Source organism: uncultured Thalassolituus sp., from assembly GCF_950066645.1.
GTDB lineage: Bacteria > Pseudomonadota > Gammaproteobacteria > Pseudomonadales > Oceanobacteraceae > Thalassolituus.
Genome location: NZ_CATMFB010000009.1, coordinates 1 through 111,255, shown reverse-complemented (window position 1 = coordinate 111,255; position 111,255 = coordinate 1). Strand labels below are relative to the sequence as shown.

At 52.6% G+C, this 111,255-nt stretch carries 117 protein-coding genes, 6 tRNA genes and 1 pseudogene (1 of these 124 only partly in view); 82 read left to right on the top strand and 42 right to left on the bottom strand.

Annotated elements, in window-relative coordinates:
• Nucleotides 1-308: the 3' portion of a low molecular weight protein-tyrosine-phosphatase gene (locus tag Q1L85_RS09885; RefSeq protein WP_300426228.1), read on the top strand. It extends 178 nt beyond the left edge of the window; the window shows 308 of its 486 coding nt (coding positions 179-486); its start codon lies beyond the left edge, outside the window; it ends in the stop codon at nt 306-308.
• Nucleotides 309-311: 3 nt separating this feature from the next.
• The gene (gene murB, locus Q1L85_RS09880) at nt 312-1,310 is read left to right on the top strand and encodes a UDP-N-acetylmuramate dehydrogenase (protein WP_300426226.1); all 999 of its coding nucleotides are present in this window, start codon (nt 312-314) and stop codon (nt 1,308-1,310) included.
• Here murB and Q1L85_RS09875 read toward each other — a convergent pair.
• From Q1L85_RS09875 to Q1L85_RS09865, 3 genes are read right to left on the bottom strand one after another with little or no spacing between them, the layout of a single operon-like run.
• On the bottom strand, nt 1,295-2,170 hold the full coding sequence (locus tag Q1L85_RS09875; protein ID WP_300426225.1) for a DMT family transporter: 876 nt from the start codon (nt 2,168-2,170) through the stop codon (nt 1,295-1,297). The two genes, murB and Q1L85_RS09875, sit on opposite strands and share 16 nt — an antisense overlap.
• Before the next feature lie 12 nt (nt 2,171-2,182).
• Entirely contained in the window at nt 2,183-2,908 is a 726-nt protein-coding gene (locus Q1L85_RS09870) for a UDP-2,3-diacylglucosamine diphosphatase (RefSeq protein WP_300426224.1), read from the bottom strand.
• A 12-nt stretch (nt 2,909-2,920) separates the two neighbouring features.
• Nucleotides 2,921-3,415, bottom strand: coding sequence for a peptidylprolyl isomerase (locus Q1L85_RS09865; RefSeq protein WP_300426223.1), 495 nt, complete (start codon nt 3,413-3,415; stop codon nt 2,921-2,923).
• Nucleotides 3,416-3,560: 145 nt separating this feature from the next.
• Here Q1L85_RS09865 and Q1L85_RS09860 point away from each other — a divergent pair, with 145 nt between their 5' ends.
• The 24 genes and pseudogenes from Q1L85_RS09860 (at nt 3,561) to Q1L85_RS09760 (ending at nt 19,492) form a co-directional block, all read left to right on the top strand.
• Entirely contained in the window at nt 3,561-5,234 is a 1,674-nt protein-coding gene (locus Q1L85_RS09860) for a glutamine--tRNA ligase/YqeY domain fusion protein (protein WP_300426222.1), read from the top strand.
• Between the two features lie 3 nt (nt 5,235-5,237).
• Nucleotides 5,238-6,617 carry a cysteine--tRNA ligase gene (gene cysS / locus Q1L85_RS09855; protein WP_300426221.1) on the top strand — a complete coding sequence of 460 codons (1,380 nt, stop codon included), beginning with the start codon at nt 5,238-5,240 and terminating at the stop codon, nt 6,615-6,617.
• A 460-nt stretch (nt 6,618-7,077) separates the two neighbouring features.
• Nucleotides 7,078-7,398, top strand: a complete 321-nt coding sequence (locus Q1L85_RS09850; protein ID WP_300426220.1) for a hypothetical protein — start codon at nt 7,078-7,080, stop codon at nt 7,396-7,398.
• A gap of 99 nt (nt 7,399-7,497) precedes the next feature.
• Nucleotides 7,498-7,857 carry a hypothetical protein gene (locus tag Q1L85_RS09845; protein ID WP_300426219.1) on the top strand — a complete coding sequence of 120 codons (360 nt, stop codon included), beginning with the start codon at nt 7,498-7,500 and terminating at the stop codon, nt 7,855-7,857.
• A 136-nt stretch (nt 7,858-7,993) separates the two neighbouring features.
• Nucleotides 7,994-8,854, top strand: a complete 861-nt coding sequence (locus Q1L85_RS09840; RefSeq protein WP_300426217.1) for a DUF1444 family protein — start codon at nt 7,994-7,996, stop codon at nt 8,852-8,854.
• 445 nt (nt 8,855-9,299) lie between these two features.
• Nucleotides 9,300-9,578: a hypothetical protein gene (locus Q1L85_RS09835; protein ID WP_300426216.1), complete on the top strand. Its 279-nt coding sequence runs from the start codon at nt 9,300-9,302 to the stop codon at nt 9,576-9,578.
• Between the two features lie 450 nt (nt 9,579-10,028).
• Nucleotides 10,029-10,445: a hypothetical protein gene (locus tag Q1L85_RS09830; RefSeq protein WP_300433027.1), complete on the top strand. Its 417-nt coding sequence runs from the start codon at nt 10,029-10,031 to the stop codon at nt 10,443-10,445.
• 71 nt (nt 10,446-10,516) lie between these two features.
• Complete coding sequence (locus tag Q1L85_RS09825; RefSeq protein ID WP_300433025.1) at nt 10,517-10,924, top strand: hypothetical protein; 408 nt, start codon at nt 10,517-10,519, stop codon at nt 10,922-10,924.
• Between the two features lie 76 nt (nt 10,925-11,000).
• Nucleotides 11,001-11,285: a YrhB domain-containing protein gene (locus Q1L85_RS09820; RefSeq protein WP_300433023.1), complete on the top strand. Its 285-nt coding sequence runs from the start codon at nt 11,001-11,003 to the stop codon at nt 11,283-11,285.
• 112 nt (nt 11,286-11,397) lie between these two features.
• Nucleotides 11,398-11,844, top strand: a complete 447-nt coding sequence (locus tag Q1L85_RS09815) for a DUF4240 domain-containing protein (protein WP_300433021.1) — start codon at nt 11,398-11,400, stop codon at nt 11,842-11,844.
• A gap of 108 nt (nt 11,845-11,952) precedes the next feature.
• Entirely contained in the window at nt 11,953-12,228 is a 276-nt protein-coding gene (locus Q1L85_RS09810) for a hypothetical protein (protein ID WP_300433019.1), read from the top strand.
• On the top strand, nt 12,210-12,437 hold the full coding sequence (locus Q1L85_RS16745; RefSeq protein WP_373914849.1) for a GNAT family N-acetyltransferase: 228 nt from the start codon (nt 12,210-12,212) through the stop codon (nt 12,435-12,437). Before Q1L85_RS09810 ends, Q1L85_RS16745 begins: the two co-directional genes overlap by 19 nt.
• A gap of 151 nt (nt 12,438-12,588) precedes the next feature.
• A complete protein-coding gene (locus Q1L85_RS09805) occupies nt 12,589-13,365 on the top strand; it encodes a DUF1963 domain-containing protein (RefSeq protein WP_300433017.1) in 777 nt (258 codons plus the stop codon).
• Between the two features lie 68 nt (nt 13,366-13,433).
• A complete protein-coding gene (locus Q1L85_RS09800; protein ID WP_300433015.1) occupies nt 13,434-13,865 on the top strand; it encodes a hypothetical protein in 432 nt (143 codons plus the stop codon).
• Between the two features lie 100 nt (nt 13,866-13,965).
• The gene (locus Q1L85_RS09795; protein ID WP_300433013.1) at nt 13,966-14,415 is read left to right on the top strand and encodes a hypothetical protein; all 450 of its coding nucleotides are present in this window, start codon (nt 13,966-13,968) and stop codon (nt 14,413-14,415) included.
• Between the two features lie 76 nt (nt 14,416-14,491).
• Nucleotides 14,492-14,737: a hypothetical protein gene (locus Q1L85_RS09790; RefSeq protein WP_300433011.1), complete on the top strand. Its 246-nt coding sequence runs from the start codon at nt 14,492-14,494 to the stop codon at nt 14,735-14,737.
• 90 nt (nt 14,738-14,827) lie between these two features.
• Complete coding sequence (locus Q1L85_RS09785; protein ID WP_300433009.1) at nt 14,828-15,154, top strand: hypothetical protein; 327 nt, start codon at nt 14,828-14,830, stop codon at nt 15,152-15,154.
• Nucleotides 15,155-15,344: 190 nt separating this feature from the next.
• A complete protein-coding gene (locus Q1L85_RS16740) occupies nt 15,345-15,830 on the top strand; it encodes a GNAT family N-acetyltransferase (protein ID WP_373914846.1) in 486 nt (161 codons plus the stop codon).
• Between the two features lie 146 nt (nt 15,831-15,976).
• A pseudogene (locus Q1L85_RS16735) lies at nt 15,977-16,099 on the top strand (IS3 family transposase); the annotation flags it as partial.
• A 219-nt stretch (nt 16,100-16,318) separates the two neighbouring features.
• Nucleotides 16,319-16,978: a hypothetical protein gene (locus Q1L85_RS09780; protein WP_300433007.1), complete on the top strand. Its 660-nt coding sequence runs from the start codon at nt 16,319-16,321 to the stop codon at nt 16,976-16,978.
• A 128-nt stretch (nt 16,979-17,106) separates the two neighbouring features.
• Nucleotides 17,107-17,463 (top strand): hypothetical protein, encoded by a 357-nt coding sequence (locus tag Q1L85_RS09775; protein ID WP_300433005.1) that lies wholly within the window; start codon nt 17,107-17,109, stop codon nt 17,461-17,463.
• Between the two features lie 99 nt (nt 17,464-17,562).
• Entirely contained in the window at nt 17,563-17,898 is a 336-nt protein-coding gene (locus tag Q1L85_RS09770) for a hypothetical protein (protein WP_300433003.1), read from the top strand.
• A gap of 227 nt (nt 17,899-18,125) precedes the next feature.
• Nucleotides 18,126-18,578 (top strand): hypothetical protein, encoded by a 453-nt coding sequence (locus Q1L85_RS09765; protein WP_300433001.1) that lies wholly within the window; start codon nt 18,126-18,128, stop codon nt 18,576-18,578.
• 347 nt (nt 18,579-18,925) lie between these two features.
• A complete protein-coding gene (locus Q1L85_RS09760) occupies nt 18,926-19,492 on the top strand; it encodes a hypothetical protein (protein WP_300433000.1) in 567 nt (188 codons plus the stop codon).
• Nucleotides 19,493-19,542: 50 nt separating this feature from the next.
• Here the strand turns inward: Q1L85_RS09760 and Q1L85_RS09755 are convergent, their stop codons facing one another.
• Nucleotides 19,543-19,920, bottom strand: coding sequence for an SgcJ/EcaC family oxidoreductase (locus tag Q1L85_RS09755; protein WP_300432998.1), 378 nt, complete (start codon nt 19,918-19,920; stop codon nt 19,543-19,545).
• Between the two features lie 88 nt (nt 19,921-20,008).
• Here Q1L85_RS09755 and Q1L85_RS09750 point away from each other — a divergent pair, with 88 nt between their 5' ends.
• From Q1L85_RS09750 to Q1L85_RS09730, 5 genes are all read left to right on the top strand, one after another.
• On the top strand, nt 20,009-20,734 hold the full coding sequence (locus tag Q1L85_RS09750; protein ID WP_307726812.1) for a YafY family protein: 726 nt from the start codon (nt 20,009-20,011) through the stop codon (nt 20,732-20,734).
• A 280-nt stretch (nt 20,735-21,014) separates the two neighbouring features.
• Entirely contained in the window at nt 21,015-21,602 is a 588-nt protein-coding gene (locus tag Q1L85_RS09745) for a M35 family metallo-endopeptidase (RefSeq protein ID WP_300432994.1), read from the top strand.
• Nucleotides 21,603-21,716: 114 nt separating this feature from the next.
• Nucleotides 21,717-22,625, top strand: a complete 909-nt coding sequence (locus Q1L85_RS09740; protein ID WP_300432992.1) for a hypothetical protein — start codon at nt 21,717-21,719, stop codon at nt 22,623-22,625.
• Between the two features lie 91 nt (nt 22,626-22,716).
• Nucleotides 22,717-23,940, top strand: a complete 1,224-nt coding sequence (locus tag Q1L85_RS09735) for a transporter substrate-binding domain-containing protein (RefSeq protein WP_300432990.1) — start codon at nt 22,717-22,719, stop codon at nt 23,938-23,940.
• Nucleotides 23,941-24,013: 73 nt separating this feature from the next.
• Nucleotides 24,014-25,087: a PQQ-dependent sugar dehydrogenase gene (locus Q1L85_RS09730; RefSeq protein WP_300432988.1), complete on the top strand. Its 1,074-nt coding sequence runs from the start codon at nt 24,014-24,016 to the stop codon at nt 25,085-25,087.
• A gap of 80 nt (nt 25,088-25,167) precedes the next feature.
• Here Q1L85_RS09730 and folD read toward each other — a convergent pair whose 3' ends face one another.
• The gene (folD, locus tag Q1L85_RS09725; protein ID WP_300432986.1) at nt 25,168-26,025 is read right to left on the bottom strand and encodes a bifunctional methylenetetrahydrofolate dehydrogenase/methenyltetrahydrofolate cyclohydrolase FolD; all 858 of its coding nucleotides are present in this window, start codon (nt 26,023-26,025) and stop codon (nt 25,168-25,170) included.
• Nucleotides 26,026-26,249: 224 nt separating this feature from the next.
• Between folD and Q1L85_RS09720 the strand changes: the two genes are divergently transcribed.
• The 10 genes from Q1L85_RS09720 (at nt 26,250) to Q1L85_RS09675 (ending at nt 35,057) form a co-directional block, all read left to right on the top strand.
• Nucleotides 26,250-26,326: transfer RNA gene (locus Q1L85_RS09720), tRNA-Pro, on the top strand.
• 26 nt (nt 26,327-26,352) lie between these two features.
• Nucleotides 26,353-26,429 (top strand) — tRNA-Arg (locus tag Q1L85_RS09715).
• A gap of 32 nt (nt 26,430-26,461) precedes the next feature.
• Nucleotides 26,462-26,537 (top strand) — tRNA-His (locus Q1L85_RS09710).
• A gap of 160 nt (nt 26,538-26,697) precedes the next feature.
• Nucleotides 26,698-28,008 carry a trigger factor gene (tig, locus tag Q1L85_RS09705; RefSeq protein WP_300432983.1) on the top strand — a complete coding sequence of 437 codons (1,311 nt, stop codon included), beginning with the start codon at nt 26,698-26,700 and terminating at the stop codon, nt 28,006-28,008.
• Nucleotides 28,009-28,122: 114 nt separating this feature from the next.
• Nucleotides 28,123-28,746, top strand: coding sequence for an ATP-dependent Clp endopeptidase proteolytic subunit ClpP (gene clpP / locus Q1L85_RS09700; protein ID WP_300432981.1), 624 nt, complete (start codon nt 28,123-28,125; stop codon nt 28,744-28,746).
• A 96-nt stretch (nt 28,747-28,842) separates the two neighbouring features.
• Nucleotides 28,843-30,129 (top strand): ATP-dependent Clp protease ATP-binding subunit ClpX, encoded by a 1,287-nt coding sequence (clpX, locus tag Q1L85_RS09695; RefSeq protein WP_300432979.1) that lies wholly within the window; start codon nt 28,843-28,845, stop codon nt 30,127-30,129.
• A 128-nt stretch (nt 30,130-30,257) separates the two neighbouring features.
• The gene (lon, locus tag Q1L85_RS09690) at nt 30,258-32,648 is read left to right on the top strand and encodes an endopeptidase La (RefSeq protein WP_300432977.1); all 2,391 of its coding nucleotides are present in this window, start codon (nt 30,258-30,260) and stop codon (nt 32,646-32,648) included.
• 113 nt (nt 32,649-32,761) lie between these two features.
• Nucleotides 32,762-33,034: an HU family DNA-binding protein gene (locus Q1L85_RS09685; RefSeq protein ID WP_300432975.1), complete on the top strand. Its 273-nt coding sequence runs from the start codon at nt 32,762-32,764 to the stop codon at nt 33,032-33,034.
• Nucleotides 33,035-33,054: 20 nt separating this feature from the next.
• A tRNA-Asp gene (locus Q1L85_RS09680) sits at nt 33,055-33,131 on the top strand.
• A gap of 105 nt (nt 33,132-33,236) precedes the next feature.
• Nucleotides 33,237-35,057, top strand: coding sequence for a SurA N-terminal domain-containing protein (locus Q1L85_RS09675; RefSeq protein ID WP_300432973.1), 1,821 nt, complete (start codon nt 33,237-33,239; stop codon nt 35,055-35,057).
• Between the two features lie 60 nt (nt 35,058-35,117).
• Here Q1L85_RS09675 and Q1L85_RS09670 read toward each other — a convergent pair whose 3' ends face one another.
• The 3 genes from Q1L85_RS09670 to Q1L85_RS09660 are packed head-to-tail and all read right to left on the bottom strand — an operon-like array spanning nt 35,118 to nt 38,989.
• Nucleotides 35,118-35,912, bottom strand: a complete 795-nt coding sequence (locus Q1L85_RS09670) for an enoyl-ACP reductase (protein WP_300432971.1) — start codon at nt 35,910-35,912, stop codon at nt 35,118-35,120.
• Nucleotides 35,913-35,931: 19 nt separating this feature from the next.
• Nucleotides 35,932-37,410, bottom strand: coding sequence for an ABC transporter substrate-binding protein (locus tag Q1L85_RS09665; protein ID WP_300432969.1), 1,479 nt, complete (start codon nt 37,408-37,410; stop codon nt 35,932-35,934).
• Nucleotides 37,397-38,989, bottom strand: coding sequence for a LysM peptidoglycan-binding domain-containing protein (locus tag Q1L85_RS09660; protein WP_300427279.1), 1,593 nt, complete (start codon nt 38,987-38,989; stop codon nt 37,397-37,399). Before Q1L85_RS09660 ends, Q1L85_RS09665 begins: the two co-directional genes overlap by 14 nt.
• 74 nt (nt 38,990-39,063) lie before the next feature.
• On the opposite strand from Q1L85_RS09660, the gene Q1L85_RS09655 reads away from it, so the two are divergent.
• From Q1L85_RS09655 to Q1L85_RS09635, 5 genes are all read left to right on the top strand, one after another.
• Nucleotides 39,064-39,843 (top strand): class I SAM-dependent methyltransferase, encoded by a 780-nt coding sequence (locus Q1L85_RS09655; RefSeq protein WP_300427280.1) that lies wholly within the window; start codon nt 39,064-39,066, stop codon nt 39,841-39,843.
• A 9-nt stretch (nt 39,844-39,852) separates the two neighbouring features.
• On the top strand, nt 39,853-40,287 hold the full coding sequence (rnhA, locus tag Q1L85_RS09650) for a ribonuclease HI (RefSeq protein ID WP_300427281.1): 435 nt from the start codon (nt 39,853-39,855) through the stop codon (nt 40,285-40,287).
• Nucleotides 40,284-40,991 (top strand): DNA polymerase III subunit epsilon, encoded by a 708-nt coding sequence (gene dnaQ, locus Q1L85_RS09645; RefSeq protein ID WP_300427283.1) that lies wholly within the window; start codon nt 40,284-40,286, stop codon nt 40,989-40,991. The genes rnhA and dnaQ overlap by 4 nt, the downstream gene beginning before the upstream one ends.
• Before the next feature lie 123 nt (nt 40,992-41,114).
• Nucleotides 41,115-42,746 (top strand): hypothetical protein, encoded by a 1,632-nt coding sequence (locus Q1L85_RS09640; protein WP_300427284.1) that lies wholly within the window; start codon nt 41,115-41,117, stop codon nt 42,744-42,746.
• The gene (locus Q1L85_RS09635; protein WP_300427286.1) at nt 42,733-43,374 is read left to right on the top strand and encodes a multidrug transporter; all 642 of its coding nucleotides are present in this window, start codon (nt 42,733-42,735) and stop codon (nt 43,372-43,374) included. The genes Q1L85_RS09640 and Q1L85_RS09635 overlap by 14 nt, the downstream gene beginning before the upstream one ends.
• Before the next feature lie 54 nt (nt 43,375-43,428).
• Here the strand turns inward: Q1L85_RS09635 and Q1L85_RS09630 are convergent, their stop codons facing one another.
• Nucleotides 43,429-43,743: an SCP2 sterol-binding domain-containing protein gene (locus Q1L85_RS09630; protein WP_300427288.1), complete on the bottom strand. Its 315-nt coding sequence runs from the start codon at nt 43,741-43,743 to the stop codon at nt 43,429-43,431.
• Between the two features lie 248 nt (nt 43,744-43,991).
• On the opposite strand from Q1L85_RS09630, the gene sohB reads away from it, so the two are divergent.
• Nucleotides 43,992-45,050: a protease SohB gene (sohB, locus tag Q1L85_RS09625; RefSeq protein WP_300427290.1), complete on the top strand. Its 1,059-nt coding sequence runs from the start codon at nt 43,992-43,994 to the stop codon at nt 45,048-45,050.
• An 11-nt stretch (nt 45,051-45,061) separates the two neighbouring features.
• On the top strand, nt 45,062-46,054 hold the full coding sequence (locus Q1L85_RS09620) for a YhdH/YhfP family quinone oxidoreductase (RefSeq protein ID WP_300427292.1): 993 nt from the start codon (nt 45,062-45,064) through the stop codon (nt 46,052-46,054).
• Nucleotides 46,055-46,059: 5 nt separating this feature from the next.
• Here Q1L85_RS09620 and Q1L85_RS09615 read toward each other — a convergent pair whose 3' ends face one another.
• The 3 genes from Q1L85_RS09615 to Q1L85_RS09605 are packed head-to-tail and all read right to left on the bottom strand — an operon-like array spanning nt 46,060 to nt 49,384.
• Nucleotides 46,060-47,220 carry a cation:proton antiporter gene (locus Q1L85_RS09615; protein WP_300427293.1) on the bottom strand — a complete coding sequence of 387 codons (1,161 nt, stop codon included), beginning with the start codon at nt 47,218-47,220 and terminating at the stop codon, nt 46,060-46,062.
• 60 nt (nt 47,221-47,280) lie between these two features.
• Nucleotides 47,281-47,727 (bottom strand): DUF934 domain-containing protein, encoded by a 447-nt coding sequence (locus tag Q1L85_RS09610; protein ID WP_300427295.1) that lies wholly within the window; start codon nt 47,725-47,727, stop codon nt 47,281-47,283.
• A complete protein-coding gene (locus Q1L85_RS09605) occupies nt 47,711-49,384 on the bottom strand; it encodes a nitrite/sulfite reductase (protein ID WP_300427296.1) in 1,674 nt (557 codons plus the stop codon). Before Q1L85_RS09605 ends, Q1L85_RS09610 begins: the two co-directional genes overlap by 17 nt.
• A 242-nt stretch (nt 49,385-49,626) precedes the next feature.
• On the opposite strand from Q1L85_RS09605, the gene Q1L85_RS09600 reads away from it, so the two are divergent.
• Nucleotides 49,627-51,324, top strand: coding sequence for a GMC oxidoreductase (locus tag Q1L85_RS09600; protein ID WP_300427297.1), 1,698 nt, complete (start codon nt 49,627-49,629; stop codon nt 51,322-51,324).
• Between the two features lie 35 nt (nt 51,325-51,359).
• On the opposite strand, the gene Q1L85_RS09595 is transcribed toward Q1L85_RS09600, so the two are convergent.
• The 3 genes from Q1L85_RS09595 to metH all read right to left on the bottom strand — a co-directional run bounded on the left by Q1L85_RS09595 (nt 51,360) and on the right by metH (nt 57,314).
• Nucleotides 51,360-52,133 (bottom strand): glycerophosphodiester phosphodiesterase family protein, encoded by a 774-nt coding sequence (locus tag Q1L85_RS09595; protein ID WP_300427298.1) that lies wholly within the window; start codon nt 52,131-52,133, stop codon nt 51,360-51,362.
• 80 nt (nt 52,134-52,213) lie between these two features.
• Nucleotides 52,214-53,587, bottom strand: coding sequence for an MATE family efflux transporter (locus Q1L85_RS09590; protein ID WP_300427299.1), 1,374 nt, complete (start codon nt 53,585-53,587; stop codon nt 52,214-52,216).
• A gap of 16 nt (nt 53,588-53,603) precedes the next feature.
• A complete protein-coding gene (gene metH, locus Q1L85_RS09585) occupies nt 53,604-57,314 on the bottom strand; it encodes a methionine synthase (RefSeq protein WP_300432963.1) in 3,711 nt (1,236 codons plus the stop codon).
• 151 nt (nt 57,315-57,465) lie between these two features.
• On the opposite strand from metH, the gene nfuA reads away from it, so the two are divergent.
• Nucleotides 57,466-58,056, top strand: a complete 591-nt coding sequence (gene nfuA / locus Q1L85_RS09580) for a Fe-S biogenesis protein NfuA (protein WP_300427946.1) — start codon at nt 57,466-57,468, stop codon at nt 58,054-58,056.
• An 80-nt stretch (nt 58,057-58,136) separates the two neighbouring features.
• Here the strand turns inward: nfuA and Q1L85_RS09575 are convergent, their stop codons facing one another.
• Nucleotides 58,137-58,439 carry a PilZ domain-containing protein gene (locus Q1L85_RS09575; protein WP_300432961.1) on the bottom strand — a complete coding sequence of 101 codons (303 nt, stop codon included), beginning with the start codon at nt 58,437-58,439 and terminating at the stop codon, nt 58,137-58,139.
• Between the two features lie 199 nt (nt 58,440-58,638).
• On the opposite strand from Q1L85_RS09575, the gene Q1L85_RS09570 reads away from it, so the two are divergent.
• From Q1L85_RS09570 to Q1L85_RS09530, 9 genes are all read left to right on the top strand, one after another.
• A complete protein-coding gene (locus Q1L85_RS09570) occupies nt 58,639-59,811 on the top strand; it encodes a response regulator (RefSeq protein ID WP_300427950.1) in 1,173 nt (390 codons plus the stop codon).
• Nucleotides 59,808-60,296: an STAS domain-containing protein gene (locus Q1L85_RS09565; RefSeq protein WP_300427952.1), complete on the top strand. Its 489-nt coding sequence runs from the start codon at nt 59,808-59,810 to the stop codon at nt 60,294-60,296. Before Q1L85_RS09570 ends, Q1L85_RS09565 begins: the two co-directional genes overlap by 4 nt.
• A 36-nt stretch (nt 60,297-60,332) precedes the next feature.
• A complete protein-coding gene (locus Q1L85_RS09560) occupies nt 60,333-61,358 on the top strand; it encodes an NAD(P)H-dependent glycerol-3-phosphate dehydrogenase (RefSeq protein ID WP_300427953.1) in 1,026 nt (341 codons plus the stop codon).
• Between the two features lie 16 nt (nt 61,359-61,374).
• The gene (sixA, locus tag Q1L85_RS09555; RefSeq protein WP_300427954.1) at nt 61,375-61,839 is read left to right on the top strand and encodes a phosphohistidine phosphatase SixA; all 465 of its coding nucleotides are present in this window, start codon (nt 61,375-61,377) and stop codon (nt 61,837-61,839) included.
• 104 nt (nt 61,840-61,943) lie between these two features.
• Nucleotides 61,944-62,735, top strand: a complete 792-nt coding sequence (locus Q1L85_RS09550) for an alpha/beta hydrolase (protein ID WP_300427957.1) — start codon at nt 61,944-61,946, stop codon at nt 62,733-62,735.
• Nucleotides 62,725-63,570 carry an alpha/beta hydrolase gene (locus tag Q1L85_RS09545; protein WP_300427959.1) on the top strand — a complete coding sequence of 282 codons (846 nt, stop codon included), beginning with the start codon at nt 62,725-62,727 and terminating at the stop codon, nt 63,568-63,570. The genes Q1L85_RS09550 and Q1L85_RS09545 overlap by 11 nt, the downstream gene beginning before the upstream one ends.
• Entirely contained in the window at nt 63,567-64,280 is a 714-nt protein-coding gene (locus tag Q1L85_RS09540) for a DUF1461 domain-containing protein (RefSeq protein WP_300432958.1), read from the top strand. Before Q1L85_RS09545 ends, Q1L85_RS09540 begins: the two co-directional genes overlap by 4 nt.
• Nucleotides 64,281-64,282: 2 nt before the next feature.
• Entirely contained in the window at nt 64,283-64,744 is a 462-nt protein-coding gene (locus Q1L85_RS09535) for a hypothetical protein (protein ID WP_300427962.1), read from the top strand.
• Between the two features lie 137 nt (nt 64,745-64,881).
• Nucleotides 64,882-67,545 (top strand): DEAD/DEAH box helicase family protein, encoded by a 2,664-nt coding sequence (locus Q1L85_RS09530; protein ID WP_300427963.1) that lies wholly within the window; start codon nt 64,882-64,884, stop codon nt 67,543-67,545.
• Between the two features lie 13 nt (nt 67,546-67,558).
• Here Q1L85_RS09530 and Q1L85_RS09525 read toward each other — a convergent pair whose 3' ends face one another.
• The 3 genes from Q1L85_RS09525 to Q1L85_RS09515 form a co-directional block, all read right to left on the bottom strand.
• Nucleotides 67,559-68,227, bottom strand: a complete 669-nt coding sequence (locus Q1L85_RS09525; protein ID WP_300427964.1) for an RluA family pseudouridine synthase — start codon at nt 68,225-68,227, stop codon at nt 67,559-67,561.
• Nucleotides 68,224-69,615: a tRNA 5-hydroxyuridine modification protein YegQ gene (gene yegQ, locus Q1L85_RS09520; protein ID WP_300432955.1), complete on the bottom strand. Its 1,392-nt coding sequence runs from the start codon at nt 69,613-69,615 to the stop codon at nt 68,224-68,226. Before yegQ ends, Q1L85_RS09525 begins: the two co-directional genes overlap by 4 nt.
• An 89-nt stretch (nt 69,616-69,704) precedes the next feature.
• Nucleotides 69,705-70,229 (bottom strand): hypothetical protein, encoded by a 525-nt coding sequence (locus Q1L85_RS09515; protein WP_300428278.1) that lies wholly within the window; start codon nt 70,227-70,229, stop codon nt 69,705-69,707.
• A gap of 142 nt (nt 70,230-70,371) precedes the next feature.
• On the opposite strand from Q1L85_RS09515, the gene Q1L85_RS09510 reads away from it, so the two are divergent.
• Nucleotides 70,372-70,809, top strand: a complete 438-nt coding sequence (locus Q1L85_RS09510) for a hypothetical protein (protein ID WP_300428277.1) — start codon at nt 70,372-70,374, stop codon at nt 70,807-70,809.
• Here Q1L85_RS09510 and Q1L85_RS09505 read toward each other — a convergent pair.
• The 3 genes from Q1L85_RS09505 to Q1L85_RS09495 all read right to left on the bottom strand — a co-directional run bounded on the left by Q1L85_RS09505 (nt 70,800) and on the right by Q1L85_RS09495 (nt 72,833).
• On the bottom strand, nt 70,800-71,405 hold the full coding sequence (locus Q1L85_RS09505; RefSeq protein ID WP_300428276.1) for a YigZ family protein: 606 nt from the start codon (nt 71,403-71,405) through the stop codon (nt 70,800-70,802). The genes Q1L85_RS09510 and Q1L85_RS09505 overlap by 10 nt on opposite strands.
• Before the next feature lie 4 nt (nt 71,406-71,409).
• Nucleotides 71,410-72,417 carry a class I SAM-dependent methyltransferase gene (locus tag Q1L85_RS09500; protein ID WP_300432952.1) on the bottom strand — a complete coding sequence of 336 codons (1,008 nt, stop codon included), beginning with the start codon at nt 72,415-72,417 and terminating at the stop codon, nt 71,410-71,412.
• Between the two features lie 65 nt (nt 72,418-72,482).
• On the bottom strand, nt 72,483-72,833 hold the full coding sequence (locus tag Q1L85_RS09495) for a hypothetical protein (protein WP_300428274.1): 351 nt from the start codon (nt 72,831-72,833) through the stop codon (nt 72,483-72,485).
• A 103-nt stretch (nt 72,834-72,936) separates the two neighbouring features.
• Between Q1L85_RS09495 and Q1L85_RS09490 the strand changes: the two genes are divergently transcribed.
• Both Q1L85_RS09490 and Q1L85_RS09485 read left to right on the top strand, forming a co-directional pair.
• Nucleotides 72,937-73,878, top strand: coding sequence for an AEC family transporter (locus Q1L85_RS09490; RefSeq protein WP_300428273.1), 942 nt, complete (start codon nt 72,937-72,939; stop codon nt 73,876-73,878).
• 51 nt (nt 73,879-73,929) lie between these two features.
• Nucleotides 73,930-74,856: a DUF4062 domain-containing protein gene (locus Q1L85_RS09485; RefSeq protein ID WP_300428272.1), complete on the top strand. Its 927-nt coding sequence runs from the start codon at nt 73,930-73,932 to the stop codon at nt 74,854-74,856.
• 6 nt (nt 74,857-74,862) lie between these two features.
• On the opposite strand, the gene Q1L85_RS09480 is transcribed toward Q1L85_RS09485, so the two are convergent.
• Complete coding sequence (locus Q1L85_RS09480; RefSeq protein WP_300428271.1) at nt 74,863-75,198, bottom strand: metalloregulator ArsR/SmtB family transcription factor; 336 nt, start codon at nt 75,196-75,198, stop codon at nt 74,863-74,865.
• Nucleotides 75,199-75,480: 282 nt separating this feature from the next.
• On the opposite strand from Q1L85_RS09480, the gene Q1L85_RS09475 reads away from it, so the two are divergent.
• The 3 genes from Q1L85_RS09475 to sthA all read left to right on the top strand — a co-directional run bounded on the left by Q1L85_RS09475 (nt 75,481) and on the right by sthA (nt 78,149).
• Nucleotides 75,481-76,434 (top strand): FAD:protein FMN transferase, encoded by a 954-nt coding sequence (locus tag Q1L85_RS09475; protein ID WP_300428270.1) that lies wholly within the window; start codon nt 75,481-75,483, stop codon nt 76,432-76,434.
• A 24-nt stretch (nt 76,435-76,458) separates the two neighbouring features.
• The gene (gene nqrM / locus Q1L85_RS09470) at nt 76,459-76,692 is read left to right on the top strand and encodes a (Na+)-NQR maturation NqrM (protein WP_300428269.1); all 234 of its coding nucleotides are present in this window, start codon (nt 76,459-76,461) and stop codon (nt 76,690-76,692) included.
• Nucleotides 76,693-76,757: 65 nt separating this feature from the next.
• Nucleotides 76,758-78,149, top strand: a complete 1,392-nt coding sequence (sthA, locus tag Q1L85_RS09465) for a Si-specific NAD(P)(+) transhydrogenase (protein WP_300432949.1) — start codon at nt 76,758-76,760, stop codon at nt 78,147-78,149.
• Between the two features lie 23 nt (nt 78,150-78,172).
• Here sthA and Q1L85_RS09460 read toward each other — a convergent pair whose 3' ends face one another.
• From Q1L85_RS09460 to tal, 3 genes are read right to left on the bottom strand one after another with little or no spacing between them, the layout of a single operon-like run.
• A complete protein-coding gene (locus tag Q1L85_RS09460) occupies nt 78,173-79,021 on the bottom strand; it encodes a DNA replication terminus site-binding protein (protein ID WP_300428077.1) in 849 nt (282 codons plus the stop codon).
• Nucleotides 79,011-79,448, bottom strand: coding sequence for a TerB family tellurite resistance protein (locus Q1L85_RS09455; RefSeq protein ID WP_300428076.1), 438 nt, complete (start codon nt 79,446-79,448; stop codon nt 79,011-79,013). Before Q1L85_RS09455 ends, Q1L85_RS09460 begins: the two co-directional genes overlap by 11 nt.
• Nucleotides 79,445-80,395 carry a transaldolase gene (tal, locus tag Q1L85_RS09450; protein ID WP_300428075.1) on the bottom strand — a complete coding sequence of 317 codons (951 nt, stop codon included), beginning with the start codon at nt 80,393-80,395 and terminating at the stop codon, nt 79,445-79,447. The genes Q1L85_RS09455 and tal overlap by 4 nt, the downstream gene beginning before the upstream one ends.
• Before the next feature lie 133 nt (nt 80,396-80,528).
• Here tal and Q1L85_RS09445 point away from each other — a divergent pair, with 133 nt between their 5' ends.
• Nucleotides 80,529-80,852, top strand: coding sequence for a rhodanese-like domain-containing protein (locus Q1L85_RS09445; protein WP_300428074.1), 324 nt, complete (start codon nt 80,529-80,531; stop codon nt 80,850-80,852).
• Nucleotides 80,853-80,866: 14 nt separating this feature from the next.
• Here Q1L85_RS09445 and dusA read toward each other — a convergent pair whose 3' ends face one another.
• From dusA to Q1L85_RS09420, 5 genes are read right to left on the bottom strand one after another with little or no spacing between them, the layout of a single operon-like run.
• A complete protein-coding gene (dusA, locus tag Q1L85_RS09440) occupies nt 80,867-81,838 on the bottom strand; it encodes a tRNA dihydrouridine(20/20a) synthase DusA (RefSeq protein WP_300428073.1) in 972 nt (323 codons plus the stop codon).
• A gap of 3 nt (nt 81,839-81,841) precedes the next feature.
• The gene (gene hflD, locus Q1L85_RS09435) at nt 81,842-82,468 is read right to left on the bottom strand and encodes a high frequency lysogenization protein HflD (RefSeq protein ID WP_300428072.1); all 627 of its coding nucleotides are present in this window, start codon (nt 82,466-82,468) and stop codon (nt 81,842-81,844) included.
• Nucleotides 82,465-83,562 carry a tRNA 2-thiouridine(34) synthase MnmA gene (gene mnmA / locus Q1L85_RS09430; RefSeq protein WP_300428070.1) on the bottom strand — a complete coding sequence of 366 codons (1,098 nt, stop codon included), beginning with the start codon at nt 83,560-83,562 and terminating at the stop codon, nt 82,465-82,467. Before mnmA ends, hflD begins: the two co-directional genes overlap by 4 nt.
• Complete coding sequence (locus tag Q1L85_RS09425) at nt 83,563-84,012, bottom strand: NUDIX hydrolase (protein WP_300428069.1); 450 nt, start codon at nt 84,010-84,012, stop codon at nt 83,563-83,565. It abuts the gene before it with no gap.
• Between the two features lie 58 nt (nt 84,013-84,070).
• Nucleotides 84,071-84,706, bottom strand: coding sequence for a pseudouridine synthase (locus Q1L85_RS09420; RefSeq protein WP_300428068.1), 636 nt, complete (start codon nt 84,704-84,706; stop codon nt 84,071-84,073).
• Between the two features lie 222 nt (nt 84,707-84,928).
• Between Q1L85_RS09420 and Q1L85_RS09415 the strand changes: the two genes are divergently transcribed.
• Nucleotides 84,929-87,151 carry an NADP-dependent isocitrate dehydrogenase gene (locus tag Q1L85_RS09415; RefSeq protein ID WP_300428067.1) on the top strand — a complete coding sequence of 741 codons (2,223 nt, stop codon included), beginning with the start codon at nt 84,929-84,931 and terminating at the stop codon, nt 87,149-87,151.
• A 62-nt stretch (nt 87,152-87,213) separates the two neighbouring features.
• Here the strand turns inward: Q1L85_RS09415 and cspD are convergent, their stop codons facing one another.
• Entirely contained in the window at nt 87,214-87,465 is a 252-nt protein-coding gene (cspD, locus tag Q1L85_RS09410) for a cold shock domain-containing protein CspD (protein WP_300428066.1), read from the bottom strand.
• A 188-nt stretch (nt 87,466-87,653) separates the two neighbouring features.
• On the opposite strand from cspD, the gene clpS reads away from it, so the two are divergent.
• Nucleotides 87,654-88,004 (top strand): ATP-dependent Clp protease adapter ClpS, encoded by a 351-nt coding sequence (gene clpS, locus Q1L85_RS09405; protein ID WP_300428078.1) that lies wholly within the window; start codon nt 87,654-87,656, stop codon nt 88,002-88,004.
• A 15-nt stretch (nt 88,005-88,019) separates the two neighbouring features.
• Nucleotides 88,020-90,278, top strand: a complete 2,259-nt coding sequence (clpA, locus tag Q1L85_RS09400) for an ATP-dependent Clp protease ATP-binding subunit ClpA (RefSeq protein WP_300432943.1) — start codon at nt 88,020-88,022, stop codon at nt 90,276-90,278.
• Between the two features lie 28 nt (nt 90,279-90,306).
• Here clpA and infA read toward each other — a convergent pair whose 3' ends face one another.
• From infA to aat, 3 genes are all read right to left on the bottom strand, one after another.
• On the bottom strand, nt 90,307-90,525 hold the full coding sequence (infA, locus tag Q1L85_RS09395; protein ID WP_028292799.1) for a translation initiation factor IF-1: 219 nt from the start codon (nt 90,523-90,525) through the stop codon (nt 90,307-90,309).
• A 67-nt stretch (nt 90,526-90,592) separates the two neighbouring features.
• On the bottom strand, nt 90,593-91,300 hold the full coding sequence (locus Q1L85_RS09390) for an arginyltransferase (protein ID WP_300426424.1): 708 nt from the start codon (nt 91,298-91,300) through the stop codon (nt 90,593-90,595).
• Complete coding sequence (gene aat / locus Q1L85_RS09385; RefSeq protein ID WP_300426423.1) at nt 91,297-91,992, bottom strand: leucyl/phenylalanyl-tRNA--protein transferase; 696 nt, start codon at nt 91,990-91,992, stop codon at nt 91,297-91,299. Before aat ends, Q1L85_RS09390 begins: the two co-directional genes overlap by 4 nt.
• A gap of 156 nt (nt 91,993-92,148) precedes the next feature.
• Between aat and Q1L85_RS16705 the strand changes: the two genes are divergently transcribed.
• Genes Q1L85_RS16705 through Q1L85_RS09345 form a run of 7 tightly spaced genes read left to right on the top strand, consistent with a single transcriptional unit; the run spans nt 92,149 to nt 101,481 of the window.
• Nucleotides 92,149-94,779 (top strand): DNA translocase FtsK, encoded by a 2,631-nt coding sequence (locus tag Q1L85_RS16705; protein WP_307726811.1) that lies wholly within the window; start codon nt 92,149-92,151, stop codon nt 94,777-94,779.
• A gap of 23 nt (nt 94,780-94,802) precedes the next feature.
• Nucleotides 94,803-95,429: an outer membrane lipoprotein chaperone LolA gene (gene lolA, locus Q1L85_RS09370; protein WP_300426422.1), complete on the top strand. Its 627-nt coding sequence runs from the start codon at nt 94,803-94,805 to the stop codon at nt 95,427-95,429.
• The gene (locus Q1L85_RS09365) at nt 95,419-96,750 is read left to right on the top strand and encodes a replication-associated recombination protein A (RefSeq protein ID WP_300426427.1); all 1,332 of its coding nucleotides are present in this window, start codon (nt 95,419-95,421) and stop codon (nt 96,748-96,750) included. The genes lolA and Q1L85_RS09365 overlap by 11 nt, the downstream gene beginning before the upstream one ends.
• Entirely contained in the window at nt 96,747-97,121 is a 375-nt protein-coding gene (gene crcB / locus Q1L85_RS09360; RefSeq protein WP_300426421.1) for a fluoride efflux transporter CrcB, read from the top strand. Before Q1L85_RS09365 ends, crcB begins: the two co-directional genes overlap by 4 nt.
• Nucleotides 97,122-97,130: 9 nt before the next feature.
• Nucleotides 97,131-98,414: a serine--tRNA ligase gene (serS, locus tag Q1L85_RS09355; protein ID WP_300426420.1), complete on the top strand. Its 1,284-nt coding sequence runs from the start codon at nt 97,131-97,133 to the stop codon at nt 98,412-98,414.
• Nucleotides 98,411-99,781: a siroheme synthase CysG gene (gene cysG / locus Q1L85_RS09350; RefSeq protein WP_300426419.1), complete on the top strand. Its 1,371-nt coding sequence runs from the start codon at nt 98,411-98,413 to the stop codon at nt 99,779-99,781. The genes serS and cysG overlap by 4 nt, the downstream gene beginning before the upstream one ends.
• Before the next feature lie 41 nt (nt 99,782-99,822).
• Entirely contained in the window at nt 99,823-101,481 is a 1,659-nt protein-coding gene (locus Q1L85_RS09345) for a methyl-accepting chemotaxis protein (protein ID WP_300426418.1), read from the top strand.
• Here Q1L85_RS09345 and Q1L85_RS09340 read toward each other — a convergent pair whose 3' ends face one another.
• From Q1L85_RS09340 to tusD, 5 genes are read right to left on the bottom strand one after another with little or no spacing between them, the layout of a single operon-like run.
• On the bottom strand, nt 101,482-102,447 hold the full coding sequence (locus tag Q1L85_RS09340; protein WP_300426417.1) for a glycosyl transferase family protein: 966 nt from the start codon (nt 102,445-102,447) through the stop codon (nt 101,482-101,484).
• On the bottom strand, nt 102,444-102,758 hold the full coding sequence (locus Q1L85_RS09335) for a TusE/DsrC/DsvC family sulfur relay protein (RefSeq protein WP_300426415.1): 315 nt from the start codon (nt 102,756-102,758) through the stop codon (nt 102,444-102,446). Before Q1L85_RS09335 ends, Q1L85_RS09340 begins: the two co-directional genes overlap by 4 nt.
• A complete protein-coding gene (locus Q1L85_RS09330; protein WP_300426414.1) occupies nt 102,758-103,024 on the bottom strand; it encodes a hypothetical protein in 267 nt (88 codons plus the stop codon). The genes Q1L85_RS09335 and Q1L85_RS09330 overlap by 1 nt, the downstream gene beginning before the upstream one ends.
• 1 nt (nt 103,025) lies before the next feature.
• Nucleotides 103,026-103,352 (bottom strand): DsrE family protein, encoded by a 327-nt coding sequence (locus Q1L85_RS09325; RefSeq protein WP_300426413.1) that lies wholly within the window; start codon nt 103,350-103,352, stop codon nt 103,026-103,028.
• Nucleotides 103,352-103,738, bottom strand: coding sequence for a sulfurtransferase complex subunit TusD (tusD, locus tag Q1L85_RS09320; RefSeq protein ID WP_300426412.1), 387 nt, complete (start codon nt 103,736-103,738; stop codon nt 103,352-103,354). Before tusD ends, Q1L85_RS09325 begins: the two co-directional genes overlap by 1 nt.
• Before the next feature lie 136 nt (nt 103,739-103,874).
• Between tusD and Q1L85_RS09315 the strand changes: the two genes are divergently transcribed.
• Nucleotides 103,875-103,965: transfer RNA gene (locus Q1L85_RS09315), tRNA-Ser, on the top strand.
• Between the two features lie 77 nt (nt 103,966-104,042).
• Here Q1L85_RS09315 and Q1L85_RS09310 read toward each other — a convergent pair.
• Together Q1L85_RS09310 and Q1L85_RS09305 are read right to left on the bottom strand one after the other, a co-directional pair.
• The gene (locus Q1L85_RS09310; protein ID WP_300426410.1) at nt 104,043-104,198 is read right to left on the bottom strand and encodes a hypothetical protein; all 156 of its coding nucleotides are present in this window, start codon (nt 104,196-104,198) and stop codon (nt 104,043-104,045) included.
• A 102-nt stretch (nt 104,199-104,300) separates the two neighbouring features.
• Nucleotides 104,301-105,230: a histone deacetylase family protein gene (locus Q1L85_RS09305; protein WP_300426408.1), complete on the bottom strand. Its 930-nt coding sequence runs from the start codon at nt 105,228-105,230 to the stop codon at nt 104,301-104,303.
• Between the two features lie 77 nt (nt 105,231-105,307).
• Between Q1L85_RS09305 and Q1L85_RS09300 the strand changes: the two genes are divergently transcribed.
• The 5 genes from Q1L85_RS09300 (at nt 105,308) to Q1L85_RS09280 (ending at nt 111,251) form a co-directional block, all read left to right on the top strand.
• Nucleotides 105,308-108,022, top strand: coding sequence for a GNAT family N-acetyltransferase (locus Q1L85_RS09300; RefSeq protein WP_300426407.1), 2,715 nt, complete (start codon nt 105,308-105,310; stop codon nt 108,020-108,022).
• A 46-nt stretch (nt 108,023-108,068) separates the two neighbouring features.
• Nucleotides 108,069-108,716, top strand: a complete 648-nt coding sequence (uvrY, locus tag Q1L85_RS09295; protein ID WP_300426406.1) for a UvrY/SirA/GacA family response regulator transcription factor — start codon at nt 108,069-108,071, stop codon at nt 108,714-108,716.
• On the top strand, nt 108,716-110,542 hold the full coding sequence (gene uvrC / locus Q1L85_RS09290; protein WP_300426405.1) for an excinuclease ABC subunit UvrC: 1,827 nt from the start codon (nt 108,716-108,718) through the stop codon (nt 110,540-110,542). Before uvrY ends, uvrC begins: the two co-directional genes overlap by 1 nt.
• Nucleotides 110,543-110,550: 8 nt before the next feature.
• Nucleotides 110,551-111,096 carry a CDP-diacylglycerol--glycerol-3-phosphate 3-phosphatidyltransferase gene (pgsA, locus tag Q1L85_RS09285; RefSeq protein ID WP_300426404.1) on the top strand — a complete coding sequence of 182 codons (546 nt, stop codon included), beginning with the start codon at nt 110,551-110,553 and terminating at the stop codon, nt 111,094-111,096.
• 79 nt (nt 111,097-111,175) lie between these two features.
• Nucleotides 111,176-111,251: transfer RNA gene (locus Q1L85_RS09280), tRNA-Gly, on the top strand.
• Nucleotides 111,252-111,255: the final 4 nt, after the last annotated feature.

Sequence of the window (111,255 nt, the reverse complement as noted above, 5' to 3'; positions counted from 1 at the left end):
ACGATCGGGGTGTCGATATCTCAGGGCTGCGTGCGCGCCAGGTCAATGAAGATGACTTCCACATCTTCGATTATATTCTCGCGATGGATCGCTCGAATTTCAGCGATCTGATGGAAATATACGAGCGCACAGGTGGCACCCGGCCCAAGTTGTTTCTGCGGGCGTTTGGTCGCAGCTTTGATGAACACGAAGTGCCAGACCCTTATTACGGGGGCGAAGCTGGCTTCCGTCATGTTCTTGATCTGATCGAAGATGCCTGTGACGGCCTGATTGCCGACATTCATCAGACTCTCGCCGGAAAGCCCTGACACATGCTGCAGCAGCACTTTCCACTTACCGACCGCAATACCCTCAGGCTCGTATCAGAAGCCTCTGCCTATGCTGGGTTTCGCAGCCTTGCGGAGCTGATTCAGTTGCAGGGCTACGCGACCCGGGCGCAACTTCCTCTGAGAGTGCTGGGCGGTGGCAGTAACGTACTGCTCAGTGAGAAAGTTAATGCGCTGGTAGTGCAGTCAGAATCCTGCCGGATTCAGCTTGTGATGCAGAACGACGAGGTCAGCCTCGTTGATGTTGATGCAGGAATGAACTGGCACCAGTGGGTAGAGCAGAGCATAGCCTTTGGTCACGGCATCGAAAATCTGGCGCTGATTCCAGGTACGGTAGGTGCCGCACCGGTGCAGAACATCGGAGCTTACGGGGTAGAAGTCGGCGAATTTATTGATTCTGTGACTGGCTATCAGCTCAGTACGCGTCAGTTGCGTACGTTCAGCGCAGCTGAGTGTCGTTTTGGGTATCGTGATTCGGTATTCAAACGTGAGTTACGCAATGATTTTGTGATTCTGAGAGTCAGGTTCCGCCTGCCGCGCAGATTCTCTCCTGTGGTCAGCTATGCACCACTGAACTTGCTGAACGCGGCAGAAATCACACCAGCCTCCCTGATTCAGGCCGTCACTGACATCAGAATGAGTAAGCTGCCCGACCCCGCGATCGTGCCCAATGCGGGGTCGTTTTTTCAGAACCCTGTCGTCAGTGACGAGTGTGCACGGCAGTTGGCCGCCCGGTATCCCGATCTGCCTGTCTATGCACAGCCGCATGGTGCTAAGTTAGCCGCAGGCTGGCTGATCGACCAGTGTGGTTTTCGTGGCAAGCCTTTTGGTCCCGTGGCTATGTACGAAAAGCAGGCACTGGTACTCACCACGTCAGCGGGTGCGACTCTGGCAGACGTCCGCGCACTACAGAAACGCGTTCAGGATTCAGTGTACGAAAAATTTGGTGTCTGGCTGGAGCCAGAACCTCAGTTGTTTGCCTGACGCGAACAGATCACCAGAAGAATGCCTCCCAACACCAGTACCGATGACGCTACGAAGGTCAGGGTAACTGGCTCTGCAGAAAAGATCAGCCCTCCGGCCGCGGCAAGCAGAGGCACAGAAAGCTGCAGAACCGCGGCCTGACTGATGTGCAGGTGTGGCAGGACGCTATACCAGATGGCATAACCTGCGCCCGACGCCAGGGCTCCGGAAGCCAGAGCCAGCCAGACCCCCGTACTGGAAATATCTACCCATCCGCCAGCCAGAGATACCATTGCAATCAACAGTGCAGGGACGGTCGCACGGGAGAAATTGCCCGCTGTTTCGGCAACGGGCTCCAATGCGTTGCGCCCGCGCAGTGTATAGCTTGCCCAGGCAATGCCTGACAGGGCCATCAGAGCGAATCCGTAAAGCGAAGGCGCTGAAGCACCGGGTACCAGAAGCAGGCTCATACCACAGAACGCCAGCAGCAGGCCGAGCCATTCTCCGATGCTGAGCTGTTCGCCCTTAATCAGGCTGGTCAGCACCATGGTTATCTGTACTGAGCCAAAAAGAATCAGGGCCCCCGCGCCGGTATCCAGCGAAATATAGGCGTACGAAAAAGCAACGGCATAGCCCAGCAGAGCCAGTGAGGATAACCAGCTACCTGCGCTTTGGGGCGGGCCAGAGCGCTTTGTTCGCCATTGGAACAGCTGCAGAATAATCACCAGAAATACAGCACCGGCCGCAATTCTGATGAAGGTGAAACTGGCGGGGTCAATCGTCTGGTCTTTGAGGGCGATCCGGCAGAGAACCGAATTGCCTGCAAATGCGACCAGTGCCACTAAGGTCAGTACACTGGTCTGAAGTCGCTTTGAAAGCATGAGGTGTCCGGGTCAGAACCCGAACTTCTCCAGTACAGGTTTGCTTCCCGCCTGCCAGCGGATCAGCCAGCCGTGGTCATCGCCCCAGTCTCCGAGAACAATGCGTTCGCGCGCTTCGCCATGGTGCTCCCAGCGGTGCGTATCCGGCCGGTGAGTGTGACCATGAATCATGCGGCTGACGCCAGCCTCCGTCAGAGCTTTATCCACTTCTTCCGGTGTAACATCCATGATGTCATCGGCTTTCATCTGTTGTCCGGCTTTGCTCTCTGAGCGCACCTGGCGGCCGAGTGCAACACGCTCCGGGATCGACTTCGATAATACCTCGGCAATCCACGCAGGGTTGCGGAACACCTGACGCATTTTCATGTACTCGACGTCGCGGGTACACAGGCTGTCGCCATGCAGCAGCAGGGCACTGTCATCGCCTACGTGTATCACAGAACCTTCTGCCATCATGCGGCCACCGCAGTCAGCGGCGAATGTGTCTCCCATCAGGAAATCACGGTTGCCGTGCATAAATACAACGTCTGTGCCTTTGTTGCTGAGGGCTTTCAGTGACGATTTGATCTGCTCGACTAAGGCATCGCTGTAGTCATCACCGATCCAGACTTCGAAAAAATCACCGAGAATGTACAGGGCTTCAGCATCGGTAAGCCGGTCCAGCAGACCGAGGAAACCCTCGGTCATTGCTGGGCGGTCTGCCTGCAGGTGCAGGTCAGAGATAAAATAGTGAGTCATCAGTCAGCTATATCACTCAACGATTTCAGCTTTCTCAATGATCACGTCTTCAGCAGGCACGTCCTGGTGACCCATGACGGTGGTGGTGCGGACGCCCTTGATGCGGTTAACCACGTCCATGCCTTCAACCACTTTACCGAACACGGCGTAGCCCCAGCCCTGCATATCTTTACCGGTGTGGTTCAGGAATGCATTGTCAGAAACGTTGATGAAGAACTGCGCGCTCGCTGAGTGCGGGTCCATGGTGCGTGCCATTGCCAGAGTGCCGGCGTCATTGGCCAGACCGTTATCCGCTTCGTTCTCAATCGGCTCGCGGGTTTCTTTCTGTTTCATGCCAGGCTCCATACCGCCGCCCTGGATCATAAAACCGTCGATCACGCGGTGAAAAATAACACCGTCGTAGAAGCCATCTTTTACGTACTGTTCGAAGTTTGCAGCGGTTTTAGGCGCCTTCTCGTGGTTCAGTTCAACTTTGATGTCACCAAAATTGGTTTTCAGCAGAATCATAATCAATCTCTGTTGGTCGTCGGCTATCCCTTACGGGGTTCGTGCGCGTATAATACCGGCTTTTTTATGGGCTGACATGGCCGCCGCGCAACTCTGTGGCAGGTCAGACCGTTTTTGCCCGATTTCTGTACAGATACGGAACGCTATGACTGAATCAACCGCACCTGCCAGCAATAACTTTATCGCTAAGATCATTCAGGAAGACCTCGACGCCGGTCGTGTCAGCTCGGTCGTGACCCGCTTTCCGCCTGAGCCCAATGGCTACCTGCATGTCGGACACGCAAAATCTGTGTGCCTCAACTTTGGCGTAGCAGAGCAGTTCGGCGGTGCCTGCAACCTGCGTTTCGATGACACCAACCCTGAGAAAGAAAGTCAGGAGTTTATCAACGCGATCAAAGACGACATCACCTGGCTGGGCTTCAACTGGGCCGGCGAGATTCACTACGCGTCTGATTACTTCGACCAGCTGCACGACTGGGCTGTTGAACTGATCAAGACTGGTAAAGCCTACGTCTGCGATCTGAATGCCGAGCAGGCTCGTGAATACCGTGGGACTCTGACCGAAGCGGGCAAAAACAGCCCGTTCCGTGATCGTAGCGTTGAAGAGAACCTCGACCTGTTCGCGCGTATGCGTGCTGGTGAGTTCGACGAAGGCGCAAAAGTACTGCGCGCTAAGATCGACATGGCATCGCCCAATATGAACCTGCGCGATCCGATCATGTACCGTATCCGCAAGGTGCATCACCACCAGACGGGCGACAAATGGTGCATCTATCCAACGTACGATTTTACCCACGGTCAGTCTGATGCCATCGAAGGCATTACCCATTCCGTATGTACGCTGGAATTCGAAGACCACAAGCCACTGTACAACTGGTTTATCGAGAATCTGCCAGTACCAGCACAGCCAAAGCAGTACGAATTTGGCCGTCTGAACCTCGATTACACAGTGACGTCCAAGCGTAAGCTGAAAGCTCTTGTAGACGAGCAGGTTGTTTCCGGCTGGGATGACCCACGTATGCCAACTATCTCAGGCATGCGCCGTCGCGGTTTTACCCCAAGCTCAATCCGCACCTTCTGCGACATGATCGGTGTGACCCGCAGTGACGGTATGGTCGATGTTGCCATGCTCGAACACGCCGTGCGCAGCGACCTGAACCAGAATGCACCGCGTGCGATGGCTGTACTCAAGCCATTGAAAGTCGTGATTGAAAACCTGGCAGAAGATCACAAAGAACTGCTGTCTGCGCCGTTCCATCCTGAACTTGATCTCGGTTCGCGTAACATTCCGTTCACCAGTGAACTGCTGATTGACCAGGACGACTTCAAAGAAGAGTACAGCAAGAAGTTTAAGAAGAAGTTCACCCCGGGTAACCGAATCCGCCTGCGTTTTTCTTACGTGCTTGAATGTACAGGCTACGAGAAAGACGACGCAGGTAACGTTACCCTGGTGCGCGCCAACCTGATCGAGAACACCCTGGGCCTGGACCCTGAAGACGGCAACAAGCCAAAAGGGGTTGTGCACTGGGTATCTGCGACCGAATGCAAAGAAGCCGAGCTGCGCCAGTACTCGCGCCTGTTCACCAGCGCCACCCCTGACAAAGAAGAAGGGGATTTTATGGAGCACGTGAATAAAGACTCATTGGAAGTCATCACCGCCTACATCGAACCTGCGTTGGCCGCAGTCAATGCAGAAGCTAATTTCCAGTTTGAGCGTGAAGGCTACTACGTGGCGGATCGTTTTGATCACACTGCTGATAAGCCCACATTCAATCTCACTATCGGACTTCGCGAAGATAAGTCCCTGACACAAGGTTAAGTCATGACGTTAAAAATATTTAACACCCTGACCCGACAGAAAGAAGAATTCAAACCACTCGTACCCGGCAAGGTCGGCATGTATGTGTGTGGAATGACCGTCTACGACTTCTGTCACCTGGGGCATGCCCGAGCATTTTTGGCGTTTGATCTTATTGTGCGTTATCTGCGTCATAAGGGTTTTGACGTAAATTACATCCGAAATATCACCGACATTGACGATAAAATCATTAACCGTGCAAATGAAAATGGTGAGCCATTCCTCGAATTAGTTGAACGTTTTGCTACTGCGATGAATGAAGACTTCGACCAGCTAGGAATGGGGCGCCCGTCTTCAGAGCCTCGGGCGACTGGTCATATTGGCGACATTCTTCGTTTAATCGAAACACTGATTGAAAAAGGCTATGCCTACGCCGCCGACAATGGCGATGTATATTATCGTGTGCGTAAGTTTGATGGTTACGGAAAACTCTCTGGCAAAGTGCTTGATGAGCTGGAATCCGGAGCTCGTGTCGAAGTCGGCGATGTTAAAGAAGATCCGCTGGATTTCGCGCTTTGGAAGGGTGCGAAAGCAGATGAGCCACACTGGGAGTCGCCATGGGGCATCGGTCGGCCGGGCTGGCATATAGAATGTTCAGCCATGTCGACGTGCTGCTTAGGTGACACCTTCGACATTCACGGCGGTGGTCCGGACCTCAAATTCCCTCATCACGAGAACGAAATTGCCCAGTCTGAAGCCGCGACCGGTAAGACCTATGCGAACACCTGGATTCACGCCGGTGCGCTGCGCTTAGGTGCGGAAAAAATGTCCAAGTCACTGGGCAACTTCTTTACCATCCGCGACATTCTGGAGAAGTACAACGGCGAGACCGTGCGTCTGTTTCTCATATCTAGCCACTACCGCTCGCACGTCATGTACGTTGAAGAGCACCTACAGGAAGCTCAGGTAAAGCTGGAACGTTTCTACAATGCGTTGCAGAATGCTGGTGTTTCCTCAGACTCGGACACTAAGGACATCGACAACGAGTTCTCTGTACGCTTCCATGCCGCCATGGACGACGATTTCAATACGCCAGAAGCCCTTGCGGCCCTGTTTGATCTGGTACGCGAAGTGAACAAAGCAAGTGAGTCTGAAAAGGCCGCACTGGCCAGCCAGCTGAAATACCTCGGTAGCGTACTGGGTATTTTGCAGGCTGAGCCTCAGGACTTCCTGCAATCAGGTGCCGGTGACGAAGCAGAATGGATTGAAGAAATGATCCAGAAACGTCTCGAAGCCAAAAAAGCTAAAGACTTCGCAACCGCTGATGCGGTACGTGACGAGCTGGCAGCGAAGGGCATTGTGTTGAAAGACGGACCAGAGGGAACAACCTGGTCGAAGTCATAAGATTCAGAGCGACAAGCAACATCAAAACGCCGGGCAACGCCCGGCGTTTTTGTGTGAAAATCTGGCCGCAGTAGGATCAACTTCTCTCATGAAAAACACATGGATGAATAAACAGTATATTTCGGTATCTGTTCAATACAATGCGCGTTTTCAGGATCAAAGCAAAATGAGCAAGCACGCCATGAAGCTTATCAACAAAAAATAGCCTATATAAATAATATAGTTATAATCAAGCCCGGCGCGATAATGTGCCAAATGTAAAGATGCCTCCGGTGTGTAAATGAACACGCACGCTTTCACGCTGGCAAAAGGCGTCGCCTCAGGCACTTTTCATAGTGGTGCTAGGGGGTTATGCTCGAAATATTGAAAGGGACAGGGGTGTGTAAATGAGCACGCTCACGAATAAACTGTTAAGCATCTTCGTGATTGTGCCATCATAACCATGAATATGGGATCGTAAATGGATAGAACACCTTACAATATGGCTTTTGCGTGCTTCGATTGCCGCAAATCATTTAAACGGGAATTTGTTCTAACCGATGGAGTTCCGCTTGAAATGAAGTGTCCTCATTGCGGAGGGGTAGCTCATAATCTGGGGCGTCACTTTAAAGCGCCGAAGAAGGGCGATCTAAAACAGTGGCAAAAGGTGAGGTTTTTGTTTGATCACGGGTTTAGATTTCAAAAGATACGTGTAGGCCCGAAAGATAAGGATACTGTTCCATATCCAGATACACTTGAACAGGCCAAAGAATTTGTCGTCAAGTACAAGAATATGCGATAAAAGTAGGTCCAAATGCATAACAATCGCATGCAGTGGAGCAGCCTACGTTCCGCCCACTGATGCGGGCGTTATGCGCCATAGCTGGTGTAGTTCAATTAAATGGAAAAAATGCTAGAAGAACCTGAATATACTTTTGCTGTTTTACCTGCAGGGGCGAGCAGCTCTCAATATCCTGAGTCTGAGGATGATGGCGTGTATGTGCCAGAAAGTATTGCGGAGTGTATATTTGGAGTTGCTAAAGCATATAGGCTACAGTTTTCTGCCCACATGCCGGAAAATGTAAGTCTAAGATGGGAATACAATCAATCTGAGATTCAATGGGTAATTGAAGAGTTTAATTTTCTAAATGAACTATTAAATGATGAAGTTCTAAATAGCTACATCATTCAGCTAATTTATCTTTGTAAAAAAGTTCTGCGCAGTCAGAACAGATTAGCTCTAATAGTTGAAGGCCCATAATGCGCATAACAAGGCGCAGCAACGGACTGTCAAACCTTTCACTTTTTGTGCAGCTGCGCAGCACAAAAACCGCCAGTTTCGCCAGCCGCTGTGCGCGGCGTTACATGTATTTAGATAACCAGGAATTGGATGAATAATGAAAAGAATAGTTATACTTTCTTTCATATGTTTTTTTGTCGGTAATAGTTTTGCTGATGAAATTATAAGTGAAAAAGAGTTTGCTCAAAGGTATGTGAACGCGATTTCTTCGAAAATAGAGGGAGTTAAAGCTGAAATTAAAGGACATCTAGAAGTCGAGGTGACATACAGTGATGGAGAAGAATCTACAACATACCTTGATAACGCCTACAAAAATTATCGTTCAAGCCCATATGAGCTAGACGTTGTAATCGAAAGCTATAGCAAAGCACTAATGCAAAGTAACTCCGACGTTAAAGTTAAGATGGAAAAGAGTCATATCTTTCCCGTTATTAAAGATATCGAGTACATTGCGCAGATAACTGCACTGATGAAAAGAAATGAGAGTGATGGAGAATTTCCCTTCTATTACGAAAAACTAAATGAGGTGCTATATATTCTTTACGCTATTGATACACCGTCTTCTATCAAGTATATGCCGAAGGAAGACATAGCCAAGCTAGGTGTAAAGGAAGAAGAATTAAAAAGTCTCTCTATGGCCAACTTGAAGAAGGCTATACCATCAGTACAGATCGAAGGTGACCCGTCAACTATCTCGATGATTGTGGCTGATGGTACTTATGAAGCATCTTTTTTACTTTATGACGACCTTTGGACAAAGGATAATTTCCCTGTTAATGGAGATATAGTTGTTTATGTACCATCCAGAGATGTGGTGCTTGTTACAGGCTCTAACGATGTCGAAGGCCTAAAAAAAGTTAGAAGTATTGTGTATAACCCTGAAAATCAGTGGTCTCATATAGTCTCTGAAGTAGGCTTTGTTCGAAAAGGTGATAAATGGATAGAGTTCAACATGTAACAAGCAAAGGCAGCGGATAAACCGCTGCTTTGGGCGTTACTACTGCTTATGAATACAGGTCAAACTCTGAAATCGTTGTTGCCAGCTTTACTCATGCCGATCGTGATCTCGGTTGTAGCCGTTTATTCTTCGTATTGGTTTAAGTTTGCGAATGCTATTTTTTCATCTCAGTTTCTATGGGTAATTATTTCGGCAATTGTAGGGGCGTACTTTTTTAGCAATGTTGTTATTCAGTCACCTACAAAGAAGTTGCTGGCGTGGTTGGCTTTCGCAGCTTACTTAATATTTGCCATCTTTTGGACAAGCTTGATTTCTGCGTGTAGTTTGGGAGACTGTCTATGATTGGCATCAGTAACAAGCGGCCGTTGAGGCCACTGAAAAGCGTGGCGGGACGCGTAAAAAGCGCGCGCCCAAAGGCCGGGCGTTATGTTTTTAGGGATAAACCGTGGAAGATTTTATAAAAGTGCTATTTCAAATGGATATTAATAGAGGTATAGCGATCCTGGCTGTTCTTGGTTTTGGGGTATTCGCAATCGTAAAGGTGTTCTCTCACATGAAAGAAGGCTTTGGCACTTTTAATGTGCGAATAACCGGTATCGTTATAGTTGCTACATTTGCAAGTATATTGGCGGTTCTGAACCCAAGCTCTGAGTCTGCTGCGATAGGTATCCTTGGTGCGATTGCAGGTTATCTATTTGGGTTTGGTACAGAGAATAAGCAATAAAAACATAATAAGGCGCTCAAGCAAGGACGCAGCAAAGCTGCGCCGCTTAGCTTGGCGTTAAATGTATCTATGAATATACGTAAGATTATCAGTGGATTGCTTTTTGCATTCACCGTGACGTTATTTGGGCTCTCATTCAGTTCTTACTGGGATGCCTTGTTAGTCGGGCAAAAAATTCCAGTGACGATAGATTACTTAATCGATGTAGGGTTCATATCAGCTACAGTGCTTTGGTTCTGGATGCTGGGGAATTTTTTCCAGTCAGGTCCTAAAAAAGCTCGTGTTGCTATCGGATTTGCTATGTTATTTTTTAACATCGTGGCCGCTCCAATATACTGGTTAACTTACTATGTACGTCAGTCAAACACTTAACAAGCGCAGGCAAAATCGCACACTTCGTGTGCTGGACTCGCAACAAGTTGCTCGCCTTTGCTGCGGGCGTTACACGTCATGAAAAGAACGATTGCAATATTGCTAATACTATTTCCATTTTTCTGTTCAGCAGAAGATAACTTCTTGCACATGATGGTACAGGGCAAGTATATACTTGTTGGTAAAGTACTAGATTCAAACGCAACCTACCACGGCAAAGTTGAGATCGCAGATAATAAAGGCAAGCTAGTGGTGGTTCGTGAAATAAATGGCAGATGCACCAAAGGTATTGCGGCAATTGAATCCGCACTGAATGGTGACGCAAAGGTGCTTCGTATTAGATTCAAAGAAAGTGAAATCAACTTTGAGCAAACTTGTATGGTAGGCAGCGACCTAGACAATTATGCTAGAATCAGCTGCTATTTATATCAACCTAAAATACGTACTATGCAGCCAGGTTTAGAGGTCCTATTTTATGACCATACTGCAAAATAATCGTGTAACAAATCAAGCAAGAGGGACGCCGAAAATCGGCGCCTCTTCTTGAACCGTTAGCACTACATAACATGGACATCGAATATCTTAAGAAGAAGCGCCAGCTGAATGTTCAAGAGCAGAATGCCTTGGAAAAGCATCGGATTTATCAAGAGGCGTCTTACTGGCGAAAGAATGGCATTCCGAAAGGGCTTACCATTGCCTTGGAGGAGAAAGGTGTAGATACAGCGAAAAGCATATTATTACAGTACGAACAGGATTTCCCTGGCGTGAGTACAGACGAAGGAATTATTCTTACTCCAGATGCGAGATTCTACGAATTTGAAATGGATTTAGATGAAAATCGCAGTAAGGTAATCGAGCTCTATCTTTGGGACGATGTTACTTCTAAAGTAGAAATTAATGAACATAAGCCCGGTACGGGCTCGACCTGGGGATTCTTGGCATTAGAAGTTCTTCACGAGTTAAATCGGTGCTAACAAGCCAAGGAAAAATCGCCCTTTGGGCTGGACGCGCTTACGCGCGCCTTTGCTTGGGTAGGATCAGGGTCCCAGTATGAATAGAGAAGACGCACAGAAACTCGTAGAGTCCGAAATTTCTCGTATTCAAGATCCGCATGACCCGATAGAATGCGTTGTGCTTGAAGATGAGACCATTGAAAAGTCTTGGGGCTGGGTGTTTTTCTACCAGAGTAAGGCCTATTTAGAATCTAGTGATTTTCGACACATGGTTTGCGGAAACGCTCCATACATAGTAAATCGAGAAACTGGTGCAATTACCGTAACTGGCACAGCACATGATATAGAGCACTATATAAATGAATACGAAGCAGCGTTGTAGTCCAACACATAACAAACCGCTGAAATTCGTTACGGCCACAAGAAAAAGCGTGGCCTTCACTAGGACTCACTTCGCTCGCCTTCTGGTGGGGCGTTGTGCATAGGGAGAATTCATGACTGAAGCAGCATTTTGGATGATTATTGCACTTTTTGATTGGAGTCATGAGGGAAATGATGAAGCCGTTATTGAGCCGGCGGTAATTGAACTTTCAAAAAAGTCGATAGATGAAATTTTTCAGTTCGAAGAGATACTAGCTCAAAAGCTTCATGCGTTGGATAATCGCGCTCATGCGAAGGAGATTGGTGAAGAATCGTATATCAATGAAAACGAGTATTTTTCACCTGACTCATTTCTTTACTCGAGGTGTGTTGTAGTTGCTAACGGCCAGGATTTATATAGTGAAGTATTAAGTAACCCAGAGTCGTTCCCGAAGGATATGGAATTTGAATCTTTATTGTATGTCGGTTCTTCCGCATACGAGCGAAAGACCGGGAAGGAATATAATCACGTAACGACGCTAAGCTATGAAACTTACTCAAACATAGCTGGTTGGAAGTAATGCATAACAAGCGGCCGTTGAAGCCACTGAAAAGCGTGGCAGGACGCGCAAAAAGCGCGCGCCACAAGGCCGGGCGTTAGGCTCTTATCACTCCGCATGGAAGCCGATGTGAATTTTGAATTTGATACCTCAGAAAACCTTAAGATTGTAGATTCTGAACTTACCGAGATTCTGAAAGAAGTCTATGTAGATGGAGGATTCACAGATTCGGAACTTGCAGAAGAAATATTTGAAGCAACTGCGGTACGAGATAGGGGGGCCATCTTTGGTATTCGCAATCGAGAGAGCTTTGAGCTTGCGAGCATAGCGATTTGGGCCCGCCTGGTTCAAAGGCAAGTCGACTCGCAAAAGACGGAGAGGTCGAGATGCAGTTGCTTGGTGTAAGGTCTAAGTTTCGTGGCCAAGGATTAGGTAAGCGCCTAGTGGCTCAAGCGATTGCAGAGGCAAGAGCAGACTGTTGCTCTAAAATGGTGTTATGGACTCAGCGATCCATGGTTGCGGCGCATCACCTTTACGAGTCTAATGGGTTCTTGCAAGTTGGAAGTTTCGAGCGTAATGGACGAGAGTTCTTGGTCTACTCGATCAATCTATAGCCTAACAATGCCAAGCAGTTCGGTCGCTTCGCTCCCTTGGACAGCCTTGGTGTGCGCCCATTTGCACATGGCTACGCCATTCAAGCACAAATGGGCACACACCAAGGCTGCCGCTGTTGGCGACGTTAGCTGTCAAAAATGGATCAGGTGAATGATGAATATCTTCAATATATTCAAGAAAAAGGAATCTGAGTCTTCACCCAAAGAAAACTGGGAGAGTCTCAAGCCGATATTAGAGTCACATAGAAGGGTGGCTTGGTTCCCGAACACATTAGAAAAAGCCTCTAACCCTACGTCTTCAAAATTTTCTGGTGTTCCAGCGATTTCGAGAGATGAAAAGTGGCCTTGTTGTAGCAACTGCAATGAGCCTATGCAGCTATTCTTACAGTTAAACTCTCAAGAGCTCCCTGCGACGGAGAAAAATTTGTTCGGAGAGGGAATGCTGCAAGTTTTTTACTGCACAAACTGGGATAAAGAATGTGAGGTTAACTGTGAAGCATTCTTTCCTTTTTCAAAGAGTACTTTAGTAAGAGTTGTTGACTATAAAAGTGAAGTAATAGCGTCACCTGATTTAAGCCCCGTCAAAGATGCCTTTCCGGAAAGGCAAATAATAGGCTGGGAATCAAAGGAAGATTACCCCAATTGGGAAGAGCTTGAAAATTTAGGGGTAACGTTGACCGATGCGCAAAGTGATTTGCTTTGTGACATGGAGTACCCCCTACCGAAGGATAAGCTTCTTGGCTGGCCATATTGGGTGCAGGGGGTTGAATATCCCGATTGTCCTGAATGTGGAACACCCATGAAACTCATTTTCCAAATAGATTCAGAGGATAATCTCCCATATATGTTTGGAGATGTAGGCTGCTCACATATAACACAATGCGAGAGTCACAAAGATAAACTCGCAATTGCATGGGCATGCAGCTAACAAACGCGTCAATTAGGACGCTCGCAAGCTCGCGCCCATTACGCGGGCGTTAGCAGGATTTGGTGGTCATGCCTATGGATGAGTTCCGACTGAAGTTTGACAGTCCTGATGGAAGATATTCTGTTTTAGTTGAAAATGATGGAGCCTCATGTTGGGCTTACCTAATTGAGTCTGATCGTGGGAATATCCTGAAAGATGTATTTTTATATAGCCCGATTGAGTCCCGGGAAGATTTCAATAAGGTAGCAATGGCTGAAGGAGCTACGCCAGTATTGATAAATAGATACGCTTCTGAATCCGCAATCATTGATTCACTTGATACGTCCAGTCTAAAGATTGGGTGGTCGTCTACTTCCGGCAGCTTTTCAATCCTCTACAGAGACAGTCCAATCGCTGCTGTATACGCGGATCATCAGCGCGGATTTTCGAAGGCATTGATAGGAAGCTCCGGATTCGGAGAGGAGTGGGATGAAAATCGCTATAAACAGAACTTTCGTTGAAGCTGCTAACAAACCGCTGAATTTCGTTACGGCCACAAAAAGTGTGGCCTTCACTAGGACTCGCTTCGCTCGCCGTCTAGCGGGGCGTTAGCTACTTATCATGAATCAAGACAATAGAAAGCAATTTCAGGAGATGTGGGTAGAGGCAAAGGCTGAGATTCGAACTTGGTCGCCAAAGAAATCCTTTTTGAGGGAGTTCTTTATGTTTAGACCCAAGATTTACAAAAGGCTGAGGTGGTTTACTTCAGATGAATTGGAAATGGCGAGATCTGTTTCTCCCATGATGCTAGATTGCTTTGAAACATTTGGTGTCTGTGACATAAATGAAAGTTTTAAGATCCGCTCCCCAGAGCCTTCTACAAGCAATAGTAAGTTTATTAAAATAGGAAGCTTCTCTGGTTGCGGCAAATCCGGAGACATTGGTTTTCTTTCAGATGATCAAAAGCCTGGGCAAATCTATATTGAAAATAAAAAGAGTGCCGAGTTGGAGCTAATATCAGAGTCATTGGAGCTTCTTTTTATAATAGTAGCAAGTGAGGAAATAAGGTAGCAGATCACCCGCCGTCTAGCGGGGCGTTAATGGTCATATGAAGAACTTCGTTATATTCGTTCAGGGGGAGCCTTACATGTTTGAAGTTAATGGTAAGGTTCAGAAAGCTGGTTTTTTCGCAACGCGTCGGATTGAGGCTGATACAGAATACGAGGCAGCTCAAATTGTAATTCATCAGCTAAAAGTTGAACTTGAGTTGTGTGCAGATTCTACTCTAATTTTCGGTGTCGAACCTGAGCTAGAAGTAAAGATGACTCATGAAATGCCAAAGGAGCACAAGAACATATATTCGGGTTTCACTTACTATCCAATTGAGGAGTAAAGACCATTAACAAGGCAATAAAAAATCGCCCAGAAAAAGCGTGGGCAGGACTCGCTAGCGCTCATCGTTTAGCGGAGCGTTAATAGCCAGATGATGACCAAATACATTATTCCAGCATTGCTTTTGCTTTCTCTTACACTGAACTGCTACCTGTACCTTCAGTCAAGTAAATGGCAAACGGCTTGGGTGGAGCAATTTGTCACCACTAGCGAGATAGAGTCTATGCTGAGAGAGCTGGCGCCAGATGTTTCGTATGGTCGTATCGCCAAAGATGTAGCGGGAGCAGTCCCAATCGAAGCAACAGCGGAGGCGCAACGCGCTGGATTAGACCCAAATGCATTGCAGATCGGCAGCACTACATTACTGTTCAAAAAAGGATATTACGCAGGCAGTAAAGCGGCACTGCCAGACCATTAACAAGACTGAGTACGCGACAAGCACGTGTCATCGGCGATAGCCCTCCGAGTTACCCATAAAAATTAGACACCTCTCTACTTCTTAATGAGGATCTTTAAATGACAACGAATGCGAAGAAAAGTACATCAAATATACTGAAGGTTTTCGTCGTAAACTAGTACGCCGTTCCTATCTTCCAGTCAGGTAATCTATGGAAATATCACGCGCTGAATCCAGAGAGATCGACACTATAATGCACGTCTATGTGTCGGCAAGAGAAACAATGATACGATCCGGAAACCCACTGCAATGGCGGGAAGGTTATCCAACCCGGGAGCTTATATTAAAAGATATTGAGTCTGGTTGGCTGTACGTATGCAGGCAAAACGGTCGCTTGGTTGGGTGCTTCGCGCTGCTTGATGAAGAAGACGATACGTACAAAGATCTATACGATGGGGCGTGGCTCAATGACAGACCGTGCTCTGTTGTCCATCGTTTGGCGGTACTGGAAGCACGGCTTGGCGTGGGAGCTTCCTGTATTCATTGGTGTCTCAATGCGTGTTCGGATATTAAAGTTGACACTCACGCGGACAACCTGCCGATGCAGAGGTTGTTGGAGGCCAAGGGATTCCAGCGCTGTGGCAAGGTGAGGAACTCTTGGGGTGATGAGCGTATCGCATTTCAGATCTCGCGGTAGTTAATTTTGATTGATACGTCGTTGTGATGGATCTTTACTCGAGAGATATCATCGGATGGTTGCTGGACTTCAGCATGACGAATCAGCTGGTCATAGATACCTGCCAGATGGCGTATGACTTACGGTAGGTGAAGGCTGGTCTGATCCTTCATTCGGACCGCGGAGTGCGGTATCGTTCAGGGGAATATCTGCATCGGTTGCTCAGCAAAAGCATACGGCCTAGTATGAACAGAAAGGGAAACTGCTGGGACAACGCCGTCATGGAATCAATTCCCAAGGCTCAAAGTTGAATCCGTTTACGCTGACCAGCTGACGACAAAGCAGGAAGCGTACTAGCTCGTATTTGAATACATCGAACCGCTTTGTAACCGAGTGCGAAGGCACTCTGCGGTAGGCTATAACAGCCCAGCAGAGTATGAATAGGAATATCACGAGAAGTGTGCCTGGAATGGTGTTTACTTTTCGTGGGTAGGATCAAGGGTCAGAGAGTGAGAAAAGGCGCTTTTACATATAGTGGTTCCATGAGCCTGGGAAAGGGTTTCATTAAGCCGCTGAGAAGAGTGCAGGCATTCTTGGATCGTTGCACGCAATGCTCTGAACCGGACTATGTTTGTATATACCTATACGAAGGACATGACACTCCAGCAGATTTTTCAAGTTTCATTATCAGTGAAATGAAGGAGCGCTACGAGATATATGGTTGGACGGATCTTGGGCGATATATGCGGCATCAGTGGGTGGCAACTCAGGAAGAACTATATGATATCGCAGAAAGGTTGGAAGGATTGCGCCCGATAATGAAGACCGAAGTAGGGCCCTTAGAACTTTACGTGAAGTACTTCTTTCAACTTACGGATGATTCAGGCGTCGCGCTAGAATTTCAAAACCCAGTTGATTACGCGAATTTTGTAAGCCAAGGCAAAAGTCCACAGCATCTTGGGATATCACGATTTGATCTTCATCTCTCTGAAAACTCTACTGGTAGGCTTGACCTTACTGTTCCTATTGAGAGTAGTGGAGTACATTTACAGCAGTATCTCGAAACGTTGAAGTCTAACTCTGGTCTGAAGTTTAAATCTACAGGGTGGAAGCAATGGACCTTAACGAAAGGTGGAGGCGGGTATAGGGGGCGTAAAATTGAACTCTGAGAACGCTTATAACCAACCGATGAAACTTTTTGATACTACAAACCGCTCGTAAGGGCTATTGGGGTTATTGCTGGGGCGCGTAGGAGGTACACGTTCCACGGCGGAACTTTGTGTATCTTAGGGGGATTATGAATTTTAAGATGGCTGGTGTGCTTTGCGTTCCTGGTGTAATTAATTTTCTAGGTGTTTGGTTAATTCTGCTATTCGTTGCCCAGCCTGAAACGATGAGCACCTATGAGGCTGCTGGAGACATACTTGTCAGTGCCTTAACGGAAGACGGCGCTGGGTATTTCTATCTAACTATTTTATCAATGGTTACTTGTGCTACGTGTGGTGTATTGCTGTTTAGTAACAAGTATCCTTTGCAGGTAATGTATGTGATTGCTACCCATACATTACTTGGGTTATGGCTCTATGATTGGTCGCTAGCATTGGTTATAGGCTTACCTCTACTATACTTTAATAAGGCTCGTTTACATGCTTAATCATCGGTAAGATTCGTTCCGGACAGAGAATAATTCAACGCCTTTTCTAGGACTGGCGTCACTTTCCGGCTATCGCGGCAGTGAACCTTAAGGATAACTATGAGTTATTTGGGAATAACCTTATTTATCATTTTTGCTAGCCTGGTGCTCTACTTGGCGAGTTTTGTTTCATATCATGTATCTCGATCCGAATCACTCGAAGCTGGCCAGAAGCGTGCAATCTATCTATTGGCTTGGCTTCTTCCCTTAATTGGTCCGGCGATTACTGTTGCTGCGCTTGGGGATGACTTTGCCCAGACGAAGAAGAAAGATTCAATACCATTGCTGAGTTACATTTTTTTGGCTGGCGTATTCGCTCCAAGCCGGGATGGCAGTGAAGAGTCGGGTTATGGCAACAGTAACGATGCAGCTGGGGGAGGCGATGGGGACGTTTAGCAAGCGTATGTTGATCAGTTACTTCTCAGCTTGGGGGAGTTCATCCCATCGGATAGACTCGACGCTACTTCGTTATGAAAGGACCTGAGTGGTATATCCAACCTGGTCCGTTTTGATATTCGATAAAGAGTGTAAGGTGTTCGGAATTTTGTCGCTGCCTGATTGCAGGTACCGCGATTGATAATGGCCAAAATGAATGGCCTGACTACTGGACGCAGGAGCCCTATATGCACGGAAGCATCAAAATAAAGTTAGCGCTGTTCTGCTTTTCCTTTAATGCAGTCGGTCTTTTTCTGTTTGGTCTGATTTACACCTTCAGTTCTGAGCTTCTGCCTTTTCATTTGGCCGCAATATCGACGTCGTGGGATGAGCTTCCTCCAGCGTATCAGGTGCTGTATCTCGGCATGATGAAAACTGAAGGTGCAGGGTTTTTGTCTTCTGCCGTCGCCATCGTCTTTCTGTTGGCTATTCCATTCCGACGAGGGGAGCGCTGGAGCGCCTGGGCGATACTGGCCATTGGTGTTGTGGAGCACTTTCCCGGAATGATCGGGGCGATGACTACGTCTCAGCTGACGCCAGCGTCATCACCCTGGCAGCTGAGCCTGCTCGGTATGAGCCTGCTGGGATTGGGCCTCGTCTTATCCCTCAGTCATTGGCGTACAATCCGGCACACTGAATAGACTATTCCTGCCAGGCAATGATTATGGCGTATTCTTTTTGGAATATTTTGTCTGGCTGTTGAAGCCAGTGGCGCATTCTATCTCCTGTGGTCCCGCCAACCTGCTGAATTTTTTCAGTTTATGCATTTGCTCGGTTTCGTAGCCTTAAATATCTGACGATATCAGTCGTATCGAAGTTGATTCGACGTGGCGTACATTCTGATTCTTCACTTCCTGAATATTAGTCTGCACGGAGGCCGTATATGCCATTTTCTGACCCATGGAGAACGTACTGCGCTGGTGATTTCTTTTATGGCTTCTCAGGGAGTCGGGGTAGGTTGATTCAGCAGCTTACACAGCGGACCTGCATGGACTTTGCCAGCAAAAATACCGTAGCCTGGTTGGATCAGTTACTGACGGGAACAGCCGTTAACGATTGTCACTATCTGAACAAAGATTTCAGCGAGTTCTGCCGTACACGCGAGAAATACCACGGTGTTGTACGCAATGATGCAGATCTTGAGGTTCCTGCGTCAGATGATGACGTAGCGAACAACCGGCGATGGCGCAAAAAAAGTAAAGCAGGGATCGAGTTTCTGGTTAAGCATAACCATTTTATTCATTTCGCAATTGATCACGGCATGGACTGGAATGCAGTGATCTCAAAGCCCGGAGTCGCAGCTGAAGAAGCCGTATTCCCTTTCGAGAGGAGTACTGTTTATCAGTACAAAGTAGATGATGACATCAAATACCGTGTTATTACTTATGCTGAAATACGGTTTATCTTTCGCAACCGCAGTGATCAGGACTTTATGAAACGGATACAGTTCTGGTATCAGAATTCGAGTGCTGCTGACAGTGGCTTCTCCCCGGGGGTGCCGCCCTGGGAAAAAGAGCCTGAAATCTGGGCAAACTACACACCTTCCGGCGACTGAGTGCGAAGTTCATGGGCCTGGTTTCTCCAGGCCCGTATTCAGGATGAGCTTCAGTAATTCATGACGCCATCACCGAAGGGATGGTCAATTATCATCTTCCAGGTGCCATCGGCCTGCTTCTGCAAAACGGCAACGGACAGAGCACTGACGTCGTTACCGTCGATTTGCGGATGCGTCCACTTCATCAGGTGAAGTGCAGTATGTTCGTTGACAATCACCTCGTGTTTTCCGTATCTGAAATTTACTCCAGCTTCGATATACGAGCCAAACATGGCGCGTAACTGTGAGTCTCCTTGTTGTTTTTTCCCTGGCTCGCCAACGACTACGGCGTTCTGTGCATAGCAGTTCATAACAGTGTTGATATCACCTTGTGCAAAAGCGTCGGTCATTGTGTTGATTACGTCGAGTATTGCCGTCTCGTGATCCATGGTTATCTCCTTAGTTGCCGTGGAAGTCGTTCAGTTACTGCTTTTCTTGTCTGTGTGTCACATGACGGGTTCATGCTACAGTCGCTGAGTGTCAGAAAGTGGCAGTGGTATTGTGAGAACCTACCGATTATTTCAGTTGCTGGATGAGCTGAGGCTTCATCGCACTGCTGTTCCGGCCAGGGAGCTGGCGACAAGGATGAATGTCTCGTTAAGAACTCTATACAGGGATATGGCCGATCTGCAGGCAATGGGAGCGCCGATTCGGGGAGAGGGTGGTATTGGCTATATTCTGGAGCCCGGGTATTTCATGCCGTCGCTCAGGTTAAGTGAATCTGAGCTATCAGCAATTGCACTTGGGCTGAGGCTTGTTGCTTCCCGTAGTGATCAGGGTGTCGCCGGTTCCGCCCGGAATGCGGCCGCTAAGATTGCTTCTGTTGTTGGCGAAGCGGCGCGGTATGAGTTTTTAAACTCGTCCTTTATGGCAGGCCCCAGTAAGCTTGATAACACGCCGTATCTACGCGAGCTAAAGGATGCTATTCAGCTTAGAAAAGAACTTGAAATTGAATATCTCAGCCTTGCGGATAAGCATACCCGACGTTTGGCGCGGCCCCTGGGGCTGACTGTGTTTGACACCGCCTGGTTGCTGACGCTCTGGTGTGAACGGGCGCAGAGTTTCAGGCATTTCAGGGTAGACAGGATCCAGTCACTGCGAAGCACAGGTCGGCATTTCTCAGATGAGCATGGAAAGAGATTTTCTGATTTTCTGGAGAATGAGGGGCATCAGGACAACTTTCTTGACCCGGAGGGCGCATAGTTCCTGACGACCAGTCGCAGAACTCATCGTCGTTCACTTTCTCCGTAATAAACTTTTAACTGAACGATTTGGCGTATTTGATCCTAAGTTGGTGGGTGTTAATACCGAAGTGGCGGGATGTTGAGATCTACAGGCTCTGATATCTGGCTCTGATCTGTCCGTATTGGTCGTATCCTGAGGCGACATTCTTGTTTAGCCTTTAGGCATCAACTCAGGAGCGGTTTTGCGCAGTAACCAAGCTGCATTGGGGCACAATCGCGTAACTTAGCAGGAGCGAGCAATGGGACACCTCTTTTCTGGATTTACCACCAGCGAAAACATCAAGATTCAGAACGCTGCGATTCAGGCGCAGTCGATGGTCGAAAAAGCGTGGAAAGACATTCAGGCGGTGAAGAAGGGGGGCAATGCCTCTCCTCAGTTCACTAAATGGTTTGGCAAGTATGATTCGGCCCGCGTAACGACGGTGTTTGAGAAGATCAATGCGATCCACTACGCCATGACTGCAAGCAGCATCAAATGTACTAAGTCTGCGGCAGCAGGGCATTACGCAGCTGCGTACCGGCCGGATGAGGGCTGGAGCATGCACAAAGTAAAAGACATTGTGAAGAGCGGCGGTTATACCGTTGAGTATACCAATCTGTTTTTCGGCAATTTTTCAGAAGAAGATGGTGGCAAGCACCCGCAGGCACTCACTTTTATTCATGAGTTGTCACATGTGGTCGCCGCCACCGATGATGAGTCTTACCCACCTGATACCAGCCAGGACTGTTATGGGCAGAAAAAGTGTAAGCATATCGCTACCGACTACCCTGCGGTTGCCGTTACGAACGCAGACAACTATGGCTTTTATTGCACCGAATTCGCCTGATTCTGGTGCTTAGCTCCGAGTACAGGGCACGCAGACTCTGACGTGGTTATGCCTGCTCGTGAATGCGAAATATGTGGTGATACAGCAGCCCTTCCTGCCCGTGCAGGAGGGGCTGTGTTGTGTTCAGATATTCAATGTCAGAACCTGGTGGGCCAGGCCTCGACGATGGCGCCGGGGCTTTACGCGGCGCACCGGTCATTTCAGGCTAAGTTAATCCGCGAGCGGCGCGCCCGTGACGCAGAACATCTTAAAACCGTAGACGCCGTTAAATCCGCTGAGGCCAGGCAGGATCGGTTGATCGCCTCCAGCGCTGGCTTGAAGCACCTACCTGTAATACCCATTCCTTCTGCCCCAGAAATGATCGCGAAGTCCGAGTCCGCAAGAGCCGGGCGCTACCACGCACATCTTGAGGAAGCGCTGGCTGCTGCTCTGGCATGCGACGATATTTCAGAGCTGGTCCACGATCGGCATTATGCGCTTCACGAACGTCGGCTGGCACAGGACGCGTTTCTCTCAGATTCTCCCGGGTTAGCCACTGTGTCTGACCGGGTATGCGCACTGTGTCGGGGTGGCTGTTGCACCGAAGGTGGTGATCACGCGTATATCTCACCCGTGTTACTGCGACGTCAGCTGGATGCCTCTCCGGATCTGTCAGGGCAGCAACTGGTCTCTGTGTACATGTCAGTGTTACCTGACGAAAGCATCGCGGGCAGTTGTATCAACCACGGAATCAATGGCTGCGTCCTGCCAAGAGAAATGCGTTCGGATGTTTGCAATCATTTTCTTTGCGATCCTCTACGCTCGCTTCATTCCAGTCCTCGCGACGACTACGAACTCCTTGTTATTCAGCGTGACAACCATCAGTGGAATCGTTTTCAGGCTGGGGCTCCCAATCCTGTAGTCAGGTGTTATCGCGTTAACACCGGTCAGGCTCTCGCAGTCGATCTGGATATTCCGGAGGCCGAAGATGTCGCTGAGTCAGACGACGCAAGTGATAGCGAAGCACAAGAGCTGTCCTGGTAGTTCCGAAAATGCGCCAATATGTGGTGATTCGCTGCCGCATACTTTTCATGAACTATCCTTAGAAGAGTCTTCTTGTGCGGGAATCAGTCTGATGTTGAAAAAGTGGTGCCTGGCTATTGGTTTGCTGCTGACGTTTCATGCGAGTGCGGTCGAGCTGAGAACCACAATATGGCCACCTTACCAGGTGATGCTGCGTGGTGAGTTGTCTGGCGTTTCGATGTCGACGGTACAGTGTGTCTTCGGCGATATGGGAGAGCCCTACTCTGTCAGCGTTATGCCCTGGGGGCGCGCAATTGCTGACCTGAAAAATGGTGAGGCAGATGGTTTGTTTTCCTCCCTGCCAACGAAGGAGTTGGCCGACTCTGCGGTGATGTCAGCACCGTTTGCACTTGAAAAGTGGTACTGGTATTTCGCTCCGGGCATCGATAGCAGTATTGATGGTTTTCCGCGTGGGCTTCGTACCGGTGCTGTCAGAGCCAGTAATCAGGAACGCTGGTTGCAGAAGAATGGTATGCCGGTCACGGAGACCGTAAATGAAGGCAAGCAGCTGTTGCGCCTGGTCGCTGCGGGCCGGCTGGATGCCTTTGTCGCTGACGAGCGGTATTTCAAGGAGTTGCTCAACGAAGTAGATGCGTCGGAACGGGAGCGTCTCAGCCGTCTGCAACGCAGGTTCATCCGCTACATGCCACTTGGTGTCTACTTCGGTAAACACTTTCTTGCCGAACATCCCGACTTTATGAGCGAATTCAATGAGCTGATAGGTAAATGTGCTGACAGCAGTATCAACCTGAGCGGTGTAGAGCGCGATCAGGTTGAGGCCATCTTTGATGAGCGGATCAGGCCGCTTCTGAAGCATTCCAGAATTGTGACAGCACTGGATGCGCAGAGCCGCGTTAACGAAACCGTAACCGATGAAGATATCGCCAGACGGGACCGTCAGTGGCGGGCTGAAGTTGGCCAGGCGGTTCAGCCCATGATCTCTGGGGAGCTGGGTCGGGATATCAGTGCGTTTTTACAGGTGGTTCAGGAAGCCAGTAAAGGTCTCTTTACTGAAATATTCCTCGTCGATCGCTCGGGGCTTAATGCCGGGCAAAGCGCAGTGACGACCGATTACTATCAGGGCGATGAGGCGCCGTTTCAGCAGACGTTGGGTGCCGCTGTCAGTGATCTCTATATCGGTCCGATTGAATACGATGCCTCGTCCGGATTCTTTCAGGTGAAGGTTTCTTCCGTTGTTATGAACCCTGACGGCAAGCTCGTCGGGATGATTACGGTTGGTGTCGACGTGGAGAAAGCACTCCTGAAGAGCCAGTAGTTGCCGTGTAGTCCAGGAACTTTGCAGGTGGTAAGGTACCCACATAGAGTGTTTCTCTGGGTACCGGACCACTATGCGTTTTCTCTTTTTCGCGTTTTTCAGCGTATCTGTGTTTGCAGCTCCTCAAGTCAAGGTGGTTACCACCGGACTGAAACAGCCCTGGGCGCTGACTGAGGTTGCGCCGGGTAAGCTTCTGATTTCGCAGAAAGCGGGGAGCTTTGTCATTTTCGATGTGGCAAGCAGGCAGCTGACTCCGGTTGCCGGTGCACCGGTCGTTGTGTATGACGGGCAGGGTGGCCTGCTGGATGTAGCAGTCCCACCCGACTACAAGCCCGGAGGATGGGTGTATTACACCTTCAGTCAGCCAATGTCAGCTGGCGCGGTGACTGCACTTGCGCGCTCCCGCTACAACCCCAGATCAAACATGCTGACAGATCGCCAGGTGTTGCTCAGTACCCGGTCGTCGTCTGATACCTCCCGGCATTTCGGGAGTCGTATCGCCTTTGATGCTTCCCATGTCTTTTTTACTGTAGGCGATCGCGGTGTACGCGAGAACGGCCAGGACCTGAGCACGCACGCAGGCAGTGTTCTGCGTCTCAAACGTGATGGAAGTATTCCCGATGACAATCCTTTTGTTGGCCAGGCGGGGGCGCTCCCTGAAATCTGGTCGTACGGTCACCGCAACCCGCAGGGAATTACCTTCGATGATCGTGGGCAGCTCTGGGCGATTGAGCATGGCCCCCGGGGTGGCGATGAACTGAATCTGATTTCTGCTGGCAAGAACTATGGTTGGCCAGAAGTTTCACAAGGGAAGGAGTACTGGGGCCCATTCGATGTTGGCGTAAAAAGCAAAGCGGGCATGGAGGCGGCGGCAAAAGTGTATGTTCCTTCCATTGCACCGGGAAGTCTGCATTTCGTCCGGTCGGATAAGTATGGCCTGCAGGGGGATCTTCTCGCGGGGGCGCTTAAACTTACTCACCTGAACCGCATCCTGATGGCGGACGGTCGGGTTGTTGGCGAAGAGCGACTCTTCAGTGAACGTGGTCAGCGCCTTCGGGATGTTTATGAAGATGGAGAAGGGGTTCTCTGGATTGTTACCGACAGTGGTGAACTGTGGATGCTGGAGCCTGAGGTGGTGGGGCAGTAATACACTGGCATTAAAAAAGGGGGCTGCTGCCCCCTTTTTCGTCTTATTCAGCTTTCTTCTTATTCAGAAGTATTACTTGCTTACTTGTCGTGCAGCTCTTCACAGGCGAACAGGGTGTTCTCCAGCAGTTTGGCACGGGTCATTGGGCCAACGCCGCCCGGTACCGGGGTGATAAATGAGGCACGCTCTGCGGCGGCATCGAAATCTACATCCCCAACCAGCTTGCCGCTGTCCAGGCGATTGATGCCTACATCGATCACCATGGCACCTTCTTTTACCCACTCACCTTTAACGATGCCAGGTTTGCCTACGGCCACGACAACGATGTCTGCCTGGCGAACATGGCCTTCGAGATCTTTCGTGAATCTGTGGCAGGTGGTCACAGTACATCCTTTCAGTAGAAGCTCCAGGCCCATAGGGCGACCCACAATATTAGAAGCGCCAACGATCACCGCGTGCATGCCAGTGATGTCTGTGCCGGTGCCGTCGAGCAAGTCGATCACACCGGCAGGCGTGCATGGACGAAGCAGCGGCATACGCTGAGCGAGACGACCTACATTGAACGGGTGGAAGCCATCGACATCTTTTGTCGGGTCAATGCGCTCCAGAACTTCATCGGATCTGAGACCAGCAGGGAGGGGCAGTTGCACCAGGATGCCGTCGACGTCGTTGTCGTTATTCAGCTGGTCGATCAGGTCTAAGAGTTCCTGTTGGTCTGTGGTTGCCGGCAGATCGAAAGCTTTGCTCACGATCCCTACCTGCTCGCAGTCCTTACGTTTGTGAGAAACATATACCTGAGAGGCCGGATCGGTGCCGACCAGAATGACGGCCAGACCAGGAGCACGCTTCCCAGCGGCAAGGCGTGCATCAACGCGTACTTTAATGGATTCGCGCATGGCTTTGGCGGTAGCGTTGCCGTCAATCAGTTTTGCGGTCATAGGTAGGATCAACCTTAATGAAAGAGTATGTATCTGTAGAGCGCGCGATTTTCTCATGCTGAGCTTCTAAAACAAAGTTCTGATGTCACCATCCGGAGCTAAACACCGGAAAATCTGGGAAGCATTTGTTTTTAAAGATTTTTTTAAAAAAGGCGTTGACGACAAATCGGGTCATCTATAATATGCGCACCCACTTGAGAGACAGAAGTTTCGCAAGTATCGATCGGGGTATAGCGCAGTCTGGTAGCGCGCCTGGTTTGGGACCAGGATGTCGGGAGTTCGAATCTCTCTACCCCGACCATTTAATCTCTCGGATTAGATGGACATGCGCCCGTAGCTCAACTGGATAGAGCATCGGCCTTCTAAGCCGAGGGTTGCAGGTTCAAGCCCTGCCGGGTGCGCCAATTTTATATTGGTAATCTCAGCAGTTTCTGTGGTGGCCGTAGCTCAGTTGGTAGAGTCCAGGATTGTGATTCCTGTTGTCGCGGGTTCGATCCCCGTCGGCCACCCCACTTTTCCCCCTTCTCTTTACTCCTTTAACGAAAGTGTCAAACTCTGCCCGTAATGGCGGTTTAATCGGATCTTTGCTTGGGCTATAATCCGCGACCTTTGTGTATTCAGCGATTGGCCGGAGGCCGGTCGTTCCATTGATAATTGAAATGAGAGGCATCTATGCAAGTGTCCATTGAGACAACCTCTGGTCTTGAGCGTTGCATGACCATTGGTGTTCCGGCAGCGGAAGTTGATCAAAAAGTAACTGTTGAACTTAAGAAGCTGTCCAAGGGCCGCCGTATTGATGGTTTCCGTCCTGGTAAAATTCCGCCGAATGTTGCTAAGAAAATGTTTGGCAAGCAGGCTCGTTACGAAGCCATCTATCAGCAGATGCAGCAGTCGTTCTTCAAAGCCGTTGAGCAGGAGAAAGTGAAACTGGCTGGTATGCCTTCTTTTGAACCTACTGTGGATGAAGAAGGTAAAGATCTGGAATTTAAGGCTACTTTTGAAGTTTACCCAGAAATCGCTCTGGCAGACTTCTCTGGTATCAAAGTCGAGCAGCGCACTGCTCAGGTGACTGATGCTGACCTCGACACCATGCTGGCCAATCTGCAGAAGCAGCAGGCTAAGTGGAATGAGAGCGAAGAAGCCGCTGCGGATGGCGACCAGGTTGTCATTGATTTTGAAGGTTTCATTGATGGTGAAGCATTCGAAGGTGGTCAGGCAAACGACTACAGTCTGACTCTGGGGTCAGGTTCTATGATTCCGGGCTTTGAAGATGGTCTGGTTGGTAAGAAGGCTGGCGAAGAAGCGACTCTGGATGTCAGCTTCCCAGAGGACTACCACAAAGAAGAGCTGAAAGGTAAGCCTGCTCAGTTCAAAGTGACTGTTAAAACCGTTAAAAAGCCAGAGATGCCAGAGCTGAATGAAGAGTTCTTTAAGTCTTTCGGTATTGAGACGGCTGACCTGGAAGAGTTTAAAGTTGAGATCCGTAAGAATATGGATCGCGAACTGGCTCGCGCGCTGCGCAACCTGACCAAGCAGCAGGTGATTGCTGGTCTTCAGGAGACCAATCAGGTTGACGTGCCAAAAGCGCTGGTAGATCAGGAAATTGATCGTCTGCGTCAGCAGGCTGTTCAGCAGTTTGGTGGTGGTCAGCAGCTTGATGCAAGCATGCTGCCTGCGGAACTGTTCAAAGATCAGGCAGAAAAGCGTGTTGTTATCGGTCTGCTGATGAACGCTGCAATTGAAGCGAATGATCTGAAGCCTTCTGATGAAAAAGTAGAGCAGCTGATTGAAGAAGTTGCTTCTGCATACCAGGACCCTGAGCAGGTTCGCGAATACTACCAGACTAACCAGCAGCAGCGCGCACAGGTTGAAGCGCTGGCTCTGGAAGAGCAGGTAGTAGAGAAAGTTATGGCTGCAGCGCAGGTGTCTCAGTCTGAGTCTACCTACGAGGAAATTGTTCGCATGGCTAACCAGCCAGCGTAAGAACTTTCCGTTCAGACCTGACTTTCTGCCAATACATGGCTAAACTGAAAGACAGCCGCTATCCTCTAGGGTACGGCTGTTTTTCTTTTTATACGTCAGGGAGTGCAGGGTCGAATGTTTGACTCCATCAAGCAACAATCCGAAATTATCGAAAACGCGCTGGTTCCAATGGTTGTGGAGCAATCCGCACGGGGTGAGCGTTCCTATGATATTTATTCACGTCTGCTGAAAGAGCGTGTGATCTTCCTGGTAGGTCAGGTTGAAGATCATATGGCTAACCTGGTTGTCGCTCAGCTGCTGTTTCTGGAGTCTGAGAATCCTGATAAGGATATCCACCTGTATATCAACTCCCCGGGTGGCTCTGTGACTGCGGGTATGTCTATCTATGACACCATGCAGTTCATCAAACCAGATGTCAGCACTATGGTGATTGGTCAGGCGTGCTCTATGGGCGCTTTCCTGCTGGCGGCAGGTGCACCCGGCAAGCGTTACAGTGTGCCGAACTCACGCGTCATGATTCACCAGCCAAGTGGCGGCGCGCAGGGCCAGGCAACCGATATTCTGATCCACGCGCAGAATATTCAGGACACGAAAGATCGTCTGAACCGCATCCTTGCGGAACACACAGGTCAGCCGCTTGAAAAAGTCATCGCAGACACTGAGCGCGACAACTTTATGGACGCGGAAACTGCCAAGGCATACGGCCTGGTAGACGAGGTCCTGACAAAACGGGCATAACGGAATATCAGCCGTTATTTTCCCGGGGCGGCTTGAAAACGCCGCCGAAAAGTACCATCTTTGGGACATCAGAAAGTAAAATTACGAGGCAGTCGAATGACCGACGAAACAAAAGGCAAAGGCGAAGACGGCGGTAAGCTGCTCTACTGCTCATTCTGCGGTAAGAGTCAGCATGAAGTCCGCAAGCTTATTGCCGGCCCCTCGGTGTTTATCTGTGACGAGTGTGTCGATCTCTGTAACGACATTATCCGTGAGGAAGTACAGGAAGCCGAGAACAAGGGAAGCTCTGACAAGCTGCCAACTCCACAGGAGATCAAGGCGACGCTGGACGAGTATGTGATTGGCCAGGATAAGGCAAAAATCACGCTGGCGGTGGCGGTATACAACCACTACAAGCGCCTGCAGCACGACAGTGGCAAGTCAGGTGTTGAGCTTTCCAAGAGTAACATTCTGCTCATCGGTCCTACCGGTAGTGGTAAAACCCTGCTGGCCGAGACCCTCGCACGACTGCTGAACGTGCCGTTCACCATTGCAGACGCGACCACGCTGACAGAAGCGGGTTACGTTGGTGAGGACGTCGAAAACATCATCCAGAAACTTCTGCAGAAGTGTGATTATGATGTTGAGAAGGCCCAGCGCGGTATCGTTTATATCGATGAGATCGATAAGATTTCACGCAAGTCCGACAACCCATCTATCACTCGCGACGTGTCGGGTGAAGGTGTGCAGCAGGCGCTGCTCAAGCTGATCGAAGGTACTGTTGCGTCTGTTCCCCCTCAGGGTGGGCGTAAGCATCCACAGCAGGAGTTTCTGCAGGTAGACACCGGCAATATTCTGTTCATCTGTGGTGGTGCATTTGCCGGGTTGGATAACATCATCCGTGACCGTTCTGAGAAAAGCTCTATTGGCTTCTCTGCGACGGTGAAGGGCAAGCAGGAACAGAAATCAGTTGGCCAGGCGCTGCGTGAAGTAGAGTCCGGAGATCTGGTTAAGTATGGCCTGATCCCTGAATTCATCGGTCGTCTGCCGGTGGTTGCGACACTTGATGAGCTCGACCGTGATGCGCTGGTGCGTATTCTTACTGAGCCGAAGAACTCTCTGGTGCGTCAGTACCAGCGCCTGTTCGATATGGAAAATGTCGAGCTTGAGTTCCGCGATGCTGCGCTTGATGCGGTAGCGACTCTGGCAATGGAGCGGAAGACGGGTGCACGTGGTCTGCGTTCAATCCTGGAAGCGGCTCTGCTCGATACTATGTATCGCGTTCCTTCTGAAGAGCATGTGGCAAAGGTGGTTATCGAGGATACAGTTATCCGCGGTGAAGCAGAGCCAATCATGATTTACGAGAGTAATGATGTCGGGCGCGTGTCGCCGGATGATGACTGATCGTTTTGACTGAATCATGCTGACAAAAGGAGCCTATGGCTCCTTTTGTTATTTCCGTCCCTTGTAAAATCATTCTGCCGTCCCCAATATCAGTAATAAGCGTCATCAAATTTTCATCAGGTACCTATATGTCACGTGAAACTCTTCCCCTGTTGCCGCTGCGCGACGTTGTTGTCTTTCCTGCGATGGTCATCCCACTTTTCGTAGGTCGTGAGAAATCTATTCAGGCCCTCGAAGAAGCGATGTCTGGCGACAAGCGCATTATGCTGGTTGCTCAGCGCGATGCGGCGGATGATGCGCCAACCCTTGAGGGGATGCACGAAACGGGTACGGTTGCCACCATACTCCAATTGTTGCGCCTGCCAGACGGTACGGTGAAAGTGCTGGTTGAAGGTGAGGTTCGTGCGCACCTTAACGAGCTGATCGACGAAGAAACCATGTTTCGTGGCGATGTGACTCTGCACGCCGAAAACGATATGAGTGAGCGCGAGAATGAGGTTCTGCTGCGTTCACTGACCGGGCATTTCGAACAGTACGTTCAGTTGTCGAAAAAAGTACCCAGTGAAGTTCTCTCTACCATCTCCTCGATTGAAGATGCCAGCCGTCTTGCCGACACTATTGCTGCACACATCTCTCTGAAGCTGGATGAAAAACAGCACGTTCTGGAAATGCTTGAAGCGAAAGATCGCGTCGAGCATCTGATGGAGGTGATGGAATCTGAGATTGATCTGCTGAAGGTCGAGAAGCGCATTCGTGGCCGTGTTAAGAAGCAGATGGAGAAAAGCCAGCGCGAGTACTATCTGAATGAGCAGATGAAGGCGATTCAGAAAGAGCTGGGTGATCTTGAGGATGGTACCAACGAATTTGAAGAGCTGAACAACCGCATCGAAGCTTCCGGAATGTCAAAAGAAGCGCGCGAAAAGGCGGAATCAGAACTCAAGAAGCTCAAGATGATGTCTCCGATGTCTGCAGAGGCCTCGGTTGTCCGCGGTTATCTGGACTGGTTGATCAACCTGCCGTGGAAAAAGCGCACGCGGGTTAATAATGACATCAGTAATGCACGTGACATCCTTGATGCCGATCACTTTGGCCTTGAGGAAGTGAAAGAGCGGATTCTCGAATACCTGGCTGTTCAGAGCCGGGTGAAGAAGGTTCGCGGAGCAGTTCTGTGCCTTGTCGGGCCGCCAGGGGTAGGTAAGACGTCTCTGGGTAAATCCATTGCTCGTGCGACCAATCGTAAGTTTGTTCGTATGGCGCTGGGTGGTGTCCGTGATGAGGCGGAAATCCGGGGGCATCGTCGCACCTACATCGGCTCGATGCCGGGCAAACTGGTGCAGAAAATGTCTAAAGTAGGCGTGAAAAACCCAATGTTCCTGCTCGATGAAATTGACAAAATGGGCATGGATCATCGCGGTGATCCGGCGTCAGCACTGCTTGAAGTGCTGGACCCTGAACAGAACACCGCTTTTGCGGATCACTATCTGGAAGTCGACTACGATCTGTCGGATGTGATGTTTGTCTGTACGTCTAACAGTATGGATATTCCAGGGCCTCTGCTTGATCGTATGGAAGTGATCCGTATTCCGGGATACACCGAAGACGAGAAAGTGAATATTGCCCGTCGCTACCTGTTGCCTAAGCAGGTAAAGCTGAACGGTCTGAAAGATGGCGAAATGGAGGTCTCTGATGACCGCCTGCGCGAGATTATCCGCTACTACACGCGGGAAGCTGGTGTGCGTGGCCTTGAGCGTGAGGTGGCGAAGCTGTGTCGCCGCGTCGTAAAAGCAAATATGCTTGAAAAGACACATGCGCGCCGTGAGATCACAGAAGAACTCCTTCAGGATTACCTGGGTGTTCGTAAGTTCTCCTATGGTCTTGCGGCCAGTGATAATCAGATCGGTCAGGTAACCGGTCTTGCGTGGACCTCAGTCGGTGGTGAGCTTCTTACGCTCGAAGGTGCGGCGACACCGGGCAAAGGGCGCATCATTAAGACCGGTAAGCTGGGTGAGGTGATGCAGGAGTCGATTCAGGCGGCATTCACCGTCGTGCGCTCGCGTGCTGCCGGTCTTGGTATCGCGACGGATTACTTTGATAAGCATGATCTTCACATCCACGTGCCAGAGGGTGCGACACCTAAAGATGGCCCAAGCGCGGGTATTGGCATGGTGACGGCACTTGTCTCTGTAATAACCGGTATTCCAGTGCGTGCTGACGTCGCGATGACAGGGGAGATTACTCTGCGTGGTAAGGTGCTCGCGATCGGCGGATTGAAAGAGAAATTACTGGCTGCGCATCGTGGTGGAATCAAGACGGTTGTCATTCCGAAGGAAAATGAAAAAGACCTTCGCGACATTCCTGATAATATCAAAGCCGACCTGCAGATCCTGCCGGTTGACTGGATTGATGAAGTGCTGGATGTTGCTCTGGAAAGTAAGCCAGAGGACGTAATTGGTGAAATTTTAGCCACTGATGAGACTAAGTCCCAAAAAGATGACACCGGGCGGCCAAGTACCCACTAAGGTCGCTTGACGGTCTGGGGGGTAGTTGGTATAAATCATCGCTCTCAAGTTTCTGTGGCGATCATCCAGTCGCACAACAAAACTAAGTATATGGATGCTATAAGGGGATAAGTGTGAACAAGTCTGAACTGATTGATGCTATCGCAGCTTCTGCTGACCTGCCTAAAGCTGCAGCTGGTCGTGCTCTGGATGCAATGATCGAGAGCATTGGCGGTGCTCTGAAAGAAGGTGACCAGGTTGCTCTGGTAGGTTTTGGTACCTTCATGGTTAAAGAGCGTGCCGCTCGTACCGGTCGTAACCCTCAGACAGGTGCGCCGATCGAAATCAAAGCGGCAAAAGTACCAGGCTTTAAGCCAGGTAAAGCGCTGAAAGACGCTGTCAACTAAGACAACGTTTTTAGGGTTTTGGACCGGTAGTTCAGTTGGTTAGAATACCGGCCTGTCACGCCGGGGGTCGCGGGTTCGAGTCCCGTCCGGTCCGCCAGAATAAAAGCGCATCCCTGATGCGCTTTTTTCGTATGAAAGCACGATAACAACATCCAGGCCGATCATTCGGCAGGCCGGCAGCGCCGGGCCTAAGGGAGGAAACATGTTACAGACCATGCGTGATAATGCGCAGGGCCTCGTCGCCAAGATCATTGTTGGCTTTATTATTTTCGTATTTGCAATCTGGGGCGTCGAAAGTATCGTCACTCTGGGTGGTGGCGAGAAGCCAGTCGCTACAGTCGGTGACTACGAAATTTTTAAAACTGATGTTCAGCGTAAGGTAGATGAGCAGAAGTCAGAGTTGCGTCGTCAGTTCGGTGATAACTATGACGAGAATCTGTTTAACGAGAAATTTCTCGAGCAGTCTGCTCTTGAACAGTTGATTAACGAAAAAGTGGCTCAGACCCAGGCTGAAGAGCTGGGCCTGTATGCCTCCAGCCAGGTAATCGACCAGATTATCCGCACGACTCCTTCTTTCCAGTCTGAAGGTAAGTTCGACCCAGAACAGTTCCGCCTTGTACTGCGTATGAACAACCTCTCTGTTGTTCAGTATCGCTCGCTTCTCGCAAACAGCATTAAGCAGAACCAGGTGCGTGCAGCGTTTATGCTGTCTACGATTGAAACACCGTTTGCGGTTCAGTTTGAGGAGGCTCTCAATAATGAGCAGCGTTCTTATTCTTACGCTGCTGTGAATTCTGCTGATCTCGAATCTTCTGTGAACCTTTCTGAAGAAGAAATTGAGTCAGCTTATCAGGCGAACATTGATCGCTACCGTACACCTGAAAAAGCGCGCATTAAGTATGTGCTCCTGGATCGCCAGGGTCTGATCGCGAAACAGGAAGTGACAGAAGAAGATCTGGAAATCGCGTACGCAGACTACCGTGATGCCCAGGCTGAACGTGAGCAGCGCGCAGCCAGTCACATCCTTTTTGAAATTGGTGAATCGCGCACAGAAGAGCAGGCGATGGCTCTGGCGGCTACAGCGAAAGCCCGTATTGATGCGGGCGAATCCTTCGCTGCCGTTGCTGCAGATGTTTCTGAAGATGTAGGTTCAGCAGCCGATGGTGGCTCATTGGGTATCAATGGTCGTGGTGCATTTGATCCGGCGTTTGATGATGCTCTGTTCGCTCTGCAGGAAAAAGAAGTCAGTGGCCCTGTTGTGACTGAATATGGTGTTCACCTGATCCGTGCCGACCAGATCATTCTGCCTGAGGTTCCAGCAATGGACGAAGTTCGTGATGAACTTACTGCTGCTGTTAAGCAGGAAAAAGCAGGATTTATTTACGCCGAACGCATTCAGGATCTTGAGAATCTGGCTTACTCATCCACTTCGATTGATGACGTGGCAGAGGCTTCCGGTCTTACTGTTCAGGAAAGCGATTTCTTCACTTTCGAAGAAGGTCAGGGCGTGACAGATGATGCCGAAGTTCGTTCAGAAGCCTTCCAGGACAATATGAAACTGGACCGCGAGGTAAGTAAGGTTATCGAAACGGAAATGGGCGCTGTGGTGTTTGCTGTGTCTGAATTTGAAGACGCACGCGCACGTCCACTTGAAGAAGTGCGTACGGTTGTCGTTGCACGCCTGACTAAAGATAAAGCGCTTGAAGCTGCCAACGATAAAGCGAAAGCGATTCTAGCCGGCGAAGCAGCGGACTGGAAAACCGCGAGCGGTACACTCCGTCAGGCAACTGATGCGCCTCGCGCTGTTCACCAGAAGGCCTTTGCGTTAACTGAAGGTGGCAGTGAAGTGGTTAAAACAACCACCGGCTATGCCGTTGTGAAAGTTGATGCTGTGGATCGTAAGAGCTGGGAAAATATGGCTGCTACCGATGCAGGGACCGATCAGGTCCGTAACCAGAATGCCCGCGATGACATGATCAGCTATCAGGCCTGGTCTAAGGCAAATACAGCGATCGAGCAGTGATGCTTTGTTGCAGATAAAAAAAGGCGGCTTTATTAAGCCGCCTTTTTTTATGCCTGATGTTCAGTCTTCCATTTCATCCAGGCTCATGGCACAGGTATTGAAACCACCGTCGACATAAACATTCTGCGCAGTGATGCCCGATGCCATGTCTGAGCAGAGAAAGACGGCAGAGTTCGCAACTTCAGCCGCAGTAATATTTCGCTTCAGCGGGGCCCGCTCTGCGTTTTTCTTAAGCATTTTCCGGAAGCTTTTAATACCGGAAGCAGCAAGCGTTTTAATTGGTCCGGCCGAAATCGAATTGACACGTATGCCTTCTGGTCCGAGAGAGCCGGCCAGGTAGCGGACGGAGGCTTCAAGGGAGGCCTTAGCAAGGCCCATTACGTTGTAGTTGGGGAGTGTCTGTTGCGACCCGTGATAAGTCAGCGTCAGCAGTGCTCCGTTTCTACCTTCGAGCATCGGTCTGGCGGCCTTGGCGAGCGCTACGAAACTGTAGGCGCTGATGTCATGAGCGATCCGGAAGCCTTCGCGCGTTGTGATGTTAAGGTAATCCCCGTCCAGCTCCTCAGCAGGGGCAAAGCCTACCGAGTGAATGATGATATCAATCCCGTCCCAATGCTTGTTCAGCTCGGTGAACACCTGAGCGATTTCTTCATCTGAAGAAACGTCGCAGGGAAAGCAGAGATCAGACTCCCACTCTGCAGCCATTTTTTTTACCCGTTCACCCAGTTTCTCACCCTGAAAGGTAAAAGCGAGTTCAGCGCCTTCCCGGTGAAATGCATCCGCGATGGCGTAGGCAATGGAGTGTTTGCTGGCAACACCAACGATCAGTGCTTTTTTTCCGCTGAGAAGTCCCACGTTGTGGCTCCTGTATCTGTTATTTTTTCGGGTAAATCTTAATCGCCGGCGGAGTTTCTCCTTCGCGGCGTTCGGGTTTGTCCATCATTGCTGCGCGCTCTTTCCGGTTAATGCTGAACAGCCCTCCGTAGATCACATCAAAGGGGGCAAGCAAACCTGCTGGCGACAACAGGGGCGTCTCAGGGAGCATGATCCACTCCCAGAGAAGATAGTGATAATAGGAAATGTGGGGTAGTGCAGCAACGGCTCCGTGATCTGGGACAGTGCTCAGTGTCCGGCGTAAGGCACTGTCTGCCTCTGCGGTGTCAGCCTCTGCACTGATGAGTACTGCCTGATAGCGGTTGTCCTGCAGTCGCCGTATCAGTGATGACGGCGGTTCGGCAACGAAACCCGGGTGGCTATTCAGCATGCTGTAGCGTTGAGTCGCAGGGTAGTGGAGCGTAATGCCGCCAGTCGTTATTTCGGGGGTGTCAGCATGGTCGGGCGCCAGTAGGGAAGTGACCGTGCGGATCAGAGCCTGTTGTTCATCCGGACTGACAGAGGGTGAAAATACAATGCCCTGATGCCTGTCTGGACAGCCCGGGCAGTCTACCCTCCGTATTTTGTATTTCTGAGTCAGAAGTCGTGCCCAGCTGGCCTCAGCGGTCGCAGGGTCGGTGGTGGACAGTGCGTCCAGCTCGCCATTGGCAAACGCTTTAAAGCTATCTTCAGAGCTACGGAATAATCGTATTTCGGTGGGGTGGAAGCGGTATTTCAGGAAGCGCTGCTTGTCCCCCCACCAGTCCTTTACGCGCTTAAACGATGCGTACTGAAATTCAAGCTCCTCCGGCTGATACGCTCCGGTAACGGGTGGCGGTGTCCGGTCGAAGTCTGCTGGCCAGCGCAGCAATGAGCGATAAAAGTGCGCCGGAAGGGGGCGCAGACCGGTCACTGTTTCTGGCGGCGAACCCGCCGTGTGTACCAGTGCGAAGTATTCAGGGTCGTAGATGATGATTGCACTGATGTGTTGCGTCAGTTGCTGTCTCTGATACGGCGTGCCATTTTTCTCGTCAGTGAGAAATTGTAGGGTGTAGGCGATGTCGTTGCTGGTGACGGGGATGCCGTCGGACCAGAGAGCATCATCATCAATATGGAAATAAGTGATGCCGGCCTGTTCATCGCTGTACCACCGATCAGCGAGGATTGGGATCAGATGATCTGTCACAGGATGACGCGCCAGTAGGGGCAGGCTCAGGGCTTCGATTGACTCTGAAATATCATTGGGGGTTGCTGGGCCAAACCGCCGCCATGAGGGCGTGATGTGGTGCACAAGCGTCGAAAAGCTCCCCCCGTTACGCGCTTTTGCTGCCCAGGGCTGCTCGGTGTCGGCAGATTCCCAGGGGATGGCATGCAAGAGGGAGCCAGATTGGTAACTGACGCTGATGCTACCTTCAGCCGCTGCGCTCAGCGTGAAAAACAGACCGATAAGCAGCCAGAGGGCAGACTCAGCGCGTAACATTCACATACAGGGTCAGATTCTGACCGGGCTGCAGGTATTTGCTGGCGACTTCCGCGACATTCCAGCGGCGTATATCTTTCAGGCTCACATTGAAGCGGTCGGCAATGGCCGCGAGTGAATCACCTTTACGCACCTGATAATGGACTTTGCGGATGACTTCCCGGTTGGCGCTCCGGTTTTTCGACCAGATCACCAGCTTCTGGCCAATGCGCAGTGGGTCTGTGGGAGCCATGGCGTTCCAACGGGCCAGTTCGCGTACAGACACGTCGTATTCCTGCGCAATTTCCCAGAAACTGTCGCCGGCACGCACGTAGTAGTCGACGCGGGAAGATGACCCACTAGGCTTCCGGGTCTGCAGCTTTTCCGTTCTTTTTGCGAGGCTGAGGGTATATTCGCCCTGACTTTTGTGCGCCGAGGGGATCATGAGCTGCTGACCTGCGTAAATAACGCTCGAATTCAGATCGTTTGCGATCTGCAGGGCATCCGGTGTTGTCTGGAAACGCTTGGCAATCAGATTCAGGCTGTCACCACTGCGAACGGTGTAACGTTGCCAGCGGACTCTGTGCTCGGGCGGCAGGCTTTTCAGGTTTTCGGCAAATGTATCGGCATTGTTGAGTGGGACAAGCACTTCATGGGGGCCGGCAGGGTGTGTTGCCCAGCGGTTGAAACCCGGATTCAGACGATAGATCTCATCCAGGTCTGCACCTGACAGCTCTGCGACCTGAGCGAGATCGATCTGCCCGCCGGTTTCAACCACGGCAAAGTAAGGCTCATCCGGAAGTTCTGGCCAGACAATACCATGTGCTTCGGGGTCGAGCAGCAGCTTGGCCAGGGCAATCAGTTTAGGGACATACGCCCGGGTTTCGCGCGGGAGATCCAGTGCCCAGAAATCGGTCGGCAGTCCTTTTTCGCGGTTGCGTCGGATGGCTTTCCGTACCGTGCCTGCTCCGGAGTTGTAACTTGCCAGCGCCAGCATCCAGTCGCCGTCAAACTGCGCCTGCAGGCGGTCCAGATACGTCAGTGCAGCATCGGTCGCCGCCCTGATATCGCGACGGCCATCCTGCCACCAATCCTGTTTCAGACCATAGGCTGCACCGGTTGATGGAATAAACTGCCACACGCCGGACGCGCGTCCGTGACTGTATGCAAATGGATCGAATGCGCTCTCCACTATAGGGAGCAGGGCCAGTTCACCCGGCATATTGCGCTCTTCAATCTGAGTAATGATGTAGTGCAGATAGCGCTCGCCGCGCTCAGATACACGGTTAAGATACGACTGATGAGATGCGTACCAGCGCAGTTGGCTGGCTATGCGGGGGTCTTCAACGGTTTCGTCGAGCATAAAGTTATCCCGCACCCGTATCCATAGGTCGCGTGACTCCTCAGGGGCTTCTGCAAGCTCTGGTGCAGTTTCTTCCTGTGCCGGTTCCGGTTGGCTGGCCAGCGCTTCTTCAGCCGGTGTCAGCTCAATGGCGTCCGGTTCTGTAGCTGACGGGGAGTAATGATCTGACGAGCTGGTCTGAAAGTGGCCGCAGGCGGAAGTGAACAGAGCGAGCACACATACTGAAAAATACTTCATAAGGGGTACAATGAGACTGCAAATGCTGTCAGTCTAATTAGCATATCCTGTGCCCGCAAGGCGAAAGACGTCAGATGAAACACGCGCATCGCATAAAAACAGACACTCAGAAGAATTGGCTCGACCGTCGGGACACTCAGCGCCTGATGGCCCTTGAGGCTGGCTGGCTGTCTGAATGGGTTGATCATCTCTATGGCTGTCACATGCTGTACGCCGGTGTTGATGCCGAACCGAAGTTTATGCGCAAGTCCCGGATTCAGCATTGTTTCAGGGTTGGCCTGCCATGGCAGCGGGATCTGGTGGACGTTCAGGCACAGATTCAGGATGCCGCTTGGCCGTTTGCGGATGAATCGCTGGACGTGGCTATCCTCCAGCATGGGTTGGACATGACCAATCGCCCACACCAGATGATCCGTGAAACGACACGGTGTCTGGTGTCTGGTGGCTATCTCATCGTGGTTGGCTTTAATCCGGGATCCTGGTGGGGTGGGATGCGTTGGTTGCGGACCCTCTCGGTTGAACTGCCATGGATCGCAAATCCGGTCGCGCCGGCGCGCCTTGCAGACTGGCTGACGCTGCTTGATTTCCGGATTGAAAGTATCAGCACGGGGGCTCATCTGTGGCCGCTGGGGCTTGGCTCAGAAACACTGAGTCGCAGAGTGGATCGCGTACTGGCCGGGAATCAGTGGGTGCCGGGAAATGTGTATGTGCTGGTCGCCCGCAAGACGGTCGCAGGCATGACAAAAATTCGCTCACGTAAACGATTTTCAAGCCCGCAGGGGCTTGGTTTTGCTGTGCCTGCTGTTCGTGAAGTTGCACGGGAGCTTGCGCCAGCATCAATGAAAAAGAACTGAAGATAGAGAATGAAAGTAGAGTTATTTACCGATGGTGCCTGCAAGGGGAACCCGGGCCCGGGTGGTTGGGGTGCGTTGCTGCGGTACGGTGCCTCTGAAAAAGAGCTGTTTGGTGGCGAGGGCGAGACGACCAACAACCGGATGGAACTGATGGCCGCCATCGAAGGGCTGAAAGCTCTGAAACGACCCTGTGAGGTAGTGTTGACCACAGATTCTCAGTACGTCAAACAGGGGATTAATCAATGGTTGGCTGGCTGGAAGCGCAATGGCTGGCGAACCGCTTCTAAGCAGCCGGTTAAAAATAAAGACCTCTGGCAGGCACTGGACAGTGAGTGTCAGAAACATACGATTGAATGGCGCTGGGTAAAGGGCCATGCCGGTCATGAGGGGAATGAGCGGGCGGACCAGCTGGCCAACCGTGGAGCAGAAGAGGCAGGTCGATGAGACAGGTGGTACTGGATACCGAAACAACGGGTATCGGTGAAGGGCACCGGATTATTGAAATCGGGTGTGTGGAAGTGATTGAGCGTAAGCTCACGGGTCGGCATTACCATGTCTACGTTAATCCGCAGCGCCCGATTGATGAAGAAGCCGCAGAGGTTCACGGCATTACCAATGAGTGGCTGGAGGAGCAGGGCGCGCCCGTGTTCGCTCAGATTGCTGATGATTTCCGGAATTTTATCTCGGGTGCCGAACTTGTGATTCATAACGCGGCGTTTGACGTCGGCATGATGGACGCAGAGTTCTCACGCCTGAATCTTTCTCCAACGCGCGATTTCTGTGGTGTTCTGGACACCCTGCTGCTGGCCAGGGATATGCACCCGGGTGCCAGAAACAGTCTTGATGCACTGTGTAAACGTTATGGTATTGATAACAGCCACCGGGAACTTCACGGGGCATTGCTCGACTCGGAGATCCTTGCTGATGTTTATCTGATCATGACGGGCGGCCAGACAGATCTTGCGCTGGCTGATGAGAGCGATTCAGAAGACGGTGAAGTTGAGCTTGATCTTGGTGATGTTCAGGTTGAAGCCAGTAATCTAAAAGTGATCCGCGCCAGCGCAGACGAGGTTACTGCGCATGAGGCGTTTCTGGATCTGATAGATAAGAAGAGCGAGGGGGCTCTCTGGCGTAAACCGTTGGCATAGCGCGGTAATTGATAAACAACTATTGCTGAAATGTGAATTGACGCAGAAAACGCGTCGCGATTTCGTATTACAGTCAGTAGAATGAATCGCGACTCAGAACAATAACGATAGACGGTGACACCTTTGACAACAGGAAGTGAACTCTCCCAGTTTGCAGCTTCTCTGCACGTAGTGCGTGGTGAAATTGATCACGCACTCGACCATGCTGCAGTGCAACTGGATAATTATTCCGGCGATGGGGACCTGGAAAACCTGCGGGCTTTTCTGGAAGAAATACGCCAGTTGCGTGGCACCTTCAAAATGATGGACTTCCGCGCGGGTGAACGTCTGTGTGAAGAACTGACCGAAACTGTCCGTCGAACTCTCAATGAAGGAATGTCTCCCTCTCTGCTGGATGTCTGTACGCAGGCGATTATCTATATAAAGCGCTACATCGAGTTTGTGCTCAGCGGTCAGGCCGTTGCACCCTCTCTTCTCGTTCCTACTATCAACCTGGTGCGACGCGAGCGGCAGGAAAAGCCGCTCCCTGAGGGATACTTCTTCGTTAACAATCTTCGCCCGAAGGTGGAGGCGCCTGCAGCTGTCGCAGGTAAGCCACTGGCGTTCCGTAAAGTCCGCCAGATGGTGCAGCTTGGTTTGCTGGGGATGATACGAAGTGCCGGGCGACATGGCCCAGTGCAGGTGCTCGTGCGAGCACTGTCGCGCGTAGAGGTCGCCAGCCGGGGGACCCCATCATGGTCGTTCTGGGATCTGGCATTGAATGCGGTAACCGCGCTCGGGCAGGAAAGTTTTGAGCTGACCCCGCAGCGAATCGTGCTGGTTGGTCAGCTGGATCGCATGATCCGTAAACTGCAGGAAACCTCCGGGCAGTCCCTGCAGCAGAAAGCGCCAGACTGGCTACTGAAAGAACTTCTGTATCTGGTTGCTCTGGCAGAACCAGAAACCGATGGCCTGAAAGCACTGCAGGCGAGTTACCATATTCAGGGGCATGTCACTGAACGTGCTCTGGCACGTTCGCGACAGAATCTGGGTGGCCCGGATCAATCTGCGCTCCTGTCGTTTGCCCGTGCGCTTCAGGATGAGATCGATGCTCTGAAAGATCTAATCGACCGCAGTCAGCGGAACCCTGACTTTGCGACGACGAAAGAAGACCTGATCGAACGGATGGAGCGTATTTCGGATACGCTTCTGATGGTTGATATGAATGAAAGCTCGATGCGTGCCGATGCTGTTATCCGTCATCTGCGCGAAGGAAACTCAGAAATTAATCTGCTGGCGGATGACATCATCCGGATTGAACAGGATGTCCATGCGCTGACGCAGAGTAACCGGTTGGTGGATGAAAAACTCGTTGATCCTGTCACGTTGAGAGAAGCCACGATATCCGTGATTGCGGAATCCGTCAGTGCGCTCATTATGGTGAAGCGTTCGGTCGCATCATACGTTGATACCAACGATAAACTGCACGTTAAGAATGTGTCCAAAAGTCTTCACGATGTCAGTGGCGCGGTGGTATTCCTGGAAAAACCAGAGCTGCGTGAACTGCTCCTTGATCTTGAGGATTTTATGGTGCGGAATGTTGTCGAAACTCATACAACACCGCTTGAGAAGGATCTGGATGCCTTCGCCGATGCTGTTACAGCAATCGAGTACTACATGGATACCTACGATAATCCATCTGCAGGCGGACGCGATGCGCTGAAGATGGCGGAGGAAAGTATGGCTCAATTGAGAGAAGGATATGCTGCAGGCTAGCCTGACGTTTGGTCTGTCACTCGCGATTATTATTGCCCTTGTTGTGGTTGCTCTGTTCTGGCGCCACAAAGGCTGGTTTGCGCAATGGGTACGCGGGACTTCCGGTTTTATCATGCTGGCGGTCGCTGTCTGGCTGGCGTTTATTACCTGGGACCTGTGGTCATACCGCAGTCTGGCGCAGGAACATCCCCTCACCACGGTTACCATCTACAAGCTGTCGGATCAGGAATATGACCTGACGCTTGTTGATCCGGAAGGCGGCGAATCCCGCTACGTGATTAATGGCGACCAGTGGCAGCTGGATGTCCGTATGTTGGTGTGGAGTGGCCCGCTGACGTCACTGGGCGCAGAACCTCTGTACCGCCTCGATCGGCTCTCGGGCCGTTATCTGTCACTGGAACAGGAACGAACAGGCAAGAGAACCGTGTATTCACTTGCGGACTCCCGGGGCTTCGATGTCTGGAGTTGGTTGCGTGACTTTGATCTGTGGTTGGATGCTGATTTCGGCAGCGCGGTCTATATGCCATTGACCAATGGCGCTGTGTACAGCGTCACCCGTTCAGCCAGGGGGTTGGTGGCGCGTCCTGTCAATGATGCGGCAGAAGATGCGGTTGCGGGGCAGTGGTAATACAGAGAGACATAAAAAAAGCGGCCATTGGCCGCTTTTTTTGTGCGATGCATATTAAGCAGGGAAGAGTTCGCCCAGCTTAGTTGCCAGCATCATGTCACCTTCAACGCGCAGCTGACCAGACATAAACGCCATCATGCCGTCCAGGTCGCCAGACACGATACCCTGCAGGGTTTCGCTGTTCATGATCAGAGTTACGTTAGGATCTGCAGCTTCGCCAGCAACAACTTCACAGCTACCGTCTTTAACGATCAAGTGGTAAGTGTCAGCATCTTCGATGTTGAACTGGAATACCAGATCCAGACCCTCAGCAGCAGCAGGGTTAAACTTTGACTTCATTTGTTCGATGAATTCAGCAGCAGATGACATAAAGATATCCTTCAGTTTGCTTACTTAGTTGACGAGCTGGCGACACATGTCGTCATGCCAGCACAGATAAACGTCTCAAAAGACTGCGTCAACTGTATGTTTCAGGTCCTGAGGTGTCAACGAAATTTCGAACGATTGTTTGAAAATCGCCCACCTGTCAGGTTGTATGTGGGATTGCGCTTGCTCCGCCCCGTGGTTCCGTTATGCTGGACGACCTCATTAAAAGAACCGGATAAAGGAAAAATTTCGTGGAGTTTCTGGCGGATTACGGCAGTTTCCTGTTGAAAGTGGCCACCCTGGTGGTTGCTGTACTTATAGTTGTGGGCGGTATGGTCGCGATTGGTTCGCGCCAGCGTCGGGATACCTCAGAAGGTGAACTGAAGATCCGCAAGCTGAACGAAGAGCTGGAAGATCACAAAGAGCAGCTTCAGAACGCATTGAGCACAGAGGCTGAACTTAAAGCGCTGGAAAAACAGCGCCGCAAAGAAGAAAAGGTGAAAGCCAAGCAGGAGAAGAAAGAAGCGACCCGGCCTGAAGTTCAGCCGCGCAAACGCCTGTTTGTTCTGGATTTCAATGGCGATATCCGCGCCAGCGATACCGAACTGCTGCGCCGTGAAATAACCGCGGTACTGACCATGGCAGGCAAAGACGATGAGGTCGTTGTCAGGCTCGAAAGTGGCGGGGGAATGGTACATTCCTATGGGTTCGCATCCTCTCAACTCAAGCGTATCCGCGACAAAGGCATTCAGTTGACCGTCTGCATTGATCATGTTGCCGCAAGTGGTGGTTATATGATGGCCTGTATCGCAGATCGTCTGGTGGCAGCTCCCTTTGCCATCATTGGTTCCATCGGCGTAGTTGCTCAGCTACCCAACTTCAATCGCCTGTTGAAGAAAAACGACGTCGATTTTGAATTGTTCACGGCGGGTGAATACAAGCGCACGGTTACTATGTTTGGGGAAAATACCGATAAGGCCCGTGAGAAGTTTCAGTCTGACCTCGAAGACACCCATGATCTTTTCAAAAATCACGTTCGCCAGTTCCGCCCCCGGGTCGACATTGAAGCGGTCGCCACGGGTGATATCTGGTACGGCAGTCAGGCCATTGACCATCGTCTGATAGACGAGGTGGGTACGAGTGACGACTATCTTGTCTCTGCGTGTGATAAAGCGGATGTCTACACCGTGAGTTACGAATACCGGAAAACGCTGCAGGAGCGCCTTGGGCTTGCCGTGCAGGCAGGTTTTGAACGCGCTGCCACACGTTTGTTGACCGTGTTTCACAATCAGATGCAGAGCAAAGGCTAACGGGAGGAATTATGAGTTTTCTGGCATACCGGGTTGAAGAGTCCGGCAAGAGTACAACAGCCGCCTGGGTTGAGAGAGAAGAAAGCGATCTGCCAGCAGGGGATGTACTGATAGACGTTCAGTTTTCTTCGGTCAATTACAAGGATGCTTTGTCAGCGAGCGGCAACCGTGGTGTGACTAAAGAGTTTCCTCATACCCCCGGCATCGATGCTGCGGGTGTCGTCATCGAAAGCTCTGACCCCGCATTTAAGGCCGGGCAGGAAGTGGTCGTTTTCGGCTACGACCTCGGCATGAATACCGAAGGCGGTTACGGACAGAGAATCCGCGTGCCGGCCTCCTGGGTTCTGACTCTTCCTGCGGGGCTGACGCTGTCTGAGTCCATGGCGTGGGGTACCGCAGGATTTACCGCCGCTTTGAGTGTTCTGAAGCTGGAACGTGCGGGTATCAGTCCTGATCGCGGCCCTGTGCTCGTCACCGGAGCTACCGGCGGGGTGGGGTCTGTTGCCGTCGCTCTGTTGGCGAAGCTCGGTTATCAGGTGGTTGCATTGTCGGGCAAGCCAGAAAAATCTGACTGGCTGACTGAGTTGGGTGCGGCAAAAATCGTCGATCGTGAGACCGTGCTTGCAGCGAAAGGCAAAGCCATGGCCAAGCCCCTGTATCAGGCGGCAGTCGACACCGTGGGCGGTGATATGGTGTCTGCGATCATTCCGCAACTGATGCCTGAAGGTGCGGTGACTACCTGCGGCATGATTGCTGGCATTAAAGTCGAAGCCAGCGTTTTTCCGTTTATTCTGCGGGGCATCAGCTTGCTGGGTGTTGATTCTGTCGAAATACCACTCGTGGACAAGCAGGCAGTATTGAATCGTGCTGCTAACGAATGGAAACTCGGGTCGCTGTCCCACATGACGACCGAGATTGGTCGTTCAGGCCTCGCTGATGTACTGGCCGCTGTTCTTATAGGACAGGGCGTTGGTCGGTACCGTCTGGACCTCAATAAGGCCTGACGTTTCTAATCTCTCCGGAGCCGGTCGCTGACTGCGATCGGGTTCGGATAGTTAAACACGACGATATAGCTCGATATGACAAAGGTGATGATGGCCGTCGCCTGAATCAGCAGTGATGCCCGTTCACTCAGTAAGGCACTTTCCAGCGCAACAAAACCGATAAGCAGCGAAAATTCGCTGATCTGGCCGAGTCGGAAGCCAACATCCCATGCCAGTCCAGAACGCTCGCTGAAGCGCCCCAGAAGTACCCTGAAGGTAATGGGTTTGAGGATAAGAACCGCAGCGGCCAGCAGTCCGGCGCCAAGTAATACATCCCCCAACATCCCCAGGTTGACCCCTGCACCAAGCGTGAAGAAAAACATCACCAGAAAAAAATCGCGCAGGGGCTTAAGACTGATCGCCATAAACTGAGCAATCGGGCTGGTGGCCAGCGTCACGCCCGCAATGAATGCACCGATTTCTTCGGAAAGACCGATCGCCCGTGCCCCTTCCGCGACAGCCAGGCACCAGCCTATCGCCATGATGAAGAGGTATTCCTGATAGCGGTCAAACCGGCTGATCAGAGGCAGGAGAATCATTTTAACCACCAGATAGCAGCCACCAACAAGAAGCGGCAGGGCGACGAATGGCTGCCACACCGGAATGTCCGATGTACCTTGCATAACACCCAGCAAAATGAGTGTAAGGATGGCAATAACATCCTGAATAAGTAACAGGCCGACCATAAGCTCGCCACTGTGCTTGTGGTGCAGCACCGTGGTGGGAAGAAGCTTAAGCCCGATGATGGTGCTCGAGAACATCAGCGCCAGGCCGACAATCAGGGCATCAGTCTGGCTGTACCCCAGTGCCGAGGTAATGCCGAATCCACAGGCAAAAAACACCAGAGAGCTGGCCAGTGCGACCAGAGTCGCCTTTCTGAGAACGGCGATCAGGGCCGAGGGCTGCATGTCCAGGCCGAGCAGGAATAGCAGGAAAATAATACCGATGTGAGCCATGTCATTGAGGGCGTCGGGGTGCTCAATCCAACCCATTCCGAATGGGCCAGCAATGGCGCCGAGAGCGATATAAGCGATCAGGACAGGCTGACGTGTGTAAAGTGCGATGGTCGCCAGTACAAGCGCACCAGCAAAAATCAGAAAGAAAGAAAATACAATATCCTGCGGCATAACAATCCCCAACTCCAGCTTAGAGAGTAAGCCACAGAAGGGGATTGCGCCATCAGAACATCAGTTCAGGCGACGGCGGAACAGAGGACGCTGATCATTCGCGTCATTCTGATAAGGAGCAGTAAAGGTGGAGAATGCAGCAATCGCATCCTCGAGAACCTGATCTTCACGGAGCGCGTAAGTGTCAAAACCGCAACGCTTCATAAAGAAAAGCTGATCGATCAGAACGTCGCCAATCGCACGCAGTTCACCTTTGTAGCCATAGCGCTCACGCAGCAGGCGCGCAGCAGAGTAGCCACGCCCATCAGTGAACTTAGGAAATTCAATGCTGATGCGGGCGAAGTTGTCTGCATCTTCACCGAAGAGATCGGCCGTCTGGTCGCTGGTCAGCACCAGTTCCAGTGACTGTCCTTTCAGTGACGCAGAGTTTTCCTGCCACTCACTCAGAGTCACCTGGGTCAGTTCGGTGTCCTGGATCAGGCCTGTGGTATTAATCAGCTTTGCCATATACGGCCTCCTTGAATGGGGTGTGGCCAATACGGCGGTATGCCTCAAGGAAGGTTTCTCCCTCATGGCGACTGGTAACATAGAAGTCGAGAATCTTAGCGATCACGTCAGGCATCGCATCACGGGCAAATGACGGACCGAGAATTTTACCCAATGAGGCGTCGTCGGCCTTGTTGCCACCAGAGTTGCCCCCGAGAGACACCTGGTAGAACTCTTCACCTTTCTTATCGACACCAAGAACACCGATGTTACCAATGTGGTGGTGACCACAGGCATTCATGCAGCCGGAAATGTTCAGGTCGATGTCGCCGAGATCCCATAGGTAATCCAGATCTTCGAAGCGCGCCTGAATGTCTTCAGCGACGGGGATCGATTTCGCGTTCGCCAGTGCACAGAAATCACCGCCCGGACAGCAGATCATATCGGTCAGCAGGCCCAGTGTGGGGGTTGCCATGCCCAGAGCTTTGAGTTTCTGCCACAGTGCAAACAGTTCAGCCTGTTCAACATCGGCCAGAACCAGGTTCTGCTGATGAGTAGAGCGCAGCTCACCGAAGCTGTATTCGTCCGCGAGGTCGGCAACTGCATCCAGTTGTTCTGCGGTTACGTCACCCGGTGGGGTACCAATCTGTTTCAGGGTCAGAGTGACAACTGCGTACCCGGATTTTTTGTGAGCACGGACGTTGCGCTCCAGCCAGCGGGCAAACGCTTTATTGTCGCTGCGGGCTTCGACCAGTGCCGCGGGCTCATTTTCAAGCGCCTTGTACGCAGGGTCGGTGAAGTATTGCTTAACTCGCTCAAGCTCAGCCTGAGTCAGCTTGCCTTCGCCTTCTTTGATGCGGTTGAACTCTTCTTCAACCAGCTCACGCATACGATCAATACCCAGTGCTTTCACCAGGATTTTAATGCGGGCTTTGTACTTGTTGTCACGGCGACCAAACTGGTTGTACACACGGATGGTGGCGTCCAGGTAGGTCAGCAGATCTTCTTCCGGCAGGAAAGCACAGATTTCTTCGCCCAGAATTGGGGTACGACCCAGACCACCACCGACAAGAACGCGATAGCCAACCTCGCCAGCATCGTTTTTAACGATATTGATGCCGATGTCGTGCATCGCGATAGATGCGCGGTCTTCACCAGGAACTGAGTTAACCGCAATTTTGAACTTACGCGGCAGGAAAGCAAATTCCGGGTGGAAAGTAGACCACTGACGGATGATTTCGCAGTAAGGGCGCGGATCGACAACTTCTTCAGCAATGACACCGGCGTATTCGTCAGTCGTCGTGTTGCGGATACAGTTACCACTGGTCTGCACTGCGTGCATCTCAACTTCAGCAAGATCAGCGAGGATCTGCGGGCATTGCGACAGTTCTGGCCAGTTGAACTGGACGTTCTGACGTGTTGAGAAGTGCGCATAACCTTTGTCGTAGGTGCGGGCGACATAGGCCAGCTTGCGTACCTGCGCAGAGTTCAGGGCACCGTATGGTACAGCGACCCGCAGCATAGGGGCATAGCGCTGTACATAAATGCCGTTCTGAAGTCGCAATGGCAGAAATTCTTCTTCAGAAATTTTGCCATCCAGATAGCGCTCCATCTGCCCTTTAAACTGGGCAACACGCTCGTTCAGCAGTTGCTGATCGTACTGATCGTATACGTACATAGTGATCCGGTTGCTAAAAATTAGAGTTATAGATTGTCAGGCAGCACTCTACCGGAACTTTCTAATCCCGAAAATCAGAAAATATCTATTACTCTTATCGGTTTTCCTGATGGTTTACTGCGTGTTTAGCGCGTGATGAGCCAGTTCTTATCCGATCAGGGATAAAGGCCACCCATCTTGTCCTGGAGGAGGGTAAAGTGGTGAGCAACAACGACAGCAATAAAAATAACAGGAAGTAGATTATGTCTGAATCGAACCGTTCGAAATCACCACAGGGGCCGGTGTGCAGCCGGCGTGCATTCCTTGGCCGTTCCGCAATGACAGCGGCTGCTGCGGCGGGGGCGACGACGGTCAGTCTGTCCGCGTTTTCGCCTTCGGCCCGCGCGGGCTGGTTCGATAAAACTGTGCCTGCGACTCCTCACGAACCGACTCAGATTGCCTCTTTTTACACCGCCATCACGGTTGGCAGTGGCTACGGTTCGGCTGTCACGGCCCTGCGTCTTGGTGAGGCGGGTGTGAGCACCCTGATGATAGAGATGGGGCAGCTCTGGGATCAGGCCGCGTCTGACGGCAAAGTGCATTGCGACATGGTTTCTCCCGATGCGCGGGCCATGTGGTTCAAAGACAGAACCGAAGCGCCTGTGGCGAACATCATGGGTCTTCCTCTGGTGGATCGGAATATTGACCAGTATCCGGGCGTGCTGGACACCCTCAACTACGACAATATGTCGGTCTATGTCGGCCGCGGCGTTGGTGGGGGCTCATTGGTCAATGGTGGTATGGCCGTCGTGCCGAAGCGGGAATTCTTCGAGGAAATACTGCCGGATATCAACGCTGATGAAATGTACGACAGCTGGTTTCCTCTCGCTAACCGCATGCTGCGCGTAAACTCAGTAAGTGACGCGGTTTACAACTCAGATTACTACCAGTTCAGCCGCAGAGCGGAAGCCTGTGCGCATAAGGCCGGATTCCGGACGGCAGATGTTCCGAATGTGTATGACTTTGAGTATATGGAAGCCGAAATTGCAGGGAATGCAGAGCCTTCGGCTACGGCGGGCGAGGTGATCTACGGCAACAACTTCGGTAAGCAGAGTCTGGATAAAAACTACATACCGGAAGCTCTGGGGACTGGGCACGTGACTCTCAGAACCATGACGCGGGTGGTGGGTATCCGCCAGGATGCGAATGGTATCTACCTGCTGAATCTTGAGACTATTGATGCCTCAGGCACTGTCACTGAGCGTCTGGAGGTCAGCTGTCAGTATCTGTTCCTCGGGGCAGGGACGATGGGGACCACCGAGCTTCTGATGCGGGCCCGGGATACTGGCACCTTACCCGACCTGAGTGATCGCATCGGTCAGGGCTGGGGGAATAACGGCAACTTTATGGTGTCGATTGCTAACCCGGTCTGGAACACCACGGGGGCCCGCCAGTCCGGAATGCCCGTCAAAGGGATTGATAACTGGGATGATGAAGACGCTCAGGTGTTTGCCGAAATAGCGCCGTTTCCGGCCGGGATTGAAACCTTCACCAGCCTGTTTCTGGCGATTACTAACAACCCTGAACGTGGCTATCTGACGTATAACCCGGACGCTGACCGGGTGGAGCTGAACTGGAGAGCGGACCAGACACAGCCTTCCTTCGACGCTGCCAAGAAAGTTTTCGACCGTTATAACAAGGCGAACTACAGCCGGTACCGCCGGGGCTTGTTTAAGGGCAATCAGCCCTATGCCGATTTCTTTACTTATCATCCGCTCGGAGGGTGCATTCTGGGAGAGGCGACTGACTACTATGGGCGCCTGAAGGGATATCAGAACCTGTATGCGGTCGATGGGTCGCTGCTACCCGGTAATGTGGGTGTGAACCCCTTTATTACGATTACTGCACTCGCCGAGAGAAATATCGCGACGGTTATCCGCGAAGACCTCGGACTCAGCTAAGAAATCCGCGGGGCTTTCCGGCCCCGCCACAACCGCTATCTGGCAACAGGCGTTGCGTTCAGAATGAGGCGCTCCGGGTAATCTGTGAACACCGCTTTCACGCCACTGCGATAAAGCTTCTGAGCGGTTTCAAAATCATTCACTGTGTAGCAGGCCATCGGCGTGCCAGCGGCATGGATGTCCCGGATGATCGCTTCCTCAAAGAAGTCAGCCGCGAAATGCAGACCTGTTGCCCCTGTTTCATCAAGGCGGTTGCGCCAGTCACGTGGAATGGCCTCGACGTTCAGAGCCCGGGTGAAATCCGGAAGGAACTCACGCGCGGCATAGAGTGCGTGTACGTTAAAGCTCGACAATAACAGGGTGTGACTAAAGGGCACCTGCTTCAGAGCCTCCCGCATCGCCCATACCGTCTCAGTTTCCCGACCGATGGTGGGTTTTATCTCGATATTGAGATTCAGGCAGAGTTCATTCGCAAGCGTCAGCAGATCCGTCATCGTGAGAATCCGCTCACCCGCATAAAAAGGCGAGTACCAGCTGCCCGCATCCAGACCGGCCAGTTCCCGGGCCGTTTTCTGAATCAGCAGCCCACGACCATCGGTGCAGCGATTAACGTCAGAGTCGTGGAAGACAACTGCCACGTTGTCGGAGCTGATCGCGACATCGACTTCCGCCCACGTTGCGCCAAGTTCGGCCCCTTTTCGCAGCGACGCCGCCGTATTTTCAGGCGAGTGACCACTGGCACCGCGGTGTGCAATGACTGGTGATAGCTGGTCATAGGCTGTTGCGGTCAGATTCTGGCTTCCGGACATTATGTGGTTCCGATGAGGGGCGATTAACAATACGCTAATACGGGTGCGATGATGCAGCAAGAAGTTTTGCGGACCTGTACCTACACCTTGATATGCGCCCAGTGTCTGCGGCTCCATATAGTGCCGTAGATTACTGCCAGAGATACCCGCTGAACCGCCTGAAGAATCCAGATGCCGGTCAGGCCGAAGCCCAGATACGGGCCAATCAGCCAGGCGAGCGGCAGGAAAACGATCCACTGCATCACCAGATTGATTTTAAGTACCTGTTTGCTGGCACCGGCTCCCAGAAGCGTCTGGTTGAATATAATGGAGGCGACTTCAAAGGCGATGGCGAACCCGAGGATACGCAATGGCCAGGTGCCAAGATCAATAAGCACTGGGTCATTGGTGAAAATATCGAGCACGGCGTGGGGGGCAATCCACATCGGCAGGCCGAGGACGGCCATGATCACCACTGAAACACGCAACACGTCCCAGCCCCAGCGATGTGCGTTTTCTTTTTCTTCGGCCCCCAGTGCATGACCGACCAGGCTGGCGCCGGCGATACCAAGCCCAACGGCGGGCATGATTAACATCAGCGATAGCTGGGTAAGGATATGGCCAATGGCCTGTTCCTGCGTGCCGATTAAACCGATGATCCAGAACAGTACGCTGAGCCCCAGAGCAAAGAGTGTCTGGCTGACTGAGTTTGGAATCGCCAGGCGCACGAGTTGGCGGATGGTTTTTCTGCTCAGATGAAACAGGGTATGGAAACGGTCGTCGCGGACGAAGGTGCGCCAGAAAAACAGGGTAGCCGCCAGCAGCAGCGAAGCTGCGGACCCCATACCGGAGCCTACGGCGCCGAAGCCTTCCCAGTACGTTGTGCCGAACAGGGTCAGACCAAAGATCAGGAAGTAGCTGAATACGATGTTGCTCAGGTGCATGATCAGGGCGATGCGCAGATACACACCACTTTCACCAATACCGCTCCAGAAGCCACGGAACACAAAGGTCATACCGACGAAGGTTAACGCCGCCGTCCGCCATGAGAAATAATCTGAAGCGACGGCGATCACTGCGGCATCGTCCGTATACAGTCCGATGTACTGCGGTGCGAAGGCTACGAAGAGCAGGGTCGACGGAATGCCGATCAGCAGGGTAAGGAGCAGACCCGCGAACAGAGGCTCCGTGGTTCTGGTGTGGCGTTTCGCGCCGTAATGGCGCGATACAATCGCCTGCACGGCTGCAGACAGCCCCATCATGACGGAAACACAAAGAAAGTTGGCGTAGCTGCCGATGCCAACGCCCGCGAGGGCGACGTCATTGAGCTGGCCTACCATGGCGGCATCGATCAGGTTGGTGATGCTCTGAGACAGCATGCTGCCTATGATCGGAATGCCGATCACCAGAATACGATTAAGCCGCGCCAGTTCGACGCGGCTTAACCTGGACAGCATCAGGCGACTGAACTGCATATCCGCTCAGGCCCTCTCAGCGGTCGTAGGAGAGGTTAGGCGCCAGCCAGCGCTCCATCTGCTCCAGATCCATGCCTTTGCGGGCGGCAATGTCAGTTACCTGATCTTTGTCGATTTTACCGAGGCCGAAGTATTTCGAGTCCGGGTGAGAGAAGTACCAGCCGCTGACAGATGCTGCTGGCGTCATGGCGAAGTTTTCAGTCAGAGACACGCCGGTGTTGGCTTCGCCCTCGAGCAGAGCAAACAGGGTGGTCTTCTCAGTGTGATCCGGACATGCAGGGTAGCCCGGTGCCGGGCGGATGCCGTTATAGGCTTCTTTGATGAGTTCTTCGTTAGTAAAGCTCTCATCGTTGGCGTAGCCCCAGATCTCTTTACGGACGATTTCGTGCATGCGCTCGGCAAAGGCCTCGGCCAGACGGTCAGCCAGTGCTTTCATCATGATGCTGTTGTAATCATCATGGTTAGCGTCGTATTCCTTCGCCAGCTTCTCTGCTTCGATACCTGCGGTCACGATAAAGCCACCGACGTAATCTTGCTGAGTGCCCTCTGGTGCCACGAAGTCAGCCAGAGAGTAGTTTGGCTGATCGTTTGGCTTATCCGTCTGCTGGCGCAGGTGGTGCAGAACGGCAATCTCTTCTGATTGGTCGTCGTTAAATACGACGATATCGTCTGTGCCACGACGGTTCGCCGGCCAGATGCCGACAACGCCACGGGCGTTAAATAATTTCTCGTCAATGATGCGTTGCAGCATGGCCTGAGCGTCTTTGTAGAGGTTGGTCGCGGCTTCGCCGACGACTTCGTCTTCAAGGATGCGCGGGAATTTGCCGGCAAGTTCCCAGGACATAAAGAACGGTGTCCAGTCGATGTACTTCGCCAGGTCTGCCAGATCGAAATTCTCGTAGACAGAAATGCCGGTTTTTGCCGGTACCGGTGGTACATAGTTATCCCAGTCACCTTTGAAGGCATTCTCGCAGGCTTTTTCGTACGGCAGCAGCGCCTTGGCTTTGCGGTTAGCGTTACGCTCACGCACTGCTACATACTCTTCGCGGCGTTCTGAGATAAACGCAGCCTTTGCTTCCGGGTTTACCAGCTTCTGAGCAACGCCCACCGCACGGGAGGCATCCGGAACGTATACGGCAATATCGTTTTTGAACTGCGGTTCAATTTTCACTGCCGTGTGTGCTTTAGAGGTCGTCGCACCACCGATCATCAGCGGCAGGTGGAAGTCGAGACGCTGCATTTCACGGGCAACGTGAACCATCTCATCCAGCGACGGTGTGATCAGGCCCGACAGGCCGATGATGTCGCAGTTTTCTTCTTTCGCGACCTTCAGAATCTTGTCGGCAGGTACCATCACGCCCAGATCGACCACTTCAAAGTTGTTGCACTGCAGCACCACGCCCACGATGTTCTTACCGATATCGTGTACGTCACCTTTTACGGTTGCCATCAGGATCTTGCCCTGAGACTCAGACTTGCCGTCTTTTTCAGCTTCGATATAAGGCAACAGATACGCCACGGCCTGCTTCATTACGCGGGCGCTTTTTACCACCTGAGGCAGGAACATCTTACCCGAGCCAAACAGGTCGCCGACCACGTTCATGCCGTCCATCAGCGGGCCCTCGATCACCTCAATCGGGCGGTCGAACATCTGGCGCGCTTCTTCGGTATCTTCCTCCACGAAGGAGTTAATACCTTTTACGAGGGCGTGAGTCAGGCGCTCGGCGACGGGCAGCGAACGCCACTCTTCGGTTTCTTTCTCCTGAACAGAACCGTCACCACGGTATTTTTCTGCGATTTCCAATAAACGGTCAGTGCCGTCTTCGCGCTTGTTCAGAATCACGTCTTCAACGCGTTCTTTCAGTTCTGCTGGCAGGTCGTCGTATACCGCCAGCTGACCGGCGTTCACGATACCCATGCTCAGGCCGTTCTGAATGGCGTGGTAGAGGAAGACCGAGTGAATTGCTTCACGTACCGGCTCGTTACCACGGAACGAGAAGGATACGTTACTCACACCACCAGAGATCTTGGCGTGTGGCAGGTTGTCAGTGATGTACTTACAGCTATTGATGAAATCGACAGCGTAGTTGTTGTGTTCTTCGATACCTGTGGCCACGGCAAAAATGTTCGGGTCGAAGATGATGTCCTCGGGCGCGAACCCCACTTTGTCGACCAGTACGCGGTACGAGCGCTCACAGATTTCATTCTTACGCTGTTCAGTATCGGCCTGACCGGTTTCATCAAACGCCATCACTACAACGGCAGCGCCATAACGCTTACAGCGCTTGGCTTTTTCGATGAACTCTTCTTCGCCTTCTTTCAGCGAGATAGAGTTAACGACCGGCTTACCCTGAATGCACTTCAGGCCGGCTTCAATGATTTCCCACTTGGACGAGTCAACCATCACAGGAACACGTGCGATGTCAGGTTCAGAGGCGATCAGGTTCAGGTAACGAACCATGGCCGCTTCGGAATCCAACATGCCTTCGTCCATGTTGATGTCGATGATCTGGGCGCCGTTCTCAACCTGCTGGCGGGCGATTTCCAGCGCCTCGTCGTAGTTTTCTTCTTTTATCAGGCGCTTGAACTTCGCCGAACCAGTAACGTTGGCGCGCTCGCCGACGTTAACAAACAGGCTGGTTTCGTCGAAGTTGAACGGCTCAAGGCCAGACAGGCGACACGCTGGCTTGATCTCAGGAATGGTGCGAGGCTTGTGCTTCTTCACCGCATCGGCAATCGCCTTGATGTGTGCCGGAGACGTACCGCAGCAACCGCCAATGATGTTCAGGAAGCCACTGGCTGCGAATTCTTCTACGATGACCGCCATTTCTGCTGGTGACTGATCGTATTCACCAAACTCGTTGGGCAGTCCTGCGTTCGGGTGGGCTGACACGTAGCAGTTAGCTTTGTTTGACAGCTCTTCGACGTGCGGGCGCAGTTCTTCTGCACCTAAGGCGCAGTTCAGACCGATGGTCAGCGGCTTGGCGTGGGCCAGTGAGTTGTAGAAAGCTTCTGCGGTCTGGCCAGATAGGGTACGACCAGAGGCATCGGTAATCGTACCCGAGATCATGATCGGCAGCTCTTCGCCGCGTTGCTCGAAGACTTCCTGGACAGCAAATACGGCGGCTTTAGCGTTCAGGGTATCAAATACGGTTTCGATCAGAATGATGTCTGCGCCGCCGTCCATCAGACCTTCGGTGGCCTCGATGTATTCTTCGACCAGCTGGTCAAACGTAATGGCACGGTAACCTGGGTCGTTTACGTCAGGTGAGATAGAGCAGGTCTTACTGGTAGGGCCGAGAACACCAGCAACATAGCGCGGAATACCGGTCTCAGCTTCGACTTCGTCAGCGACCTTCCGGGCAACGGCTGCCGCAGCGCGGTTCAGCTCGGGCACCAGGTCTTCCATGTCGTAGTCGGCCTGGGAAACGCGGGTCGAGTTGAAACTGTTGGTTTCGACGATGTCGGCACCGGCGTTGTAATACTGGCGATGTATGCCAGCGATGATGTCAGGCTGAGTCAGCACCAGCAGGTCGTTGTTGCCTTTGACCTCCTGAGGGATGTCGGCAAAGCGCTCTCCGCGGTAATCCTTCTCTTCCAGCTGGTGGCTCTGGATCAGGGTACCCATGCCGCCATCAAGAATGTGAATACGCTCCTGCATATTCTTTTTCAGGGTGGCAATTCGCTGCTGACGGATCTCGGTTAAATTCTGGTTTTGCTGACTCATAACACTTCTGGTAACTGACAGAAAAATGGCGACGGATTGTACCAGAGGTGGATTGGGTTGTCTTTCTGGAGGAACCTGAGCGTTTTACTTGGGTATTCCGGACTTGCCCCCATTTCGCTACAATAGGCCCCAGTTTTCCAAAGGTATCGCTATGAGCACTTACGTCGAAATCACTCCGGATGCTGAAGAGTATCTCGCAGAGCTTCTTTCCAAGCAGACTGTTGAGGGTATGTCAGTACGCATTTTCATTACCCAGCCCGGGACTCGCTATGCTGAGACCTGTCTGGCGTACTGTCGTCCGGACGAAGTGAACCCGACAGACGAGCTGCAGCAGATGGAAAAGCTGCGAGTGTATGTTGAGGCCATGAGCGTTCCTTACCTCGAAGAGTCAAAAATTGACTTTGCCAAAGACCGTATGGGCGGACAGCTGACGATTAAGGCGCCGAACGCGAAAATGCCGAAGGTGACTTCTGACAGTCCGGTCGAAGAACGGATCAATTATATTCTGTACACCGAGATTAACCCGGGACTTGCGTCCCACGGTGGCGAGGTAAGCCTGGTCGAGGTGACAGAAGAGGGTGTGGCGGTACTGAAATTCGGTGGCGGCTGCCAGGGTTGCAGCGCGGTTGATATGACACTCAAAGACGGCGTTGAGGCGACGCTGATCTCGAAAATTCCAGAGCTGTCTGGCGTCCGGGATATTACTGATCACTCTCAGACTGAAAACGCCTACATCAAATGATTGGCTTACCCGGGGTGATGGCGTCACCCCGGAGCCGCTACCAACCGTAACAGCGCATCCCGCGTGTGTGGGACTCCTGTCTAGCAAAGCATTTCAATGGTGGCGCCAGCGCGATACGTATTGGCGCCCAATTCGGTGATCCGGCAGACCTTTATTCTTGCCATGAGTGGGGTCACCGGCCCGCCACCTGGCTCCAGGAGAAACTCGGCCTCCATTCCATCGAACGGTGCTTCGTGTGTCTCAAACTGAACTCCGTGACTGCTCAGATCTATGCAGGTGACCGCAACTGAGGCTCCGTCGTCGAGTGTCAGGCGGGCAGGTGCATCGACCTGCATACGGATGTAGCGGCGTTTCTCTTCATACCGGCGGGCGGTTGTTCGCATTGCTCGTTGTCCTCCGGGTCCGGGGAGACAGGCCAGTACAGCTACCTGTCGGTTTTTTGTTCTTGTCTTTGGTGATTGCAGGGTTCGTGCCATCTGGCGGCATGTCAGCTTTGAATGGCAGGCTTGTCTGTTTTCCGTTGCACCTTGGCGAAGATGAGGGTAACGTTCGCCCATGTTTCAGGTCCCCGGGGAGACGCTGATGGCCGCAACTGTGCTGGTCATTGACGATGATTCGACGGTGCGCGACAGCATCGTTGCTTATCTGGATGATTGTGATTACCAGATGCTTGCGGCGGCTAATGCTGCTGAGGCTCTGTCTGTATTGTCGGAAAACCGTCCCGACGCAGTGATCTGTGATCTTAAGATGCCGGGCATGTACGGTATTGAGCTGCTTGAGAAAATTAAGCAGCAGTACCCGGATCTCCCGGTCATCGTTGTTTCAGGCGCAGGTGTAATGGACGATGTCGTCCGGGCCCTGCGACTGGGTGCCGACGATTTTCTGGTGAAGCCGATTATTGACCTGGAAGTACTGGTTCATTCGCTGCGCAAAGCGCTCGACAGGGTCAGGCTGGAGCAGGAAAACACGGCTTACCGCGAACACCTCGAAGTGACTAACCGCGAGTTGAGGCTCGGCCTGGAAGAGCTGCGCGCAGACCAGCTGGCGGGCCGACAGGCGCAGCTGCGCATGCTGCCTGACCCCCTGACCATGAGCGATGTCTCATGTGAGCACCAGATTCACCCTTCATTGCTGCTCAGTGGCGATTTTCTCGATTACTTTGAACTCGGCGAAGACCGGCTTGTTTTTTACATCGCCGATGTTTCAGGCCACGGGGCATCCTCTGCGTTCGTGACCGTGCTGCTGAAAAACCTCACTTATCGCCTGCGTCGTAATTTTCATCGTGGCTCCAGTGATGACCTGCTGAACCCGGCAATGGTGCTTGAGCGGGTTAACAAGGAGCTGCTGGCATCCGAGCTGGATAAGCATCTTACGATGTTTTATGCGGTACTCTGTCTGCGGACCAATACGCTGTTTTACAGCGTTGGTGGCCATTACCCGATGCCTGTGCTGGTCGATGGGGATGACACCCGTTTTCTTGAGGGGCGGGGGATGCCCGCGGGACTTTTCCGCGATGCTGTGTACAAAGAATATACGATGGCCCTGCCGGAGAACTTTCGTCTTATGTTGTTTTCTGACGGAATACTGGAAATCATCGACGAATCGTCCTTGAATGATAAAGAGACAATATTGCTCTCACTAGCCCGGGAAAGTCGTGGCGACCTCACCACCTTCTGGTCACTTGCGGGTGTTCAGAATCATGATGAGGTGCCTGACGACATAGCGGTGGCAACAGTGAGTCGGGGCAAAATATGACATCAGGCAGCGTTGAAGTAGCTTACGAGCAGAGCACCCATGTAATCCGGCTGGTTGGGGATGTGAGGCTGAATCTGTGTTCGGCGCTCGAGACTTACGTCGATGACATTCTGCGCAAGGGTGGTTTCGAAAACATAGTGATTGACCTGTCGGCCGCAGAAGGCGTGGACAGCACAACCCTTGGTCAGCTCGCAAAAATTTCAATTCTGTGTCGTGAAGAATTCGACATCACGCCTACGATCAGCAGCCCGAATGAGGGGATCACCCGCATCCTTCTCAGCATGGGCTTTGATCAGGTATTTCATATCGTGGACACCGAAATCAACGATGACGCTACCTTCCGTCGGTGGGTGGTGGACTCCGTTGACGAAGAGTGCGCCCGGGATCAGGTTATCGATGCGCATAAAGTATTGATGAGCCTGAACGACAAAAATAAAGAAACCTTCCGTGAGCTCGTCGATACCCTCGAGGCTGGTCGTCGCTGATTACGGAGCCGGCTACAAAGAATTCAGGGGGTTCATGTGGCAATCAAGCGCGCTGCCGTCATAGGCGGTGGTAGTTTTGGTACTGTTGTTGCCAATATTCTCGCCGATAATAACGTCTCAACTGTTCAGTATATGCGTAACCGTGAGGTTGCTGATGCCATTAATCAGGATCATTGCAATCCGGATTACCTGCCCGGTGTCACGCTTAATGACACTCTGACTGCCACCACCGATCTGGAAGCTGCGGTAGCCGATGCGGATGTGATTTTCGTCTCTGTGCCCAGTAAGTTCGTGCGTCAGGTTGTCTCATCCTTTGCCGCTACGCTTAAGCCGCACCAGGCCCTGGTCAGCACCACCAAGGGGATTGAGCCCGATCGTTTTCTGCTGATGAGTCAGGTGTTGCAGGAGCTTTGCCCGCAGAATCCTGTTGCCGTGATCAGCGGGCCTAACCTTGCCAAGGAAATTGCGAAGCGAGAGTTGGCGGCAACGGTTATTGCCAGTAAAAACAGTGAGTTGCGACGTAATCTTCAAGAATCTTTGAGCTGTAGTTACTTTCGGGTTTACGCCTCCGACGACCTGTATGGCGTTGAACTGGGCGGTGCGCTGAAAAATATCTACGCCATCGTGTCAGGCTTTGTTGCAGCCCTGGGGATGGGGGAGAACACAAAGGCGATGATCATCACGCGCTCGCTGGCTGAAATGAGCCGGTTTGCGGAAGCGCTGGGGGCGAACCCTCTGACGTTCCTCGGTCTTGCCGGTGTCGGTGACCTGGTGGTGACCTGTATGTCTCCATTGAGCCGCAACTATCGTGTCGGCTACGCCATCGGGTCAGGGCAGTCTCTGGAAGAATCCGTCGATGAACTGGGTGAAGTTGCTGAAGGGGTGAATACCCTGCGCTATGTCAGGGAAAAAGCGCGCGAACTTGGTATATATATGCCCCTTGTTATGGGGGCGTACGAAATTCTCTTCAATGCAGCTGATCCTAAGCAGGTCGCCAAAGGCCTGATGACAGGAGCGTTTGCATCCGATGTAGAGTTCGCATTGCCTAAGCACGAAATCTGAAAAGCGGGCAATCGAGATGTCGGTAAAACTGATCATCATCCGTCATGGCGCAGCAGTTGCTGGCGCAGATCACGACTCAGAGCGTCGCCTGACGCCTGAAGGGGAGGTTCAGGCAGCTCATGCGGCGGCCTGGGTCGCAGGGCGCTTACCTGGTGCAAGAATTCTGTCCAGTCCATACCGTCGCGCTGTACAGACGGCAATGGAGGTTGCCCGTGCACAGGACTCCCGCATACATGAGACGACCGACCTAACCCCGGATAAAGCTCCTTCACAGATTGTCGACTCGCTGCTCGACTGTCAGCACGACGTGGTGTTGGTATCACACCTGCCGCTGGTCGGTCGACTTGCTGCCTTGCTGACCGACGGCCAGATCTATGATCAGCCCTGGTCAACGGCAGAGTGCTGGTTGTTAGAGGGCGATCTGATTGCCCCGGGCTGTATGCAGGTTGTTTCTGTCTGGTATCCCGGTCTTGAGTACTGAGTCCGGAAATAATCTGACAGCCCATCACTGATATCGGAAACTTTTTACCTTGAGTTGATTAAAACTCGGGGGTACCGTGTTTTCTTTTGTGTTTTCAGTGGTTTATGAAAGACATTCTGCATTTTGCCCATGCCAATGGCTTTACCGGTGGCACCTATCGCGTGTTGACCGATCGTCTGAGTGAGCATTATCAGGTTCACGCCATCGACAGGGTTGCACACAACCCTCGCTTTCCTGTGACGGACAACTGGGGGTTTCTGGTAGATGAGATGATTCATCATTTCGAAACCAGTTTTCACCAGCCAGTGATTGCCGTCGGCCACTCACTGGGCGGGGTTCTGAGTCTGCTGACGGCCCTGAGACGCCCGGATCTGGTTAAGGCCGTTGTGATGCTGGATTCGCCGGTCATGACCCCGGTGCAGGCGCACGGTATGCGCTTTATGAAATTTACCGGTCTGAATGAGCGGGTTTTTCCTATCCGCCGGATCGAGGAACGTCAGACAGAGTGGCAAAACCTCGATGAGGCGCGTGATTACTTCCGTGGCAAGTCACTGATGCGCGATTTTGATCCGCGTTGTCTGGATGACTACATCACCAGCGGTACGGATGAAGAGGGCGGGCGCCTGATTCTCCGCTATGTGCCGATGCTTGAAGCTAATATCTGGCGTACCATTCCACACAATATTCACACCCTGGGGCGCCTGAAGGTTTCTGGTGCGGTCATTGGTGGTCGTAGCAGCGAGTATTTTAAGCGCCTCAACGGTGCTTACATGAAAAGTCGTCTTGGAATGAAACTGAAATGGACCGAAGGAGGTCATATGTACCCACTCGAGCGCCCGGACGAGACGGCAGATCTTATTCATCAGGTCGTCGGCGAGCTGATTCATGGTCGCTGATTTCTATTGCGAGGCTTCGGGGCTTGCCGGGCAGAAGTGGGGGGCTAACTCTGCTGAGGACAGTCTTCCTGTGGTTGCCCTGCATGGTTGGCTGGATAACAGCGACAGCTTCCGTCTGCTTGCGCAGCAGCCCGGCTGGGATACCTTTGTCGCGCTGGACCTGCCAGGGCACGGTGCCTCACCCTGGAAACCTGCGGGCGCGGATTACGCGATCTGGAATTATACGGGCGAACTGAGTCGCCACCTCTCAACTTACGCAGCCCCTGTGCACCTGATCGCGCATTCCATGGGCGGCTCCGCTGCGCTGTGTCTGGCGGCAGCGTTTCCGGAACTCGTTCGTTCTCTGGTGTTGATAGATTCCCCCGGGCCAATTATTACGCCTGAAAACATGATGGCGAAGCAGCTCCGGCAGGGGGTTGAAGCCAGTTATGAAGAGAAAGAACCGAGAAGGATGGCAGCGACTGAAGACGCGGTTGCTGTACGAAAGAAAGCAACACCCCGGGTGGGTGATGCTGTGCTTGAAGCGCTGGTTTTGCGTAACATCAAACCGGCTGGAGATGGGTTTGTCTGGCGCACAGATCCGCGTCTGAAGCTTGCGTCCAAGCTGCGGCTGACTGAATCACAGGTGGCAGGACTTATGGGGTCAGTTGAGTGCCCTGTGCTGGCAATCCGGGCAATCAATGGCATGATACCCACCGGATTGTTTGAGCAGCGCGTGGCGTATCTTAAGCAGGCAAAGGCGGTTGACCTCGCAGGTTATCATCATCTCCACACCGAGGATGACGTGGCTGGGCCACTTGCCAGTATGATTCAGGAGTTTCAGGAGACGCTGTGAAGTTAACGGATGGTATGTGGGGCGTTGTCCTGTTGGCAGGCCTTCTTGCCTCACTGGCCACTGGCTGGATGCTGCATAAACCGGTCGATTATGGTTATGGCTTCTGGTACGACCAGATGGAAATTGACCAGCATATTGAGCGTTATGGCCCCAAAAATCGTTATATCCGTGGGTTTAACCATCTGACGCGTGACGATCATCTGGCGCTGTTTGGAGGAATTGTTGATGCCGTACACAGCCAGGGGCAAGGATTACGCGAACTGGAGTTTACTGACCGGTATGGCCGGACAAAGCCACTGCTACGCGAGCCTGAAGTTGTTCATCTTCAGGATGTCGCCAACCTGATCGATGTGCTGTCCGTTGCAGGCGCGATCAGCCTGCTTGTCGCCGCGGTTGGTTCTTTCGTTCTGGCGCGGCGCCGGATAGCTATTCGCTGGAAGCAGCAGGGTCTGCTTCTGGGAGGCCTGTTAGGGGGGCTCGGGTTGGTGCTGGTGGTCGCTGGCCCTACTGCCGTCTTCTATCAACTGCATGTCTGGATCTTTCCCGATGATCATCAGTGGTTCTTTTACTATCAGGAGTCTCTGATGAGCACCATGATGAAAGCGCCAGATCTGTTTGGTGGGATAGGGGCGACGATTGGGGTAGTCGGTATCTTACTCTTCAGCTTATACCTGCTCTTGATTGGTCGTCTGGTTAATCGACCGCAATGATTGTGCAACGTAAAGTCGCTGGTATGTTGTGTGTGCCGGGTGGGATTTTCTTGCTTGTTCTTTGCCTGTGCTTTGCTTTCTCGGATTTTCTTAAAGAGATTGCGGGCGCTTTCATTGCGTTTTCTGTAATTGTCGTGCCCGTATTAATACTACCTTCAGTTTTACTCGCAATTGCGAGCTATCTGAGGTGGATGGATGTCAGGCCGTATCGTAGTTTTCGACAGTGGCTTAAACCCTGGGGTCTTGCGCTGCTGCTTTCGATGACTTCCTATCATCTGCTTTTTTATTTTGCATTGAGTGCTGATGATCCAGATGGTATCGCAGGTGCAACTGTCTATTTTGCGGGTGTTGCTGAGGTACTTCTGAGCCCCGTTTGGATAGCTCTCAGCGCTCTCTGGTACACGCAGGTTTCCGCTTGGGCTCTCGCGAAATCTCCAGACTTTAAAACCCCGGCTCCAACATAAACTCCATGTGATTTAGGCTGTTGTCTTAGTCCAGCCTAATAATTCGCGCAAAGTAGGCGGGCTCGATCTTTTGTATTTGCTATAGTTCCCGGCTCGAATGTTTTACCAAAAAGGGAGTTGTGGTGGTTTTCGATACGATGCAGTTCAGATTTTCGTGGCGTCCTTATCAGCAGCGTGTTCTGCAAGCAATTGATGATCACCTGGATGATAACCGGCTGCATATTGTTGCCGCCCCGGGCGCCGGTAAAACCGTCCTGGGTCTGGAAGTGTTCCGGAAATTGCGTCGCCCGACTCTGGTGCTCTCGCCCACCCGTATCATCAGGGATCAGTGGATACGGCGTCTCACAGATTTCGGGGTGGAAGGTGATCCGTATGATCTTCCCTGGATAAGTTCTCATCTATCCCGACCTGCTTTGCTGACGTCTGTGACCTATCAGGCTGTACACGTGAAAGCCATGAAAAATGGCGCTCAGGTACAATCAGATGAAGAAGACGAACCATCTGAAGGTGACGGTAAGAAGGCGATTCCCGATGCTGAGGCGTTGCTGGAAGTGATTGCTCAAGGCGGCATAAAAGTCGTCATCCTCGATGAGGCTCATCATCTAACCGCCGAGTGGTGGAAAGCACTGAAAGCCGTTACGGCCTCGGTTCCGGACCTCATTCTTGTGTCACTTACGGCTACGCCTCCCTATGATTCTCTGGATGCCTCCTGGGAGCGCTACACCGAATTGTGCGGCCCTATCGATGAAGAAATTTCTATTCCTGAGCTGGTCAAGGCTGGAACGCTATGTCCTCATCAGGATTATGTCTGGATGGTCAATATCGACCGTACCGAACAACAGCGTATTTCTCAGTTTATGGATGGCGTTGCACTTGTCTGCCGTACGTTATTTGACGACGACGATTTTATCCTGCTTGTGCGGGAGCATCCTCTGCTGACTGATCCATCTTTGCTGCAAAGAATCTCAAAGCGCCCCGAGAGTCTTATTGCACTGCTGTCGTTTCTTAACGAAAAAGCCTTGCTGGATACGTCTTACGATCTCGCCCAGTTTGACCTGACGAATGACGATATTCCTGAGCTGACCAGGCGCTGGTGGCAGGTGCTGCTTGAGGAGCTGCTTACAAGCAACGATATAAAATACGAAGCCGCGGAACATTCAGAATATCTGATCCGCCTGCGCAAGCATCTGCGCTCGGTCGGCCTGATGGCCGGTCGGTCTGTGACCATTGATCGTTCCCATTTTATCGAGCGCTCGCTGTCGATGAGTTCGTCAAAAATCGGGGCTTGTGTCGATATTCATGGTAAAGAATGGTTCGCGCGTCAGGACGGGCTGCGTCAGGTAATTATGCTCGACTATATCCGCGATGATGAAATGGTTTCAGGAAAGCAGTTAGGGCAACTACGGCTTGGTGCTTTACCGGTCTTTGAGGCGTTGATCGCCAGTTCGCCCATTGCAGCGAAGGTTGGCCTGATCAGTGGTCGGGTTAGTTTTCTTCACGCCGCAGTAATAACCCAGCTGGCTAGTGCAGGGAAGATAGATGACCTGCTTCTGGAGCGGCCCGAGGCATTCCCTGGTTATGTGAAAATATCAGGCAAGCTGAATCGCATTACCGAAGTGGTTACTGAGGCATTGGAGCAGGGGTTGATTCAGTGTCTTGTTGGGACTCGTGCTTTGCTTGGTGAGGGGTGGGATGCGCCTTGTGTCAATTCATTGATTCTTGCGACAGGGATTAATTCTTTTGTTCTCACCAATCAGATGCGTGGCCGGGCAATCCGTATCGATCGGGAGAATCCTGAAAAAGTCAGCTCGATATGGCATGTGGTAGCGGTGAATCAGACTGACGATGAGCTGGCTTTTTTTGATTATTTCTCGCTGATGCGTCGATTTAATCTGTTTGCCGGATTGTCAGAGCGCGCGGATGAGATCTTCAGTGATTTTACGCGAATCGAGACATTTCCACTTAAAAAATTATGGCAGCGGCATACAGCTCCGTTTGATCCTGTAAAGCATAACAATGACACGATGCATGAGCGCTTCCGAAAGATCGACAGTGTGCGGGAACGTTGGAAAAGAGCCCTTAATAAAGGGACAAAAGAAATATTGCGGCCAGTGGTAGCGACTGACCTTGCACCTGATATCCGCTGGTTGCATGTAAAAAACACCGTTCGCTCTTTGCTTTTCCTGTTGGCTCACACATTGGCGATTTCTGTGAGTTGGGTGCTATCTGTGCGAGTGCATAGTGTAGGTGTTTTGCTGTTTTTGCTTGGAGTGGCTGTGTTGGTCACTTTGCTGTGGCGTTTGCCTGAAACGATGAAATTACTTCGGATAGGGCTGTTTCATCTTCCTGTTGGGGGATCTCTGAAACAGATTGGTGAGGCGACTGCTTCCAGTCTCTGTGAGGTGGGGTACATTGAAACCCCAAGAAAACAACTGTTCGTAGACCGGATAAAGCACGCCGATGGCACCTGCTTCGTTGGGATGTTGGGCGGTACCTTTTACGAATCGTCCATGTTTTCTGATGCTCTGGCTGAGGTCGTCAGTCCGATTGATTCACCAAGGTATCTGATCAGGCGAAAGGGGAGTCATGGCCGTTCTGATTATCATGCAGTGCCGCTTAAACTGGCGCTGAATAAAGGCAGTGCAGAGGTATTTCTCAAAAATTGGGTGCACTATGTCGGGCCGGCAGAGTTGATCTATACCCGAACTGCAGAGGGGCGGAATATTCTGGCGAAGTCGCGCCTCAAGGCATTTTCATCGGCATTTGCTCGGGAGGTTCGCCGGGAGGATCAGTGGCTTTGATTGCTGGTTTTGATTAAAAGCCGGGCTCCAATCTGAACTCCATGCGCTTCCCTGTTGTCGGGTGGTCAAACTCCAGTTCTTTTGCGTGCAGGCACAGGCGCGGTTCCGACTGAGCAGCGTCCCCTGCGTACAGGGTGTCGCCCACAATCGGATGGCCAATCTGCTGCATATGCAGGCGTAACTGGTGCGAACGCCCGGTCTTCGGAAATAACGCCACGCGGGTGTTGCCATTCTCGACGGAAAGCTTCTTCCAGCGCGTCAGCGCATAGCGTCCATCACAATGGCTGATCATCTGCAGAGGGCGGTTCGGCCAGTCAACGATGATCGGCAGATTGATGCAGCCACCGTTAGCGCTGATCTCGCCCATCACTACTGCTTCGTACACCTTGCGGGTGGTCTGAGCTTCAAACTGGCGCTGTACCGTGTTGAGCGCTTTCTTATCCCGGGCGAACACCAGAATGCCTGAGGTGTCCTGATCGAGCCGGTGAATGACCAGAATCTCGCCGTAACGTTCCTGCAGGCGGGCGACACAGGAGTCCTTCAGATAGCGGCCCGGTACACTCAGCAGGCCCGCAGGCTTATTGACGACGATGATGTCGTCGTCAATGTAGAGCGGCGGAATCAGGCCTTCATTGCTGATGTGACTTGTATCGCGTGGCGAGCTGTGACGGTTGTCGCTCATGCTTTATCCTGCGCGTGTTCAGCAGCGATTACCGCGCTCTGGTCTGGCGCATCCGGTAAATTGCGGATCAGCATGGCCCGTTCCAGAGGCAGGTGATCGAGGCCCTCAGCGGGGATGGTGACAATAAACCCGGAACCGGGAGCGTCATCGCGTGGGTTGCCGCCGGTGTCCCGGATGTCGTTGAGCTGGTAGGTGACGTTACCTGCGGTGGTCATCAGTTCAACGGTATCGCCATTCTGAAAGCGGTTTTTCACTTCAACGGTCAGACGACCGTCGCGCACATGGGTGATCTGACCCACAAACTGCTGGTGTACGGACGCTGAATTACCACGTTCATAGTTCTGATATTCATCGTGAACATGGCGCCGGAAGAAGCCTTCGGTGTAACCCCGGTTCGACATGTTCTCCAGTGTGTCCATCAGGCCTTTATCGAACCCTTTTCCTGCTACGGCATCATCAATCGCTTTGCGGTAAGCCTGCGCGGTGCGAGCAACGTAGTAGTGCGATTTTGTCCGGCCTTCGATTTTGAGCGAATGTACACCCAACTCAACCAGCTTCTCGATGTGCTGGATGGCTCTCAGATCCTTCGAGTTCATGATGTAGGTGCCGTGCTCGTCTTCGAACGCAGGCATGTATTCGTTAGGGCGGTTACCTTCCTGTAGCAGGAAGATCTTGTCGGAAGTCGCGCCGCGTCCGAGCGTCGGGTCAAATTCGTTAACGCCTTTCGGAATGACATCGCCACCGGCGGTTTCTTCGGCTTCGTGCGCGTCGTATTTCCATCGGCAGGCATTGGTGCAGGTGCCCTGGTTCGGATCGCGATGATTCATATAGCCTGACAGCAGGCAACGTCCTGAATAGGCGATGCACAGCGCGCCATGCACGAAGACTTCGATTTCCATTTCCGGGCACTTTTCCCGGATTTCAGCGATTTCTTCAATTGAAAGTTCGCGTGAGAGAATGATGCGGCTGACGCCCTGACGGCGCCAGAACTCGACACTGGCGTAGTTGACAACGTTGGCCTGGACCGAGAGATGAATGACCTGGTCGGGCCATTTGTCTTTGACCATCATGATCAGGCCTGGATCAGACATGATCAGGGCGTCCGGTTTCATCTCAATGACGGGCTCGATGTCGCGCATATAGGTCGCGATTTTCGAGTTGTGTGGCGCGATGTTGCTCGCCACATAGAATTGCTTGCCCAGATTGTGAGCGTACTCAATGCCTGTAGCCAGATTTTCCATGTTGAAATCGTTGTTGCGTACGCGAAGGCTGTAACGCGGCTGTCCTGCATACACGGCGTCGGCACCGTAGGCAAACGCGTATTTCATATTGTTCAGGGTACCCGCAGGGGACAGCAGCTCTGGGGTGAATTTGCCAGCAGACGACATAGCGACAGGACTCCTCACGAAAAGTGCGCGGAGGGTACCACAGAGCGCCCCGTGGCTGAATCCCGGGGCACTTAAGGCGTGTTATTTGTTTACGATGACAGGCCGAAAAGAGAGACCTCGGTCTCTGAAATCTGCCTCAGGGCTGTGCGCGACACCGGCCGCTGCGCCACTTCTCTCAGCGTGGATTCCCATTCACTGAAAACATCCGCTGCATAGCTGCTAAGGCCCTCCGCATCGCCGCCGAGCTGGTCCAGCTCACTGTACAGGTCTCCTATGGTGTCCCGGATAAGAGGCAGGTCGTCGCATTCGGGATCATTGAGCATATCCATGGCTGCACTGGTGGCAGCAATGCACAGGTCAGTGATGCGGCCGTTCAGTGAGTCGGCCGCTTCGTAGTTTTCCTGCCAGGTAAGGAACTCCTGGTAGAAGCGCTCCAGATTCTGTGCGGATTTCAGCTCGCCGGAGACCCAGCTGTTGAGTTTAGTCAGCAGTTTATCCCAGGGCGTGAAATCATGATTATCTTCTGCTTTCTGCAGTTCAATATGAGGCTTGCAGCATTGAATGAGCGCCAGGCACCAGCAGGAGCGTGCGATATGAGAAAGGTCGGATGGCATGGGTGAATACTCTTAAAATATGGCGCCATATTATTCGAATATGAAGATCCACAGAAGTCTCTGATGGTCTTCGGATAAGATATAAAACGCATAGGGTCGTGATATATCCGCAAAACCTGTTAACCGGGTCACATGCCTATAAATGGCACGAATTATTGCCTTGACTTTGCATATTCCAGAGGTTTCGCTATTGTCTAATATGTGTACAGATTTGCCGGCAATGCCTATGAACACTAGTATCAGACTCAGAAACAACGAAGGGACAGAAATATATGTCTCTGCGGAACAGATTACGCCCCTGGGTTTTCAAAGTGAAATAAGCCATGAACTGATCCCCGATATTCGTGATGAGAGCGGTCGATTCCGTGTGTTCGATATCTGTATGCCGGCTGAAACAAATGATCATTGCGACGTTATCGGTCAGTGCCGGGTGCACTCAATGCGGCGGGTATCAGCAGACAAAAGCATCATATGTGTGCGATATGAAAACGTCAGTGCTGAGGTGTATCGTAGTCTTTATGAATCAGAAGGCGATTTTACTTCGATGAGAGAGAGGGCTCCGGTTCTTCGTCATGCCTGATCGTCTGAAAAGCGGATCAGTCTTCCCTCCGGTGCATTGATAAGCTGTTCAAACGCCTCCTGAGTTCCTTCCAGTGCCAGTACTGGGCCGTCTGCTACATATTCTTCTTTGATTACACAGAGTCCTGCCTGCGCGATGAGGCGCCTCAGTGTCGACTCCTGTGCAAAATCGCACTGAGCGGTTTGGGTCAGCAGTTGTCGATATTCCCTCAAGGTTGGTTCTGCCTGCGCGCAGATCGCTCCAGCCCCCTGGGCGTAGGCCCGCTGGAGTCCGCCCGTTCCCAGCTTAGTCCCACCAAAGTATCGCGTAATCAGAACAGCGGCATTCACAACGCCGTGGTGTTGAAGCACCTTTAGGATTGGCTGGCCTGCGGTGCCACCGGGTTCTCCGTCGTCAGAGAAGCCTTCGACAACCTGATTGTGTTCGTTGAAGTATCGGAAGCCATAGCAGACGTGGCTCGCTTTGGGGTGTTGTAACCTCAGTTCTGCCTGTCGTTGTTTCAGGGCTGTTTCATCCGACACAGGAATAAGCTCGTTAAGAAAACGGCTGCGCTTCTCTTCAGTTTCGATGAAAACAGAGTTGACGGGTTCAAGCATGTTGCTATTTCTGGCACCGGTAGAGGCTGAAACGCTTGTCGCCTGAAATGACCCGGACTGAGCGGAACAGCCGCTTCAGCATGGGCTGGTAGGGCAGATGGCGGTTGGCAATCACCAGAAGGGTACCGGTGGGGCTGAGCTGGCGGGCTGCATCGCGGAACATCAGTTGGGCAATGTTCGTCAGTTCTTTATGGCCATCATGAAATGGCGGATTGCATAGAATCCAGTCGAGAGTCTCGGTGACTCCGGAGAGGGCATTGCCCTGGCGCACCTCAATGTTTTTCAACGCATTGGCCGTTGCGTTTCTTCGGGCGGAGAGAACTGCCAGCTCCGAGTCGTCGGTGGCAATGATACGGGCGCCGGGTATCTGGTGACTCAGGGCCAGGCTCAGAATGCCATTTCCACATCCTAGGTCGCAGATTGTGCCTTCAGCGTCAGCCGGCAAATGGTCAAGCAGTACTGCGGCCCCCGGGTCGAGTTGTTGGCGTCCGAAAACACCGGGAAGGGCCTCTACGCTCATCCCCTGATACTGATAACCCTGCCAGATATCGACCAGACCAGTAAACCGGCTCAGGCCCCTGAGGGTCATTAGGCGGGCTTTCCTGGTGATCGGGTGTTGGATGTAATCTTCGGAATGCGCTTCAAGCCAGTTAAGAAGTGCCACCGGAATGTGCTTGGCCATGCCGCTCAGGTATACAGTCGCCTCGGGCCATCTCTCTGCAATGGTCGCGAGTTGGTGGGTCAGCTGATCATTATTTTTGGGAATGCGGATCAATACCTGACGGATGTCCGTGAGCGCTTCAATATCTGACCAGGCTGAGGGTGTTACGGGCGGCAGCTGATTCCGGGCGCGGTTACTGATTAAGGCCTGCTGGCCGCAGTAACTCTCGGTCCATGAATGGGCGTCTGGCAGTGCGCAGGACAGGGCGCCGTGCCGGTCGTTCAGGATCAGTGTCGAGGCACTGTTTTCGGCACTGGAAAGCAGGTAGGTGTCCGCGCTGTCCCATGGCATGCTGACATGTTCAGGGACAGGAGGAAAACATTGCAACTCAAGGTCTGTGTCGGCCCAGAATGGCATCAGTAATAGTCGTCCTGGCCACCACGCTCAAACCGGTCAAAGATATCTTCTTCCCGCTCGCGATCGGGCCGCTTTTCTTCAGCTTTCTGCGCTTCCTGCTCTTTAATCCGACGTTTTTCGGCTTCTTTGGCTTTCAGCTCGGCCGCTTTGCGCTGGTCGTCATCAGCAATTTTCTTCGCTTCCGGATTCTCATCAAGAAACTTCTGATACACAGACTTCACTTTTTTGTTCTTATCAACCCGCTTGCCTGTCTGCCTGTCGTGATTGGCAGCACGCTTCAGTTTCTGGATGTTGCCGGTTTTCACCTGGTGGATCCGCTTCAGTGAGCGGGTTTTCTTTTTACGGGTCATGACAAAGGTCTGATGCTGGAAATATGGGGCGATTTTACCTCAGGTGCCGGGATCATGCATGGGGCATGTGTATAATGGCCGGCTTAATTTCTGAGATTGATCCATGTACATCGATACCCTGATACGAACACTGGAAATCACCTCGCCGGTTGTGCTTCTGGTTCTTCTGGGGGTGTGGCTGCGCCGCAGCGGTGCGATTGATGCATCGTTTATCAGTATGGCGTCGCGCCTGGTCTTCAATGTATCGCTGCCCGTTCTGATGTTTATGGCGATTGTAAACGCGGAGAACGACGGCAAAGGGCACTCTGCACTGATTATGTTCTCGTTGGGTGCCGGAGCGGGGGCGTTTGCTGTGGCGGCCGTCGCCGCGCGCGTATTTGCTATTCCAGTTGTCAGTCGCGGAGCCTTTGTTCAGGCGTCTTTCCGTTCTAATCTCGGTATTGTCGGACTGGCCCTGTGTCTCAATGCCTACCCGCTGGAGGGCGCTGTACTTGGCGCCATCGTACTGGCCGTCGTCACACCTTTGTATAATCTTCTGTCAGTCTGGGTGCTGGCTTCCACCTCTGGCAACGTCCGCTGGCGCGACCAGCTGGTGGAGGTGTTGAAGAATCCACTGATCATAGCGATTGTCGCCGCGGCCGTGGTCCGCTGGACGGGTTACCAGCCGGGGCCTGTGATACAGAAAACGGGGACTGCCCTGGGGGCGATGACCCTGCCATTGGCTCTTATAGGTATAGGCGGTTCTCTCAGCGCCTCAGCGGTGCGCGCCAGCCGGCGCGGAACTCTGCTTGCTGTCATGCTGAAACTGGTGATTCTGCCGGTTCTGATTGTTGCTGCAGCCATCGGAATGGGCTTTCGTGGGGCAGAGCTGATGGTGCTTGCACTCATGTTCTCGTCGCCCACCGCGGCTGCAGCTTTTGTGATGGCCGTGTCTATGAAAGCGGATGGTCAGCTGACAGCCAATGTTATTGCACTGTCGACGCTTGGGGCGGCTTTTTCGGTCAGTGCTATGATTTATGTTCTGACCCTGGCCGGACTGGTATAGTGTGCGGCTTATCTTTGTGACGAACCCTGACATCCGGATTGTTAGACTCTGATGACGAAAGTCGAAAAACGCCTGCTTATTTACATCTCCAGCCTGCCGTCTGCTGCAGAAGCCCGTTTCGAAACTGAGCGCCAGGCGGCGATGAAGCAGGCACTGACCTGTGGGCTGGTCTGGCCGAATGACAGCGCCGATTATGACTGGGTTCTGGTACGTCGCCAGATCGAAGAGGCGGATGCGTTCATACTTTTGTGCGGCAGAGAGTATGGCCCGGTCACGCCGACTGGACTAAGCCTCCAGCACCGCGAGCTGGTGCATGCTCAGTCACTGAATAAGCCCGTATATGTCCTCATAGAAAATGCTGCAGCCACCGGTGCGACGCCTGATCAGTTAAAGCTTGAAGACTTCAGGCGTCAGTTGATGGCTCAGGTGCCACACAAAGTCTGGCATCTCGGAGATGAACTCAGCGTTCATGTGAAAGCGACGATTCAGGGCTGGCAGCGTAAGGGCCTTGGCAGTCTGGCAGCGGAGTCCGCGGCCTTGCAGCCTGGGGAAGTTACCTTGCCCGAGAGCTTCAGACTGATGCCCGAACCGTCAGTGGTATCTCCGGTGAAGAGGGTGCGAGGCGGTCCGGCCCGTGAGGCGATTACTCTGACGGTTCAGGCAAACGTATATCGTGGTGGCACTCTTACCCGTCATCTCGTGAAAATTAACAGTCGTACCGATCGGATCTGGCGCGATCTGGAGCCATTGCTGCGGTTGGGTTCGAGCGAAGATCGCCTGCGCTCAATTGTAGAGCAGTCGGTTACCAGTGAGGCGAGCAGGTTACTGCTGGAAGAGCACAAAGGCAGTCACGCGGTTGATGACGTGCGTATCGAACGGAATCAGTTTCGCCAGCTTCTGTCCCGCTGGGCCCGCGATGGTTTAGTGACTGACCAGCGTGATGGAGCAAGGACGCGCTGGTCGCTGAAAGGTGTGTAAGACGGATCAGCCGCCGAGCAGGGTTGAGCGCTGCTCCCACTCTGATTTCATACCATCACAGACAATATTGCAGACATCGAAAATAAAGGGTGCTGCGATACTGAAATAGGCCATATTGCCTTCCTGTCTGCGCTTTACCAGACCATGGGTGCGAAGCGTCGACAGATGCTTGGAGACGTTTGGCTGGGAAGCGCCGGTATTTTCTACCAGTTCGGTCACAGACTTTTCTCCTGCCTGAAGCTGATGGAGTATCTTCAGCCGCATCGGATCAGAAAGCAGACGGAAGCGCTGAGCGATGAGTTCAAGCATTTCGTCTGACATGGGCTTGTCGGTGTTGGCCATCTACAATCCTAATATTGAGAACTATTCGCGTATTCTATTCTGAATTCCATCTCAGAAATATAACTGAGTATTTATTTCATCATAAAATTTTGTTCAGTGCATATATTCGTTGGTTATACGTCGGGTGTTAAGGCCGTGTGCCTTCTGTATACTGAGCGCCTTCTGAGATGTTCCGAAAGGGTGTTGCGCGTGGTCCACAGCCGAACTTTATTGCTTGTAGTACTGTCTCTGTTTTTATTGGCCTGCAGTCAACAGGACGCGCCCGGCAAAGCAGCTTCCGGAGTGACTAAGATCGCGGGTCAGACGATGGGCTCGATGTATCACATCAGCTGGGTCGGCGGAGACAAGCAGCCATCCGAAGTTTACGAGACAGTAGAGCAGCGCCTGGCACATCTTATTTCTGTATTTTCGACCTACGAAACCACCTCTGAGTTGTCGCAACTTAACGCCAGAGCAGCCAGCATTACCGGGCAGTGGGTGCCCGTGAGCGGTGATCTGATGTCGGTGCTCCGTGATGCTGAGAAAGTTCACAGATACAGCATTGGCCGGATGGATATCACTGTTGGTCCGCTGGTGAACCTGTGGGGCTTCGGGCCTGAGGCTCACGATACGGTGCCGCCAGAAGATCAGGTACAGGCACTGCTTGCAGGCGTCGGTATGCGTCATCTTACTTTGCGTCCGGAAACAAATGAGATTCGTATGGATCAGCCTCTGTACCTGGATCTCTCTGCCGTGGCTAAAGGGTGGGCTGTCGATGACATCGGTCTGCTGCTTGAGGCAATGGGAATCGAGAATTATCTGGTGGAGATCGGCGGTGAGGTGCGTATTCGCGGTCGAAAGCCCGGGGGCGACTGGCGCATTGCTATTGAACGCCCTGTAATGGAAGTGGGTCAGTCAGTGCAGAAAATCATTGCACCGGGAGATATGGCCGTCGCTACATCCGGGGATTACCGGAATTATTTTGAGAAGGATGGTCGCCGTTATTCTCATACCATAGATCCCACGAATGGCTATCCTATCAATCACAGGCTCGCGTCAGTGACGCTGGTGATGCCGACTTGCTCTATGGCGGATGCCTGGGCAACGGCCATTAATGTCGCCGGTCCAGATGCCGGGATCGCCCTGGCGGAAGCAAACGATCTGGCGGCTTATATGATTATCCGGGATGGCGAGGGCTACCGGGAGGAGGCCTCGTCCGCCTTTATTAAGTTATTCGGTCCGTTGGCTGAACAATAAGCTTACTTTTGAGGAATTCTGATTATGTCGACAATTCTGGTCGCGTTTGGCGTCATGTTGTTTATCGTAGCAGCCATGGCCATCGGCGTTATCATGGGACGCAAACCGATATCCGGCTCCTGTGGTGGCATGAGTGCCATCGGCATGGAGACCGCGTGTGATGTCTGTGGTGGTGATAAGAAAAAGTGCGAAAAAGAGAGCAAAACAGCCGCAGATGCCTCTGCTGACGCCAGTTTTTACGATGCGACCAAACGCTGATAGGGCAGTCTGGCAATAATTGCCTACAATAATCATAACTCAACGCTATATAACGGAGTGATTTCATGGCGGATTACCACTACGACGTCGTCATCATAGGTGCTGGCCCTGCGGGCGAAGGGGCGGCAATGAATGCTGCCAAAAAAGGAAAGAAGGTCGCTGTCGTAGAAGACAAAAAAATGGTGGGTGGTAACTGTACTCACCTGGGCACTATTCCGTCGAAAGCGCTTCGTCACGCCGTAAAGCAGATTATTCAGTTCAACACCAACACCATGTTCCGTGAGATTGGTGAGCCGCGCTGGTTCTCTTTCCCTCAGGTGCTGAAAAGTGCTGAGAAGGTGATGGGCAAACAGGTCAAGCTGCGTACTGAATTCTATGGCCGCAATCGTGTCAGTGTTTATACCGGTAAGGCGTGCTTTGTAGATGACCATACGATTGACGTCATTCATGGCGAACAGACGAACACTCGTCTGCATGCTGATGAAGTGGTGATCGCAACCGGTTCGAGCCCATGGCGTCCGAAAGGTATTGATTTTGATCATCCGCGCATCTATGACTCAGATACCATCCTGCAGCTGGAGCACACGCCACGCACCCTGATTATTTATGGCGCCGGTGTCATTGGTTGCGAATACGCATCTATTTTCTCGGGTCTGGGTGTGAAGGTCGATCTGATCCACCCGGGTGATCGTCTGCTGAACTTCCTCGATGATGAGATCTCAGACGCTCTGAGCTATCACCTCAGGGACAAAGGAGCGTTGATTCGTCACAGCGAGCAATTCAGCTCGGTTGAAGCCAACGATCGTCATGTCACCATGACCATGGTATCGGGCAAGAAAGTGAAAGCCGATGCGTTTCTCTGGGCAGCTGGTCGTAATGGCAACACGAATGGCCTGGGGCTGGATAATATCGGACTGGAGACCAATAGCCGGGGGCAGGTGGAAGTCGACAAGGAATATCGCACATCGATTCCACACATTTATGCCATTGGTGATGTGATCGGCTGGCCAGCACTGGCGTCAGCCGCATATGACCAGGGCAGGGCAGCTGCCGCCATTATTGCTTCACCAGAAGAATTCCGTTTTGTTGATGAGGTGCCAACCGGTATCTACACGATTCCTGAGATTTCCTCGGTGGGCAAAACAGAGAAAGAACTGACTGAAGAAAAAGTCCCGTATGAGGTGGGTCAGGCGTTTTTCAAGAATATCGCCCGGGCACAGATTACAGGCGAAGGCGTTGGGATGTTAAAAATCCTGTTCCATCGCCAGACGATGGAATTACTGGGCATCCACTGCTTTGGTGACCAGGCGGCCGAGATTGTGCATATCGGCCAGGCCATCATGAATCAGAAGGGTGAAGGTAATAGCATCCGTTATTTTGTGAATACCACTTTCAACTATCCGACCATGGCAGAAGCCTATCGCGTGGCAGCGCTCAACGGTCTGAACCGTATCTGATACGTGTCCACACCTGCCGGACGTCAGCTCCGGTAGGTGTGAACCCGAATGCTCGGCAACAGAGGTTCGGGTGATATCCTGTCATCTTCCCGCATTTTTCTTCTGCGCCCTTCCGGGGCTTCCAGCGATACATCCCGTATGTGTGGCAGCTCACCATGAGCATTCGTATCAGGAACAAAGAGCGGCAGTGGGCAATTCATGGCCCTGCGGCCGTGCTCAAAGACGATGTTGGCACGGACAACCGGAGCCAGAGTCTGCACCCGGGCAAGCGGTGTCGCTGTTTTCAGGGTGCTGAGAGTAGCAAGTTGAACCTGAATGTGGGTTTTGTGTTCACCCAGCTCAAGAAGCAGGCGCTCCGCATCCTGATGGCTGATGCGCGTAATACTGCGCCCGTGGCTATACCATGAAAATCCAACCTTTACGGGCTTTTCCGCAAGGAGTGGAATCTTTCGTGTGCATTGTTTCAGGTGCAGGCGATTCAGCCCCGACTGCGACAGGCCTTGTCTGAAAGGCAGGGGCTGAGCGGCCAGCTCACTGCTGGCTTCTTTCCAGAGTTGCTCGGATTCGAGTCTGATCTGTCTGACCTGATGCGCAAAGGCATCTTTCTGGGCGTTTACATATTGCACCATAGATTGTGTCCGCGGTGTCGCAATGATGATCCCGTGACGGCTTCGGGTCAGGCGCCCATCAGCCCCAGACTGGTACGTCAGATCGCTCAGTAGCTCACAGCTCCATTGCAATGGTGTTGCCAACGACGCCTCGCTGTCTGTGAGCGGGATGTGATGTGCAGGTTGTTCGGCGTTCAGGTGATTGCAGAGGGCCTGTAACGAGCCCTTCAGAGCTTCGTAAGTGTGCTTAAGCTCACTGATCACGGGCAATCAGCTTCGTACGGATAAACTCACTGTGCGGAACGTAGAGCAGGTCTGAGATGCGGCGGATCAGATGCTCTTCGTATTTATCAAGGTTGTTATCAGCGTATGCAACCCGCCAGAGCGAGATCAGTAACTGAGACTTTTCTTTGTCGCTCCAGCTTGCGTGTATCGCTTCAGTAAAGCGGAACAGGTCGTTCGCAGCGGCAGATTGCGTCATTGCATCAGCCACGAGCCCGGCAGCCTCGGTAGTTGTCATTCCGGTAAGTTCAGTAATAGCGCTGCTGAGCGCTTCCTGCTCAACCGGAGCAATGTCGTGATCTGATTTCATCACCTCGATCAGCAACACCGCGGCTGCCAGATTAACGTCAGGCGCCGGGCGGGGCGCCTCTGCGGGCGCCATCAAGCGTTCGAGAAACTGACGGATCAAAGCAGCTCTCCGAGCTGTTGTTCGAGCAGGCGCTGGTCAGCCGCAAACCGACGTATACCGTCGGCCAGTTTTTCGGTAGCCATCGGATCTTCATTCATTGCCCAGCGGAAGCTTGCTTCGTTCACAGTAATCCGTTCGTCATTGGTATGAGCTTCTGAGGCTGCCAATCGCTGCGGAAGTTCCGCTGCATCACTGTCAAGCTTTGCAAGGATGTCAGGGCTGATGGTGAGCTTATCGCAACCAGCAAGGTGCTCAACCTCATCCGTGCTGCGGAAACTGGCGCCCATGACCACGGTTTTGTAACCATAGGTCTTGTAGTAGTTGTATATGCGGCTGACCGACTGCACGCCCGGATCGTTCGCGCCGGTGAAGTCTTCACCCGGCTGGTTGGCTTTGTACCAATCGAGAATGCGCCCAACAAAAGGGGAAATCAGGGTTGCCCCGGCTTCTGCACAGGCGACGGCCTGATGGAAATTAAACAGCAGTGTCAGGTTACAATGGATGCCTTCCTGCTCGAGCATCCGTGCTGCTTGAATGCCTTCCCAGGTGGAGGCGATCTTAATAAGAACACGGTCACGACTGACACCAGCGTCTTCATACATGGCAATGATTTTCTTTGCTTTGCTGATCGTCGCCTGCGTATCAAAGGAGAGCCGGGCGTCGACTTCAGTTGAGATCAGCCCGGGAATGATCTGCAGAATTTCCCGCCCGATGCTTACTGCCAGATAGTCACAGGCGTTGGTGATGAGGTCATCGCCATTGTCTGCAGAGCGTGCCCACTCTGCGGCCTTTTCCAGCAAAGGTCTGCTGGATTCCAGTGACGCTGCCTTGAGTATGAGAGAGGGGTTCGTCGTTGCGTCAACGGGCTTGTGGGCGCGTATCGCCTCAATGTCTCCGGTATCTGCGACAACAATCGTCATTTTCCGGAGTGCTTCCAGTTTGCTCATTGCTATATTCCAGTTCAGATATATCATGAATCTCTACTATGTTAGAGTCTCGCATGTCGGTATTAAGGTCAATTGACAGTCGTGGCTCTCCGGCATTTAAATTTTCATACACAACAAATAGTTGGAGAAAATAATGAAAGCGATTACTGCAATTCTGCTGTGGGCTTTTGCGGCAGTTGTTTATGCCGCAGAACCGGTCTGGATCGATGTGCGGACCGCCCAGGAGTTTTCAGGAGGTCACGTCGAAGGGGCCCTGAACATTCCGCACGGTGAAGTTGGCGATAAGGTACCGGCGATTGTGGCAGACAAATCGACGCCGATTTATCTCTATTGTCGTTCGGGGAATCGTGCAGGAAAAGCAAAGGCAGCTCTGGAGTCCCTGGGCTACAGCCATGTCTCTAATCTGGGAAGTCTGGCTGAGGCCGAAACTAAGTACGCCAACACTCAGCCGATGTAATCATCGTGGGGTGATCAGTACCCCACGTAAGCCAGGGCCTGCTCCATCACCTCAGTCCCCGATTCGCGCTTGTACGCATTTTCACTCAGATGGCGGCGATACAGGCGCGAGCCCCTTTCCCCATTAAACAGTCCCAGTGTGTGACGGCTGACGTAATGCAGTGGTGCACCCTCTGCCAGGAGGGTTTCAATGTACGGGTAGAGTGACCGGATGGCGTCTCCCTTACCAGTAATGGGAGCGTCACTGGAGAAGTAACGCTGGTCAGCTTCCATCAGTATGCTGGGGTTGTGGTAGGCCTCGCGTCCCAGCATGACACCGTCGACCTGTGTGAGCAGTTCTGCAATCTGATCATGCGTGGTGATGCCTCCATTAATGATGATTTCCAACCCGGGGAACTCGCGCTTAAGGCGGAATACATCCTCGTAGCGAAGTGGGGGAATTTCGCGGTTTTCCTTCGGGGAAAGCCCCGAAAGTATCGCTTTGCGGGCGTGCACAATAAACGTTTTGCAGCCAGTATCGGCGACGGTCCCAACGAAATCGCGCATTTCTTCGTAGCTGTCCTGATCGTCGATTCCAATCCGGTGTTTTACCGTGACATCGAGCGAGGTCGCATCCTGCATGGCCTTGACGCAGTCAGCGACCAGTTGAGGGTGCGCCATCAGACAGGCGCCGATCATATTGTTCTGTACCCGGTCGCTGGGGCAGCCGACGTTCAGATTTACCTCGTCGTAGTGCCACTCTTCGGCAAATTTTGCGCACTGCGCCAGCTCGTCAGGGTTGCTTCCCCCCAGTTGCAGGGCTATCGGGTGTTCTGCGTCGTGATAAGCGAGGAATCGCTCGCGATCACCGTGGATCAGGGCGCCGGTGGTGACCATCTCTGTGTATAGAAGGCTGTCGCGCGTCAGCTGTCGCCAGAAATAGCGGCAGTGGCGGTCGCTCCAGTCCATCATGGGGGCGGTCGAGAAGGTGCGGTTGATTGTCTTCATAGATCAGCGCTGGCTCAGCAGGTGGTCGCAGACCTGTCCATAGCGTTTACGGCTGATCAGCAATTGCCACCGTCGTCCGCCGACCTGACGCCAGAGTATTGCTGCGCGGATGCCAGCCAGCAGCAGGGTCCTGACTTTGTCTGCGGTCTTATTGCTCTGCAGATGGGTAGGATTGCCGGTCACGCGGATGCGGAAGCTTAGCTGGCTCAGGGTCTGTTTATACAGATCGGCGAGCGCAGCCAGGGTATTTTCATGATTCTCTGAGAAATGCATCGCCTGGCGCGAGGCCTGATTGATGCCAGTGCCAAGGGCATCCATCATCCCCGGCGAGCGTTGCAGCTTGCGCTCAAGGTGAAGGAGGCTCAGTGCATAACGGGTAACGTCCGGGTTAATGCCACGTGGGGTGCGGTGGCAGGCCAGCAGCAGCTGCTCGAGTCCCAGTCGCAGATTGTCTGCAGGAGGGCCGTAGATGTCATCAAAGGAGGACGGGTCCTGCTCAAACAGACTCTTGATAAGGGGGGTGCTCATTTCCTGGCGTAACTCGCCTGTGCGTGCCAGCTCTTCAACGAGCGTGGCTGCCTGAAACAGGGCCGCTAATGCGATGGCCTGCTGTTCTGCGCGTGGTCTCATTTGTTATTACCTGTTGTTTCGATCACGCCGCCGCCCAGGCACAGGTCATCGCTGTAAAAAACAACGGACTGTCCCGGAGTGACTGCTCTTTGCGGATTGTCGAATACCACCCGGTATCCGTCCCCGCTTTTTTCAATGGTGCACGCCTGGTCGTCCTGGCGGTATCTGACTTTGGCTTTTGCTTTCAAGGGCAGTTCAGGCTCTTCGTTAACCCAGAACACCTGAGAGGTGGTCAGCCAGTCCCGGAACAGGAGAGGGTGGTTCTTGCCCTGAACGGCAATCAATACATTCCTTTCCAGGTCTTTATCTGCAACGAACCACGGCGCGTCCGGATAATCTTTCAGGCCGCCGATGCCTAACCCCTGCCGCTGCCCAAGGGTGTGGTACATAAGGCCGCTGTGCTCGCCGATATCCACGCCTTCCGGGGTTTCAATCCTTCCGGGCTGCGCGGGCAGATACTGCTGGAGGAAGTCTTTAAAGCGACGCTCGCCGATAAAGCAGATTCCGGTTGAATCTTTTTTGTCGGCTGTCACCAGATTGTTGGCTTCTGCGATGCGGCGGACCTCCGGTTTTTCCAGCTCACCGACCGGAAAGAGAGTCATCGCAATTTCATCGCTGCCCACGGCGTGTAGGAAGTAGCTCTGATCCTTGTTTGCGTCCAGACCCTTGAGCAGCACTGTTTTGCCTTCCCGCTCGCCACGGCGGACATAATGCCCGGTGGCGATCAGGTCGGCTCCGAGGATCTTTGCGTATTCCAGGAAGGCCTTGAACTTAATCTCCCGGTTACACAGGATATCCGGGTTGGGCGTGCGGCCGGCCTTATACTCTTCCAGAAAGTGCTCGAAGACGTTATCCCAGTACTCTGCAGCAAAGTTTGCCTGGTGCAGGTGGATTCCCAGGGTGTCGCAGACCTGCTGGGCGTCAGCCAGATCCTCTTTGGCGGTACAGTATTCTGTGCCGTCGTCTTCGTCCCAGTTCTTCATAAACAGGCCTTCAACCTGATACCCCTGCTGCATCAGCAGATACGCAGATACTGAAGAATCGACACCGCCGGACATGCCGACGATTACTTTGGTGTTTGCTGGGTCTTTCATTTAGGGATGCTCGGTTATCAGCTCAAGCGGATAATGTTGCTTGCTGAGAAAGTCTTGTGCGCAAGTGAGAACCATCGCGCTTCGCAGTCGGTTGCAGGCTTGCAACTCTTCGATAGACATCCATGCCGGGCCGATAATGCCTTCATCCAGTGGCGCATCTGGGCGGTGCCTTATCGGCTCCGCAACCAGGCAATAGCGGTGATAAGTGATACCGTTCGATGGCGCGGTATACGTATAGAGCCCCAGGACGCCGGTCGGTCTGACTTCCCAGCCGGTTTCTTCAAGGGTCTCTCTGACGGCAGCCTGCTCGACGGTTTCGCCTGCTTCTATATGACCAGCAGGCTGGTTGAACACGGGGTTGCCGTCGCTCAGTTCTTCAACCATCAGAAACTTCCCGTTCTGGAAAACGATGGTGGCAACAGTCGCATGTGGAGTCCAACGTTCGGTCATAAATAAGCCTGCCTGAAATTGGTGCGCAGTTTACCCGAAGTGCTTATACCGACTCAAATCAGCGCCGCCTGTGTGCGCTTCCCCGGGGTTTGCGTTTATGCGAGTGAGGAGGTCTGCGGCCACGACTGGACTTTGGGGTGGACGCGGGAAGGTTGACTGAAAGCTGAACGAGGTCGCCGGGCTGCGGGACATCGCTTATTTTCCAGTTACCTATTGCAGCTCGGATAAGTCGCAATGTTGGGTGTCCGATGTGTGCAGTCATTCTGCGGACCTGTCGGTTACGCCCCTCACTGATACTGATTTCGAGCCATGTCGTTACATCGTTTTTGCGCTGGCGTATCGGAGGATGGCGCTCCCAGACCTCGGGCTGTCCGATAATGGCAACTTTGGCGGGTCTGGTCGGGCCGTCTTTCAGTACGACACCGTTCGTAAGCTGGCGCAGTGCATCCTCGGAGGGGCATCCTTCTACCTGTACCCAGTAAGTCTTGACCATCTTATGTTGAGGATCAGCTATCCTTGTCTGAAGCTCGCCTGAATCGGTCAGCAACAACAAGCCTTCCGAGTCGTAGTCGAGGCGCCCGGCGGGATAAAAGCCAGGCGTAGTAACATAGTTAGCAAGCGTGTCACGTCCCTCGTTGTCGGTGAACTGACAGAGGACATTAAAGGGTTTGTTGAGCAGGATGAGGTTTGCCATATTCCTGTAAGAAAACTACTTATTCTTTTGTCTAGCTTGCAATTTTTGTAGAAAAACTACAAATTAGCGCCCATTCAAAAAGGCGCGACTGAACGTCGGTAACATTGTGCACTGTTTACAGACAGTGTGCACAGGTACCGGTGTCGGACCCGGTGATTGGCCAAAAGCCTCACGCCCCCGACCCAAGCGACACAGCAATAGCATGAAGCGACAGGAGACAAAATGTCTACGATTGATTCCAAAATCATTTACACCGAGACCGATGAAGCACCGGCTCTGGCGACCTACTCACTGCTGCCGATCATTCAGGCATTTACCCGCAGTGCTGGTGTAGAGGTTGAAACCCGCGATATTTCATTGTCCGGCCGGATTCTGGCCAACTTCCCTGAATTCCTGGAAGAACATCAACGTATTCCTGACGCGCTTGCTGAGCTGGGCGAGCTTGCTGCCCGCCCTGAAGCTAACATCATTAAGCTGCCAAACATCAGCGCCTCGCTGCCGCAGCTGCGTGAAGCGATCAAAGAGCTTCGCTCCAAAGGTTTCGATGTTCCTGTGTATCCTACCAATCCGGCGACAGACGAAGATCGCGATGTTCAGGCGCGTTATGACCGAATTAAAGGCAGTGCGGTAAACCCTGTGCTGCGCGAGGGTAACTCTGACCGTCGTGCTCCTGCATCTGTAAAAGAATATGCCCGCAAGAACCCGCACAGCATGGGTGAATGGAGTGCCGATTCCCGTAGCGCAGTTGCGCACATGGACCAGGGGGACTTTTACGGAAGCGAGAAGTCTCTCACTCTGGCATCGGAAGATATTGTCGATATCGAGTTTACCGACACCGAAGGTAACGTTACTCCTCTGAAAGAAGGCCTCAAGCTACTGGCAGGTGAAGTCGTTGATGCATCCGTGATGGAAGCTGCCGCACTGCGGGAGTTCCTTGCTAAGGCGATTCAGGAAGCGAAGGACAAAGGTGTACTGTTCTCGGTTCATCTTAAAGCGACCATGATGAAAGTATCGGATCCGATTATTTTCGGTCATGTTGTTTCTGTGTTTTTCGCACCGGTGTTTGAAAAGTACGCAGAGACATTTGAGCGCCTGGGTGTTGATGTAAACAATGGTCTTGGTGATGTCTATGCCAAGATTGCAAAACTTTCTGATGCTGAGCGTGAGGCCATTGAGGCTGATATCGCCGCCTGTTACGCAGACCGACCAGCAATTGCGATGGTTAACTCTGACAAGGGTATCACCAACCTGCACGTGCCAAACGACGTGATTGTTGATGCTTCCATGCCAGCGATGATCCGTTCATCCGGTCAGATGTGGGGCGCTGATGGTAAGCTGCATGACACGATCGCTGTTATTCCTGATCGTTGCTACGCCGGTGTTTACCAGGAGACCATCAGTTTCTGTAAAGAGCACGGCGCCTTTGATCCGCGCACTATGGGTACAGTTCCTAACGTGGGACTGATGGCCCAGAAAGCCGAGGAATACGGCTCGCACAACAAAACATTCCAGATTCCGGGTGAAGGGACGGTCCGCGTTGTGAGCGAGAAGGGCGAAGTCCTGATTGAGCACAAGGTAAGCAAGGGTGATATCTGGCGTATGTGTCAGGCGAAAGATGCACCGATCCGGGATTGGGTTCGTCTTGCTGTTACCCGTGCCCGCGCGACCTCAACGCCAGCGATTTTCTGGCTCGATGAGAAGCGTGCGCATGATGCTGAGCTGATCCGTAAGGTAAACAGCTACCTGGCAGAAGAAAACACTGAAGGACTCGACATCCGCATTCTGGCACCTGAAGAAGCGACGCGAGTGACTCTGGCGCGCATGAAGGACGGTCAGGACACCATTTCTGTGACGGGTAACGTGCTGCGCGATTATCTGACAGACCTTTTCCCGATTCTTGAGCTGGGCACCAGTGCCAAGATGCTTTCGATTGTACCTCTGATGAGTGGTGGTGGTCTGTTCGAAACCGGTGCTGGCGGTTCCGCGCCTAAGCACGTTCAGCAGTTCCTGGAGGAAAACTTCCTGCGTTGGGATTCTCTCGGCGAGTTTATGGCGCTGTCTGCGTCGCTGGAGCACCTGAGCGAAGTCAATAACAATCCGAAGGCGGCCGTACTGGCGGACACTCTGGATGTTGCAACCGGTAAGATTCTTGAAGAACAGAAGTCGCCGGGGCGTGAAGTCGGTCATCTGGATAACCGTGGCAGTCATTTCTATCTTGCCATGTACTGGGCTGAGGCGCTGGCCGCACAGTCAACAGATGCTGAGCTGGCTGAGCAGTATGCGCCGCTGGCTAAGGCTTTGGCTGACAATGAGAAGACTATTCTGGCCGAGCTGGAAGCTGTCCAGAAGCATGCGGTCGATATTGGTGGTTACTACCGCCCGGATCCTGCACTTGCTGGGGCAGCGATGCGACCAAGCAAAACACTGAATGCTTTGATCGCCTGATTTGGGCGTCAGAGTAATTCTGAATAAAAAAACCGCCTTGTGGCGGTTTTTTTATGGGCGCTTCAGGCTGTTTCAAGCTCTGAGCTGCGAGAGGTCTGCTGCACCGGTTCATCAACGGATCTGATGTTGATGGCGTGGAGCCCCTTATCGCTGGGTTTCACGTCAAACTGAACTGTCTGTCCGGCCTTGAGCGTCCGGTAACCGTCCATTTCGATCATTGAGTAGTGTGCAAACAGGTCTTCTGCCGTGTCATCGGCGAGAATAAAGCCATACCCCTTTGCGTTGTTAAACCATTTCACTTTCCCTGTTTTCATAGTCACCTCCCTAACAGAGCCCGATGAACGATGGCGAAATTCTTGGCTCCCGCCATCCTGGCTGAAAACCCACACTACGCCCAGGCTTTTCGGCAGTCAAGCCTCTCATATACGACTTATTGGTTATACGAAGGCAGGGGCGTTATCATGTGACTAATTTTGCAAACTCATACTCCTTCAGGCGCAACATGTTCAAATCTCAACTAACATTAAGTAGTGAAGACACTCATCACGACGAAGACGGGAATACAGCCGTTCAGGAGTCTCTGCCGGAACTGAAACGGCCTTCAATGTACAGCGTTGTGATGATGAATGACGATTACACACCGATGGAGTTCGTGGTTGAGGTTTTGCAGAAGTTTTTCGACAAAACCTCTGAACAGGCAACGCAGATAATGTTGACAGTTCACACTAAAGGCAGTGCGGTCTGCGCAATCTATACAAAAGATATTGCGGAAACTAAAGCGGCGATAGTGAATCAATACTCCAGGGACTGTCAGCATCCGTTGATGTGTGAAATCGCCCCGGCAGAAGACTGATAACCAGGAGGCGTTATGCTGAATAAAGAACTCGAGCAAACCCTGAACGATGCGTTTAAGGAGGCTCGTACCAAGCGTCATGAGTTTATGACCGTGGAACACCTGCTATTGGCACTGCTGGACAATGAAGCAGCGTCAGCGGTATTGCAGGCCTGCGGTGCCGACATGCTCAGACTGCGTAAAGAACTCGACGAGTTCGTAGATGCTACAACGCCATTGATTCCGGAAGCTGATGCCGACCGGGAAACTCAACCAACACTTGGCTTTCAGCGCGTACTCCAGAGGGCGGTGTTCCACGTACAGTCCTCCGGCAAAAGCGAAGTGACAGGCGCCAACGTCCTGGTGGCCATTTTCAGCGAGCAGGAGAGCCAGGCGGTCTATTTCCTGAAACAGCAGAACATTGCCCGCATCGATGTTGTTAACTACATCTCTCACGGAATTTCCAAAGTCGCTGGCCCGGAAGAGGGTAGCGACCAGATGTCAGAATCGATGGATGAAGAAGCCGAGAGCGGCTCTAAGTCTGCGCTTGAAGGCTATGCGACTAACCTGAATAAGCTGGCCCGGGATGGGAAAATTGACCCTCTCATCGGACGGGATTTTGAAGTTGGCCGGCTGGTACAGATTCTGGCACGTCGACGTAAGAACAACCCGCTGCTGGTTGGTGACTCAGGGGTGGGTAAAACCGCCATCGTCGAGGGCCTCGCCAAGCGAATCATTGATGGTGATGTGCCGGATGTGATTTCAGATGCGGTCGTATATAGCCTGGACATGGGTGCACTGCTTGCGGGTACCAAATACCGGGGTGATTTTGAGAAGCGCTTTAAGGCTTTGCTTGCGGAGTTGAAGCGCCAACCGCATGGCATTCTCTTTATTGACGAAATTCACACCATTATTGGTGCTGGTGCGGCGTCAGGTGGGGTGATGGACGCCAGTAATCTGCTTAAACCCTTGCTCAGTTCGGGCGAAATTCGCTGTGTTGGCTCAACGACCTTTACAGAATTCCGTGGCATTTTCGAGAAAGACAGTGCGCTTACGCGTCGCTTCCAGAAAATTGATGTGGCTGAACCGTCAGTTGAGGATACTTACAAAATTCTCAAGGGTCTGAAGCCCCGCTTTGAGGAACACCACAACGTCCGTTATACCGACAAGGCGCTCAAGGCAGCCGCTGAGTTGGCTGAACGCTACATTAATGATCGCAATATGCCAGATAAGGCAATCGACGTGATTGATGAGGTGGGTGCTCTGCAGCAGATGGTTCCGCCAAGTCGTCGTAAAAAGACGATTGGGGTGACCGAGATTGAGGAAGTGGTTGCGGCGATTGCCCGTATTCCACCTAAATCTGTCTCTGCATCAGACAAAGAGTTGCTGTTTGGTCTTGAAGATAAGCTCGGCATGGTTGTCTTTGGCCAGAATGAGGCAATTCAGACGCTCTCAACTGCTATCAAGATGTCCCGCGCTGGCCTCAGTAACCCGCAGAAGCCAATCGGCTCGTTCCTGTTTGCTGGACCGACCGGGGTGGGCAAAACGGAGGTTACCCGTCAGCTCGCGTCTGTGATGGGTATGGAGCTGGTGCGTTTTGATATGTCTGAGTACATGGAACGCCATACCGTGTCGCGCCTCATTGGTGCGCCTCCGGGGTATGTTGGCTATGACCAGGGTGGTCTGCTGACCGAGGCAGTGAACAAGACCCCGCATTGTGTGCTTCTGCTTGATGAGATCGAGAAAGCGCATCCGGAAGTCTTCAATATTCTGTTGCAGGTCATGGATCACGGCACGCTGACGGATAACAACGGACGCAAAACGGACTTCCGTAATGTGATTCTGATTATGACAACCAATGCCGGGGCCTCGGTGATGACCCGCGCGAGCATTGGCTTTACGCAGCAGGATCACTCAAGTGATGGTGCTGAGGAGCTGAAGCGGTTGTTTACCCCAGAGTTCCGTAACCGTCTGGACGCTGTTATTCAGTTCGGCGCCCTGCAGCGCGACACTATCATGCATGTTGTCGATAAGTTCCTGGCGGAACTTCAGGGGCAGCTTGATGACAAGGGTGTGCTGCTGAACGTTACTGAGGAAGCCCGTTCCTGGCTGGCTGAGCACGGTTACGATGAGAAAATGGGTGCACGTCCAATGGCGCGTCTCGTTCAGGATAAGATCAAGAAACCACTGGCAGAGAAAATTCTGTTTGGAGATCTGTCGAAGGGCGGTGATGTGGATGTGGTTGTTACTGAGGGCGAGCTTGCGCTCGAAGTGCCAGAGGCGGTGCCGGCGTAACCGGCACCATCCACCTTTGGCTCGAAGATTAACGGGCGCGGTAGGTGATGCGTCCTTTGCTCAGATCGTATGGAGTGAGCTCAACCTTCACCTTGTCTCCAGTCAGAATACGGATGTAGTTCTTACGCATTTTGCCTGAAATATGAGCGGTCACCACGTGGCCGTTCTCTAATTTTACCCGGAACATTGTGTTTGGAAGCGTGTCGATGACTTCGCCTTCCATTTCAATGTGATCATCTTTTGCCATTCGTCACCTGTCTGAAACTTGTTCAACGCGCGCGCATTCTGCACTAAAAAGACGCCTATAGCAAAGGTCATTCCGGGTTTATTGGCTGCCAGACGCCGTCGCGGAACCACTCCAGTGGCGAAAATCGCGTTTTATATTCCATTTTACGGCATCCTTTTACCCAGAAACCGAGGTAGTTGAACGGGAGGTTGAGCGCGCTCGCCAGGTGCGTGAGGTGGGTGATTAACAGGGTGCCGACAGAATATTGTTCGTAGTCCGGATCGTAAAAACAGTACACCGACGACAACCCATCATCGAAGGTGTCAAACACGAGAGTACCAATAAGTCTGCCCTGATGATGTGCGTTAAGAAATCGGGTGGTGCCGAAGTCTTCGGTTAAAAACTCTCTGAACGTCTTTTCTGTCGGAGGAAACATATCTCCGTCGGAGTGTCTGAGCGATATGTAGCGCTCGTATAAGCTGTAATGCTCTGCGCTGAAGTCTGCAGGGGTGACGGAGAGCTGCCAGCTGGAGGCGCGTTTTAACAGCCTGCGGGTGGTTCGCCCCGGGCGAAATGCCTTTGTGTAAAGGCGAACGGGAATGCACTCCATACAGCCCGGGCATTGTGGCCGATAGACCAGACGCCCACTGCGCCGGAAGCCCATCCGGTTCAGAGTGTTCAGCTCTTCTGGTACCAGCCAGAGTCGTGGGTCAACATACTGGCTGCGACTTTGACGATCTGGCAGGTAACTGCAGGGGGATAACTCTGATGGGCTGAACAGCACCAGTGTTTTCACTTAATAACTCCGGGGACGGGGCGTATTTCTTCAGAGTTTACTGCACGCGCAAGTCTTGCTTCAAATTCATCCCGGGGCAGGTCGATCAGGCCGAACCGCGCCAGATGCTCTGTTCTCATCTGGCAATCAATCAGTGTAATGCCGCACTCAAACAACACAGGGACTGCTGCAGCGAATGCTATTTTTGATGCGCCGCTCTGGGCCGAGAACATGGATTCGCCAAACAGGGCGCGACCAATGATCAGTCCATAGAAGCCACCAGCCAATGTGCCGTCGGACGCCCAGCATTCGATGCTGAGTGCTCTGCCACTGTGCTGAAGGGTGGGGTATACGGCTGTAATTTCGCTGTCGATCCAGGTACCGTTCTGACCATCGCGCGGTTCAGTGCAGCCAGTCATGACTCGTTCGAATGCGAGGTTGCTCGTTACTCTCATCCGGGATTTCCGGAGTTCTTTGGCGATCTTGCGCGGGATGTGAAAAGAATCCGGGGTAATAACCGCGCGTGGCGTCGGGGTCCACCACAGTCTGGCTTCTTCGGGGTCATTCCATGGAAATATCCCACGTCGGTACGCGGTATCCAGCCAGAGTGGTGAGATCAATCCCCCGGCAGCCAGAAGTCCCTGAGGATCCGACAACGCCTTGTTAGTCGGGGGGAAGTCCGGAACTTCGTACTCGTTTAACCAATCTATCATTCAGTTACTAACCCCAGGCTATCTTTTGCAACGATACCTTTTCGTTGCGGTTAATGCGATATGCGGTAGCATGGCAGATGCTTTTTTTATCCTGCAGTCTCAGTGCGCGAGCATGTTAGACTGAATCGCCGAAGTTATTGAATTCAGGAAGGTATTTTGTCAAAGGACTCACCTCAGCACACAGGCCAAACCCCGCAGTGGCACAAGAAACACGATATCCTGTTTCTGCTCCTGACGTTGGGGTGCCTTCTGTTGTTTGTTGCGCTCTTTACGTATGACCCTGCCGACGTTTCCTGGTCGGTCATCGGTCAAGGTGCTGCCGGCAATTCGGCAGGGAAGGTCGGCGCGTATCTGGCCGATTTTCTGTTGCATAGTCTTGGCTATCTCGCGTTTGCCCTTCCTGCGCTGATTCTCGCAAAAATGTGGATGCTGTTCAGAAAAGCACCATCAGTCAGCGGGCGCGTCTGGCTGCAGCGGCTGTCAGGGCTTCTGCTCACACTGACTGCCTCGTGTGGATTGGCAGACTTCAGCATCTGGAGTGGAGAGCAATTGCCCGCCGGCGCTGGGGGTATACTCGGTGGCGTATTCTCAGACCTTCTGACCCCCTTGTTTGGCTTTGTCGGGACATCCGCAATATACGTTATTGGGTTGGCGGCAGGCCTGGTCCTGTTTCTTGAGTTTTCATGGCTCCTCTTTTTCGAAAAACTGGGTGGACGACTATTCTCTGCTGCATCCTGGCTGGCTGATCGTCGTCAGGCAACAGGGGGGCAGCGAGAGGGGGCTGTCAGTCAGGAGCGCAATGTGGAAGGCCATGCTCATGCGCGCGCCAAAGCAAACCAACCTGCGCCTGCTGACGTTGGGCGTGCCGTTACCAGTAAAAAGGGGACTCCTGAGGATGATGCACCAGAGGAAAAAGAATCCTCGGGTTTACTGGCTGGCCTCAAGTCCCGGCTCCGCTCCGTTGCGCCGGATCGTAAACATGAGCGCAAGCAGGCCGGTAAGCAACAATTGACGGCGGATGCTCCTGATGCAGGTGTCGCAGCGCCTGTAGCGTCTGCACCTGTGGATGACGACGAACTTATTCCTATCTCGGGTTTTTCAGCGGATGACGATGATGAGATCCTTCCTTGGGAAGACGCTCCGGCTCCTGCAAAACCGGTAAATACACCAGTAGCGAAAGTACAACCGCAGGCTGAAGAGAAAGAACTGCGAATTGAACCGCTGGAAAAACGTGAAAGTAAGCCCAGTGATCGTGCCAAGCGGGATCTGCAGGGAACTCTGTTTAAGGCGGACACCCCGTTACCTTCAATCGCGCTGCTCGATTCACCTAAATCAGAAAACAAAGGCGGCTTCTCGCCTGAGAGGCTGCGTGAGCTTTCCCATCTGCTGGTTCAGAAGCTCGCTGATTTTGGCGTCAAAATTGAAGTGACTGCGGTTGCACCAGGTCCCGTGATTACGCGGTTTGAAATTCAGCCAGCTCCCGGGGTCAAGGCCAGTAAGATTTCGAATCTGGCGAAAGATCTGGCCCGCTCCATGGCGATGGTAAGCGTTCGTGTTGTTGAGGTCATCCCAGGCAAGTCTGTGATGGGTATTGAGGTACCGAACGAAGACCGGGCGGTAGTTTCCCTCTCAGAGGTCCTTTCGTCAGAGGATTATGATCGCAGCAAGTCGCCACTGACTCTGGCGCTCGGGCATGATATTGCCGGCAATCCGGTGATTACCGATCTTGCGAAAATGCCGCACCTGCTCGTTGCGGGTACTACGGGCTCGGGTAAGTCTGTTGGCGTGAACGCCATGCTTCTTTCTCTGTTGTTCAAAAGCACACCAGAAGAGCTTCGCCTGATTCTTGTTGACCCTAAAATGCTCGAGCTCTCTGTGTATGAGGGGATTCCCCACCTGCTGACGCCGGTCATCACCGATATGAAAGAGGCTGCCAGTGGCTTGCGCTGGTCTGTCGCAGAGATGGAACGTCGTTACCAGTTGATGGCGGCCATGGGTGTGAGGAATATCGCGGGATTCAACAAAAAGGTGAAGGATGCACTCGATGCGGGCCAGCCCATTGTGGATCCTACCTGGCAGATCGACCAGTCTTTTGAAACTACGCCTCCGATCCTTGAGCCTCTTCCGTATATCGTGATCGTCATCGACGAATTTGCCGACATGATGATGATGGTCGGCAAAAAAGTTGAAGAACTGATTGCCCGGATCGCTCAAAAGGCCCGGGCAGCGGGTATTCATATGGTGCTGGCGACGCAGCGCCCGTCGGTGGACGTTATCACGGGGCTTATTAAGGCAAACGTGCCAACCCGTATCGCTTTTCAGGTGTCATCCAAGATAGATTCCCGCACCATTCTCGATCAGGGGGGGGCCGAACAGCTGTTGGGGCATGGTGACATGCTCTATATGCCGCCCGGCCTCGCGCTTCCTGAACGGGTGCATGGCGCATTTGTCGACGACGATGAAGTTCACCGGGTGGTTGCTGAATGGAAACTCCGCGGTGAACCTAACTATCTCGAAGAGATCACACAGCTGGGCGAAGATGGGGCCGCTCCGGGGGGCGGCGGTGGTGATGTGGATGGTGAGCAGGATGACCTGTATGACCAGGCCGTTGCTTTTGTTACCGAATCCGGAAAGTGTTCGATATCGTCCGTGCAGCGTAAGTTAAGAATTGGCTATAACCGTGCCGCCCGACTGGTCGAAACCATGGAGTCGGCGGGAGTGGTATCACCGCCATCACATAATGGCAGCCGTGAGGTGCTCGCAGGACCACCCCCGGGTATGAACTGATGTTTTGTAATTAAGGGAAGTTGATGAAGTTTTTCACTCTGGTGTTTTCTTTCTGGTTCGTATCGTTTTCTGCACTGGCGGACGATGCGCTTAACGCCTTTATCAAGCGGCTCGACAGCGTTTCCTCTATGGAAACCCATTTCGAGCAGGTGACGGTGGATCAGTCGGGCAGTGTGCTGCAGTCAATCAGTGGCTTGTTGACGGTGGCTCGCCCCGGAAAAATGCGCTGGGAAACTCAACCGCCATACGAGCAACTGGTCGTCTCTGATGGTGAGCTGGTGTGGATTTACGATATGGATCTCGAGCAGGTCACTATCCGGGAGCTTGAGCAGAAGCTGCAGGATACCCCGGCCCTGCTTCTCAGTGGTAACACGTCAGAGATCGGTGCTAATTACACGGTGGCGATGGCTGAACAGCAGGGACTGACCCGCTTTACACTGACCCCCAGAGACTCCAGTCAGTTGTTTGAAGCGCTCGAGTTCGACTATGAAAAAAGTCGGTTAACTATGATGCGAATCTTCGATGCTGCCGGGCAGGTTACGGAAATCCGTTTTACGGATCTGCAACTGAATACAGACCTTGATCCGCAGGCGTTCTGGTTTGATCTCCCTGAAGGGGTGGATGTCATCGACGGGCGTCATGCACTCTGATCTGTTTTCTACAAAGAGCCCGTACGAGCCTCTCGCCTCTCGATTGCGCCCGGCCAGTCTCAATGAATACGTCGGGCAGCGGCATATTGTTGGTGTTGATGCCCCTCTGCGTAAGGCACTCGACGCTGGCGAAATACATTCGCTCATTCTCTGGGGCCCTCCCGGGGTTGGTAAAACAACGCTTGCCAGATTAATCGCAGGGCATGTCGATGCCGTCTTTCTGTCTATCAGTGCGGTAATGGCGGGCGTAAAGGAGATTCGTGAAGCGGTTGAGCGAGCGCGTCAGGCCCGGGCGGAAGGACGCAAAGCACTTCTGTTTATTGATGAAGTGCACAGATTCAATAAATCGCAGCAGGATGCGTTCCTGCCATACGTAGAAGACGGCACGTTTATCTTTGTTGGCGCTACAACAGAGAACCCCTCGTTCGAACTCAACAATGCGCTGCTTTCCCGAGCGCAGGTGTATGTTCTCAGATCGTTGAATGAAGACGATCTGCTCAGTGTTTTACGGCGTGGTCTCGACAGTCTCGGCGTCAGGCAGGAGGACGAAGGCCCGCTTCATCTGCTGGCAGGTGCCAGTGATGGCGATGCGCGTCGCTGTATCAATCTTCTCGAACAGGCGTTGCAGCTTAATTCGGGAACCCCTCTGACTGAAGAAGATGCCCGCGCAGTTCTGGTCAGTAGCTTCCGCCGGTTCGATAAGGGTGGGGATGCGTTTTACGACCAGATATCGGCACTCCACAAGTCCGTCCGGGGGTCAGACCCCGACGGCGCTTTGTATTGGTTCTGCCGTATGTTGGATGGTGGATGTGATCCTCTGTACATTGCCCGGCGCCTCGTGAGAATGGCCAGTGAAGATATCGGTAATGCAGATCCGAGAGCGCTTACCCTCTGCACCTCTGCCTGGGAAACCCAGGAACGTCTTGGGTCGCCGGAGGGTGAGCTAACCCTCGCGCAGGCGGTCGTCTATCTTGCCTCAGCCCCTAAAAGTAATGCGGTTTACACTGCCTACAAAGCGGCGAGAAAACTGGTGCAGAGCACGCCCGGCTATGAGGTACCATTACACCTTCGCAACGCCCCGACTAAACTGATGGCCTCATTGGATTATGGTGCTGAATATCGCTACGCGCATGATGAGCCCGGAGCGTTTGCAGCGGGGGAGGTGTATCTTCCGGAAGCACTGAAAGGAACACGCTTTTATCACCCGACCGAACGTGGACTTGAGCAGAAGATTGGTGCAAAGCTTGAGCATTACCGGGGCCTGAATGAAGCAAGTTCACTGCAGCGTTACTCCGGTTCTGCTGAGGATGAAGATTTATGATGTATCTCTGGATTGCCATCGGTGGCGCTCTGGGAGCCGTGGCCCGTTACTCTATGGCAACGGCGGTGTTTAAGTGGATGGACAGACCTTTCCCCTATGGCACGCTTTCGGTGAACCTGTTAGGCTCCTTCGCCATCGGTGTGGCCTATGTCTGGTTAGTGGAGCATCAGTTTGGTGGGGATCAACACAAGCAGTTGGCCATGATTGGTTTCCTGGGTGCTTTCACTACATTTTCCACCTTTTCTCTGGAAAGTATCACCCTGCTGCAAGAGGCCCGTTACGAGGCATTTGCATTTTATATTCTGGCGAGTCTTGCTGGTTGTCTGACGGCGACGGCGGCAGGAATCTGGTTAACAAAATCTCTGGTTTAAGTAAGTACGATGCTCGATATCAAATTTGTTCGCGAAAATATTGAAGAAGTAAAAGCAGCTTTGGCAAAGAAAGGCTTTGCCTTTGATGATGCCGGTTTTTCTCGCCTGGATGAGGCCAGAAAATCGGCAATGACTGAAGCGCAGGCGCTTCAGGCTGAGAAAAAGAAAGCATCGAAGCAGATTGGTCAGCTGATCGGTCAGGGGATGTCACCCGAAGAGGCCAAAGCTCAGGTCATGAGTGGTCTGGATGCAGATATCTCGCGTGCGGAACAACAAGCCAAGCAGGCGGAATCTGATCTCCGCGATCTTCTGTTGAGTATTCCTAATGTTCCTGTGGCGGAAGTACCGGCAGGGGCTGACGAAGAAGACAACGTTGAAGTTCTGACCTGGGGAACGCCGCGAAGCTTCGATTTTGAACCGATGGATCACGTTGATGTTGGCGCGCCGCTGGGACTCAACTTTGATGCGGGTGCTCTGGTTGCCGGCTCACGCTTTGCTGTTATGAGTGGTTCGATTGCCCGACTGCATCGCGCCATCACTCAGTTTATGCTCGATGTGCACACGACCGAACACGGTTACGAAGAAACCTACGTACCGTATCTGGTTAACCGTACCGCACTGGAGGGCACTGGACAGCTGCCTAAATTTGAAGAAGATCTGTTCCGTATCCCTCAGGCGCAGGGCGATAAAGATCTCTATCTGATCCCAACGGCAGAAGTACCTGTGACAAACCTGCTGCGCGACGCCGTACATGACGTTGAACTGCCGGTGAAAAAGGTGGCTCATACACCGTGCTTCCGCAGTGAAGCGGGGAGCTACGGTCGTGATACGCGAGGAATGATACGCCAGCACCAGTTTGACAAGGTTGAGCTGGTTCAGTTTGTCCGTGCGCAGGATTCTGAAGCAACCCTCGAAGAACTGACAGGGCATGCAGAGGCCATTCTGCAGAAGCTTAACCTGCCATACCGCAAAGTCATTCTGTGCGGTGGTGATCTGGGCTTCTCTGCGGCTAAAACCTACGACCTTGAAGTGTGGCTGCCCGGTCAGCAGAAGTATCGTGAGATCTCCTCCTGTTCAACGTTTGGGGATTATCAGGCCCGCCGTATGCAGGCTCGCTGGCGCAACCCGGAAACCGGCAAGCCAGAACTGTTGCACACACTGAATGGCTCAGGGCTTGCGGTGGGTCGCACACTGGTGGCTGTGCTTGAAAACTACCAGCAGCAGGATGGTTCGGTTGTCATTCCTGAAGCGCTGCGTCCGTACATGGGTGGTCTGGAGACTATCAGTAAGTGATCAACTTACCACTGGTTCACAACGCGAAACGCTGTGACTTCGTCATCGTTGGTGGCGGCGCTGTCGCCACACGAAAAGTACGTACTCTGGTGAAGGCTGGAGCGAACGTCACTGTCATCAGCCCCGAGGTAAGCGACGACATTCAGGCGCTTGCGGATGCGGGGCAGGTCACCCTTCAGTGTCGCAGTGTTGCGGACGATGAAGCCTATCCTTCCGGGGCCTATGTTGTTCTCGCTACGGAAAACAGCGGCGTAAACGCTGTGCAGGCCGCGCGTGCACGGACCGCAGGTGCGAGCATCTGTCGGACGGATATTCAGGATGATAATGACTTCATCTTTCCTGCGGTGGTTGATCGCTCGCCATTACTGGTAGCAGTGTCTACGAGTGGCGCGACACCAGCATTGACCCGGTACGTCAAAGAACGGCTTGAAGCCTTTATTCCTGATGATTACCGTCGCCTGGCGTCGTGGATGGAAACTCTGAGGTCGCGTCTGAGGGACTCCGGAACCTCCGCTTCGCGCACCGGTTTCTGGCGTCGCTGGATGCGCTCTCAGGCGCCCGAGCAGATTCTTGCACGACGCCCCGAGGTTGCTGAGTCCATCACTGAGCAGCTACTGCAAGGTCAGGAGGTATCTGCAGGAGAGGTTTTTCTGGTGGGTGCCGGCCCGGGCGATCCTGACCTTCTGACGTTCAGGGCGTTGCGCCTGATGCAGATGGCCGAAGTCGTGTTTTATGACCGACTGGTCAGTCCGAAAATTCTCGCAATGCTGCCCGCCGACGCCGAAAAACGCTATGTGGGAAAAGCCCGTAGCGATCACTCGGTGCCGCAGGAGGGTATCAACCAACTACTGGTTGATGAGGCTCTGAAAGGAAAACGTGTGCTGCGCCTTAAAGGGGGAGATCCCTTTATATTCGGGCGTGGTGGTGAGGAAATCGAAGAGCTGGCGGCCGCCGGAGTGCCATTTCAGGTTGTCCCGGGAATCACTGCCGCCAGTGGCTGTTCTGCCTACTCTGGCATCCCACTGACCCATAGGGATCATGCGCAGAGCGTGCGTTTTGTTACTGGGCATATCCGCAACGATACCTGTGATCTCCCATGGGATGAATTGATTCATCCCTCTCAGACGCTGGTCATTTATATGGGGCTCGTCGGTCTGCCGCAGATATGCGAGAAGCTGATTGCGCATGGAATGCCTGCGGATACGCCTATCGCGCTCGTTGAAAAGGGGACACTTCCGGATCAGCGTGTTCATACGGGGACGTTGTCTTCGATGCCGTCCTACGTTGAAGGGCGGGATATTCAGGCGCCGACACTGACGATCGTCGGCAGTGTGGTATCACTTCACGAAAAATTGCGTTGGCGTTAACCGTGTAAGTGGCCCGGCGTGCAAAGCGCCGGGTATCTTCTATGCTTAAATCTGACAATAATGCATTGGATCAGATTTATCCCATGAGCATACTCAATAAACTCACCATCAAAACCAAGATATCAGTTCTGACAGCGATTGCTGGCCTGGGTCTGATAGTGACGCTTATTTCTAATTCAGTTGTGAATAACGCCAATTCGGAGCGACTGAATCTGATACAGAGCCAGTTGTTTCCTGCTGTCCAGGAAGCGCGGTCAAATCTCGTCCGGTTATCCAGAATCGAGGAGTCGCTTTCGTCGGCGGTGGTGGTGAACGACTCTGATTTTATTGAATCTGCAAAAAGAACACGTGCTGAGTTAATCAAAGGGTACGAAGATCTGACATCTCACTGGCCTGAGCAGAAAGCCCGTCTCGATAAAGACCGGGCGCAGTTCGAAGCCTATTTCAGCACGGCGGCGGGTATATCCAGCGATATGATCAGTGGCAATATAGACGCCCAGTTGCCTGACAAAATCGAAAAAATGAATCAGCAGCTTGCTCAGTCTAAGGCGGCGATGCAGAGCTTCCACGATTATGCGCTGGAAACTTTTAATGAGGTGGTCGTGGCCTCCGATGTCGCCACAGATCAGGCCCTGACCGCGGGGGTTGTGATCGCATTGGGCACCCTCGCGATCCTGATGTTCGTTTCCTGGAGTATTACCAATTCGATCTCGTACGCCCTGGGCAGTCTTCTCAAATCTATGCGGGATATCGCCAGTGGCGACGGCGATCTGACTCTCCGGATTCAGCGCCGCACTGAGGACGAGATTGGTCAGGTGGTCGATTCATTCAACAGCTTTGTTGAAAAGCTGCATGGCAGTATTGGTGAGCTGGTCCGTTCGTCCACACCTCTCGGGCGTATCTCTGATGAGCTGAGTGGGCTGACCCGTGAGAGTCGTGATATGTCTGCCCGTCAGACGCAGGCGGCAGAGCGTGTTTCTGATGTGGTTCAGGATATGGTAACCAGCGTTCGCTCTGTATCAGAGAATGCAGCGAGCGCGGCGAAAGCTGCAGGTGAAGCGGATTCTGCTGCCAAGCAGGGACGACTGATCGTTAACGATACGGTTGAGAGTATTAACCTGTTGGCGTCAGAGGTGGAGCGCGCCTCTGATGTAATTCGTCAGCTTGAGCAGGATACAGAGAACGTTGGCTCTATTCTTGATGTGATCCGGGGAATAGCCGAGCAGACCAACCTGCTTGCTCTGAACGCCGCTATTGAGGCAGCGCGTGCCGGGGAGCAGGGGCGTGGGTTTGCGGTTGTGGCCGATGAGGTCCGTACTCTCGCATCGCGGACGCAGGATTCTACTCAGGAAATCCAGAAAGTTATTGAGCAGCTTCAGAGTGCGGCGGGGCAGGCGGTGAGTGCCATGAGCAGCAGCAAGGACCGGGCGCAGAGTAGTGTTGATCATGCCGCGAGAACGGGTGAGTCGCTGCGCGAGATCACTCAGAAGGTTGAGTCGATTACTGCGATGAACTCCCAGATAGCCCAGGCGACAGATCAGCAGGAAACGTCCGCCAATACCATTCGGACCGATGTGGGGTCTATGCGTGAGCATTCGGAAGGCGCACTGGAAAGTGTGCGCCAGGTGGATGAGGCTGCAGGCGCCCTGTCAGAGGTTTCCGCTGTTCTTAAGCGGGTTACCGGGCAGTTCCGGGTCTGATCAGAGCAGGCTTTTGTCTCTCGCTGAAAACGCCCTGGTGCATTCCGCCAGGGCGTTTTCGTATGTCAGTTCCGGGCGGATAGTGCGCAGTGCCAGTGCTGCGGTGTTCAATACTGCTTCTGTGGCGTATTCCGATGTGAGCTGATCTCGCCAGAACGCGATCAGGTGAGCGGTGTCGGGTGAGTCCGGCTTGTCGCTGTAATGGCTTTGTCGGTTCGGTATGGTCAGCTCACTTTCTTCGTTGTTGAGGCAGAGGCCGGCAATGCACGAACGCTCGGGGTTGACCTCAAACTCTCCGCCTTCTCCCTTAATCACGGCGCAGGCCTCGCCGTTCATCAGCGCGGCAGATGTGTGGACCTTGCGGTAGTTGGGGTGAAAAATCCCCTGAACCGAAGGTACTCCTGCGGGAGATATGGTTTTAAGTACCGTGTTGATTGGTGAGCGGACGCCAAGGACGCTCTTAAGCCCGAGCCATTTCTGCAATACCGGATGTATTTCTGAACAGGGAAGGTACGCAAGAGGATGTGTCGTTGCGTTCAGCTCCTCGGCGGTAACCTCGGGGAGTCCCAGATCTTTGAATACCTCATGGGCATAAACACGCCCTTCGGTATGAGCAAGTGTACCGTGAACCAGTATCCGATATCCCATTTCCCGTAGCAGAAGCGCGGATAGTACCCACCACATGGGTTGGCGGCGTTTGCCCGCATAGCTTGACCAGATAAGGTCATACTCACAGGCGGCTGTCGGCCAGTAATGATTGATCGCTCGCGCGAAGCCAGCGATTTCGTCCGGACTCTCTTCCAGTACCCGGAGCAGCATAAAAACAGCTCCGATCTGTTCTGGTTCGGCGTCTCCGCTGAGAAAATGAGTCATGGTGAAGCTGGCTTCATCAAGGGTCATGTTCCGGCTGGCGTTTTTCCCCCGGGCCAGAATTCGTACATATTCAGCAAGCGGGTGTTTGTTCACAGGCAGTTCTCCGGACGGGGAAGGCCGGCAATGCGTGCAGCGACTTTCGCAGGACTGCCGGGAAATAAAGTGAGAAGGTAGATGCTGGTACTTTTGTCGGCACCGAGAGTCTGCTTCAGGTATCTCGTTAGTGGGCGCATGGCAGGAGACAGATCAAATTCTGAGTAAAATTCGCGCAGCGCATGAATTATTTCCCAGTGGGCGTTGGTCAGGGTAATGCCTTCGGTCAGAGCCAACTCGGTTGCGACAGAGGCTGACCAGTCGTCAAGATTGAGCAGGAAGCCATCTTTGTCTGTTTCTGGAGGTGCCATTACCAGCTCACTGTCTTTTCTGCGGATGTGATTAACGTTGCCCACTGCTGATCATTGAGGGGGGTGACGTGGTCACTGCCTTCTCTGAGAGTCAGTCCCCGGGTGTTGAGATCATCGCTGCTGGCAAACACTTCGCCTTTGCCGCTCCAGCGGTGAATCTGATAGCAGCCATCCCCCAGAAACAGAAGCTGATCCTTGCTGCTGGTGACGGCATCCAGGTCCCGGAGGAGTGCCGGGCTGCGACTCATTATGATGTGAAGTGCCATGTCAGAACGTTACCGTATCATAGTTGTCCAGCCAGTGCTGAATATCGGGCTGGCTGACTTCTGTCGTGTTGTCGGGCAGCGCAATAGGGCCGGGGTTCAGTGCAGAGATGCTTTCAATCCCGTACATTGGCAGCGCCTTGATCAGCTTCTGAGGATTCTTTCCTCCGGGTTTGCGAGCGGTCTGGCCAGGCTGCAACCAGAAAAGCCCATCGCCGCAGAAAACAATATTCACGTCATGATCAAATGCCGCCATTGCCAGTGCAAACTCCAGTGCTTCACAATCTGGTGTGGGGGGCGTAGTGATGATTATAAGAAGCTGTTTACTCATCAGAACTGCAGGACCTTGTCGCCGTTAATGTAGGCTTCAGCAATGTCGCCGAGGCCAACCAGTGAAATGCGTTCGTCAATGGTCGCTACTGGCAAGCCGTATCGTGCCTGTTCGCTACTGTTCGTTATGCCTCTGCGCAGGCTGTTGGCGATGCAGGCGTGCAGTGAAAAGTTGAATTGCCCGGCGAGTTGTAGCCATCGGTCAATGGTGCTTTCCTGTCCTTGTGGAGGTTGCTGGCTGCCGTTGGCTACCATGACGGCTTCACTGTACAGGAACACCTGGCGGATGCTGTTTCCCTCTGGCAGAGCCTCAACAAAACGCTGCGCCAGCTGGTGCCGCGAATCATTAAACGGGGAATGGGTCAGTAGCAGGGTGTAGGTCGCCATCAGACACTCCAGTTAAAAAAGCTATGATATGTGTCGACGGCCGAAATGGGAATGTTGCTGCGGTTGTTTCTCTAATCAATTGATTTTAAAAAAGAAGTTGACAGCAAAATTTTAGACAGTAATATAAGCGGCGTTCGGAGGGATGGCTGAGCGGTTGAAAGCACCGGTCTTGAAAACCGGCATACGTTAATAGCGTATCTAGGGTTCAAATCCCTATCCCTCCGCCACTTATTTCGCAAAAAAGCCAGCATTTATGCTGGCTTTTTTCTTTTCTGTGCACCTGAGTTTCGTCGGGCTGCCCCGGTCAGAATATATGCTTCAGTGCCACGATCAGTACAGAGCCGCTCCAGGTGGCCAGCGCGGTGATGATGGTCCATTCGAAGCGTGTAAGACGATTAAGAGTTTGTGGGTCTGCTACTGCCTGGTGAATCATACCCGGGGTCAGAGTTCTTTTTGTCATATCTGGAAGCCTATGGTGAGTTAGGTTTTACCAGAATACCCGTCTCTCTATTTGCTTCCGCAGGCATTGCGTTGTCTTGGTGTGACGCTGAGTAACCGAGTTTTACGCTTTGTGCTTTACAAAGGGTTGCAGATATTCAGCAACGCATCGCCCGAGTGCGCCGAGATGGTAGCCGCCTTCGAGGATGCTGAGGACTGGCGTTGACCGGGGGGTAGCGAGACTGATTATCTGGTCTGCCAGCCAGTGGTAATCGTCATCCAGCAGGCAGAGTTCTGCCATTGGGTCATCTCTGTGTGCATCAAACCCAGCGGAAACAATAATCAACTCGGGTGCAAAGCTGCGAACAGCGGGTAGCCATGCGGACTCAATTTCCGCGCGAAAGGTTGCACTCCCTGTGCCTGCTTCCAGCGGGGTATTGATAAGGTTGTTATAGCGGCCTTCCTGGTAATGGCTGTAGGGATAGAAGGGATGCTGGAAGCTGGAGCAAATCATAAAGCGATGATCGTTGCCCAGGATATCGATCGTTCCATTGCCCTGATGCGCATCAAAATCCAGAATAGCGATCCGCTGAAGGTGGTGTTGGTCTGCCGCGCGCAGTGCAGAGATTGCTACATTATTGAGAAAGCAGAACCCCATCGCTTTTTTGTGTTCGGCATGGTGTCCCGGAGGGCGTGTTGCGACAAATGCATGTTGGTAGTCATTGCGCATAAGTGCGTCGAGTGCCGAGGTGCATGATCCTGCTGACCAGAGAGCGGCGCGAAGAGAACCCGGTGACATCTGAGTGTCTTCATCGACGTAGATGTGACCATGTTCGGGCTGTATGAGATGAAGTTGATCGACGTAGCCCTTGCTGTGTGCACGGAGTATGTCCGGTATCGTCGCTTCTTCTCCCTTGATATGAATCAGTTGATCCCACAGGTGTCGGGCTTTAAGCTCCTGCTCTATGGCGAGAATTCGCATGGCATGCTCAGGGTGCTCTTCATCCGTAAAATGAGAGAAGTGCTCTTCTGATGTGAAGTAGGCGACACTCATACTGGCTGCTGTCCGTTTTTTTGCCCAGTTTAACTCTGGCAACTAAAAACACCAGCTTTCTCAGGGGAATTGTTGAAATGGGCACCCGGTCGCTCGAGCGTTTTTTTCATCCGGAAACCATCGCTGTCATAGGCGCCTCTGAGCGAAAAGGTAGCTTAGGGGGTGCGGTTCTCCGCAATCTCCTTGCGGGAGGGTACGAAGGCGATATCCTGCCAGTGAACTCGAAGGGGTACGCCAGTATTCAGGGCGTGAAGGCCTACAGCCGGCTGGGGCAGCTCAAAGTCACGCCTGATCTTGCGATTATCTGTACCCCCGCCGACACTGTGCCAAAAATCATAAAGCAGCTGCACTCACTGGGGGTGGAGGCTGCGATGGTGCTGACTGGCGGGATAGCCCGTGCCCGCTCGTGGCAGTTCCGCCCCAGCTCCGAACGCATGGATAAGGTCGTGCTGCAGACGCGCATGCGTATTCTCGGCCCGGATTGTCTGGGGCTGCTCATTCCTCATCGACATATTAATGCCAGCTTCCTCCATGTGCCGGTGCATCCGGGGCATGTCGCGTATATTGGTCAGTCCGGGACCCTCGCGTCCGGTGTGATGGACTGGGCCTACAGTCGCAAAATCGGTTTTTCTCATGTGGTAACCCTGGGGCGCAGTGAGGATGTGACGCTCCCTGACCTGATTGACTACATCGCTCAGCAGCCGAAGGTAAGGACCATGCTGGTCCAGCTTGACGAGATACGGTCGGGGCGGGAGTTGGTCCGTTCACTGCGCGCGGCCTCGCGTCAGAAACTGGTTCTGGCCGTGAAGAATAACCGCTTTCCTGAGAGTCCCCTCAATACCATTGATGCTCCCAAAGGGCTCGCGCGGAGGGATCTTCTGATTGATGAGATTTTCGCGCGGGCAGGGGTTCTGCGGGTAAATGCCACTGACGAACTTTTTGACTGTGTTGATGTGCTGGGGAATCGCAGGGAGCGATTTGGTCCGCGCCTGGCAATCATTGCTAACGGCCGTGGGCCTGCAATTCTCGCGATGGATCGCCTTCTGCACGATCGTGGGACGCTGGCGGACCTGAGTGGCGACTGTCAGGCGAAGCTCAGAGAAATACTCCCTGATTACATCAAGGCAACCAACCCGGTGCTGCTGAATCCCGAGCTTAAGCCTGAGCAGTTAAGTGCGGTGGCATCTGCCGTCCTTGCGGATCGCCAGGTCGACGCATTGTTGGTGGTTTACACGCCAAGCCTGGGCTCTGATCCGAAGGAAAACGCAGATGCTTTGATTGAAGTGGCGGCGCGGACGCAGAAAACAGTGCTGACAAGCTGGCTGGGTGAGTACTCCGTCGAGGAAGCTCGGGCAGGCTTTGACCGGGCGTTGATTCCGACCTTTGATACCCCGGATAATGCCATCAAGTCATACATGTATATGGTGCAGCATCAGCGAACACAGGATCTGCTCCGTGAAACGCCTGAGAGTATTGAAATACCGGTGTCTGCTCAGCACTCTAAGCTCGATCGGGAGTTTCAGGATAATTACAGCTCCGGAGATTTTTTACCTCCGCAGGAAGCATACCGCCTGTTGAACTCTTATGGTTTTGCCTGTGCTGATAATATTTACCGGAGCTCTCTCGATGCACTGGTTCGTGATTCATCAAAGGTTCCGGGGCCCTGGGTGCTCCGTGTTCATCACCGGGATTATCTCTACCCGTTTGCTTATGGCAATAACCCCAGGGAGCGTATCCGCAGTGTTGTCAGGGATCTGGAGCAGCCGGGTGATCTGAGACCGGCTGCTGATTCTCTGAAAAGCCTGATACGCGAGCGATTCCCCGGAAGTCCTGTGCTTGGTTATACCCTGCAGACTATGCATCGCGCACTGGATAATCTGCAGTTTTCATTTGGGATTGGCCGGGACAACGAGATTGGCCCATTCCTGTTTTTCGGAGGTGGCGGCAGTACCGCGGATATTCTGGTAGATCGTCAGGTGGCTTTGCCGCCACTGAATGCGAATCTGGCAGAGAAACTCATCCGCAGGTCGCATTTCTATGAGGTACTTCAGGAGCGCTCTGAAGATCCTGAACGCGATCTCCTGACCCTCGAACGCTGGCTGGTTGCGTTGTCGCATATGGCGCTGAATCATCCGTGGCTTGCGGGTCTCGAGGTTAACGCCATTCGTCAGCAGGTCGGTCGCTATCGCGTTATTGGTGTGGCGGCCGAGGTAGGGCGCCACATGCGCTGCGCGATTCTGCCTTATCCGACTGAGCTGGAGGCTGGTTTCTCCAGTCCTCGTGGCACTCAGTACCATGTCCGGCCCATTCGCGGAGAAGACGAGCCGCTACTGCGCCAGTTTTACGAAGGGTTGAGTGCTGAATCTCTGAGGTTGAGGTTCTTCAATGCCCGTCGGCGATTTGATCATAACGAGTTGGCCCGGCTTACGCAGATAGATTACGACCGCGAAATGGCTTTGGTGGCGATAAGTAATGATCGCCTGTACGGCGTGGTGCGCGTTTGGGTAGACCCGGATGACGTCGCCGCCGAATTCTCGGTGATCGTTGATGATAATTGCCGGGGGGAGCATCTTGGGCATCATCTGATGAGTCGCATCATTGGCTATCTGAAAGAAAGGGGCGTTCTGCAGATATACGGAACTGTCCTTCCTGAGAATGGGCCTATGTTGCGACTCGCCGAACGGCTTGGCTTCAGTCAGAAGCTGAACAGTGCTGATGGCGTGGTTGAGGTGGCCATGACACTGAATACAATGAAACACGCCTGGCAACGGCGGCGCATGTATTCTGTTTGAAGCCTTTGGTATATAGTCAGAAAAAATTTTCAGCGGATTGCAGGCTTTGATTCGAGTATTGGTAGTGGATGATCATGATCTGGTGAGGTCCGGCATCAGCCGGCTTCTTTCGGATACTGATCAGATTGATGTTGTAGGTGAGGCGAATAGCGGAGAAGAGGCTGTGCGACTGTCCCGTGAGCTGGAACCTGACGTTATTCTTATGGATATTAATATGCCGGGCATCGGAGGCATGGCTGCTACCCGTAAGATTCTTCACCATCAGCCCGAAACTCAGGTGATCGCGGTCACCGTTTATGACGATAATCCGTACGCATCCAGATTGCTCAAGATGGGAGCCTCTGGTTACCTGACAAAAGGGGCGGATGTTGACGAGATGGTCCGTGCGATCGTCAAAGTGAAGTCAGGCCAGAAGTACATCAGCCCGGATATCGCGCAGAAAATGGCTCTGCGTCCGTTTCAGAGTGAGAGCGAATCCCCGTTTGACACTTTATCTGAGCGTGAATTACAGATCGCTTTGATGATTGTTAACTGCCAGAAAGTCGCTGCGATCAGTGAGGCTCTGTTCCTCAGCCCTAAAACTGTGAATAGCTACCGCTACCGCATTTTTGAGAAGCTGGGGATCGACAGCGATGTTGAGCTCACGCATATGGCTCTGAGGTATGGGTTGATTGATCCGAACGAAGGCGGTTGATGACGGATTTTGATATACCCGGCTTTCTTCGCTCTCTGACGCAGCGTGCGGGTGTCTACCGCATGTATGCTGACGATGAAGAACTGCTTTATGTCGGCAAGGCCAAAAACCTTAAAAACCGGGTGTCCAGTTACTTCAGGGCGCGTGGGCTGAATACAAAAACGGTCGCTCTTGTCGCCCGGATCGCAAAAATTGAAGTGACTGTGACAGGCAGCGAGGCTGAAGCCCTTCTGCTGGAGCAGACGCTGATTAAAAAACATCGGCCTCAGTACAACATCCTCCTCAAAGACGATAAGTCATACCCCTACCTGCACCTGTCTGATCATGCATATCCATTGCTGGCGTATCGACGGGGGAAGCGTCGTCGGTCTGGTCAGTACTTCGGGCCTTACCCCAACGGGGCTGCCGTCAAAGAAGCGCAGAACTACCTCCAGCGATTGTTCCTGTTGCGCAACTGTGAAGACAGTTACTTTAACCACCGCAGTCGGCCATGCCTTCAGTATGAGATCAAGCGTTGTTCGGCGCCTTGTGTGGGAATGGTGACCCAGGATGAGTATGCGCGGGATATTCAGCGGGCCAGAATGTTCCTGGAAGGTAAGTCTCTTGAGTTGGTGAAAGACCTCCAGGCTGCGATGGCTGAGGCAGCAGAGGATCTTCAGTTCGAGAAGGCGGCGGAATACAGAGACAGGGTAGATCTTCTGCGGCGTATTCAGGAGAAACAGAGTGTCGACTCGGGTGATGCGAATGCGGACGTTTGGGTGGCGCTGGACTGGCAGTCCATGCTTTGTGTGCAACGGCTGACATTTCGTGGTGGTCGCCTGACCAATTCACAGAGTTTCTTTCCTGAAAATCCCGCGGGTGATGACGTGGAAGAAGTGCTCGTTTCTTATCTGGAGCAGTTCTACATCGGCGAGTATGGAGGTGAATCACCTCCTGAAACTCTTGTTGTTGATGTTGATGGAGATCGGTTTGCCCCCCTGATCAGTGTGCTACAGCAACGTGGTCAGAGACTGAGGCATCAGCGGGGTGTGCGTGGAGAATCCCGGCAATGGCTTGCTATGGCTGGGGAGAATGCCCGGGCAGGGATTCAGGGGCGGTTGTCGGGGCATCAGGCCGCTTCAGGTAAGCTTGCACGGGTGGCAGACCTGTTAGGCATGTCAGAGGCGCCAGGGCGCATTGAGTGCTTTGATATCAGTCACTCTCAGGGAGAAGAGGCTTACGCCTCCTGCGTGGTTTACGGCGGCGAAGGGTTGGATAAAAGCCGCTACAGGCGCTTCTCTGTGCGGCACGTTACCGCTGGAGACGATTATGCGGCGCTGGAAGATTCGGTCAGGCGGCATCTGACGAAAATGCAGGAGAAGCAGGATTTACCCGGGCTCCTCCTTATTGATGGGGGGAAGGGGCAGGTGTCGCGGGTGGCTCAGGTGACTGAAGAACTGGGTATTCCGCATCTTGAAATCTGGGGGATATCAAAAGGGACAACACGAAAAAGTGGTTGGGAGTTCCTGTGGAGAGCCGGGGCGGATCGCCCGGTCACGCCCGACGCCCACGACGAAGGATTCCGTTTGTTACAGTTTGTCCGGGATGAAGCCCACCGGTTCGCGATTACCGGGCATCGTAAGGCCAGAGCGAAGAAGCGTGGGCAGTCGGATCTTGAAGCGCTTCCCGGGGTTGGGCCAAAACGCAGACGGGAGCTTTTGCTTCATTTCGGGAGTCTGCGTAATATGCGCGGTGCTCCCCGGGAGGAGTTTGAGAAAGTCCCGGGTATCAGTAAATCACTCGCCGCTAAGATTTTTGCGACATTGCACGGTGAAGAACAGGAGTAGTACGTTACATGAACCTTCCAAATATCCTCACGCTCGGCCGGATTTTTATGATTCCGCTGATGGTGGTCTGCTTTTATTGGTTGGGTGAGAGCGGGAGGTTGTGGGCTTCGCTGTTGTTTGCGGCAGCTGCGGTAACGGACTGGTTTGATGGATATCTTGCCCGCAAACTTGATCAGCAGACAGCACTGGGGGCGTTTCTTGACCCTGTGGCTGATAAGTTGATTGTGTCGGTGGCTCTGGTGTTGCTGGTTGAGCATTTCAATGATGTATGGCTGACGATTCCGGCGATGGTAATCGTTGGGCGGGAGATCGTTATTTCTGCGCTTCGCGAGTGGATGGCAGAGCTGGGTAAGCGGGCAAACGTCGCGGTCAGTTATATCGGTAAGGTAAAAACGGCACTGCAGATGATTTCGATAGCAGTACTGCTCGGGGCGCCAGCCGGCGGATTGCTGGAAACTGCGGGTATCTATGCCCTTTACGCGGCAGCTGTCCTGACTTTGTGGTCGATGCTCATCTACCTGAAAGCTGCATGGCCAGACCTTCGTGATTCCTGATGATGGCGTGCTAAGTTCTTAAAATTAAAGAAAAAAGCTTGACTACACGCTGCGGAGCCTTAAAATGCGCAGCACTTAAGCGGGAATAGCTCAGTTGGTAGAGCACAACCTTGCCAAGGTTGGGGTCGCGAGTTCGAATCTCGTTTCCCGCTCCAATTT

Coding starts and splice junctions, on each gene's coding strand:
- murB (WP_300426226.1), top strand. CDS start 312: ATGCTGCAGCAGCACTTTCCACTTACCGACCGCAATACCCTCAGGCTC.
- Q1L85_RS09875 (WP_300426225.1), bottom strand. CDS start 2,170: ATGCTTTCAAAGCGACTTCAGACCAGTGTACTGACCTTAGTGGCACTG.
- Q1L85_RS09870 (WP_300426224.1), bottom strand. CDS start 2,908: ATGACTCACTATTTTATCTCTGACCTGCACCTGCAGGCAGACCGCCCA.
- Q1L85_RS09865 (WP_300426223.1), bottom strand. CDS start 3,415: ATGATTCTGCTGAAAACCAATTTTGGTGACATCAAAGTTGAACTGAAC.
- Q1L85_RS09860 (WP_300426222.1), top strand. CDS start 3,561: ATGACTGAATCAACCGCACCTGCCAGCAATAACTTTATCGCTAAGATC.
- cysS (WP_300426221.1), top strand. CDS start 5,238: ATGACGTTAAAAATATTTAACACCCTGACCCGACAGAAAGAAGAATTC.
- Q1L85_RS09850 (WP_300426220.1), top strand. CDS start 7,078: ATGGATAGAACACCTTACAATATGGCTTTTGCGTGCTTCGATTGCCGC.
- Q1L85_RS09845 (WP_300426219.1), top strand. CDS start 7,498: ATGGAAAAAATGCTAGAAGAACCTGAATATACTTTTGCTGTTTTACCT.
- Q1L85_RS09840 (WP_300426217.1), top strand. CDS start 7,994: ATGAAAAGAATAGTTATACTTTCTTTCATATGTTTTTTTGTCGGTAAT.
- Q1L85_RS09830 (WP_300433027.1), top strand. CDS start 10,029: ATGAAAAGAACGATTGCAATATTGCTAATACTATTTCCATTTTTCTGT.
- Q1L85_RS09825 (WP_300433025.1), top strand. CDS start 10,517: ATGGACATCGAATATCTTAAGAAGAAGCGCCAGCTGAATGTTCAAGAG.
- Q1L85_RS09820 (WP_300433023.1), top strand. CDS start 11,001: ATGAATAGAGAAGACGCACAGAAACTCGTAGAGTCCGAAATTTCTCGT.
- Q1L85_RS09815 (WP_300433021.1), top strand. CDS start 11,398: ATGACTGAAGCAGCATTTTGGATGATTATTGCACTTTTTGATTGGAGT.
- Q1L85_RS16745 (WP_373914849.1), top strand. CDS start 12,210: ATGCAGTTGCTTGGTGTAAGGTCTAAGTTTCGTGGCCAAGGATTAGGT.
- Q1L85_RS09805 (WP_300433017.1), top strand. CDS start 12,589: ATGATGAATATCTTCAATATATTCAAGAAAAAGGAATCTGAGTCTTCA.
- Q1L85_RS09800 (WP_300433015.1), top strand. CDS start 13,434: ATGCCTATGGATGAGTTCCGACTGAAGTTTGACAGTCCTGATGGAAGA.
- Q1L85_RS09795 (WP_300433013.1), top strand. CDS start 13,966: ATGAATCAAGACAATAGAAAGCAATTTCAGGAGATGTGGGTAGAGGCA.
- Q1L85_RS09790 (WP_300433011.1), top strand. CDS start 14,492: ATGTTTGAAGTTAATGGTAAGGTTCAGAAAGCTGGTTTTTTCGCAACG.
- Q1L85_RS09785 (WP_300433009.1), top strand. CDS start 14,828: ATGATGACCAAATACATTATTCCAGCATTGCTTTTGCTTTCTCTTACA.
- Q1L85_RS16740 (WP_373914846.1), top strand. CDS start 15,345: ATGGAAATATCACGCGCTGAATCCAGAGAGATCGACACTATAATGCAC.
- Q1L85_RS09775 (WP_300433005.1), top strand. CDS start 17,107: ATGAATTTTAAGATGGCTGGTGTGCTTTGCGTTCCTGGTGTAATTAAT.
- Q1L85_RS09770 (WP_300433003.1), top strand. CDS start 17,563: ATGAGTTATTTGGGAATAACCTTATTTATCATTTTTGCTAGCCTGGTG.
- Q1L85_RS09765 (WP_300433001.1), top strand. CDS start 18,126: ATGCACGGAAGCATCAAAATAAAGTTAGCGCTGTTCTGCTTTTCCTTT.
- Q1L85_RS09760 (WP_300433000.1), top strand. CDS start 18,926: ATGGACTTTGCCAGCAAAAATACCGTAGCCTGGTTGGATCAGTTACTG.
- Q1L85_RS09755 (WP_300432998.1), bottom strand. CDS start 19,920: ATGGATCACGAGACGGCAATACTCGACGTAATCAACACAATGACCGAC.
- Q1L85_RS09745 (WP_300432994.1), top strand. CDS start 21,015: ATGGGACACCTCTTTTCTGGATTTACCACCAGCGAAAACATCAAGATT.
- Q1L85_RS09735 (WP_300432990.1), top strand. CDS start 22,717: ATGTTGAAAAAGTGGTGCCTGGCTATTGGTTTGCTGCTGACGTTTCAT.
- Q1L85_RS09730 (WP_300432988.1), top strand. CDS start 24,014: ATGCGTTTTCTCTTTTTCGCGTTTTTCAGCGTATCTGTGTTTGCAGCT.
- folD (WP_300432986.1), bottom strand. CDS start 26,025: ATGACCGCAAAACTGATTGACGGCAACGCTACCGCCAAAGCCATGCGC.
- tig (WP_300432983.1), top strand. CDS start 26,698: ATGCAAGTGTCCATTGAGACAACCTCTGGTCTTGAGCGTTGCATGACC.
- clpP (WP_300432981.1), top strand. CDS start 28,123: ATGTTTGACTCCATCAAGCAACAATCCGAAATTATCGAAAACGCGCTG.
- clpX (WP_300432979.1), top strand. CDS start 28,843: ATGACCGACGAAACAAAAGGCAAAGGCGAAGACGGCGGTAAGCTGCTC.
- lon (WP_300432977.1), top strand. CDS start 30,258: ATGTCACGTGAAACTCTTCCCCTGTTGCCGCTGCGCGACGTTGTTGTC.
- Q1L85_RS09675 (WP_300432973.1), top strand. CDS start 33,237: ATGTTACAGACCATGCGTGATAATGCGCAGGGCCTCGTCGCCAAGATC.
- Q1L85_RS09665 (WP_300432969.1), bottom strand. CDS start 37,410: ATGTTACGCGCTGAGTCTGCCCTCTGGCTGCTTATCGGTCTGTTTTTC.
- Q1L85_RS09660 (WP_300427279.1), bottom strand. CDS start 38,989: ATGAAGTATTTTTCAGTATGTGTGCTCGCTCTGTTCACTTCCGCCTGC.
- Q1L85_RS09655 (WP_300427280.1), top strand. CDS start 39,064: ATGAAACACGCGCATCGCATAAAAACAGACACTCAGAAGAATTGGCTC.
- rnhA (WP_300427281.1), top strand. CDS start 39,853: ATGAAAGTAGAGTTATTTACCGATGGTGCCTGCAAGGGGAACCCGGGC.
- dnaQ (WP_300427283.1), top strand. CDS start 40,284: ATGAGACAGGTGGTACTGGATACCGAAACAACGGGTATCGGTGAAGGG.
- Q1L85_RS09635 (WP_300427286.1), top strand. CDS start 42,733: ATGCTGCAGGCTAGCCTGACGTTTGGTCTGTCACTCGCGATTATTATT.
- Q1L85_RS09630 (WP_300427288.1), bottom strand. CDS start 43,743: ATGTCATCTGCTGCTGAATTCATCGAACAAATGAAGTCAAAGTTTAAC.
- Q1L85_RS09620 (WP_300427292.1), top strand. CDS start 45,062: ATGAGTTTTCTGGCATACCGGGTTGAAGAGTCCGGCAAGAGTACAACA.
- Q1L85_RS09615 (WP_300427293.1), bottom strand. CDS start 47,220: ATGCCGCAGGATATTGTATTTTCTTTCTTTCTGATTTTTGCTGGTGCG.
- Q1L85_RS09610 (WP_300427295.1), bottom strand. CDS start 47,727: ATGGCAAAGCTGATTAATACCACAGGCCTGATCCAGGACACCGAACTG.
- Q1L85_RS09605 (WP_300427296.1), bottom strand. CDS start 49,384: ATGTACGTATACGATCAGTACGATCAGCAACTGCTGAACGAGCGTGTT.
- Q1L85_RS09600 (WP_300427297.1), top strand. CDS start 49,627: ATGTCTGAATCGAACCGTTCGAAATCACCACAGGGGCCGGTGTGCAGC.
- Q1L85_RS09595 (WP_300427298.1), bottom strand. CDS start 52,133: ATGTCCGGAAGCCAGAATCTGACCGCAACAGCCTATGACCAGCTATCA.
- Q1L85_RS09590 (WP_300427299.1), bottom strand. CDS start 53,587: ATGCAGTTCAGTCGCCTGATGCTGTCCAGGTTAAGCCGCGTCGAACTG.
- metH (WP_300432963.1), bottom strand. CDS start 57,314: ATGAGTCAGCAAAACCAGAATTTAACCGAGATCCGTCAGCAGCGAATT.
- nfuA (WP_300427946.1), top strand. CDS start 57,466: ATGAGCACTTACGTCGAAATCACTCCGGATGCTGAAGAGTATCTCGCA.
- Q1L85_RS09575 (WP_300432961.1), bottom strand. CDS start 58,439: ATGCGAACAACCGCCCGCCGGTATGAAGAGAAACGCCGCTACATCCGT.
- Q1L85_RS09570 (WP_300427950.1), top strand. CDS start 58,639: ATGGCCGCAACTGTGCTGGTCATTGACGATGATTCGACGGTGCGCGAC.
- Q1L85_RS09565 (WP_300427952.1), top strand. CDS start 59,808: ATGACATCAGGCAGCGTTGAAGTAGCTTACGAGCAGAGCACCCATGTA.
- sixA (WP_300427954.1), top strand. CDS start 61,375: ATGTCGGTAAAACTGATCATCATCCGTCATGGCGCAGCAGTTGCTGGC.
- Q1L85_RS09550 (WP_300427957.1), top strand. CDS start 61,944: ATGAAAGACATTCTGCATTTTGCCCATGCCAATGGCTTTACCGGTGGC.
- Q1L85_RS09545 (WP_300427959.1), top strand. CDS start 62,725: ATGGTCGCTGATTTCTATTGCGAGGCTTCGGGGCTTGCCGGGCAGAAG.
- Q1L85_RS09530 (WP_300427963.1), top strand. CDS start 64,882: ATGCAGTTCAGATTTTCGTGGCGTCCTTATCAGCAGCGTGTTCTGCAA.
- Q1L85_RS09525 (WP_300427964.1), bottom strand. CDS start 68,227: ATGAGCGACAACCGTCACAGCTCGCCACGCGATACAAGTCACATCAGC.
- yegQ (WP_300432955.1), bottom strand. CDS start 69,615: ATGTCGTCTGCTGGCAAATTCACCCCAGAGCTGCTGTCCCCTGCGGGT.
- Q1L85_RS09515 (WP_300428278.1), bottom strand. CDS start 70,229: ATGCCATCCGACCTTTCTCATATCGCACGCTCCTGCTGGTGCCTGGCG.
- Q1L85_RS09510 (WP_300428277.1), top strand. CDS start 70,372: ATGGCACGAATTATTGCCTTGACTTTGCATATTCCAGAGGTTTCGCTA.
- Q1L85_RS09505 (WP_300428276.1), bottom strand. CDS start 71,405: ATGCTTGAACCCGTCAACTCTGTTTTCATCGAAACTGAAGAGAAGCGC.
- Q1L85_RS09500 (WP_300432952.1), bottom strand. CDS start 72,417: ATGCCATGGGACAGCGCGGACACCTACCTGCTTTCCAGTGCCGAAAAC.
- Q1L85_RS09495 (WP_300428274.1), bottom strand. CDS start 72,833: ATGACCCGTAAAAAGAAAACCCGCTCACTGAAGCGGATCCACCAGGTG.
- Q1L85_RS09490 (WP_300428273.1), top strand. CDS start 72,937: ATGTACATCGATACCCTGATACGAACACTGGAAATCACCTCGCCGGTT.
- Q1L85_RS09485 (WP_300428272.1), top strand. CDS start 73,930: ATGACGAAAGTCGAAAAACGCCTGCTTATTTACATCTCCAGCCTGCCG.
- Q1L85_RS09480 (WP_300428271.1), bottom strand. CDS start 75,198: ATGGCCAACACCGACAAGCCCATGTCAGACGAAATGCTTGAACTCATC.
- nqrM (WP_300428269.1), top strand. CDS start 76,459: ATGTCGACAATTCTGGTCGCGTTTGGCGTCATGTTGTTTATCGTAGCA.
- sthA (WP_300432949.1), top strand. CDS start 76,758: ATGGCGGATTACCACTACGACGTCGTCATCATAGGTGCTGGCCCTGCG.
- tal (WP_300428075.1), bottom strand. CDS start 80,395: ATGAGCAAACTGGAAGCACTCCGGAAAATGACGATTGTTGTCGCAGAT.
- Q1L85_RS09445 (WP_300428074.1), top strand. CDS start 80,529: ATGAAAGCGATTACTGCAATTCTGCTGTGGGCTTTTGCGGCAGTTGTT.
- dusA (WP_300428073.1), bottom strand. CDS start 81,838: ATGAAGACAATCAACCGCACCTTCTCGACCGCCCCCATGATGGACTGG.
- hflD (WP_300428072.1), bottom strand. CDS start 82,468: ATGAGACCACGCGCAGAACAGCAGGCCATCGCATTAGCGGCCCTGTTT.
- mnmA (WP_300428070.1), bottom strand. CDS start 83,562: ATGAAAGACCCAGCAAACACCAAAGTAATCGTCGGCATGTCCGGCGGT.
- Q1L85_RS09425 (WP_300428069.1), bottom strand. CDS start 84,012: ATGACCGAACGTTGGACTCCACATGCGACTGTTGCCACCATCGTTTTC.
- Q1L85_RS09420 (WP_300428068.1), bottom strand. CDS start 84,706: ATGGCAAACCTCATCCTGCTCAACAAACCCTTTAATGTCCTCTGTCAG.
- Q1L85_RS09415 (WP_300428067.1), top strand. CDS start 84,929: ATGTCTACGATTGATTCCAAAATCATTTACACCGAGACCGATGAAGCA.
- cspD (WP_300428066.1), bottom strand. CDS start 87,465: ATGAAAACAGGGAAAGTGAAATGGTTTAACAACGCAAAGGGGTATGGC.
- clpS (WP_300428078.1), top strand. CDS start 87,654: ATGTTCAAATCTCAACTAACATTAAGTAGTGAAGACACTCATCACGAC.
- clpA (WP_300432943.1), top strand. CDS start 88,020: ATGCTGAATAAAGAACTCGAGCAAACCCTGAACGATGCGTTTAAGGAG.
- infA (WP_028292799.1), bottom strand. CDS start 90,525: ATGGCAAAAGATGATCACATTGAAATGGAAGGCGAAGTCATCGACACG.
- aat (WP_300426423.1), bottom strand. CDS start 91,992: ATGATAGATTGGTTAAACGAGTACGAAGTTCCGGACTTCCCCCCGACT.
- lolA (WP_300426422.1), top strand. CDS start 94,803: ATGAAGTTTTTCACTCTGGTGTTTTCTTTCTGGTTCGTATCGTTTTCT.
- Q1L85_RS09365 (WP_300426427.1), top strand. CDS start 95,419: ATGCACTCTGATCTGTTTTCTACAAAGAGCCCGTACGAGCCTCTCGCC.
- crcB (WP_300426421.1), top strand. CDS start 96,747: ATGATGTATCTCTGGATTGCCATCGGTGGCGCTCTGGGAGCCGTGGCC.
- serS (WP_300426420.1), top strand. CDS start 97,131: ATGCTCGATATCAAATTTGTTCGCGAAAATATTGAAGAAGTAAAAGCA.
- Q1L85_RS09345 (WP_300426418.1), top strand. CDS start 99,823: ATGCTTAAATCTGACAATAATGCATTGGATCAGATTTATCCCATGAGC.
- Q1L85_RS09335 (WP_300426415.1), bottom strand. CDS start 102,758: ATGGCACCTCCAGAAACAGACAAAGATGGCTTCCTGCTCAATCTTGAC.
- Q1L85_RS09330 (WP_300426414.1), bottom strand. CDS start 103,024: ATGGCACTTCACATCATAATGAGTCGCAGCCCGGCACTCCTCCGGGAC.
- Q1L85_RS09325 (WP_300426413.1), bottom strand. CDS start 103,352: ATGAGTAAACAGCTTCTTATAATCATCACTACGCCCCCCACACCAGAT.
- tusD (WP_300426412.1), bottom strand. CDS start 103,738: ATGGCGACCTACACCCTGCTACTGACCCATTCCCCGTTTAATGATTCG.
- Q1L85_RS09310 (WP_300426410.1), bottom strand. CDS start 104,198: ATGACAAAAAGAACTCTGACCCCGGGTATGATTCACCAGGCAGTAGCA.
- Q1L85_RS09305 (WP_300426408.1), bottom strand. CDS start 105,230: ATGAGTGTCGCCTACTTCACATCAGAAGAGCACTTCTCTCATTTTACG.
- Q1L85_RS09300 (WP_300426407.1), top strand. CDS start 105,308: ATGGGCACCCGGTCGCTCGAGCGTTTTTTTCATCCGGAAACCATCGCT.
- uvrC (WP_300426405.1), top strand. CDS start 108,716: ATGACGGATTTTGATATACCCGGCTTTCTTCGCTCTCTGACGCAGCGT.
- pgsA (WP_300426404.1), top strand. CDS start 110,551: ATGAACCTTCCAAATATCCTCACGCTCGGCCGGATTTTTATGATTCCG.